105 protein-coding genes, 2 pseudogenes and 1 riboswitch (2 of these 108 running past the window's edge) are annotated in these 115,343 nt (G+C 43.7%); of the genes and pseudogenes, 70 read left to right on the plus strand and 37 right to left on the minus strand.

What is annotated here, in order from left to right:
• The 3 genes in view from H8796_RS00905 to H8796_RS00915 are tightly spaced (at most 6 nt apart) and all read right to left on the minus strand, a layout consistent with a single transcriptional unit that may run on beyond the window.
• Positions 1 to 472: the 5' end (the start) of a TolC family protein gene (locus tag H8796_RS00905; RefSeq protein ID WP_117936218.1), read on the minus strand. It extends 779 nt beyond the left edge of the window; only the first 472 of its 1,251 coding nucleotides appear in the window; it begins with the start codon at positions 470 to 472; the stop codon falls past the left edge of the window.
• Entirely contained in the window at positions 450 to 3,557 is a 3,108-nt protein-coding gene (locus H8796_RS00910) for an efflux RND transporter permease subunit (RefSeq protein ID WP_117936220.1), read from the minus strand. The genes H8796_RS00905 and H8796_RS00910 overlap by 23 nt, the downstream gene beginning before the upstream one ends.
• A gap of 6 nt (positions 3,558 to 3,563) precedes the next feature.
• Positions 3,564 to 4,673 (minus strand): efflux RND transporter periplasmic adaptor subunit, encoded by a 1,110-nt coding sequence (locus tag H8796_RS00915; protein WP_187343981.1) that lies wholly within the window; start codon positions 4,671 to 4,673, stop codon positions 3,564 to 3,566.
• Positions 4,674 to 5,105: 432 nt separating this feature from the next.
• Here H8796_RS00915 and H8796_RS00920 point away from each other — a divergent pair, with 432 nt between their 5' ends.
• Together H8796_RS00920 and H8796_RS00925 are read left to right on the plus strand one after the other, a co-directional pair.
• The gene (locus tag H8796_RS00920) at positions 5,106 to 6,314 is read left to right on the plus strand and encodes an MFS transporter (RefSeq protein WP_117936223.1); all 1,209 of its coding nucleotides are present in this window, start codon (positions 5,106 to 5,108) and stop codon (positions 6,312 to 6,314) included.
• A gap of 84 nt (positions 6,315 to 6,398) precedes the next feature.
• A complete protein-coding gene (locus tag H8796_RS00925) occupies positions 6,399 to 8,528 on the plus strand; it encodes a cation:proton antiporter (RefSeq protein ID WP_008999015.1) in 2,130 nt (709 codons plus the stop codon).
• A 106-nt stretch (positions 8,529 to 8,634) separates the two neighbouring features.
• Here the strand turns inward: H8796_RS00925 and H8796_RS00930 are convergent, their stop codons facing one another.
• Together H8796_RS00930 and H8796_RS00935 are read right to left on the minus strand one after the other, a co-directional pair.
• Positions 8,635 to 9,903, minus strand: a complete 1,269-nt coding sequence (locus H8796_RS00930) for an SGNH/GDSL hydrolase family protein (protein WP_117936225.1) — start codon at positions 9,901 to 9,903, stop codon at positions 8,635 to 8,637.
• Positions 9,904 to 9,914: 11 nt separating this feature from the next.
• On the minus strand, positions 9,915 to 11,675 hold the full coding sequence (locus H8796_RS00935; RefSeq protein ID WP_117936227.1) for a glycoside hydrolase family 3 protein: 1,761 nt from the start codon (positions 11,673 to 11,675) through the stop codon (positions 9,915 to 9,917).
• Between the two features lie 217 nt (positions 11,676 to 11,892).
• Between H8796_RS00935 and H8796_RS00940 the strand changes: the two genes are divergently transcribed.
• Complete coding sequence (locus tag H8796_RS00940; protein WP_117936229.1) at positions 11,893 to 15,969, plus strand: two-component regulator propeller domain-containing protein; 4,077 nt, start codon at positions 11,893 to 11,895, stop codon at positions 15,967 to 15,969.
• A gap of 69 nt (positions 15,970 to 16,038) precedes the next feature.
• Here H8796_RS00940 and H8796_RS00945 read toward each other — a convergent pair whose 3' ends face one another.
• Positions 16,039 to 17,754 carry a RagB/SusD family nutrient uptake outer membrane protein gene (locus tag H8796_RS00945; RefSeq protein ID WP_117936231.1) on the minus strand — a complete coding sequence of 572 codons (1,716 nt, stop codon included), beginning with the start codon at positions 17,752 to 17,754 and terminating at the stop codon, positions 16,039 to 16,041.
• 15 nt (positions 17,755 to 17,769) lie between these two features.
• Entirely contained in the window at positions 17,770 to 20,931 is a 3,162-nt protein-coding gene (locus H8796_RS00950) for a SusC/RagA family TonB-linked outer membrane protein (protein WP_117936233.1), read from the minus strand.
• A 345-nt stretch (positions 20,932 to 21,276) separates the two neighbouring features.
• Here H8796_RS00950 and H8796_RS00955 point away from each other — a divergent pair, with 345 nt between their 5' ends.
• From H8796_RS00955 to H8796_RS00970, 4 genes are read left to right on the plus strand one after another with little or no spacing between them, the layout of a single operon-like run.
• A complete protein-coding gene (locus H8796_RS00955; protein ID WP_117936235.1) occupies positions 21,277 to 23,391 on the plus strand; it encodes a right-handed parallel beta-helix repeat-containing protein in 2,115 nt (704 codons plus the stop codon).
• Positions 23,392 to 23,398: 7 nt separating this feature from the next.
• Positions 23,399 to 25,147 carry a hypothetical protein gene (locus tag H8796_RS00960; RefSeq protein ID WP_117936237.1) on the plus strand — a complete coding sequence of 583 codons (1,749 nt, stop codon included), beginning with the start codon at positions 23,399 to 23,401 and terminating at the stop codon, positions 25,145 to 25,147.
• Between the two features lie 6 nt (positions 25,148 to 25,153).
• Positions 25,154 to 25,930, plus strand: coding sequence for a DUF5040 domain-containing protein (locus tag H8796_RS00965; RefSeq protein ID WP_117936239.1), 777 nt, complete (start codon positions 25,154 to 25,156; stop codon positions 25,928 to 25,930).
• 2 nt (positions 25,931 to 25,932) lie between these two features.
• Positions 25,933 to 27,318, plus strand: a complete 1,386-nt coding sequence (locus tag H8796_RS00970; protein ID WP_117936241.1) for an alpha-L-fucosidase — start codon at positions 25,933 to 25,935, stop codon at positions 27,316 to 27,318.
• Between the two features lie 125 nt (positions 27,319 to 27,443).
• Here the strand turns inward: H8796_RS00970 and H8796_RS00975 are convergent, their stop codons facing one another.
• Positions 27,444 to 31,487: a response regulator gene (locus H8796_RS00975; RefSeq protein WP_117936243.1), complete on the minus strand. Its 4,044-nt coding sequence runs from the start codon at positions 31,485 to 31,487 to the stop codon at positions 27,444 to 27,446.
• Between the two features lie 151 nt (positions 31,488 to 31,638).
• Here H8796_RS00975 and H8796_RS00980 point away from each other — a divergent pair, with 151 nt between their 5' ends.
• The 4 genes from H8796_RS00980 to H8796_RS00995 all read left to right on the plus strand — a co-directional run bounded on the left by H8796_RS00980 (position 31,639) and on the right by H8796_RS00995 (position 36,520).
• Complete coding sequence (locus tag H8796_RS00980; RefSeq protein WP_117936245.1) at positions 31,639 to 34,053, plus strand: TonB-dependent receptor domain-containing protein; 2,415 nt, start codon at positions 31,639 to 31,641, stop codon at positions 34,051 to 34,053.
• Between the two features lie 35 nt (positions 34,054 to 34,088).
• Positions 34,089 to 34,934 carry a DUF1080 domain-containing protein gene (locus tag H8796_RS00985; RefSeq protein WP_117936247.1) on the plus strand — a complete coding sequence of 282 codons (846 nt, stop codon included), beginning with the start codon at positions 34,089 to 34,091 and terminating at the stop codon, positions 34,932 to 34,934.
• Between the two features lie 156 nt (positions 34,935 to 35,090).
• Complete coding sequence (locus tag H8796_RS00990) at positions 35,091 to 35,585, plus strand: hypothetical protein (protein ID WP_008999018.1); 495 nt, start codon at positions 35,091 to 35,093, stop codon at positions 35,583 to 35,585.
• A gap of 89 nt (positions 35,586 to 35,674) precedes the next feature.
• Positions 35,675 to 36,520, plus strand: coding sequence for a hypothetical protein (locus H8796_RS00995; protein WP_117936249.1), 846 nt, complete (start codon positions 35,675 to 35,677; stop codon positions 36,518 to 36,520).
• 43 nt (positions 36,521 to 36,563) lie between these two features.
• Here the strand turns inward: H8796_RS00995 and H8796_RS01000 are convergent, their stop codons facing one another.
• From H8796_RS01000 to H8796_RS01010, 3 genes are read right to left on the minus strand one after another with little or no spacing between them, the layout of a single operon-like run.
• Positions 36,564 to 37,925, minus strand: a complete 1,362-nt coding sequence (locus tag H8796_RS01000) for an efflux transporter outer membrane subunit (protein ID WP_117936251.1) — start codon at positions 37,923 to 37,925, stop codon at positions 36,564 to 36,566.
• A 12-nt stretch (positions 37,926 to 37,937) separates the two neighbouring features.
• Positions 37,938 to 41,081 (minus strand): efflux RND transporter permease subunit, encoded by a 3,144-nt coding sequence (locus H8796_RS01005; protein ID WP_117936253.1) that lies wholly within the window; start codon positions 41,079 to 41,081, stop codon positions 37,938 to 37,940.
• A gap of 9 nt (positions 41,082 to 41,090) precedes the next feature.
• Positions 41,091 to 42,194 carry an efflux RND transporter periplasmic adaptor subunit gene (locus tag H8796_RS01010; protein ID WP_008999022.1) on the minus strand — a complete coding sequence of 368 codons (1,104 nt, stop codon included), beginning with the start codon at positions 42,192 to 42,194 and terminating at the stop codon, positions 41,091 to 41,093.
• 230 nt (positions 42,195 to 42,424) lie between these two features.
• Here H8796_RS01010 and H8796_RS01015 point away from each other — a divergent pair, with 230 nt between their 5' ends.
• Both H8796_RS01015 and H8796_RS01020 read left to right on the plus strand, forming a co-directional pair.
• On the plus strand, positions 42,425 to 43,432 hold the full coding sequence (locus tag H8796_RS01015) for a sensor histidine kinase (RefSeq protein ID WP_117936255.1): 1,008 nt from the start codon (positions 42,425 to 42,427) through the stop codon (positions 43,430 to 43,432).
• Positions 43,429 to 44,136 (plus strand): LytTR family DNA-binding domain-containing protein, encoded by a 708-nt coding sequence (locus H8796_RS01020; protein WP_008999024.1) that lies wholly within the window; start codon positions 43,429 to 43,431, stop codon positions 44,134 to 44,136. The genes H8796_RS01015 and H8796_RS01020 overlap by 4 nt, the downstream gene beginning before the upstream one ends.
• Positions 44,137 to 44,167: 31 nt before the next feature.
• Here H8796_RS01020 and H8796_RS01025 read toward each other — a convergent pair whose 3' ends face one another.
• Positions 44,168 to 44,788 carry a hypothetical protein gene (locus tag H8796_RS01025; protein WP_117936257.1) on the minus strand — a complete coding sequence of 207 codons (621 nt, stop codon included), beginning with the start codon at positions 44,786 to 44,788 and terminating at the stop codon, positions 44,168 to 44,170.
• Positions 44,789 to 44,984: 196 nt separating this feature from the next.
• Here H8796_RS01025 and H8796_RS01030 point away from each other — a divergent pair, with 196 nt between their 5' ends.
• The 4 genes from H8796_RS01030 (at position 44,985) to H8796_RS01045 (ending at position 48,734) form a co-directional block, all read left to right on the plus strand.
• Positions 44,985 to 45,401: a DUF3788 domain-containing protein gene (locus tag H8796_RS01030; protein WP_117936259.1), complete on the plus strand. Its 417-nt coding sequence runs from the start codon at positions 44,985 to 44,987 to the stop codon at positions 45,399 to 45,401.
• Entirely contained in the window at positions 45,398 to 46,528 is a 1,131-nt protein-coding gene (locus tag H8796_RS01035; protein WP_117936261.1) for a GyrI-like domain-containing protein, read from the plus strand. The genes H8796_RS01030 and H8796_RS01035 overlap by 4 nt, the downstream gene beginning before the upstream one ends.
• Positions 46,529 to 46,559: 31 nt before the next feature.
• Positions 46,560 to 47,030: a GyrI-like domain-containing protein gene (locus tag H8796_RS01040; protein ID WP_117936263.1), complete on the plus strand. Its 471-nt coding sequence runs from the start codon at positions 46,560 to 46,562 to the stop codon at positions 47,028 to 47,030.
• Between the two features lie 291 nt (positions 47,031 to 47,321).
• Positions 47,322 to 48,734 carry a PLP-dependent aminotransferase family protein gene (locus tag H8796_RS01045; protein ID WP_117936265.1) on the plus strand — a complete coding sequence of 471 codons (1,413 nt, stop codon included), beginning with the start codon at positions 47,322 to 47,324 and terminating at the stop codon, positions 48,732 to 48,734.
• On the opposite strand, the gene H8796_RS01050 is transcribed toward H8796_RS01045, so the two are convergent.
• Positions 48,726 to 49,922 carry a PLP-dependent aminotransferase family protein gene (locus H8796_RS01050; RefSeq protein ID WP_117936267.1) on the minus strand — a complete coding sequence of 399 codons (1,197 nt, stop codon included), beginning with the start codon at positions 49,920 to 49,922 and terminating at the stop codon, positions 48,726 to 48,728. The genes H8796_RS01045 and H8796_RS01050 overlap by 9 nt on opposite strands.
• Before the next feature lie 249 nt (positions 49,923 to 50,171).
• On the opposite strand from H8796_RS01050, the gene H8796_RS01055 reads away from it, so the two are divergent.
• On the plus strand, positions 50,172 to 50,390 hold the full coding sequence (locus tag H8796_RS01055; RefSeq protein ID WP_008999031.1) for a hypothetical protein: 219 nt from the start codon (positions 50,172 to 50,174) through the stop codon (positions 50,388 to 50,390).
• 22 nt (positions 50,391 to 50,412) lie between these two features.
• Here the strand turns inward: H8796_RS01055 and H8796_RS01060 are convergent, their stop codons facing one another.
• The 7 genes from H8796_RS01060 to H8796_RS01090 all read right to left on the minus strand — a co-directional run bounded on the left by H8796_RS01060 (position 50,413) and on the right by H8796_RS01090 (position 55,966).
• Positions 50,413 to 50,874 (minus strand): DUF3795 domain-containing protein, encoded by a 462-nt coding sequence (locus H8796_RS01060; protein ID WP_117936269.1) that lies wholly within the window; start codon positions 50,872 to 50,874, stop codon positions 50,413 to 50,415.
• Positions 50,875 to 50,876: 2 nt separating this feature from the next.
• A complete protein-coding gene (locus H8796_RS01065; protein ID WP_187343899.1) occupies positions 50,877 to 51,833 on the minus strand; it encodes a GNAT family N-acetyltransferase in 957 nt (318 codons plus the stop codon).
• A gap of 138 nt (positions 51,834 to 51,971) precedes the next feature.
• Entirely contained in the window at positions 51,972 to 53,345 is a 1,374-nt protein-coding gene (locus H8796_RS01070; protein WP_187343900.1) for an MATE family efflux transporter, read from the minus strand.
• A 93-nt stretch (positions 53,346 to 53,438) separates the two neighbouring features.
• Positions 53,439 to 54,173 (minus strand): alpha/beta fold hydrolase, encoded by a 735-nt coding sequence (locus tag H8796_RS01075; protein ID WP_187343901.1) that lies wholly within the window; start codon positions 54,171 to 54,173, stop codon positions 53,439 to 53,441.
• An 80-nt stretch (positions 54,174 to 54,253) separates the two neighbouring features.
• Positions 54,254 to 54,784, minus strand: a complete 531-nt coding sequence (locus H8796_RS01080; RefSeq protein WP_187343902.1) for a GNAT family N-acetyltransferase — start codon at positions 54,782 to 54,784, stop codon at positions 54,254 to 54,256.
• Positions 54,785 to 54,797: 13 nt separating this feature from the next.
• Complete coding sequence (locus H8796_RS01085; protein WP_004306418.1) at positions 54,798 to 55,424, minus strand: CatB-related O-acetyltransferase; 627 nt, start codon at positions 55,422 to 55,424, stop codon at positions 54,798 to 54,800.
• Positions 55,425 to 55,495: 71 nt separating this feature from the next.
• Entirely contained in the window at positions 55,496 to 55,966 is a 471-nt protein-coding gene (locus H8796_RS01090) for an Lrp/AsnC family transcriptional regulator (protein ID WP_004299136.1), read from the minus strand.
• Between the two features lie 178 nt (positions 55,967 to 56,144).
• Between H8796_RS01090 and H8796_RS01095 the strand changes: the two genes are divergently transcribed.
• Together H8796_RS01095 and H8796_RS01100 are read left to right on the plus strand one after the other, a co-directional pair.
• Positions 56,145 to 57,431 (plus strand): O-acetylhomoserine aminocarboxypropyltransferase/cysteine synthase family protein, encoded by a 1,287-nt coding sequence (locus H8796_RS01095; RefSeq protein ID WP_004299135.1) that lies wholly within the window; start codon positions 56,145 to 56,147, stop codon positions 57,429 to 57,431.
• 68 nt (positions 57,432 to 57,499) lie between these two features.
• Positions 57,500 to 57,739: a hypothetical protein gene (locus H8796_RS01100; RefSeq protein WP_004306417.1), complete on the plus strand. Its 240-nt coding sequence runs from the start codon at positions 57,500 to 57,502 to the stop codon at positions 57,737 to 57,739.
• 102 nt (positions 57,740 to 57,841) lie between these two features.
• On the opposite strand, the gene H8796_RS01105 is transcribed toward H8796_RS01100, so the two are convergent.
• Positions 57,842 to 58,750, minus strand: coding sequence for a mechanosensitive ion channel family protein (locus H8796_RS01105; protein ID WP_187343903.1), 909 nt, complete (start codon positions 58,748 to 58,750; stop codon positions 57,842 to 57,844).
• Between the two features lie 129 nt (positions 58,751 to 58,879).
• Positions 58,880 to 58,976, plus strand: a riboswitch (TPP riboswitch).
• A 1-nt stretch (position 58,977) separates the two neighbouring features.
• Between H8796_RS01105 and H8796_RS01110 the strand changes: the two genes are divergently transcribed.
• The 3 genes from H8796_RS01110 to H8796_RS01120 are packed head-to-tail and all read left to right on the plus strand — an operon-like array spanning position 58,978 to position 62,474.
• On the plus strand, positions 58,978 to 61,227 hold the full coding sequence (locus H8796_RS01110; RefSeq protein WP_117936282.1) for a TonB-dependent receptor: 2,250 nt from the start codon (positions 58,978 to 58,980) through the stop codon (positions 61,225 to 61,227).
• Positions 61,228 to 61,239: 12 nt separating this feature from the next.
• The gene (pnuC, locus tag H8796_RS01115) at positions 61,240 to 61,851 is read left to right on the plus strand and encodes a nicotinamide riboside transporter PnuC (RefSeq protein ID WP_117936284.1); all 612 of its coding nucleotides are present in this window, start codon (positions 61,240 to 61,242) and stop codon (positions 61,849 to 61,851) included.
• On the plus strand, positions 61,848 to 62,474 hold the full coding sequence (locus H8796_RS01120; RefSeq protein ID WP_117936286.1) for a thiamine diphosphokinase: 627 nt from the start codon (positions 61,848 to 61,850) through the stop codon (positions 62,472 to 62,474). Before pnuC ends, H8796_RS01120 begins: the two co-directional genes overlap by 4 nt.
• A 132-nt stretch (positions 62,475 to 62,606) precedes the next feature.
• On the opposite strand, the gene thrC is transcribed toward H8796_RS01120, so the two are convergent.
• The 4 genes from thrC to H8796_RS01140 form a co-directional block, all read right to left on the minus strand.
• Positions 62,607 to 63,908, minus strand: a complete 1,302-nt coding sequence (thrC, locus tag H8796_RS01125; RefSeq protein WP_117936288.1) for a threonine synthase — start codon at positions 63,906 to 63,908, stop codon at positions 62,607 to 62,609.
• A gap of 13 nt (positions 63,909 to 63,921) precedes the next feature.
• Complete coding sequence (locus tag H8796_RS01130) at positions 63,922 to 65,130, minus strand: cofactor-independent phosphoglycerate mutase (RefSeq protein WP_117936290.1); 1,209 nt, start codon at positions 65,128 to 65,130, stop codon at positions 63,922 to 63,924.
• A gap of 106 nt (positions 65,131 to 65,236) precedes the next feature.
• Entirely contained in the window at positions 65,237 to 67,672 is a 2,436-nt protein-coding gene (gene thrA, locus H8796_RS01135; protein WP_004299126.1) for a bifunctional aspartate kinase/homoserine dehydrogenase I, read from the minus strand.
• An 828-nt stretch (positions 67,673 to 68,500) separates the two neighbouring features.
• Entirely contained in the window at positions 68,501 to 69,256 is a 756-nt protein-coding gene (locus H8796_RS01140) for a WG repeat-containing protein (RefSeq protein ID WP_117599357.1), read from the minus strand.
• A gap of 131 nt (positions 69,257 to 69,387) precedes the next feature.
• On the opposite strand from H8796_RS01140, the gene H8796_RS01145 reads away from it, so the two are divergent.
• The 8 genes and pseudogenes from H8796_RS01145 to H8796_RS01180 all read left to right on the plus strand — a co-directional run bounded on the left by H8796_RS01145 (position 69,388) and on the right by H8796_RS01180 (position 75,950).
• Complete coding sequence (locus H8796_RS01145) at positions 69,388 to 69,690, plus strand: immunity 17 family protein (RefSeq protein WP_008627610.1); 303 nt, start codon at positions 69,388 to 69,390, stop codon at positions 69,688 to 69,690.
• 9 nt (positions 69,691 to 69,699) lie between these two features.
• A pseudogene (locus tag H8796_RS01150) lies at positions 69,700 to 69,942 on the plus strand (hypothetical protein); the annotation flags it as partial.
• Positions 69,943 to 70,164: 222 nt separating this feature from the next.
• Positions 70,165 to 71,010, plus strand: coding sequence for an AraC family transcriptional regulator (locus H8796_RS01155; RefSeq protein WP_029427377.1), 846 nt, complete (start codon positions 70,165 to 70,167; stop codon positions 71,008 to 71,010).
• Positions 71,011 to 71,157: 147 nt separating this feature from the next.
• Positions 71,158 to 71,994 carry an RteC domain-containing protein gene (locus H8796_RS01160; protein ID WP_004327325.1) on the plus strand — a complete coding sequence of 279 codons (837 nt, stop codon included), beginning with the start codon at positions 71,158 to 71,160 and terminating at the stop codon, positions 71,992 to 71,994.
• 229 nt (positions 71,995 to 72,223) lie between these two features.
• The gene (locus H8796_RS01165) at positions 72,224 to 72,652 is read left to right on the plus strand and encodes a helix-turn-helix domain-containing protein (RefSeq protein WP_004327326.1); all 429 of its coding nucleotides are present in this window, start codon (positions 72,224 to 72,226) and stop codon (positions 72,650 to 72,652) included.
• Positions 72,615 to 74,714 (plus strand): bifunctional DNA primase/helicase, encoded by a 2,100-nt coding sequence (locus H8796_RS01170; protein ID WP_032854687.1) that lies wholly within the window; start codon positions 72,615 to 72,617, stop codon positions 74,712 to 74,714. The genes H8796_RS01165 and H8796_RS01170 overlap by 38 nt, the downstream gene beginning before the upstream one ends.
• Positions 74,689 to 75,048 carry a helix-turn-helix domain-containing protein gene (locus H8796_RS01175; protein ID WP_004327328.1) on the plus strand — a complete coding sequence of 120 codons (360 nt, stop codon included), beginning with the start codon at positions 74,689 to 74,691 and terminating at the stop codon, positions 75,046 to 75,048. Before H8796_RS01170 ends, H8796_RS01175 begins: the two co-directional genes overlap by 26 nt.
• Before the next feature lie 410 nt (positions 75,049 to 75,458).
• Complete coding sequence (locus H8796_RS01180) at positions 75,459 to 75,950, plus strand: dihydrofolate reductase family protein (protein ID WP_008627633.1); 492 nt, start codon at positions 75,459 to 75,461, stop codon at positions 75,948 to 75,950.
• Positions 75,951 to 76,198: 248 nt separating this feature from the next.
• Here the strand turns inward: H8796_RS01180 and H8796_RS01185 are convergent, their stop codons facing one another.
• From H8796_RS01185 to H8796_RS01205, 5 genes are all read right to left on the minus strand, one after another.
• Positions 76,199 to 76,582 (minus strand): type II toxin-antitoxin system RnlB family antitoxin, encoded by a 384-nt coding sequence (locus H8796_RS01185; RefSeq protein WP_005647599.1) that lies wholly within the window; start codon positions 76,580 to 76,582, stop codon positions 76,199 to 76,201.
• A 1-nt stretch (position 76,583) separates the two neighbouring features.
• Positions 76,584 to 77,666, minus strand: a complete 1,083-nt coding sequence (locus H8796_RS01190) for a type II toxin-antitoxin system RnlA family toxin (RefSeq protein ID WP_009040055.1) — start codon at positions 77,664 to 77,666, stop codon at positions 76,584 to 76,586.
• 109 nt (positions 77,667 to 77,775) lie between these two features.
• Positions 77,776 to 78,252, minus strand: a complete 477-nt coding sequence (locus H8796_RS01195) for a hypothetical protein (RefSeq protein ID WP_008627641.1) — start codon at positions 78,250 to 78,252, stop codon at positions 77,776 to 77,778.
• Positions 78,249 to 80,351, minus strand: coding sequence for a type IA DNA topoisomerase (locus H8796_RS01200; RefSeq protein WP_118717630.1), 2,103 nt, complete (start codon positions 80,349 to 80,351; stop codon positions 78,249 to 78,251). Before H8796_RS01200 ends, H8796_RS01195 begins: the two co-directional genes overlap by 4 nt.
• 89 nt (positions 80,352 to 80,440) lie before the next feature.
• A complete protein-coding gene (locus H8796_RS01205) occupies positions 80,441 to 81,961 on the minus strand; it encodes a DUF4099 domain-containing protein (RefSeq protein WP_004327338.1) in 1,521 nt (506 codons plus the stop codon).
• Positions 81,962 to 82,238: 277 nt separating this feature from the next.
• Here H8796_RS01205 and H8796_RS01210 point away from each other — a divergent pair, with 277 nt between their 5' ends.
• The 26 genes from H8796_RS01210 to H8796_RS01335 all read left to right on the plus strand — a co-directional run bounded on the left by H8796_RS01210 (position 82,239) and on the right by H8796_RS01335 (position 99,029).
• Positions 82,239 to 83,369 (plus strand): tyrosine-type recombinase/integrase, encoded by a 1,131-nt coding sequence (locus H8796_RS01210; protein WP_172884490.1) that lies wholly within the window; start codon positions 82,239 to 82,241, stop codon positions 83,367 to 83,369.
• A 60-nt stretch (positions 83,370 to 83,429) separates the two neighbouring features.
• Positions 83,430 to 84,017, plus strand: coding sequence for a hypothetical protein (locus H8796_RS01215; RefSeq protein WP_044192934.1), 588 nt, complete (start codon positions 83,430 to 83,432; stop codon positions 84,015 to 84,017).
• Positions 84,018 to 84,085: 68 nt separating this feature from the next.
• Positions 84,086 to 84,607, plus strand: a complete 522-nt coding sequence (locus tag H8796_RS01220) for a hypothetical protein (RefSeq protein WP_048317453.1) — start codon at positions 84,086 to 84,088, stop codon at positions 84,605 to 84,607.
• Between the two features lie 84 nt (positions 84,608 to 84,691).
• The gene (locus H8796_RS01225) at positions 84,692 to 85,018 is read left to right on the plus strand and encodes a hypothetical protein (RefSeq protein ID WP_187343904.1); all 327 of its coding nucleotides are present in this window, start codon (positions 84,692 to 84,694) and stop codon (positions 85,016 to 85,018) included.
• 68 nt (positions 85,019 to 85,086) lie between these two features.
• On the plus strand, positions 85,087 to 85,413 hold the full coding sequence (locus tag H8796_RS01230) for a hypothetical protein (RefSeq protein ID WP_065540300.1): 327 nt from the start codon (positions 85,087 to 85,089) through the stop codon (positions 85,411 to 85,413).
• Positions 85,414 to 85,485: 72 nt separating this feature from the next.
• Entirely contained in the window at positions 85,486 to 86,013 is a 528-nt protein-coding gene (locus H8796_RS01235; protein ID WP_117685378.1) for a hypothetical protein, read from the plus strand.
• An 82-nt stretch (positions 86,014 to 86,095) separates the two neighbouring features.
• The gene (locus H8796_RS01240; protein WP_008763874.1) at positions 86,096 to 86,608 is read left to right on the plus strand and encodes an ankyrin repeat domain-containing protein; all 513 of its coding nucleotides are present in this window, start codon (positions 86,096 to 86,098) and stop codon (positions 86,606 to 86,608) included.
• Between the two features lie 43 nt (positions 86,609 to 86,651).
• On the plus strand, positions 86,652 to 87,053 hold the full coding sequence (locus H8796_RS01245; RefSeq protein ID WP_032581400.1) for an SMI1/KNR4 family protein: 402 nt from the start codon (positions 86,652 to 86,654) through the stop codon (positions 87,051 to 87,053).
• A gap of 76 nt (positions 87,054 to 87,129) precedes the next feature.
• Positions 87,130 to 88,128: an SMI1/KNR4 family protein gene (locus tag H8796_RS01250; protein ID WP_004328534.1), complete on the plus strand. Its 999-nt coding sequence runs from the start codon at positions 87,130 to 87,132 to the stop codon at positions 88,126 to 88,128.
• 82 nt (positions 88,129 to 88,210) lie between these two features.
• Positions 88,211 to 88,645: a hypothetical protein gene (locus tag H8796_RS01255; RefSeq protein ID WP_028728890.1), complete on the plus strand. Its 435-nt coding sequence runs from the start codon at positions 88,211 to 88,213 to the stop codon at positions 88,643 to 88,645.
• A gap of 91 nt (positions 88,646 to 88,736) precedes the next feature.
• On the plus strand, positions 88,737 to 89,171 hold the full coding sequence (locus tag H8796_RS01260; protein WP_117899992.1) for a hypothetical protein: 435 nt from the start codon (positions 88,737 to 88,739) through the stop codon (positions 89,169 to 89,171).
• A gap of 71 nt (positions 89,172 to 89,242) precedes the next feature.
• Complete coding sequence (locus tag H8796_RS01265) at positions 89,243 to 89,779, plus strand: DUF4303 domain-containing protein (RefSeq protein ID WP_009040063.1); 537 nt, start codon at positions 89,243 to 89,245, stop codon at positions 89,777 to 89,779.
• Positions 89,780 to 89,854: 75 nt separating this feature from the next.
• On the plus strand, positions 89,855 to 90,349 hold the full coding sequence (locus H8796_RS01270; RefSeq protein ID WP_009017662.1) for an SMI1/KNR4 family protein: 495 nt from the start codon (positions 89,855 to 89,857) through the stop codon (positions 90,347 to 90,349).
• An 81-nt stretch (positions 90,350 to 90,430) separates the two neighbouring features.
• Complete coding sequence (locus H8796_RS01275; protein WP_004295476.1) at positions 90,431 to 90,961, plus strand: SMI1/KNR4 family protein; 531 nt, start codon at positions 90,431 to 90,433, stop codon at positions 90,959 to 90,961.
• An 86-nt stretch (positions 90,962 to 91,047) separates the two neighbouring features.
• Positions 91,048 to 91,743: an Imm19 family immunity protein gene (locus H8796_RS01280; protein ID WP_009040066.1), complete on the plus strand. Its 696-nt coding sequence runs from the start codon at positions 91,048 to 91,050 to the stop codon at positions 91,741 to 91,743.
• Between the two features lie 74 nt (positions 91,744 to 91,817).
• Positions 91,818 to 92,813 (plus strand): SMI1/KNR4 family protein, encoded by a 996-nt coding sequence (locus H8796_RS01285; RefSeq protein WP_007558975.1) that lies wholly within the window; start codon positions 91,818 to 91,820, stop codon positions 92,811 to 92,813.
• A gap of 71 nt (positions 92,814 to 92,884) precedes the next feature.
• A complete protein-coding gene (locus H8796_RS01290; RefSeq protein WP_009132149.1) occupies positions 92,885 to 93,508 on the plus strand; it encodes a hypothetical protein in 624 nt (207 codons plus the stop codon).
• An 84-nt stretch (positions 93,509 to 93,592) separates the two neighbouring features.
• The gene (locus H8796_RS01295) at positions 93,593 to 94,174 is read left to right on the plus strand and encodes an SMI1/KNR4 family protein (protein WP_028728889.1); all 582 of its coding nucleotides are present in this window, start codon (positions 93,593 to 93,595) and stop codon (positions 94,172 to 94,174) included.
• 73 nt (positions 94,175 to 94,247) lie between these two features.
• The gene (locus H8796_RS01300) at positions 94,248 to 94,652 is read left to right on the plus strand and encodes an SMI1/KNR4 family protein (RefSeq protein ID WP_028728888.1); all 405 of its coding nucleotides are present in this window, start codon (positions 94,248 to 94,250) and stop codon (positions 94,650 to 94,652) included.
• 79 nt (positions 94,653 to 94,731) lie between these two features.
• Positions 94,732 to 95,319: a hypothetical protein gene (locus tag H8796_RS01305; RefSeq protein WP_044192934.1), complete on the plus strand. Its 588-nt coding sequence runs from the start codon at positions 94,732 to 94,734 to the stop codon at positions 95,317 to 95,319.
• A 74-nt stretch (positions 95,320 to 95,393) separates the two neighbouring features.
• Positions 95,394 to 96,254 (plus strand): hypothetical protein, encoded by an 861-nt coding sequence (locus tag H8796_RS01310; protein WP_028728886.1) that lies wholly within the window; start codon positions 95,394 to 95,396, stop codon positions 96,252 to 96,254.
• Positions 96,223 to 96,780, plus strand: coding sequence for a DUF4265 domain-containing protein (locus H8796_RS01315; protein ID WP_223805097.1), 558 nt, complete (start codon positions 96,223 to 96,225; stop codon positions 96,778 to 96,780). Before H8796_RS01310 ends, H8796_RS01315 begins: the two co-directional genes overlap by 32 nt.
• Before the next feature lie 73 nt (positions 96,781 to 96,853).
• Positions 96,854 to 97,345: an Imm9 family immunity protein gene (gene imm9 / locus H8796_RS01320; RefSeq protein WP_008620116.1), complete on the plus strand. Its 492-nt coding sequence runs from the start codon at positions 96,854 to 96,856 to the stop codon at positions 97,343 to 97,345.
• 35 nt (positions 97,346 to 97,380) lie between these two features.
• Positions 97,381 to 97,887, plus strand: coding sequence for an Imm25 family immunity protein (locus H8796_RS01325; RefSeq protein ID WP_117899961.1), 507 nt, complete (start codon positions 97,381 to 97,383; stop codon positions 97,885 to 97,887).
• A gap of 190 nt (positions 97,888 to 98,077) precedes the next feature.
• The gene (locus H8796_RS01330) at positions 98,078 to 98,572 is read left to right on the plus strand and encodes an SMI1/KNR4 family protein (protein ID WP_028728885.1); all 495 of its coding nucleotides are present in this window, start codon (positions 98,078 to 98,080) and stop codon (positions 98,570 to 98,572) included.
• 73 nt (positions 98,573 to 98,645) lie between these two features.
• Positions 98,646 to 99,029 (plus strand): Imm44 family immunity protein, encoded by a 384-nt coding sequence (locus tag H8796_RS01335; RefSeq protein ID WP_009017663.1) that lies wholly within the window; start codon positions 98,646 to 98,648, stop codon positions 99,027 to 99,029.
• 115 nt (positions 99,030 to 99,144) lie between these two features.
• Here the strand turns inward: H8796_RS01335 and H8796_RS01340 are convergent, their stop codons facing one another.
• The 6 genes and pseudogenes from H8796_RS01340 to mobA all read right to left on the minus strand — a co-directional run bounded on the left by H8796_RS01340 (position 99,145) and on the right by mobA (position 105,824).
• The gene (locus tag H8796_RS01340) at positions 99,145 to 99,540 is read right to left on the minus strand and encodes a hypothetical protein (protein ID WP_028728884.1); all 396 of its coding nucleotides are present in this window, start codon (positions 99,538 to 99,540) and stop codon (positions 99,145 to 99,147) included.
• A 115-nt stretch (positions 99,541 to 99,655) separates the two neighbouring features.
• On the minus strand, positions 99,656 to 100,861 hold the full coding sequence (locus H8796_RS01345; protein WP_187343905.1) for a TraM recognition domain-containing protein: 1,206 nt from the start codon (positions 100,859 to 100,861) through the stop codon (positions 99,656 to 99,658).
• A 4-nt stretch (positions 100,862 to 100,865) separates the two neighbouring features.
• Positions 100,866 to 102,518, minus strand: a complete 1,653-nt coding sequence (ltrA, locus tag H8796_RS01350) for a group II intron reverse transcriptase/maturase (protein ID WP_004308488.1) — start codon at positions 102,516 to 102,518, stop codon at positions 100,866 to 100,868.
• Positions 102,519 to 103,157: 639 nt separating this feature from the next.
• Positions 103,158 to 104,078 (minus strand): annotated as a pseudogene (locus H8796_RS01355) (YWFCY domain-containing protein); the annotation flags it as partial.
• A gap of 22 nt (positions 104,079 to 104,100) precedes the next feature.
• Positions 104,101 to 105,399 (minus strand): conjugal transfer protein MobB, encoded by a 1,299-nt coding sequence (gene mobB / locus H8796_RS01360; protein WP_028728882.1) that lies wholly within the window; start codon positions 105,397 to 105,399, stop codon positions 104,101 to 104,103.
• Positions 105,396 to 105,824 carry a conjugal transfer protein MobA gene (gene mobA, locus H8796_RS01365; protein ID WP_028728881.1) on the minus strand — a complete coding sequence of 143 codons (429 nt, stop codon included), beginning with the start codon at positions 105,822 to 105,824 and terminating at the stop codon, positions 105,396 to 105,398. Before mobA ends, mobB begins: the two co-directional genes overlap by 4 nt.
• A 43-nt stretch (positions 105,825 to 105,867) precedes the next feature.
• Here mobA and H8796_RS01370 point away from each other — a divergent pair, with 43 nt between their 5' ends.
• The gene (locus H8796_RS01370; RefSeq protein ID WP_181980762.1) at positions 105,868 to 106,200 is read left to right on the plus strand and encodes a hypothetical protein; all 333 of its coding nucleotides are present in this window, start codon (positions 105,868 to 105,870) and stop codon (positions 106,198 to 106,200) included.
• 199 nt (positions 106,201 to 106,399) lie between these two features.
• Here H8796_RS01370 and H8796_RS01375 read toward each other — a convergent pair whose 3' ends face one another.
• Positions 106,400 to 106,555 carry a hypothetical protein gene (locus H8796_RS01375; protein ID WP_157395724.1) on the minus strand — a complete coding sequence of 52 codons (156 nt, stop codon included), beginning with the start codon at positions 106,553 to 106,555 and terminating at the stop codon, positions 106,400 to 106,402.
• A 12-nt stretch (positions 106,556 to 106,567) separates the two neighbouring features.
• Between H8796_RS01375 and H8796_RS01380 the strand changes: the two genes are divergently transcribed.
• The 12 genes from H8796_RS01380 to H8796_RS01435 all read left to right on the plus strand — a co-directional run.
• Positions 106,568 to 107,347, plus strand: coding sequence for a ParA family protein (locus tag H8796_RS01380; RefSeq protein ID WP_181980763.1), 780 nt, complete (start codon positions 106,568 to 106,570; stop codon positions 107,345 to 107,347).
• Positions 107,328 to 107,732, plus strand: coding sequence for a DUF3408 domain-containing protein (locus H8796_RS01385; protein ID WP_009291502.1), 405 nt, complete (start codon positions 107,328 to 107,330; stop codon positions 107,730 to 107,732). The genes H8796_RS01380 and H8796_RS01385 overlap by 20 nt, the downstream gene beginning before the upstream one ends.
• Positions 107,733 to 107,751: 19 nt before the next feature.
• On the plus strand, positions 107,752 to 108,339 hold the full coding sequence (locus tag H8796_RS01390; RefSeq protein ID WP_117971466.1) for a DUF4122 family protein: 588 nt from the start codon (positions 107,752 to 107,754) through the stop codon (positions 108,337 to 108,339).
• An 18-nt stretch (positions 108,340 to 108,357) separates the two neighbouring features.
• Positions 108,358 to 108,657 (plus strand): DUF4134 domain-containing protein, encoded by a 300-nt coding sequence (locus H8796_RS01395; RefSeq protein ID WP_004327362.1) that lies wholly within the window; start codon positions 108,358 to 108,360, stop codon positions 108,655 to 108,657.
• Positions 108,658 to 108,668: 11 nt separating this feature from the next.
• On the plus strand, positions 108,669 to 108,992 hold the full coding sequence (locus H8796_RS01400) for a DUF4133 domain-containing protein (RefSeq protein WP_117599368.1): 324 nt from the start codon (positions 108,669 to 108,671) through the stop codon (positions 108,990 to 108,992).
• Positions 108,989 to 111,490 carry a TraG family conjugative transposon ATPase gene (locus H8796_RS01405; protein ID WP_118442065.1) on the plus strand — a complete coding sequence of 834 codons (2,502 nt, stop codon included), beginning with the start codon at positions 108,989 to 108,991 and terminating at the stop codon, positions 111,488 to 111,490. Before H8796_RS01400 ends, H8796_RS01405 begins: the two co-directional genes overlap by 4 nt.
• 196 nt (positions 111,491 to 111,686) lie before the next feature.
• Positions 111,687 to 112,049, plus strand: coding sequence for a DUF3876 domain-containing protein (locus H8796_RS01410; RefSeq protein ID WP_010992658.1), 363 nt, complete (start codon positions 111,687 to 111,689; stop codon positions 112,047 to 112,049).
• A 4-nt stretch (positions 112,050 to 112,053) separates the two neighbouring features.
• Positions 112,054 to 112,683 carry a DUF4141 domain-containing protein gene (locus H8796_RS01415; protein WP_004327366.1) on the plus strand — a complete coding sequence of 210 codons (630 nt, stop codon included), beginning with the start codon at positions 112,054 to 112,056 and terminating at the stop codon, positions 112,681 to 112,683.
• A gap of 52 nt (positions 112,684 to 112,735) precedes the next feature.
• Positions 112,736 to 113,740: a conjugative transposon protein TraJ gene (gene traJ, locus H8796_RS01420; protein ID WP_029427344.1), complete on the plus strand. Its 1,005-nt coding sequence runs from the start codon at positions 112,736 to 112,738 to the stop codon at positions 113,738 to 113,740.
• Positions 113,741 to 113,789: 49 nt separating this feature from the next.
• Positions 113,790 to 114,413 carry a conjugative transposon protein TraK gene (traK, locus tag H8796_RS01425; RefSeq protein WP_117599371.1) on the plus strand — a complete coding sequence of 208 codons (624 nt, stop codon included), beginning with the start codon at positions 113,790 to 113,792 and terminating at the stop codon, positions 114,411 to 114,413.
• A 5-nt stretch (positions 114,414 to 114,418) separates the two neighbouring features.
• Positions 114,419 to 114,703, plus strand: coding sequence for a TraL conjugative transposon family protein (locus tag H8796_RS01430; protein ID WP_117599372.1), 285 nt, complete (start codon positions 114,419 to 114,421; stop codon positions 114,701 to 114,703).
• Positions 114,678 to 115,343, plus strand: partial view of a hypothetical protein gene (locus H8796_RS01435; RefSeq protein WP_117599373.1) — the 5' portion only. Its footprint extends 501 nt past the window's final position; 666 of the gene's 1,167 nt are visible here — the first part of the coding sequence; it begins with the start codon at positions 114,678 to 114,680; the stop codon falls past the right edge of the window. The genes H8796_RS01430 and H8796_RS01435 overlap by 26 nt, the downstream gene beginning before the upstream one ends.

Consider the following 115,343-nt stretch of genomic DNA (forward strand, 5'->3'; position numbering starts at 1 on the left):
GACTCAATTGCAACATATACTGGTAAGAACTTTGCTGTACTTCAAGCAACTCTCTTTGAAGAATTGCCTCCAAAAAAAGACTGGCAGCTTCAGCCCTCAAATTCTGAAATGACTGTTCCAGGATTAGTTTTTCAAGTTCCATCTGACTACGTGCCAACCTTATCCGTGCCCCTCGTTTGTTTCCTAATTCCAGTGAATAGGAAAGCCCTAATGAAAAAGTCTCATGACCGGCTTCAAATCCCACTTCCGGATCAGGAAGCACTTTTTGCGCAATCATCTCCGCATCAGCTATACTTACATTCAATTTTTCTGCCAGATAGTTTAGATTACCTTCCCCCACCCGTTTCAGATACTCATCGAGAGAGATACTCTGATAGAGAGTCCTGTCTGGAATTTGCGCCACTGCACGAACAGATATTGCTTCCACAAGCAATAAAAGGAGTAAGATATTAAAGTGTATATTCCTTTTCATCATTCTGCTTTTTATTTAAAACGTTATTCTCAATCAGATAGTAAAAAACCGGAAGCACAAACATAGAAATGAGTGCTGAGAACATCAATCCATACACAATAACCGTTGCCAGAGGACGTTGCACATCACTGCCGATCCCGGTTGCCAGAGAAGCGGGAAACAGTCCGAGTACCGTAGTGACCGAGGTCATCAGGATAGGACGAAACCGTTGACGTGCCCCTTCGATAACAGACTTCCGAAGTTCCATTCCTCCTTTACGCAAGTTATTTATCTGAGATACCATGATAATTCCGTTTTGAATGGAAAGTCCGAACATGGCAATAAAGCCCACGGCAGACGATACATTCAATGTCATACCGCGTACATTGAGCGCAAGCATTCCGCCAAAGAGCGCCAACGGCACGATGGACAATACCAGACCGGCTTGCCGGAATTTTCCAAACGTAACATAAAGCAAAATAAACATACACATCAGCGTCAACGGAAGAATGACAGAAAGACGGGTATAAGCTCTGTGCTGGTTTTCGAAAGCCCCTCCCCACTTGACTGTATATTTGCTTTTATCATAGTTCACTTTCGCATCGATCACATTCTGCGCTTCTTTTAAGAAAGAAGCCAGATCGCGTCCACGCAGATTCAACTTTACCGTCAGGTGACGTCTGTTCATTTCACGCGTGATCGTACTTTCTCCAACACTTAACTTCACTTCGGCTACCTGAGAAAGGGGGATTTTAGCTCCGGTAGAAGAGGTCAGCATCAATCCGGCTATCTTTTCGGGTGTATCCCGCATTTCTTCTTTATATTTACAGGTAATGTCATACTGACGGTCTCCCTGATAAAGCTGAGCAATAGCTTTCCCTCCGATTGCCACCTCTATCAAATCAGCCACATCAGACACGTTCAGCCCATATCGGGCAATCGCATCCCGATTCATAATGATTTGCAGTTGAGGTAATGGAGGTTCCTGGTCAATATCCAGATCAACGGCACCTTTCACCGTTCCCAGCGCCCGGGTGATTTCTTCCGCAATACGACGTGTTTCCCGAAAATCCTCACCATACACCTTTACAACCAATTCACTATGTGCACCGGCTATTTTATCCATCACCCCGTCTATCATCGGTTGGCTAAATCCGACCCTAAAACCGGGTAGCGTCTTATATTCTTCTTCCAGTTCATGGATCAAATCTTGCTTGGTCTTTCCCTTCGGCCATTCATCATAAGGCTTTATCCCGATAGATACCTCAAAATGCGAAGGGGTGAACGGATCTGTACCATCGTCATTTCTCCCTGCCTGAACCATGATATAAGTTACTTCGGGATACTTCATCGTACGGGAACGAAGTGTATCGGACATCTCTCTCGATTTCTCAACAGAAATGCCGGGAGGAAGATTCACCTGCAACCAGATCGAACCCTCATCCAATTCAGGAAGGAAATCTTTCCCTACAACACCACTTAACACGATACCCGCAATCAGAATCAAACATGAAAAGAGTATGGTCTTTACTGGTTTCTGAATGAGTTTCTCTATTGCGCCAGTATATTTCTCCTTCAATTTTTCCAGCCATTTATTCTTATAGACCTTGCGCGGCTTACGGTAAATAGCATAAGCCAGTCCCGGAATCAGCAGAAGAGCAACCAAAAGTGCTCCGATCATTGCATAACTCATCGTAAATGCCATAGGAGTAAACAGTTTACGTTCCACACGTTCGAAAGCGAATAATGGCAAGTAGGCTGTAATAATGACTATGGTGGAGAAAAGAATCGGGCGTCCTACCTCTTTGGCTCGTTGTGCGATACTTTTTTCTTCGATGTACTGTTCGGGATAATCCTCACGTTTCTTGAGAATAGTTTCCAGCATAACAATGGCACCATCTACAATGATTCCAAAATCTATGGCTCCGAGTGACAGAAGATTGGCAGGAATATCCGTAAGATGCATCAGGATAAAAGCGATAAGCAAGGATACCGGAATGGTGATTGAAACCAGTAATGCTCCACGCCAGTTGCCCAAAAACAAAATAAGCACAATAACAACCAATGCCATCCCCATTAAGAGCGTATGGGAAACAGTATCCAAAGTTGTGTCCACTAGGCTGGTACGATCCAGAAAAGTATGTATACGCACCCCCTCCGGCAAAATTTCATGATTCAATTCATCCACTGCCGCATGAATGCCATCCAATACCTTAGACGGATTTTCATGTTTCAGAAGAAGCACAATCCCTTCCAAACTTTCCGAATAATCACGGGTACGATCGGTATATCCCAACACACCTTTCCTCTCCAGATTACCGTATTTCAAAGAACCGATATCATTTAAAAAGACAGGAACCCCGGAAGTTGTAGTGACTACAATATGCCCCAAATCGTCCAGATTCTCTATCAATCCTATACCACGTACCACATACCCCAGATCTCCTCTATTCAATATGCTGCCTCCCACACTGGCATTATTATTTTCAATAGCCTCAATAACCTGACTAAGGGATAAGTGATATTGTTCCAGTTTATAAGGATCTATTTCGACTTGAAACTGGGTGGTGATACCTCCGAAATTTGTTACATCCGCCACTCCTGAAACTTCTTTGATACGGGGAATAACCACCCAATTCTGGAGGTCGGTCAGTTCACGAAGTGAATGTTGGTCACTTTCTATAATGTAACGGTAAACCTCTCCCACAGGTGATGTCAGCGGATCGAGTCCGGGGGCTACCCCATAAGGTAGTTCCACTTCATTCAATCTTTCCTGTACCCGTTGACGGCTCCAATAATCTTCTGTCCCATCCTTGAATACAATCGTAATCATAGAGAGTCCGAACGTACTTTTGCTACGCATAACATGCATGCCAGGCAAACCGTTGATGGCACGTTCCAAAGGAATAGTGATCTGTTGTTCCACTTCTTCGGCAGCCAGCCCCGGCACTTGGGTAACAACCTGCGATGTGACATCTGCAATATCCGGATAGGCTTCTATTGAAAGTTGCGTCCATGAGTAATATCCGAAAACACACATCATCACAAACAGACAAAGCATTATCCATCTTTTCTGTATAATTGAAAGCATCAAATCCTTCTTCATAATCTCCTATTTTAAATAATATCCTCCTTCACTGATGACTTTATCTCCCGGATGCAATCCATCATTTATCACAGCAAATCCATCTTTGGTCGCTTCTACCTTCACCGGTGTTCTTACAAAGATATCCGGAGTAACCTGCACATACACATAACTGTCTTTCTCTCCCTGCAACAATGCGCTCTCCGAAATCTGAATCTGTTCAATAGGAGCACTAAGAAAATGGACGGTAGTATACATACCCAATTTCAATTGTTTCTTCGGGTTATCACAAACCGAAAGTACTTTGATAGACCTTGTATCTTCGTCAACCGCCTCTTCTACATGATAAACGTTACCTTTAATCACCCTCCCCGGTAATGCCGACACTTCTATATCCAGACTACTGCCTGCATTGATAAATCGAATATCCTTTTCTTTCACTTGGGCGGCAATCCATACTTCCGACAGGTCTGCCACTATCGCAACAGGTTCGGTATCATCTTTCAGGTATTGTCCGGTCACAATATTATTCTCTATAATTTCGCCCGAAATAGGCGAACGTACCACAAGAGGCTGCCCCAGTATCATATTCTCCGGATGCTCTACCTGATATACTTCCAATGCAGCAGACGCATTTTCAAACTCTTTATCGGCAATAAGCAAAGCATTTTGTGCTTCTTCCAGCTCTTTCTGTGAACTAACCCCGTTCTTTATCAGGTCTTCTTTGCGCTTTAAATCTTTCTTAGCCAGCTCACGTGACGATAATGCCTGGAAGTATTCTTTTTGTGCCGTAGTAAAATCCGGTGAGCTGATTTCAAACAAAGGGGTTCCCCGGTTTACCTGTTGTCCGATTTGTATATACGATTTTGTAACTCTTCCTGCAAAAGGGGAAGCAATGCAGGCATAACGGGTAGGAATAGGACGTACCACACCGGAAGTAATCACTTCTTTGGAATAAGGTTCAAGTCTGGCCTCAGTCACTTTTATCTTTTCAGATAAAAAACGGTCTGTGATCTGTACAGTGTCACCTTCCATACGATAACCACTCTGTTGTTCTTCCTTTGATTTACTCTTGCATGCGGTAACTAGCAATACACCGCAAATTAAAAGTATTTGCAAATTTTTCTTTTTCATCATCATCCATAAAAATATAGTTAGCATTCTTTTTCGGATGCAAAGGTAAGTGGAGGTATTCCGGAAGCCTGTTAGAGATTTGTTAGAACGCTATTAGAATTTTATTAGAGCCTTACAGAAGCCATTTCAAGACGAATTTTCTTTTTTTATGAACCCGTTTTGCAGGAGAACGGCATTTTTTGTCTACATTTGCCGAATCAAAAACCGAACTTGAGAATATGAAAGTTATTTATCAATTCATTTTATCCGTACCTCATTTGGAGCTCTCTTAGCTGGGCTTCCGTTTTTTTATTTCTTTCCTCCATTACAGGAAAACAACAAAAATCAAAGCAATTTCTCTCAATCATTTGTTTATTATTTAGTCATAATGGTATTTGCCCTCTTTATATACAGACAGGCAATCCCCTTATCATCATCCGTAATCAATAAAGTATTATGAATAATTGGAAAAAGAAATTTATCATTATATGGTCCGGACAGTTATTTTCTATTCTTAGCAGTTCTATTGCCCAGTTTGCCATTGTTCTGTGGATCAGTCTTGAGACCGGTTCGGCAGAGGTGCTTTCATTTGCTACTATCGCCGCACTTTTACCCCAAGTTGTATTAGGCCCCTTTGCCGGCGTTTTCGTCGATCGGTGGAGTCGGAAATGGACTATGATATTGGCAGACAGTTTCGTTGCACTCTGTTCGGGCATTATTGCGTTATTATTCTATCTGGACGTTATCGAAATCTGGCAGATTTATCTGCTGCTTATGCTCCGTTCTGTCGGAAGTGCTTTCCACGCACCTGCCATGAAATCATCCATACCGCTGCTTGCTCCTGAAAAAGAACTGACGCGTATTGCCAGCATTAATCAGACAATACAGGCCTTATGTAATATCTGCGGTCCTGTGTTAGGTGCCGCGCTGATTGTCAGTACGAATATGAGTGTAGTTATGTTGCTCGACGTTGCCGGAGCCGCCATAGCCTGTACGACACTCATGTTTGTATTTATTCCTAATCCGGAAAAAACAGAAACTGAAACAACCAATAATGTACTCCGGGATATGAAGGAAGGCTTTCAGGCAATCTGTAGCAATTGTGGTTTGAAATGGGTGATGGTCACTGAAGTACTCATCACTTTCTTTATCATGCCTGTTGTTGCTCTGATACCGTTGATGACCCTGAAAAACTTCTCTGGAACAGCTTATCAAGTCAGCCTGATAGAACTTCTTTTTGGTTCGGGAGCATTAGTCGGTGGTATTTTACTGGGAATATGGAATCCGCGCATCCGAAAGGTCGTCATGATAAACATATCTTATATCATAATAGGAGTTTCTATTTTCGTTTCCGGAGTCCTTCCCCCTTCAGCATTCATTATCTATGCAATATTTGCAATAGTACAGGGTATTTCCATGCCGTTTTATTCCGGTCCGTTTACAGCTTTGTTACAAACACAGATTGAAGTGTCTTTCTTGGGGCGCGTATTCTCTTTGTTCGACAGTATCAGTTTGTTACCCTCCATTTTAGGATTACTGGCAACCGGATTTATAGCAGACGCTATCGGCATAGCCAATGTCTTTGTTATATGCGGTATTGCAATTGTGATAACAGGGACACTTGCATTCTTCATTCCATCAATCATGAATCTGGAGAAAAAATAAATGACTAATTTTATTAACTAATCCTTTTTTAGAAGCATTTTTTTAGGTTATTTTGCGGAACAAATATCACGAACTTGTCAAATTATGGATTGGATTGGCCTTGATTTAACATTCCCTATCACCGACCCTACATGGATATTTCTCCTTGTACTCCTAATTATATTGTTTGCTCCGATATTATTGAATAAGCTGCGCATCCCTCATATTATCGGTATGATCCTGGCAGGATTGGCTATTGGCGAACATGGATTTAATATCCTGGCACGTGATAGCAGTTTTCAGTTATTCGGCAAAGTCGGGCTCTATTACATCATGTTTCTGGCTGGTCTGGAAATGAACATGGGAGACTTCAAAGAGACGCGAAACAAAGCATTAGTGTTGGGATTACTGGCTTTCATCATTCCCATCGGGATTGGGTTCGTGGCAAATGTATCTTATCTGAAATACGGCGTAATCACTTCTGTACTGCTAGCCAGTATGTATGCCTCCCACACACTCGTTGCCTATCCCATCGTCACCCGCTTCGGTATATCACGCCATCGTAGTGTAAGTATTGCCGTAGGAGGAACGGCGGTAACGGATACGCTCACGCTGTTGGTACTAGCCGTTATAGGCGGATTATTCAAAGGAGAAACCGGTGGTTTATTCTGGATTTGGCTAGTAGTAAAGGTAATCTTTCTAGGAGCACTTATCATCTATTTTTTCCCACGCATCGGTCGCTGGTTCTTCCACCGATACAATGACAACGTAATGCAGTTCATTTTTGTGCTTGCAATGGTCTTTTTAGGAGCAGGACTGATGGAACTCGTAGGTATGGAAGGTATTTTGGGAGCTTTCCTCGCCGGATTGGTACTCAACCGGCTCATTCCGCACGTTTCTCCATTGATGGATCATTTAGAGTTCGTCGGTAATGCCCTCTTCATTCCTTATTTCCTTATCGGAGTAGGAATGTTAATCAACCTACGGGTTATTTTCGGACATGGGGATGCTTTAAAAGTTGCTGCCGTAATGATAACCATGGCACTGACAGGCAAATGGATTGCTTGCTGGCTGACACAAAAGATATACAAGATGTCTGTTCTTGAACGAAATCTGATGTATGGTTTAAGTAACGCACAGGCAGCAGCCACATTGGCAGCCGTATTGGTTGGATATAACATTATTCTGCCCACCGGCGAGCGCTTGCTGAATGACGATGTACTGAACGGTACAGTCTTGCTTATCCTGGTCACTTGCGTAGTGAGCTCACTGATTACCGAACGGGCAGCCAGAAAGGTGGCAATGGATGACTCACTATCGGAAAATGAATCTTCAAAAGAAACAGAAAAGATTTTAGTATCCATAGCCAACCCGGACACTATTGAGGACATGGTGAATCTGTCTCTAATCATACGTGATTCTAAATTGAAAGATAATCTACTAGCCCTCAATGTAATCAACGACAATAATAATTCCGATAATCTACGACTTCGAAGCAAATATTACCTGGAAAAAGCGGAAACGACAGCAACAGAAGCAAATGTACCACTGAAGAAAGTCACACGGTATGATTTGAATATAGCTTCCGGCATTATACATTCAGTCAAGGAAAATGAGATTACAAGTATTATCACCGGTCTGCATCGTAAGAAAAATATCACAGACTCATACTTTGGAATACTTGCCGAACACTTATTGAATGGATTAAACTGTGAGATAATTATCTCTAAGTTTCTAATACCAGTCCATACAATCAAACGAATTGTCATTGCCGTCCCTCCTAAAGCCGAATACGAATCCGGTTTTCCTCATTGGATGGAACATTTCTGTAGAATGGGAAGTACCCTCGGATGCCGGGTACATTTCTTTGCCAATGAAAAAACAACCATACGCCTACAAGCATGGATAAAGAAACGGCATAAGCAGACACTTACCGATTTCTCCCTTTTGGAAGATTGGAATGACTTGCTGGTGCTGACGGGACAAGTAAGCTACGACCATTTATTAGTTATTATCAGCGCACGACCGGGAACTCTCTCTTACGACAGTTCTTTTGAGAAACTACCGAGACAGCTTAGCAAATACTTCTCCAACAATAGCTTAATCGTATTATATCCTAACCAATCGGGAGAACCATTAGATACGTCGTTCTTCTCTAAACTATACACTGATACCGAAACCCGGCATTATGAAAAGGTGGGTAAATGGTTTTACAGGTGGTTTAAGAAAGACTGATATTTAGTATAAACCTGTATTTCAGATAACCGCCTTATCACCATAATCAAAAAAAATAGAAGTCCGATTATGATAATAAGGTGGTTTAAAGCAGTTCTTACAAGATTCAGTTTGGTATAACCTCACCAACTAAAAGGATGTATCCCAAATATGTATTAAACTCATTAAAATACTCTGTTTCTGATATTCGCTTTGGATTTGTCCTATATATTTCAGCTTTTTCAAAACATCTATTATCAGGTCGAAGAATCACCGTATGTTCTTCATCGTTTAATGATTCGAACAAACAATAGTTAGTACGATTTCGATCTCCACAATATTTATCAAATCGACGAATATAGAAAGGATCATTCTGGTCTATCTCCACAGTCATCCCTCCGGACGAGGGGCCAATCAAATCAAATACTCCAACACGGATTCCTTTAAAATGTACTTTTATAAAATCTTCAGGATCTGAAGATTCCAGAACAACCGGTAATGCTTTTTGATCTCCCTGAAAATAAGAAAAAGCTTTATCATCTTTAGAGAGTATTTTCCAACCTTTAGAATGTTCGAAATCTGTAATAGGAATCATTTTGGCTTTCTCATAATTACCTGCATACAACGGGGATTTCAATACATGTGCTTTTTGCTGCGCTTTATTCATTTGTAATAGAGATTGGCGCAGTGTTTTTGTATATATAGGATGCCCACCATCGTAAGTAGGATGTGTACCATCATTACTAAAAACTATCTTACCATCATTCTCCTTTTTTGAGTCCCCCTTAAAAACTAACTTACCATCATTTAGCAACTTCAGAACATCATCGGCAAAATTAACAGATGAAATATCATAATAGTCTGCTATTGTTTCCATATACCTTACGGAACGATAGTTTTTTCCAGACCTCAAGTCATCCAACATGGGTTCATTTAACGTATAAAGAAAACAGATATCTGTATATGGATTATGATGCCAAATTTTACGCACAATTCCCTCTATGGAATTAGCAATTACCAATGAATCTGTTTTGGCATCATTTACAGCAAATTCAATAAATACTAAATCCGGATGATACTGCAACACATCACGCTCTGTACGAAACACTCCTAGATCAGACCCAGTTCCACCAATTCCTGAATTTATAGAAGTAAACTGCACATTACTATATTGTTGCTTGAGCCAATCAGTAATTTGTACTCTGTACCCCTGATGATTTGTTATACTTCCACCTAAAAAGACAACAGATACAGGTTCACTCTTTTCTATCTTATAATTAAAATTAGGAAGCCCTCCGCGAATTTGTAACCCTGCAGTTTTTTCAGGAGCAATGCAACTCATACAAAGTCCGATGAAGCAGGTTATTATTCCATTAAATAAAAAAAGTTTCTTCATAAGTATAATGATTAAAATGTAAATAGTTTACGTTCCAAATCAACTGGTGATTTACCTCTAAAAGGAAGCTTCCCTATTAATATCCGTAATAAAGCTGAATGCGTGGAAGCATCATTCGAATAGGTATTTATATAAGTTTTAACACGCTCAAAATATTCATTTCCAATATAAGGACTACCTAATGAAATAACAATCACTTTACTTTTATCCATAGAGTTGGCAGCCCATACGGATTGAGCCTCATCATCCCATAATTGAAGTGGTCCAAACGGAGTATGCGTGTTCCTTGCTACTAAAAAGATTACCTTATCATACAGTTCTGTCGCATTATCCTGCCACCCCTGATCTTCATAAAGTATATTACGTCGGAAATCAACATCAAAACCATTCTTTACAAACTCATCACGCAAATTTTGTAATCGTTTAAAGTCTCGATCATTACCTTTATGAGCTACGGGAGTTACAGCTACCAACAACAGTTTTTTATCTTTTTCCAAAGAAAGTGGCAACTTATGGTCTTCATCTCGGACTAAAGTAATCGAACGCTCTGTAATCTCTTTGGAAGCTTCCCGTATTTCAGACTTTTCTTTTGTGGAGATCGAACGTATTAATTCCCTATTTTTCTTTAATAGCCCAAAGCGTTCTTTCATCGCCCATACGCGACGAACGGCATCATCCAATCGTTCCATCGGTATTTCACCACGTTGAATCCGTACTTCCACCGAATCCATGTATTCGTAGGAAGGCCATAGCAATATATCTACCCCAGCCAAAAAACTAGCAATTTGCCCTTCTAAATCATTTTTATACCATCCTCGAAAACCTGCCATTGTCATTGCGTCCGACACCACAACTCCATTAAAATGCATCTCTTTTTTCAATAGATCAGTCAATAGTTCATGAGATAAAGTCGCCGGAGGTAAATAACCATTTATCTTTTCTTTCTGATATGAAGGTAAAGTAATATGCCCAGGCATGATACATGCAACTCCCTTTTTAATCAATTCTGCAAAAACCTTTCCATGATACTGTTTCCACATATCTTCGGGCAAAGAATTTACAGTTGTCATTAGATGCTGATCGCGATAATCGACCCCGTCTCCCGGGAAATGCTTAATTGTAGCTGCTATAGAATTATCCTGCAACCCTTTAATTTGTTCAGATAATAAACAAATTGCTTTTTCAGGGTCATCTGAAACAGAACGCGTATTTACAATAGGATTCAATGGATTCACATTTAAATCAGCGACCGGATGTAACACCCAGTTTATACCTAGTGAACGACACTCCAGTGCCACACTTTTGCCATATTTATAAGCTAAATCCGGAGAATCTGTAGCTCCCAATGCCATCTCTTTTGGAAAAGGAGTCATACCTTGAAGTCCTACTCCTGATTCATAATCCTGCTGAAATAATAAAGGTAGTTCTGATGCCTTCTGATACTCCTCAACAGAACTACGAACAAAATCAACCCGCTTCTCCTCCGGAATTCCTGTAAACAACTTCCAACCCATAAAATACCCAGTAATCGGATAACGTTTGAAGTACGTTTCCAATGCCCCTTCTCCCAGATTGAGCTCCATCTCACGATCAGGCAACATCAACATTGTTTGCCCTATTTTTTCGCGTAAAGTCAAAAGCTTCCAAGTTGTATCTACTGCTTGAAATTCATAAACCTCACTAACCGAATTTGCTGTTACTTTTTCTTTTGTACAAGAAAAGAACATGGATACCATCAACGTAACAATAACTATTAAAAAAGAGTTTTTCATAATTCATTTCACTTTGTTTTTCATGCTACAAAAATAGCACTCATTATTTTAATCCATTAACAATCATGTTTCAATCTTCTCTATACATGTATCTTTAGTCCGACTCTGGTTACATTACTATCACGTAGGTTACGTTTTGCATTTTCAACCTTAAATTTGTTTGCGAGTTACTTGCAAACAAATTATATTTGCTTCTATTAAAAATATCTATCAAGACATGAAAAACATTACATTAATCTTTTTTCTTTTTTTTATTTCCATTTGCAAAGCACAAGATAACAACATATTGTTTCAGAACTATAATGTAAGCAATGGACTTTCACAAAACACGGTTATACGTAGTTTGGAAGATAGTAATGGGGTTATGTGGTTTTGCACACGAGATGGGCTAAACCGATTTGATGGTACCGAGTTCGAGGTTTTTCGTGCTGACGGTCAGCCACACTCTTTATCCAGTAGTGATGTTACTACCATTATTGAAGAATCTCCTGGCACCTTATGGATAGGAACTCATAGCGGTCTCAATCGTTACAATGTATCTTCAAATACATTTACTCAATATTTTCATGATCCTGCCAACCAATATACCATATCAGATAACTGTATCAAACATTTGTTATGTGATAATCAAAAAAGAATCTGGGTGGGTAGTATGAAAGGCCTCAATCTATATAATAAGGAGACTGATGATTTTATTCCCATTTCAACCAATGGATCAGTTTTTTGGCTTATGCAAAATAGTCAAAACGAGATCTGTTATCTTATCAACAATACATTATGCATCATGAATCCTGTAACCTACGTCACAGAACGCTTTCAATTTGGTGATAAACATAAAATCTACTTTTTATATGAGGACAATGATAGACGTCTATGGGTAGGCATGTGGGACTCCGGACTAAAATGGTTTGACCGCGAAAACCGTAAACTCGTAGACGCTAATCTAACTATGGAGAATGGTAAAAACTTTAATAATTCTCAAGTTAACTACATTGTAGAAACACAAGAAGGAAATCTTATGCTTGCCACCCGAGAAGGAGTACTGATTTATGACCGACATGCAAACAAGCTAATCAATTATTATCAACGGGAACAAAGTTGTGGTTTAAGTGAAAACACTATAATCTCCCTATATCGGGATAAAGCCAACAATATATGGATTGGCACTTACGGAGGAGGAGTTAACTTATATACACCATATAGCAATTTTTTTATCCCCCATAGGCCTGAATATAAACTCCAGAAAAGTATTGGAAACATTAATGCTATAGTAGAATACAAAGAAAAATTATGGTTAGGAACAGATGGTGGTCTAATCATTTATAACCCCAAGGACGAGAGTTATGAATACTGTCCACTTCATGTCCCTCGCTCGATAACAAACAATGAAGTAAAATATATACAGAAGGAGGGAGATCATCTTTTATGGATCAGTATTTATTATTGTGGACTTTATCTCTATGATATGGAGACTCGGCGTATAATAAAAGAAATACCTAATTTTCCTTATAACCAAGTACGGTGTATTGCAAAAGATAACAATAATATTTATTGGATTGCATTAGGGGTAGACAGCCCTGTATTACGTTATCACATGGAGAACGACCTATTAGAAGAATCTTTTCCAGTAAAGGGACGTGCTACAGAACTTTCTATTATCAACGTACAAGATTTAAAAGCCATAGGTCCTTATATCTGGATGGGAACCCGTGCTGCCGGCCTATATCGTTATCACACGCAAACTCATGAATTAAAACATTTCGGAAGTGAAGAGAAAAGCCCCGATCAATTTATTCCAAGTAATCATGTCAGTACACTTTATACCGATTCATCCGAAAATCTATGGATAGGAACTTATGGAGGAGGTGTAGGATTATATAACAACATCAAAGAACATTTCACTATATATAATGAAGAAAATGGCCTTCCGAATAATGCAATTAACAGCATTGTAGCAGATAATACTGGGAAATTATGGGTATCTACATTAAAAGGAATGTCATGTTTTGATCCTAAATCAGAAACATTCACTAACTGGGACAATAAAAATGGATATTCTTTACTGGAAACCAATTTACATGCTTGCTTAAAGAGCTCATCCGACATTTTTTATGTAGGTGGAAATAATCACTTTCTCTCATTCAACCCGCAATTACTTAGGAAAAATACATTTATCCCTCCTGTATATATTACCAAAATGAGAATTTGGGCAGATTATCTGGAGGATAATAAAGCAGCTCAATGGGTGAATATCTCTAACCAGAAAATCAAATTAAAGTACAACCAAACATCATTCACTATCAAATTCTCTGCACTTAGTTATGTGTTTGCCTCCAACAATAAGTTCTCCTATATGCTTGAGGGCTTTGACAAAGGATGGTCCGAACCGACGCATGAACGGAGTGTAAACTATACCAATATTCCTCCGGGGAAGTATATTTTTAAAGTAAAAGCTTGCAATAATGACGGAATATGGAGCAATGGAAATGCTTCATTATCAATTACAGTCACCCCTCCTTTATGGAAAACATGGTATGCTTACTTATTCTACCTCGCATTTACAATTAGCATGATTGCGCTATTTATACGCTATAAAACCCGGGAAGCACAACTAAAAATGGATCTTCAATTAAAGCAAATGGAAAAACAGAATATCGAACTTAGCCATAATATGGGAGTACAAATGTTCACCAATTTTTCACATGAACTACGTACTCCACTGACTTTAATTATTGCTCCACTCACAGACTTATTGCATAAAGAAGATATGCCTCAAGAATATCGCCAATCATTGGAGCTTATCAATCGTAATTCCCAACGTTTATTATGGTTAGTAAACCGTTTAATGGACTTTCACAAACTTGAAGCCGGGAAAATGCAGCTTCATGTTGGCAATTATAATCTAGGAACTTATATACCTGAAATTATCAGATTATTTATGCCCGTTGCCGAAAAGAAAAACATATCCATCGAGTTTAATGATACCACTTCTTCAACAGACATTTGGTTTGACGCCATTCTACTAGAAAAGGTCTTCTTTAACTTAATCTCCAACTCTTTAAAACATACTCCTAATGGAGGATACATTATCATATCAAGTATGGAAACCAATTCTGAAGATATTCAGAAGCCCGAGAGCTTAAATCTCCCCGCAGGAAAGGCTCTTCTGATTAAAGTAGAAGATAGTGGTTCTGGAATCCCTGCCAATATGATGCCCCGCATTTTTGAAGCTTTCTTCCAAGCCGGTGAGAAAGTATTGGGAAGCGGAATTGGTTTAAACCTGACTAAAAGTATCATTGAACTACATGGTGGACGCATCTGGATAGATAATAAAGAAGGACATGGAATGACTGTATCTTTCACCCTCCCATTAGGTAAAGATAGCTATACAGAAAATCAACTCCTTAGTAAAGACAAAATAATTAAATCTGCTCATGCTTATTCAGATGTAGAAGCACTTATCGCAACAGATGTCAATCCTTGCGAAATATCGCAGCCGAATACTATCTCTAAGGAAATGACTTTACTTATTATAGAAGATAATGAAGATGTACGCAATTATCTTGTGTCATTACTCAGTAAATACTATAATATCTATACTGCTGTAAATTGCAAAGAAGGTTATGAAATAGAACAAAAGCAAATACCCGATTTGGTCATTAGCGATATTATGACTCCATATATGGACGGCATCGAATTTACCAGATTATCTAAAAATAATATGGTAACTTCACATATTCCAATAATATTACTCACAGCCCGTGTCACCTCATCACAAGTGCGTGAAGGCTATGAATCACTGGCTGACGATTATATCATGAAGCCATTTGACCCGGAATTATTAATTGTACGCGTTGCCAACCTACTTATCAATCGAAAAAAACTTGCAGAACGATATGGAACAGAAATGGTATCAATCAATGCAGAATTACAAGAAATAAAAGAAACCTCTGTTTATAGTGCTATGGAAGAAAAGTTTATGAAAAAAGTTATGGAAATAATAAACAAGAACATAGAGAATCCATCCTACTCCATCGACCAATTCAGCGAAGAAATTGGCATGAGTCGCGTACAAGTATACCGCAAGATCAAAGCGGTAACAGGTATGTCGCCAAGTAAACTCATTCTTGATATACGGCTAAAAACGTCACTTGACATGCTTCAAAACACGGAATATACAGTCACTGAAGTTTCCTACCGATGTGGTTTTAATGAGATATCTTATTTTGGAAAGTGTTTCAAAACCGAATATGGTTTATCCCCTTCTGAATACATAAAGAAATACAGAAAATGATAGAATCGCTACTAAAAAGAAATGCCGCTATGTTTTGTGATAGCGGCATTTCTTTTAAAACCTTATCTATCAAGGTTGCTGATAAGACCCTGAATATAAATATTCGATAGAAGGTAATGGAACATACATATTACTGTAGGGAGGATTCATTGCAGGAATTGGATCACCATCCGTATTAGGGTTTTCATAGACAGCTCCCGGATTTCTTTTCTGGCCATCAATTATCTTTTGCATAGCTACTAGATAAAGCAATCGATCACCATTTTCAAAGCCTAACTCTTTAATTCTTTCTTTTTCTATATCTTCTTCAGTCACACTCTTCAATAAAGATAACCCAGCACGCTGACGAATTTTATTCACATCCCCTAAAGCTTGAGATGCATTTTGGGAAAGAACTAAAGTAGCACGCGTTAAATATGCTTCTGCCAAACGAATCAATGGCACCTGCGAATACTTACCATACGGAGCCCGGTAATATTTATCATTCCAAAAAGCATTCCATTTTGTTTTATTATATGCCATTTCATGTATAGTCTTATCCCCTCCGTCTGTATAATTCTTCAGAAAATAATGCAATTGAGTAAATCTTTTATCAGCCAAAGCTTCTGCACTTGGAGTATAATTCACCAAATCCATAGGATCATCTGTTACCGCCCAGCCAATATACTTAATTAAACGAGGATTCCAATAAGCACAAGCCCAACCACCATGTTGCCAGTTTTGACTGCCACGTGCTCCATCCAACCATAGTTTATCACTAGCATCGAATGTTTTTGATTTGAAATTATAAATTCCCGTTTTACACATACGAGCTAATGGAATAGCAACATTATTTCCCTGATTACTTTCAGTAAATGCACACTCAAACATTACTTCTCTTGATATAGGATCTACTGTATATTGTTGTTCTGCATTCCGATTGAAAGCCACAATCGGTTCTTCTGTTAAATCAAAAGGAGCTATTCCGGCTTCTGCTTTAGTAATAACAAAATTGGCCTCTTCCAATGCTCCATCTTTATCCCCCATCAACCATTTTACACGCATCAACATCATAGCAGCTGAAAATTTATTAGCACGACCACGTACAAAATAATCTTCAGGCATCAGATTCTTAGCCTTAGTAAAATCAGACAACATCTGATCGTACACCTCTTTCACTGTACCCATATAAGGATTACGCGCAGACTCTTGTGAATAATCAAGTTTATTAATTAATGGAATAAACTTACGATTATTTCCGTCTCCGCCTGACGGATCATAAGGAGCAACAAAAGCACGGCTAATCAACCAATAAGTATACCCTCTCATAAAATAAAGTTCTCCTGTCTGGCGTGCCAATGTCTTCTTATCATTTTCAGTCATATTAGCAAAAACTGGTTCCCCGTTTTTCTCCTTTTCTTCAATATAAGTCAATGGAGAGGTAGCTCCTGTTACAGAACGATATAATATTGAAAATGTCTTCTCAAATTGTTGCCCTGTAACATCGAAAGTAGACATTTGACGAGGATACCAATAAAGTGCTTCCTGCTCATAAGCACCTTGCGGATTAACCGTAGACAAATCAGCTACCAATTCTTGATAGTAAGGGATAATACCGATAGGTGCCTGCCAGTTAGGATTCTGAAAAAGAGTATTATATGGATCAGCAACAGAATATTCCAAGTCATCAACCGATAACCAAGGATTAGACTCTGGACGCTCCAGTTCAAAAAAATTATCCATATCACAGGAAGCAAGAACTGCCATACCGGATAAGGCTATTATTATATTTTTTATTGCTTTCATAATTCAAATATTTAATTAAAATTTAAAGTTAATACCTGCGGAGAATATACGAGTTTGCGGCATCTCACTACCGGAAAATATAGCCCCTTGCGCATTTGCACCTGTTTGATCTTTTACTCTGACTTCAGGGTCATAGCCATTAAATGAGGTAATAGTAAAAAGGTTGACGGCTGAAACATAAACTCTTAGAGCATCAATATTTATTTTTGAGCAGATTTTTTGTGGAAGTGTATATCCTAAAGTCAAATTACGCAAACGCAAATAAGCACTTTTCTCCAGATACTTAGTGTGACCAGCATCGTGTTTTATATAAGTCACATTTTGTTTATCATTTCCATTATCATCATAATTATATTTATCCTGCCAACGAAGTTGCGGATACTCTGCAATATCTCCCGGTTTCTTCCATGACTTCTCATAAAGATCAGCAGTCATATTATTACGTCCATCCCCTACAAATGATTTTGTATATCTATGGTAGTTAAAAGTATAACTGCCTAAAGAAAGATAAAACATAAATGATAAATCAAATGCTTTATATTTAAAGTTATTTGTCCATCCCATATACACCTTAGGAAGAGCTGTTTTACCCTCTTGGATAATACGATGTTTATTCACATTTGATTGAGTTGCAGGAATCAACTTTCCAGTTTTCACCGTCTCACCAGTCTTATTGTAACGATCAAGATCTATTTCATAAATCATACCAATACCTTTTTCCGGATCAACTCCTGCCCATTCCGCCATAAAATAAGTACCTAAAGCTAGATCTTTTTTCGTTATTGCTCCCGGACGTGTATTAATAATACCCGTTCCTTTAGCATCAACACTCGCATCAAGAGCTGTTACCTTATTCATGTTTGTTGTTAAATTATAGTTCATGCTCCATTCAAAGTCCTTCTTGACTAAAGTTACATTAATATCAAATTCAAATCCCTGATTATACATAGAACCCACATTTGCCCACATCGAATTATTTTCAGCATTTCCCCCACTATTGGTTATACCAGCAGAAGCAGGTAATTGCACACGCATCAGCATGTCACTTGTTGTACGACGATAATATGCTATAGAACCATTTATCTTATTGTTGAATAGTGCATAGTCAAGCCCTAGGTCGATACTTTTATTCTTTTCCCATTTTGCTGCTTTATTAGCAATATTCCAAAGGAACATATTCTGCATATTATTATAGTATTGCTTACTCTTTATACTATAAGAGTTCTTCGTTACTTCCGAGGGTATATTCTGATTACCAGTCTCACCATAGCTACCACGTAATTTCAATAATGAAATAAAATCAGCATTGCGCATGAAGGGTTCATCAGAAATAATCCAACCTCCAGAAACTGAATAGAAATTTCCAAAACGATTTTCCTTCACAAACTTAGACGATCCTTCACGTACAAATGACGCTCCAATCAAATAACGCTGTTTGAATTTATAATCGATACGATTAAAGAAACTAAATGTATAGCTTTCACCTCCTATATAAGCACTATTATTTCCCAGCATAGTACCAATAATCTTAGGCTCTTGAAATTCACCACTCAAATTTTTACCCGCTACAACAGCATTATCCGTGTAGCTCCTGTTTGCTTCAATACCTGTCACAATATCCAGACCATGATCTGTCCACTCACGATTGTATTTGGCAAAGGCATGATATTGTTGAGATTTAGTTGTTTTTTTACTTTTATTACCTTGATTACCATCCACATTACCAGTATTGTTAATCAAGCCAGATAACCAATAATCACTTTGCGCCAGTCCATATCCATAACTTGCATCTGCGCGGACAGCAAGACCTTTTATCCATTTCAAGTTAACATCCATATAAAGAGTAGTACGGAAACTAAAGTTCTCACCTGTACTCAACTGATAATCATTATCAAGTGTAGCTGTCGGGTGCCCATCTGCCATTTGCGGATTCCAATACCCTGTAGGGTCTTCCGGATCATACACTTTTCGCCACGGGAATTTATCAGAAACCACTGCCCACTTATTTGTAGATTTCTTACGGTCGAACTTCAAAAAAGACTGGGTTCCTAAAGTCACAATACCTTTTTTAAATTCATTGTTCAAACGTGCACTAACCGAATTCATACTGAGTCCTTTCAAACTAGACTCATCTGAGCGATAATTAACAGATGCATAAGTCGTTGAATTCTCTCCTCCTTGGTTCAAAGCCACATTTATATCATGGAAATGTCCCATACGAGTCACCAGATCAACCCAGTCCATATCTGTATTCATTGCTTCTTCACGAGTGATCGGAGAAGTCCAATTGGAATAATACGGTTCAATTATATCTTTCTGTGGGTCAAGTGGATTTAGCCCGACATTAGCACGTGCCTCATCCATTATATCAAAATAAGTTTTTGTATTAGCTAGTCCTAAATCCGAATTAGTAATAGGAGTGATACCACCTTCATAATGAACATCAAATTTAAGTCCGCCTTTTTTTCCTTTCTTCGTTGTAACAATAATCACACCATTTGCACCGCGAGAACCATAAATAGCGGTTGCAGCAGCATCCTTCAACACCTCTATTGACTCAATATCGTTTGAGTTCACCATTGTAGAACCTCCGCCCACAATACCGTCAACAACCCAAAGCGGATCACTTCCCGACGCAATAGAACCAATACCACGAATCTTAATTTGTGGAGTACTACCCGGCATGCCATCGTTCACAACTTGTACACCAGAAGCCAGTCCCTGCAAAGAGTTTTCAAAGCGACCACCTTGCATTAGTGACATTTCCTCACTTTTAATTTTAGAAACAGATCCTATCATATCACGGCGTTTCTTAGTTCCATAGGCAATCACGACTACATCGTCAATTACCACCGAATTTTCCGTTAATATAACATCAATCACGCGGCGTTTACCCGGAACAATTTCTTGATTATCAAATCCCATATAACTAAATCGGAGGGAAGAAGATTCTTTCTGTACTGCAATACTATACCGACCATTCATATCGGTAACCGTACCATTCGTTGTTCCTTGTTCCAAAACCGAAACGCCTACAAGAGGTTCTCCTTTCGGATCAACTACTTTACCTGTAATTGTTGTATTCTGTCCCCATACAGACAACGTCGGTAAGATAAGTCCAATCATCAGCACCAGTAGGAACCGAGATCGCAATCCAATGTGTGTAAATGAATTCATAATAATTAAAAATTTAATAAAGGTTACTTAGTATTGTTTAACTATGGATGCAAAATTAGGCATTAGATAGCACGGCAATTAACACTCATGCTTCAAAATATATGAGAATAGCATCTTCGTCACAACACTGGTTACATTTATATAATACATGTTACATGATGTGCAAAATCAAATAGTTTATGTCAGTTTCAACCGCCATGTTTTTCATATTTTCTGCAATGATATAAAATACTTCGAATAACTCATGAAACAAATCTCATATATTTTGAAATACCTTTATTAAAAAGATTGGCTAAATCACGGTACTTTTGCACTTGTTCAATTTCCAATAATCAATATAATACAATGAAACATTTACTTATTTTATTATTAGCCTGTATTTTCTCATTTCCCTGTTTGGGACAAAGTATTATCCAGCTTTCTCCACTTCAAGGAGAAAACTCCATCCAAACAGCCATTGAGAAAGCTGCAATGAATGGAAGCTCCATTTTACTTCATGATGGAGATTATATTCTTAATAAGAGTATAGAAATAAAAGACTGTAAGAAAGGAGTAATAATAAAAGGTAAAAATCCAGGAAAGGTACAATTCCGGTGCGATAAACCTTTGAAAGGGAAACTAAAACCAGTTAGAGATATCCAAATAGAAAGTAGAATTCATCCGAAGGCTCAAGAAAAGATTATGGAGATAGATTTATCGGAAATAGGTATCAACATTCCGAGTTTTCCCGCTTTAATGAAAGAACGGAAAAACTTTCCACAACTCATTTACAACAATGAGTTACTCCCCCTTTCACGCTATCCTAACAAAGGTTATCTGTATATGAAAAAGGTTATAGATAATTTTGGAACAGCTGAACAAGGAGGAACTTTTGAATATAGCGATCCAGAACATGCCAAATGGGTAAATACCGTAAAGGACGGTGTATGGTTTACAGGATACTGGCGTATCCCCTGGCAAGCTTGGACAGTACGTATAAAAGAAATCAATCCCATTAAACAAACGGTCACTCATAGCGTAGGGATAGAAACAAAGAATGGAAAAGATGTAGGTATATTTGGCGGTATCGGTTCTAAATATCATCGACCATACGGTTCGGGAAAAGAAGAATATTATGTAGAGAACTTGCTCGAAGAAATAGATCAGCCGGGAGAATGGTGTATTGATTTTACAACTCAAAAGTTGTATCTTTTCCCTCCCCAACATTTCGATGAGAACTTACTAAGTATCGTATCAGATATTACTCCATTGATTAATATTACAAATTCCAGTCATATAAAAATAGAGAATATCTCCTTTAAAAATCATCTAGGCAACGGTATCATTATAAAAGATGCCACAGACTGTTTAGTTGCCGGATGTAACTTCAAAAATATATTAGGAAATGCATTAATCATTCAGGGAGGAAAACAAAATAGAATACAAAGTAATAATTTTGACTACATTGGACGTACCTGCATTGAAGTCTCTGGAGGTAATAGAAAAAATTTGGTTCCTTGTAAACATTTAATAGAAAATAATTATTTCACTCGTTTTGGCGAAATTCAACGTAGTTATGCACCGGCCGTAAAACTGGGAGCTTTTACTACAGGAATCGGAGTAGAAGAAGGCAATGCAGTTGGAATCACAGTCCGGCACAATCTAGTACACAATGCTCCTCACGCAGCTTTCATTTATGGAGGAAACAACAATATTATGGAATATAATGAAGTATTCGACATAGCTCAAGTTACAGGTGACGTCGGGGCCTTTTATAGCCGTTGGGATTGGACCTCACGAGGTAATGTTCTACGCTACAACTTTATTCATCATTCACCACGAGCGAATGCCCTATATGCAGACGATGGACATGCCGGAGATTCAATTTATAACAATGTGGTCTACCAAGTTGTTTCTGGCACTATCGTTGGAGGAGGACATTGTAATTATATTCACAATAATCTATACTTTAATTGCAGTGCAGCAGGCATAAGTATTGATGCCCGTGGCAAAAAGCGAAATTACAATGCACAAAACCCTGAATTCAGTCATCTATTCGATGTTTTCCAAATTAACGAAGGAAACTGGGACAACACCTATCCGGGAATTAGTAAGTTTCTACAAACCGAGCATTTGGAATTACCCATTGATAACAGTATAGCAGATAACACATTTATCAATTGTCGTTGTGGATTACGAAAAGAAGGGAAAGATGAAGATTTTCAATATTCACACTTTGGAAACAATACGAATTTACTAATTCCGGATTTAAACTTTCAGGAAATATCGATTCTAAAGAGCTTAAAAAACATACAAGGAGTTGACTCTATAGAAAAATATCAATTAGAGAAATGCGGACTATATACAGATAAATATCGCACTTCTCTACCAGACAGAATACTATTAATAAACTCTATACAGCAACAAAAAGAGGGATTTGATTCTATTAAAGATCAACAAGTTACTAATAATAATCAATAATATCATCATGAGAAAACACCTATTTCCGGTCCTTTTGCTAGCCAACACACTGTGGAGTTGCTTGTTTGCTCAAGCTCCCATCATCATGGATATGGTTCACCATAATCCAGGTGAGGCTTTCACAAACACATGGTTCAACGAACCCCAAAATCTAGCACAGTATGGTTTTAACGCCCAAGTAGTTAATGAATTCCAATCAGTGCATACTGCTATAACATATAGCAGTTTAAATCCGAAAATATGCCCTATCGGTTCTAAAGAACGTCAATGGAGCGACTCTGTTGCCGCACGTATAGAAAATAAAATTGAAGCTATCCATGAAGCAGGATTGGAAGCATACTACTTTACTGATATTATCGTACTTCCCAAACATCTGGTAGAAATTTATAAAAATGAGATTTGTGATACATCAGGACGCATTGATTTCACTCGTCCTAAAACACAAGAGATACACCGAATCATGCTTCGAGAAATATTTGAACGTTTTCCAAAACTTGACGGTTTGGTTATTCGTGTAGGAGAAACTTACCTACAAAACACACCCTATCATACAGGTAATGGTCCCATACCCAGAAACGAAAAATCCTGGGAGCATAATTCCACTTATAAAACAGATGGAGGAGAAAAGATACACCGCAACTTAATGAACCTATTGAGAGAAGAAGTATGCATACATCAAAATAAAAAAGTATTCTACCGTACATGGGATTTTGGCTATTTTCATATCAATCCTCAATACTATCTTTCTGTGACAAATGGTGTTGAGCCTCATCCCAACCTATATCTATGTATAAAACACGTACAAGGAGATTATCATCGTACTTATAAATTCAATCCAACATTAGGAATAGGTAAACACAAACAAATTGTAGAAATTGAGTGCCAACGTGAATATGAAGGTAAAGGAGCATACCCCAATTATATTGCAGATGGCGTACTGAATGGATTTGAGGAATTGAAATCAGACTCTCAACCTTACTGTTTGAACCAATTAAAATCAAATTCTAATTTTGCAGGTATCTGGACGTGGTCAAGAGGAGGAGGTTGGAGAGGTCCCTACATTAAAAATGAATTATGGTGCGACGTCAACGTGGCAATACTTGCTAATTGGGCAAACCATATGTCATTACCGGAAAAAGATTTATTCAAAGAATACGCCATAGTCAATGGATTCAAGGGAAAAGATGTAGAACGTTTCCACCGTCTCTCTCTTTTGTCCGCTGACGCTATTGTCAGAGGGAGAGCTTCTTTAGTCTTACCTATCAATGTATGGTGGACAAGAGATCAATTCATCGGAGGAGAAAAGGAATTAAAGCAGAATCTCAAAACAATTATAGAACAAGACCTGACTCACAAAGTTTTATTGGAAAAATCTCAAAGTGTTACTATCTGGAAAGAGATTGTTTCACTTGCTAATAAAATACAAACAGGTAATCTGGAACTAAGACGTTACTTACAAACTTCTGCTGAATACGGATTCCTTTTATATTCGATATATGAACAAGGATGGATTATCATGCTCAAGGGTTACGAAGGAGACATGAGCGGACAGTACGACACAAAGAGTATTTGCAAAGCCATCGACAATTATGATCGGTTATGGAAAGAATATAAACTATTTGCAGAAACGCATCCGGATTGTGCTACGCTCTATGAACCTTATAGTTTTGATTTCAACAATCCTCCACTTTATCACGATTTAAAGCAAGGTTTAAATCCTACCGTAGATAAATACAGAACTATAGATAAACCATAAAAAAATATGAAAAAGACATTTCTAGCCGTATTGTTATTCCATATTTTCATTGGAATAGCAATAGCACAGAGCTCATCAAAATCAACAGAATACAAAATCTTATTGACGGGAGCTTCATTCGCTTCTCCGCAAAACGGATGGTTTGAAATTGGTTGCCGTAAACTGAATGCACAAGCCATTAACCGGGCTATAGGCGGGGAAGCCATAGCAAACACTGCCAACCGAATGGCGGATGGTACTCTTTACTCCAAAGAAGAATTGGAAGAAATTGATGCATTAGTCATTATGCAAGTGCATAATAAAGATGTGTATGAAGAACTTCAGTTAAAAGACAAATACACAAATTACGAAGTTCCGTTTGATCGTAGCAATTATGCGGCCGCCTATGATTATGTCATCAAACGCTATATTACAGAATGTTATGAATTACGCAACGACACTACATCTAAATACTATAATACTCCTTATGGTAAGCCTGCAATTATTGTATTATGTACTCACTGGCATGATTGCCGTACCGTTTATAATGCAAGCATTAGAAAGCTTGCTGCTAAATGGGGACTTCCTTTAATTGAATTTGATAAATATATCGGATTTTCAAAAAATGTATTGCATCCTGTCACCCAAAAGCCATTCAGCCAACTATATTCCACGGATATCCAAGTGACAGAAGGTATAGCCTATGGACATCATCCCATACGGGGAGAACACTCATATATGCAGCAACGAATGGCAGCTATTTTCGTTGATTCAATGAACAAAATATTACCTATAAAACAATAAATATGAAAAGAGTTATTATATACACCTTCCTTTTTCTATCTCTCATTTGTCAGAAAATGAATGCCACTCCCCCTTCACAAAGGCAGTCTGATTCTCCCATAAATAAAACAGAACGTATGTCTTGGTGGACGCATGACAGATTCGGTCTATTTATCCACTGGGGGCTTTATGCCATGCCTGCCCGTCACGAATGGGTAAAGAGTAGAGAAAAAATGTCCGATGAACATTATAACCGATACAAAGACTTATTTAATCCCGATTTATACAATCCGGAAGAATGGGCACATATGGCAAAATCAGCCGGGGTTAAATATATGGTTTTCACCACTAAGCATCATGATGGATTTTGCATGTGGGACAGCAAATATACTGATTACAAAATAACCAATACACCTTATAAAAAGGATATTCTAAAACCACTGGTTAATGCTTTCCGTAACGAAGGCATACGCATAGGATTTTATTATTCACTACTGGATTGGCATCATCCTGATTTTACCATCGACCGTAATCATCCACAAATGCCGCAAAATCCTGAATTATTGAAAGAACTGAATAAAAACCGTAATATGGCAAATTACCGGGAATATATGAAAAATCAATTAACCGAATTGCTCACCGAATTCGGACAAATTGATGAACTTTTCATGGATTATACCTATGCTGAAGGAGAAAATGGTAAAAACAGCAAAGACTGGGATGCAGAAGGCATTATCAAATTAGCACGAAAATTACAGCCACAAATCATTATAAACAATCGACTCGGATTAGCAGAAAACAATCAAGGATGGGATTACATCACCCCAGAACAATTTATGCCACAACAATGGCCTACCATAAATAACCTACGAGTTCCTTGGGAAACCTGCCAAACTTTTTCCGGTTCATGGGGTTATAACCGTGATGAATACAGTTGGAAAAGTGTACATCAACTAATTGTAATGTTAGCTGAAACTGTAAGTAAAGGAGGAAACCTACTATTGAATGTTGGACCAACAGCAAGAGGTGTTTTTGATGAACGCGCAATAGAACGTTTAAATGGCTTGGCACATTGGATGCGCTTTCACAGTAATTCTATTTATGGATGTACTGCCGCCCCATCAGAGTACTCTTGCCCTAACAATTGCATTCTCACATATAACCCTAGTACTAAACGGCTATACATACATGTTTTAGAATGGCCATTTAAATCCTTATATTTAAAACAATACAAAGGAAAAATCAAATATGCTCAATTATTGAATGACAATTCAGAGCTAAAATTTCGAACAGAAACCCAAAAGGGAAGCCACATGACAGAGAACACAGGAGCTGATGACATCATCATTACTTTACCAGTAGAACGTCCTAACGTCGAAGTACCTGTTATAGAACTCGTACTGGAATAAGCTAAATGATATGATTTACCATTAATTCTTTCCCAAGAGTCCTTATCCATTATAAATATGATTGGATAAGGAAATTCCTGCCTCCAAATAGGAGGAATCTTGTTCGTGGATGATAAAGTTATAATCTAAATCACCACCTGCGCATGCTCCCTTCTGTATTCTGTCGGAGTACAATTATACTTCTTCGAGAATGCCCTATAAAAAGTGGAACGGTTGGTAAAACCGGATTGGAAAACGACCTCATCAATAGTGAGTTTCGTTTTCAGCAATAAATCCGTCGCTTTTGCCAACCGGCAATCACAGATTAAATCAGTTAGAGTCACACCTTCAATTTCTTCCAATTTACGATAGAAAGAGCGAATACCGATGTTCATTTTCTCTGCAATCGTATGAGCCGTCAATTCCTTATTACTAATATTTTTATTGATAATCCGTAGAATCTCATTCACGAATTTCCGATGCTCTTTATGAGACAGTTTACCATCTTTCAAGGTATATGAGCTTAAAGGAGATGAGAAATATTCTTTCAGGCTCTCTTTTCTCTCTAACAAACGTCGAACAGAAGATTTTAAATAATCGACGTCGAAAGGTTTAGTTATATAAATTTCCGCACCTGCGTCCAGTCCTTCTGTTTGTATTCCGACATCCCGCTTTGCGGACAAGAATATAAAAGGAATATGAGCTGTAGCCTCATCCGACTTCACTTCCCGCGAAAAGGCCAATCCATCTATGCCTGGCATAACCACATCACTAATGATAATGTCCGGATAGACGTCTTTCAATATTTTCAATGCTTCCACAGAATTGGTTGCCGTCAACACATTATAATCATCCTTAAATATGTCAACGATCAGCCATTGGATCTCTATTTCATCATCCACTATGAGAATAGTCGGCTTTAATTCATCCATATTGTTTGGAGGAATTGACAAAGCAGAATGATAATCTAATCTGTAGTCGGGCAAGGAGATCGGTTCTCCTTTATCAGCTGCCATTACACACGATTCAAGAGATGGTAACTGCACCCGAAAGTGTGTCCAATCATCCGGAATACTTTCCACTTTGATACTGCCACCCAACAGATGAACCATATTATGAGAAATGGCAAGACCCAATCCGTTTCGCGACCAAAAGTGATCGTTCTTTTCAAAATGCTGCAAGATACGATAACGGTCAAACAAAGTTGAAATATCTTTTTCGGCTATTCCTTTCCCTGTATTGGAAACGATGATCCACAAGTTGTCCTGATCCATTCCAATCTTTATTCTTACTATCTTCTCATTCCCTGCATATTTGAAAGCATTCGACAGGAGATTAGAAAGAATCGTCACTATAAAATCCTTGTCCGAGTTCCACTTTAGAAAAGGAGAGATATCTTTTTCTAAGAAAATCTTATGTGATTCTGCCATGTCCGTAAATGACTCCACCAGTTTATTGGCTATAGCCGTTATATCCACAGGGACGATGACCGGCTTTTTGTATCCGGATTCTATTCTGTTAAACTCAATCAAATCCTGAATCAGAGAATTCAACCTTTCAGCATTTTGCCTGATTACAGATGTATATCTTTTAGCAGATTCGGTAAGCCCTTTTTGCTCCATAAGCCGGTTGCACGGTCCGTAAATAAGCGTTAGCGGTGTGCAGAACTCATGCGATATATTAGTAAAGAACTGAAGTTTAGATTCATATATCTCCTCCTTATGCTTTTGTTCTATCTTCTGTAGCTGCTCCCTCTTCTTTTTTTTCTGATGAGCCATCCACATCCTGACTATGAACAATATGCCAGCCAATGCAAACAAAAGATAGGCACCATAAGCCCAATGAGATGCATACCAGGGCGGAAGTACTTTGATATCCATTTTACAGATATAACTTTCTTTCCTTAATGCCTTATTATAATACTTCACATACAGTCTGTAATTACCGGGATGGAGGTCAGCAAATGATATGACGTTGGAGTTTCCATTGTATGTCCATCCTTTCCCCTCACCGTCCAACTTGTAATAGTAAGAATGACTATTCCCATTCAAATGATCGATAGCTGCAAAAGAAAGAGTGAAAAAATTCTGTTCATGGGATAATTCCAGAAAAGTATTATTTCCTTCTTGCGAAAGAAATTTCTCTACCGGAAACTGCTGTTCCCGTATAGTTATTGCCTTAAAATAGATTAGCGGCATATAATGTTGTCCCTCATCAAAGTAATTCCTCTCAACGGTAACAAAACCATTGGTGCCTCCAAAATAAAGAATCCCATTCTTTGCATCTCTGAAAGAAGCTCCTTCATTAAATTCCAGTACCGAAAGTCCGTCATGGTGGTCATAGCTCCTGATAGACTCTGTATCCGTGTTGTATGAAATCAATCCGCGATTGGTGCTCAACCAATAGTCAGAATAGGAGTCAAAAAGAATGCCATATACACTATTGGAAAAAAGATCACCCGCTTCATTCAATACCTTATAACCCGTAGGATTATATTTCACAAGACCAAAATTAGTTCCAAGCAGATAATTCCCATGATAATCTTTCTGCATTACATTGGTTTCATTGATTGCATATCCTTCCAAACGGATATTCTTTAATTTCGAAGTTTTTACATGTAATTTATAAACCCCTTCTCCCCTATTCATGCACCATAATACGGAATCCCCCTCCGGATAAATATCCTGAAAACAATTCGCGAACCTATCCCCATCTTTCACAGAGAACTGCTTGATAACCGTAAGTAAAGGTGTACCATTCCGCCATTCAATATGCGCCTTTATAATTCCCATCCCCATCGTAGAAACCCACAATAGCGAATCCTTTTCATAAATGTCCGATATAAATTCAATCTCTTTCCCACCACTCGACAAGGGAACAGGAAAAACACGATTCCTCTCACTATCAAAATAGGTAAGCCCTTTTTCACTCCCAATCCAAAGATTCCCCTGCCTGCTTTCGTCCAAAGAAAGAATAACATTATCTCGCAACTGACTATTACCGGCAGTTAACAATTTCAGTTCATGGTCTTCTACTTTCTTATCCACCTGAAAATTATCTATCTGTAGAATTCCTTCTCCTCTGGTACCTAACCATAATGTATTCTTTTTATCTACCCATAAAGCACTTACAGACTGATGTAAATCAGGTATAAAGTCACTCAAGTGAAAAGATTGAATGGAATACATATCATTTGAATAAAGATATATGCCATGCCCTAAAGTACCAATCCATACCAAATCCTGATATTTATCCTTATAGATGCAACTGATTCCTCCCGGCACATTCACTTCCTCAAGAACATACCCCCGGTCATTCTTCCTCAATAAAGACAACCCTTTCGTCTTAAATCCTATAAAATAATCATGATGAAACTTGATTAATGAACTGATTTCGTCTTTTCCTGCTATATGTTTTGTTAAGTCGCAAACGAGAAGCAGTTTTTGAGTCGATGTGTCAAACTCATACAGTGTATATGTATCATCCACAAAATAAAAAACAGAACTATCATCACTTATTCCATACCTAATACCTGCCGAATGCTTATATCCGGCGGAAGGTTCCAGTTTTATCGTCCCCTGCCGACTAATCTGTATAGAAAAACAAAGAGCGACACCATTCTTCTGGAATATCCACAACTTTCCTGCATTGTCAGTAAAAAAGGCGACAATATCATTCGCTCTTAAACCAGGAACAAATACCTGTTCGAAACGTTCCTGATCCTTCAACTTATAATAAATGCAATAATTCCCCTGTATCAGATAGATATTGCCATAGCAGTCCTTGTTCAAAAAAGAAATCCGGTTGAACATATCAAAGGATTCTATTGCCGACGATTCAAGATTTATTTTATGTAACCCATGATAGGTTTGGAGCCATAACAGGCTATCATTCACTTGCATGATTTTATGAATGTTGCTGCCTGTGAAGAAATTCTCGTTATGTTCCGGACCATATTTCATCACACGTTTGCCGTCATACATATCGAGTCCCCGGTTTGTACCGATCCAAATCAATCCTTTCTCATCCTGATGGATAGAAGAAATGATACCACTGGAAAGATTCTCCGAATTATTAATCTTCCGCAGGTTGAAAGCTTTTGCAGATACGGCAACCTGCAAAAGAAATAGAGAAAGTAGCAAACAAGCAACCGTTTTCTCTCTGTTATCTATACCGCATAATGAAATCATGGACAAATATAGACTTATTTCTCCTCATAGTTATGTCTCACAGTGACAAATGTATCTCTCTGTGTGACACAGGTATCATATTTTAAAGGTGCTATTCTCCGGATATAAAGTGTCTGAATACCTTTGCCTCATCACATTTAAAACATTTATCATGAAAAGTACATTCACTCTCATCTTCTTTATGTTCTGTTTCCATTCTTTTATGGCAACAGCTTCACAAATCAAAGGAAACATTCGCGAAAAAGGAACGGGAAACCCGATAGAATTTGCCGACGTCATATTGTTGAAAGAAGGAACAGTCACGGTATCCCATGTTCTCACAGAATCCAATGGGCATTTCCTGTTACCCGACATCGGAGCCGGAAAGTATTCTTTAATGGTAAGACTTCTCGGATATGATGTTTACACCCAAGATTCAATCATCAGCCGTTCCTCTTCCGCTCCTGCACTGGATTTGGGAATCATAGAATTGCAACCTTTAGAGATCGGTATCACCGAAGTGGTGATAGAAGGAACTAAAAGACAGGTCGTTTACAAATTAGATAAAAAGATCATTGATGCATCCAATGCACTGATGAGCAGCGGCGGAACAGCAGTCGATATTCTGGAAAACACTCCTGCCATCCGGGTGGATGCAGACGGAGAAGTGACATTCAGGGGAAGCAGTGGTTTCAAGGTATATATCGACGGAAAACCAAGCTTCTATTCGGGAAGCCAGGCACTACAACAGATACCCGCCGGACAAATAGAAAACATCGAAATTATAACGACTCCTTCTGCACGTTACAACACAGACGGAGAAGTCGGCATGATTAATATCATCACCAAGAAAAACAAGCAACAGGGTATCAATGGCATGATAAATGTATATGGCAGTACAGCTCTTTCCAACGGCGTCGACTTCCTGTTATCCCAACAACACAACAAATTGCAATGGCATCTTGCCGGACACTGGAACCAGCCCATACGTGAGAGCGACTTCGAACAGAGAAAAACAACCATTGTCGATCACATAACCACCACTTCCACATCCATCGGTCCCAGAAAAGGAAAAAATTATCACTATGGTTTACGGGGAGGAATTGATTATTCTTTCTCTCCCCGGACATCAGTCAATGCAGAACTGCAAATCGTTTATGATAAGTTCACCCGGGAAGGAGACTTGGATTATACAGAAACACATACGGATGGCAATGGTACATCTACTCCGCACAATAACAATAGCCGGGATGATTTCGACCTACATTCAACAGTTAATATCGGAAAAGCCGGATTTTCGCATAAGTTCAACGACAACGGACATACACTTACCGGAAGTTTCATGGCAGGTTTTGAACAAGATCCTCTCGAGTATTTCCAGAGTGATCTTTTCGACAAACAAGGGCAACGTCAACAAGGCCATCGTGCCTGGGAAGATGAAATACGCCGGACCATACAATGTGATCTTATTTACAATTACCCTTATAGCAAAACCGGACTCTTGGAAAGTGGTTATCAATATCACTCTTACCTGGAGGATGGTGATTACAGCATGCAATTCTGGAATCCGGCGAAAGAAGAGTTCTATTGGCGTGAAGACATCTACAACACATTTTATTTCCAACGCGGAATCCATTCGGTTTATCTGATGGGAAGCGATAGCTACAAAGCGTTCGACATACAGGCAGGTTTAAGGGGAGAACATACCCATCAAGTACTGCGAAGTTCTATCGAAGGAGCCAATCGCACGGTAAACCGTTTCGAAGTATTCCCCTCCATACACGTCGGTTATACATTACCTCACGAACAGAAACTGACATTTGCCTACTCGTATCGTACCAATCGTCCGGAACTCTTTTACATGGAGCCTTATATCACTTACCGTGATTATTATACGGCCGAAATAGGAAATCCCGACATACGTCCCGAATATATACATTCCTACGAACTGAATTACAAAAAGAATATCGGTGAACAAGTATTGCAATCCAGTCTGTTTTACCGGTCGCGCAAAGATAAGATTGAACGCTTGCGAGTGCCCTACGAAGCAGGAGTTACATTAGATTCGATGGCCAATGTAGGAAACGATCACGCTTTAGGCATGGAATTGAGTGGACAATTCATCGTAAATAAATGGTGGAACCTGAACGTAAACGGAAATGTGTACTATTATAAGGTAGTAAACAATATCAATTCCGGAGGAAAAGAAGAAACCAGCACTAATTATGATATTACCGTGAATAATCTTCTCCGTATTTGCAAAAATACCCGTATTCAGCTGGATGGAAACTTTGTAGGTCCTTCAGTAACAACACAAGGCCGCTCGGACTCTTTCTGGTTCGTCAATCTGGCTATTCGCCAGCAATGGTTTGGCTCTAATCTGCAGTCCACCTTGTCCTTCCGGGATATATTTAATTCCGCCCGTTATAAGAATGACATCACCACTCCCAATCTGGAATCGGTCACACATATACGACCGAAATTCCCGGTTATCACTCTATCTATTAGCTACACCTTTAATCATTTCAAACGGAGTTCACAAAATTCACGGGATAACCGGGACTTATTTGAAGGAGTCAATCACTAAAAAAGCTATATTTACAGCCATTAAACTGTTTAATTATGAAACAACTATATAAATTATCCCTCCTGGTCCTGGCTTTATTCACAGGGATATCCTGTCATAACAGATCCTCATCAAGGAACCAACCCGAAGCCTCCAATAAAATAGGACCGGAATTTGAAGATATAAAGAAAGCAATTATCAATCTTTCCGACTTTCCCGCAGATCAGGAAGGTTTCATTCATTTATTTGATGGCAGTTCTCTAAAAGGGTGGCGCGGCTATGGAAAAGACCATTTACCGGAGAAGTGGTCTGTAGAAAACGGTGTGCTCCATCTTAACAGTTCAGCAGCCGGAGAGGGAGGAGATCTTATTTTCGCTTCTCCTTTCAAAGATTTTGAATTGGAACTGGAGTGGAAGATTTCCAAAGGAGGTAACTCCGGCATTTTTTACCTCACACGTGAAATAACAACAAGAGACATGAACGGGAAAAATCGGTTAGAGCCGATTTATATATCCGCACTTGAATATCAGATACTGGACGACGAACATAATCCGGATGCCAAATTGGGAAAGGTCAATAGCCGGATATCCGGTTCACTTTATGACATTATCCCCGCCATTCCGCAGATAGCCAAGCCTTTTGGAAAGTGGAATAAAACAAAAATTAGAGTCAGGCAGGGGCACGTCATCCATGAATTAAATGGGACCAAAGTCATGGAATGTCAGCTTTGGACACCCGAATGGAAAGAAAGGCTCCAAAACAGTAAATTCAGTGAAACCAAATGGCCGTTGGCTTTTGAGTTACTGAACAACAGAGAAGAAAAAGCGAAAGAGGGATATATCGGATTGCAGGATCATGGTCATGACGTATGGTTTCGTAATATCAAGATAAAAAGAAATTAGATTAGCAAAAGAAGTATGCAATAAAGGCATTTTTAATGCGGGAAGCATTAGAAAAGTTAGGAAAATCCCTATATGTAATTAGGGAGAATCACTCGTATAGGAAGTTTTCTTACTTTACATTTGTAACATCAAGAAAACACATAAACTATACTTAATATGAAAAAGAATCCAACCTTTTTGCTTTTGCTGCTGACAATACTATTCAGTAGTTGCTATACGTCTGCAATCAGTTATAATAACTTGAATCGTATAGAACGGGGAATGTTTCCTAAAGATGTGATAGCTATTTTGGGTGAACCCATTTATCGAAGTTTTGATGATAAAAGCGAAATACTTGAGTTTCGTTCTTCCGAATATCCTCCAGCCAGAGTTGTAAGAATCAGGTTTGTGGATAATAAGGTGGTAGAGATGGAGAGTTATCTGGACAGATATGATAATTGCCGTGACGAAAACAAGACGAGCAAAGAAAAGAAGGAAGACAAATCTTCTGAAAAGGAGACAAGTTCCAAGGTCCGGGTTTCAACAGACGGAAAACACTTCGTACAGATGGGCTCAATCTTAGTCACTCCAGAGGGGAAACATGAAATAATAGTAAGTAATAGCGGAGGATTAATTATCACTGCATCGGGTGAACATATACATACATTCTAGTATACAGCATAAGACTTGAACTGAAAAGTGCTTTTTTGTTTATAAATAGAATGTATTTGTTTACATTTGCATAATTAATACACTCACACATGGCAACTTACACTCATTTCGCAAAACAACCCGATGTCTTGAAACATCTGATACTCTGTAAAGTACTCAAGAATGAAACTCCGCAAGTATATGTAGAGACCAATTCGGCATGTGCCATCTATCCGATGACACAAACCCCGGAGCAACAATATGGCATCTATCATTTCCTGGAGAAAGCAGACGAGGTCCCATCTCTAAAAGATTCTGTATATTACCAACTGGAAAGCGGAGAGATGGCAAAAGGGAATTATTTAGGTTCACCTGCCTTGGCTATGAATGTATTAGGGAAGCAAGCAAAAAGGTTTGTATTCTTTGATTTAGAAAAGAGTGCACTGGAGAATGTGGGTACCTATGCCCAACAAATCGGATTAAGTCCATTTGTAGAGATATATCATGCCGACTCTTCAAGAGGTACCATAGAGCTATTGCCCTCACTTCCCACATCCTCTTTCATCCATATCGATCCTTACGAAATAGACAAGAAAGGAAATTCTGGAGTAACCTATCTCGATGTCCTGATACAGGCTACTCTATTAGGAATGAAGTGTTTATTATGGTATGGATTCATGACCGGAGATGATAAAGCATCTTTGGACAACTATATTACATCCAGTCTGGAAAAGGCCGGCATCAAAGATTACACAGGTGTAGAGCTTACCATGAATTCAATAAGGAAAGACAGTGTATTATGTAATCCCGGCATTTTGGGAAGTGGTATTCTGGCGACCAATTTATCCCAAACCTCCACAGATATAATCCTTGATTACAGTAATCAACTGGTTGATATATACAAAGATGCTAAATACAAAGATTATGATGGGAGTTTATATATTCAGCATCTTTGATATCAACTTATTAACAATTTTATTTTAATCCATCTACTATCAATCAGTATCCTCCTCCCAATGCATGATAAAGATTAATAACTCCCTGTATTTCATCAAAACGATTGGAAGCGACGGATAATTCCGCCTGCAACAGAGTCTGACGGGCAGTAAGTACTTCCAGGTAGTTTTGCGAACTGTGCCGCATCAACAGTTCGGAACTACGCACCGCGGACTGAAGCGAAGTGACCTGCTGTTTGGAGAGTGCCAAACGGCCTTGCGCCTTCTGCCATTGCACCAACGCATCGTTTACTTCCGTTCCTGCATCAAGCAAACTTTGGCGGAAGGTGAGTAACGCCTCTTCCTGTTGTGCTTTCGCTATTTTCAGATTAGCAATATTCTGCCCGCGATTGAAAAGTGGCTGAACCAATGAGCCGACAGCGGAAAGCAACCACTGTCCGGGATTGGTTATAGCGCCACCTGCCGAGTTTGTCCATCCTGCGGAACCACTCAACGTGATAGAGGGATAAAAAGCAGAACGTGCCTGATTCGTTGCATAAAAAGCCCCAGCCAGTTCAGCTTCCTTTTGACGAATATCCGGACGACGGTGCAACAGTTGCAACGGCACTCCGGTTGAAAGGGATTCCGGGAAACGCTGGTTGTCAAGTGTAGAACGTGTTATCAGCTGCGGAGCCATACCCAACAGGGCGGAAAGAGAATTCTCCATTTCACTGATTTGCTGTTCAATAGAAAGTACGGAGGCATCTACCGATAGCTTGCTCGCTTCTGTTTGGGCAACAGCCATTTCCGTCGTTTGTCCGGCTCTTTTCAATGCTTTCATTGCACGCAGGTTCTCATCCCATGTTTCAGCCGTGCGACGGGTGATATCCAGTTGCTTATCAAGCATCAATAAGGTGTAGTAACTATTGGCAATCGTTGCTACCAGTTGTGTCTGTACCGCTTGCCTATAGGCTTCACTCTGTTCGAGGGCGGCTTTGGCTCCTCGTTTGGCATTGGTCAACTTTCCGAAAATATCCAGTTCCCAGTCTGCCGATGCTGCCATATCATAGGTCTTGGAAGTTTTCGAACCATCCACGCCACTCAATGTTCCTTGCGGAGTGAGCGATACAGAAGGCAGATAAGCCAACTTGGAAGAAAGCAGTAATGCTTCCGCTTCTTTCACTTTCAAACGGGCGATATTCAAATCGGTATTATTCGCAATACCCGTTTCAATCAGTTGCTGCAGTTGCGGGTCAGTAAATAACTCCTTCCACGAAAGGGAAGCAATGGAAACGGTATCCGCTGCAACCACCGGCTGCCGGTAAAGACTGTCGGTGACCGTCATATCCGGACGTTCATAAGTCCGGTACACATGACAACCGCTCAATCCGGCCGACAGGAATAAACATATTATTATCTTTTTCATACACTTCAACAATTAAAGATTCTCCAACTCTGCCGGTTTACGTGCCGGCATCAGTTTTTCCTGAAGATACTGGAATACGATAAACAATACAGGTACGATAAACAACAGAGCAACCGTACCGATCAACATTCCACCTACGGTTCCTACACCGATGGAAATATTACCGTTCGCTCCTACTCCCGATGCAAACATCATCGGTAACATACCAAATATCATCGTAAGAGAGGTCATCAGGATTGGACGCAGACGGACTTGCGCAGCCGAAACAGCCGCTTGTGTGATTGTCATTCCCTGACGACGGCGTTCGGAAGCATATTCCGTAAGCAGAATAGCTGTCTTCGACAACAAGCCGATTAGCATAATCAAACCTGTCTGTAAATAGATATTATTCTCCAGCCCGAACATCTTGGCAAAAAGGAAACTTCCGGCAAGTCCGAATGGTACAGAAAGAATCACCGCAATCGGAATGAACAAACTTTCGTAGAGCGCACAAAGAATAAGATAGATAAAAACTACACAGATGATAAATACCAGTGTTGTGGTATTCCCTGTGGAGGATTCTTCACGTGACATACCACCGAACTCAAAGCCATAACCTGCCGGTAATACCTGTTCCGCAACCTCACGTACCACCTGAATAGCTTGTCCGGAACTGTAACCATCTGCCGGAGCACCATTGACGGAGATGGCAGAGAACAGATTGAAACGCGTCAGCGACTCTGCACCGTAGACTCGTGTCAAAGTGAGATACTGACTGACAGGAGACATCTCTCCGTCGGAATTGCGGACAAACATATTATTCAATGCTTCGGTATCCAGACGGAATTCCGGTGAAGCCTGCACCATTACACGGTAAAGTTTGGAGAAACGGTTCATATTGGATGCATAGTTACCACCGATATAGCCGGACAAAGTACTCAATACATCCGAAGGTGACACTCCATTCCGCTTACAAAGGGCGGCATCCACTTCTACCAGATATTGAGGGTATTTTGTATCGAACGAAGTAGAGGCACGTCCGATTTCAGGCCGGGCATTCAACGCGTCAATCATCTGACGGGTGTATTTCAGCAGATCTTCTACCGAACCGCCTTTCTGGTCCTGGATATAAATCTCAAAACCACTACTTACCCCATACCCGGGAATCATCGGTTGTGCAAAGGCCATAATCTGTGCAGAAGAAATATCATCCGTACGCCGGTAAATCTCGTTAATAACAGCATTGATACCGTCTTCCTTTTCCGTACGTTCATCCCACGGTTTCAGACGAACGATAAACATACCGTTTGATGCTCCCTGACCGCTTATCATACCGTTACCCGTCACTTTAGAGAACATTCTGATTTGTGGTATGTCATGGATACGCTTATCTATTTCATCCATTACGATCTTGGTTTCTTCCAGACTGTTTCCGGGTGAAGTACGCACGTCTACAAAGATAGTTCCCATATCCTCTTGAGGAACCAATCCGGTCTTGGTGGTTTTCATCAGAAGGAACAATCCTGCACAAGCGACTAACAGCAATGCTCCCGCCAGCCATTTACGTTTCAACATGAAAAATACACCACTCTTATATTTCAGAACTAACCGATGAAAAGCACTATCAAATGCCATGTGGAAACGGGATGAGAAACTCAACTTCTCCCCTTTAGCAGCCTCCATGTGTGGTGTCATTATCAGTGCGCAGAGAGCGGGACTTAAAGTTAATGCGTTAATTAGAGATATTGCTACGGCAACAGCCATGGTCAGTCCAAACTGGGTGTAGAACGTTCCGGTAGTTCCTCCCATAAAACATACGGGAATAAATACCGCCATGAAGACAAAGGTGGTAGTTACCAATGCCGAAGTGATGCCACCCATAGCATCAATGGTGGCCCGGTAAGCAGATTTATATCCCTCGTCGAACTTTGCCTGCACCGCCTCCACCACAACAATAGCATCATCCACCACCGTTCCGATAACCAACACCAGTGCAAACAATGTCAACATATTCAGACTGAAACCTGCGGCATAGAGAAAAGCAAAAGTACCCACAAGGGAAACGATGATAGAAATGGCCGGAATAAACGTAGACCGCAAACTTTGCAGGAAAACGTAAACCACAAGTACCACTAACAGAATGGCTTCAATCAAGGTTTTTATCACATTTTTAATGGATGCATCCAAAAACTCTTTCGAACTCATCAGGTCTACCAGCTCCATCCCTTTAGGCAATCCTTGAGCAATTTCTGCTGTCACCTTATCTATTTCCTTAATAATCTCATTGGCGTTCGAACCGGAAGTCTGCGCAATCATACAGTTGGAACCGGGATGCCCGTTCACTTCACCGATGTATGTATAAGAGCTGGCACCTAATTCAATACGTGCCACATCTTTCAGTCGTAGCACCTCTCCTCCTGCCTGCGAACGGATCACCAGATTGCCATAATCCTTTTCTTCTTCATAACGTCCGCGATATTTCAGTACATACTGAAAAGTATTCTTCGATTCGGCGCCAAGCGTTCCCGTAGGGGCTTCCAGATTCTGTTCGTCAAGTACCGTCGTGATGTCAGACGGAACCAAACCATATTTGGCCATCTTAGCCGGATCGAGCCAGATACGCAACGAATAGTCGGCTCCCATCACATTCACCTCACCCACACCGGCAATACGTGAAAGACGGGGTTCGATATTGATCTTCAGATAGTTATTCAGAAAACTTTCATCGAACGTGTTATCGGGGCTATACAATGCCAATGCTTTGATATTACTTGTCTGGCGCTTGCGGACAGTGATACCGCTACGGGTGACTTCTGCCGGTAATAATCCTTGTGCCGTAGCAATACGGTTCTGCACGTTAACTGTCGCCATATCGGGGTCAGTCCCCTGACGGAAGTAAATGGTTATTCTCGCTGAACCATTATTGGTAGAGGAAGAGGTCATGTACATCATATTCTCTACTCCATTGAGCGCTTCTTCCAATGGCACGACTACACTCTTCTGTACTGTTTCCGCATTAGCACCGGTATAGGTAGCGGAAACGCTGACGGTAGGAGGTGCAATTTCAGGAAACTGTTCAACGGGAAGCTGCGAGAGTCCTATCAATCCGATGATAAGAAAAACAACCGAAATTACTCCTGCGAGAATAGGCCGGTCTATAAATGTTCTGATTTTCATAACGTCATCTTATTCTTTAGTCGGATCACTCTTGATTACTGTTCCCTCACGCACCAGTCCGGCACCTTCGGCTATAATAACATCACCCGGCGCAAGTCCTGTTTCGACGATATATTCAGTACCGTTATTCAACCGGAACACTTCTACCGGAGTTGATTTCGCTTTGCCGTCGACTACTTTATATACAAATATGCGATTCTGTAATTCGTAAGTAGCCGCTTGCGGAATGATGATACATCCTTCTTTGATAGTAGGAACTACTACTTTACCACTTCCACCGTTACGCAAGAACTGGTCGGGGTTGGCAAAAACAGCCCGCAACCCAACAGCACCGGTTCCTTCATCCACCGTACCGCTAATAGCGTCTACCTTTCCGGTATGAGAATAGGTTTTTCCATTACTCATAGTCAGTTCCACTTCGTCCATGTTTTCTATCGCTTTTTTAAGTGAGCCATACTGTTGCACAAAGTCGAGTATCTGATTCTCCGTCATGGAGAAATAGGCATATACTTCGCTGTCGTCCGAAACAGTGACTAGCGGTTCGGTGATACTGCTGCTCACCAACGCCCCTACCCGATAAGGAATCATGCTGGCTACTCCGTTCACCGGACTTTTCACTTCGGTATAAGAAAGGTCATTGCGCGCATTCACTTCCTGTGCTTTAGCCTGTGCCAATGCCGCTTCTGCTGCCGCTTGTTCATTGCGGGCTGTTTGCAAATCGAACTCGGACACAATCTGTTCTTTGTAAAGTTCAGCTTTGCTATCCGCTGTCAATTTAGCAGTGGCAAGTTTGGCTTCCGCGCTTTTTACATTAGCCACTGCTGTTTCCAACGCTGCTTTATAAGGAACCTGGTCGATAATGAAAAGTGTCTGTCCTTTATGAACGGGATCTCCTTCATTGATACATATCCCAGTGATTATGCCACTCACCTGCGGACGAATTTCAACATACTGCCGCCCTCGTAGCGTAGCTGTATAATCGGATTTCAAAATCTGGTTACTTTGTGTTACGGTAAGTGTTTTGTACGTGGCATCTGCCTCTTTCTGTTGCGAACCTCCACAAGCGCATAACAGAGGCAAACAAACTAAGGCAAAAATGATTAGTTGTTTCATTGTAGCTATATTTAAATGATTGTTAATGATTTATAACCCATTATTCCATAAAAAACACGACTGACCAAATCTAAGAATTATCAAACAATAAAATAAGAATGTAGTGACGAACGGCAAGAATATGATGACGAACGACAAAAGGGAATGCTTGGGGTTTCAGAACAATCTTTTATCTTTGCAAAGAAGTGAGAAAATATACTTCCGGGAGTTAAACGAGCAATGAGAAGAATATGAAACGTACTAATATACCTGTTTACATCGACTTGCTTTTCTGTCTGGTAATCATGCCGCCCATCATCATGTTAGTGCCGGTAGACAAATGGATTGTACACCACACGGTCTTTATGCTGACCCTGATTGTCTATCTCTACGGTCTGTACTTCATCTACCGTAAAGTGAAACTACCGATGCTTTTCATGCAACGGAAGTTCGGACATATCTTATTGCTCATGTTATCGCTTATCTTTATCACATGGTTGCTAACCCACTTTCCATACCCACCGGAACCCAACAATATAGACCCGATGATGCATAAAGCCCGGCAACACATGCGGGCGCAAACTGTGTGGTTCTTTTTCCTGGTAGTGACGGGGTTCAGTCTTTCCATAGAACTGATCTTTGAACTTTTCCGGCAAATTCTTTCCAAACAGGAGATTGAAGCGGAAAAAAACAAGGCGGAACTGGCTCTCTACAAAGCACAAATCAATCCGCACTTCCTTTTCAATACATTGAACGCTCTCTACGGACTGGTACTTACGAAGTCGGATAAAACAGAATCCGCCTTTATCAAGTTTTCCAATATCCTGAAATATATGTATGCCCAGACTACTTCAGATCTGATTTCCATAAGCAACGAAGTAGAATATATACGCCAATATGTTGATTTGCAATCTTTGCGTTTAAACAAGCATACGAAAGTGGTATTTGAAACCGAGATGGATGACGAACAGATACAGATACCTCCGATGATTCTCATTACTTTTGTCGAGAACAGTTTCAAATACGGCGTTTCGTCCGACACGGACTGTACAATTTTTATTCGTATCATCGTAAAGGAAGGGCAGCTTATCTTCGAAACCGAGAATATGATTATGAAGGAGAACCATCAAAATCCTCATGCCATCGGAATAGACAATTGCCGTAAACGGCTGGAACTTCTTTATCCCAACCGCTTTGTATTGCTTACAAAAGAAGAAAACGGATGCTTCAAAACCTATCTTAACATTCAACTACGATGAAAAAGTTGACTTGTATCGCTATTGACGACGAACCGATTGCATTGCTCATCATCAGCCAGTTTTGCGAACGAAAAGGCGGACTGGAACTTACTACTTTCAGCGAACCGCTGACCGGGCTGAAAGAAATAGCCCGGTGCAAACCTGATCTGGTCTTTCTGGATATTGAAATGAACAGCATCAGCGGACTGGATATTGCCCATGCACTTCCTCCCGAGAGTTGTCTCATCTTTACGACAGCCCATGCACAGTATGCACTGGACGGCTTCGACCTCGATGCCGTGGATTTCCTGCATAAACCCTTCGCTTACGAACGATTTGAAAAGGCAGTGGAGAAAGCGATTGTCTTTATCGAAGCACGCCAGAACAAACTGCCGGAAAACATCATAATCAAACAAGAATACAATAATATATCTATTCCTATCTCCGATATTCTTTATATCGAAGCAATGGAGAATTATACGAAAATATTCCGTATAAACGGCAACTATATATTATCGCGCACAAGTTTGAAAAGTATTCAGGAGATGTTACCCGAAAAGGCTTTTCTACGTACGCACCGCTCGTATATCATTCCGATTAATAAAGTGGAACGATTTTCTAAACGGGAAATAAACCTGACCGGATGCCGGATTGTAATCCCCATAGGAAGACAATACGCAGAAAATGTCTATGCTACATTGACGGCCAGGAATATGACACTATAAACAAGTATACAGAATACCGGAGCTTTTTAAATTAGCTCCCGGCCTTCTGGGTATAAATTAATTTATCTCTTTGGCTGATTGTCCACAAGCCATCTATCAGTCGTACATTTTTCGTATCATCGTCCTCCACGTTCCATGCATAACCTCCTGAAGGCAGTCCACGTCTTTCCAATATTTCATTGGGCTGATTATTGGAAAAGAAAAGTTCCAACTGTGTAGAATCGGGACTAAAAACAATGAAAGCAGAAGCGTCGCTACCATCCACCGCCTCTGTACGAATCCCTTTCTCGAACAAGCGGATACAGTCTTTTTGCACTTCACACCATACGTATCCGGCAGAACCGATACAACCATGTTCATCCCGGTCACCTCCCACAAGCGGAGATTGCGGATACTGAACTAATTTGGTAGCCGGCATCCCCGGTGTATATTTTCCTGTATAAAACACTTCCAGCGTATCATTCAGAAGTAAACCGTTGACTTCTTCTTTATTCGCATCCATCGTACTGAATGAAAGGGTATCATTCTTATCGGTAACAATCGTTACCGTATTCATGGTTGCATCACTTACAATTCCTTTAGAACTGCTCACTTTCGACGAGCAACCTGCCATGAGGCACAGAGTGCCTACCGCTAATAGCATTGTTTTCATTTTCTTTAAATTTTGCTTTGTTTTAAATTAATGCAAAGATAAAGGTTATACATCAATATCCCGCTTCTACAAAATAAATTAATTTCGGGACAGTTTGTTCAGTTGCACTGCCTAAAATGCCTATATTGGACAACGATCTATTAGAAATTCAGTCTACCTTTGTGATGTAGATAATCAAAAGTAAATACGGAATGCCATGAAAGAAACTTTTCAAATCCCAACTCCCGAAACTCTGGAAGCCTTGACAGGTAAGGAACTTTATGATCTATGGACTTCACTTCACCAACTTATCAAACAGAAGTACAATATGGAACAAATGTGGAATCATGGAGGGAAAAAATGGACCTATGAATACAAATATCGCAGAGGCGGAAAAACTCTGTGTGCCCTATACGCCAAAGAGCAAACGATTGGGTTCATGGTTATCTTAGGTAAAGATGAACGCACTAAATTCGAATCCATGCGAGAAATGTTCTCCAATGTGGCTCAAAAGATATATGATGAGACGACTACCTTCCATGATGGGAAGTGGCTTATGTTCGAATTAAAAGATACTTCTTTATTTAATGATATAGAGCGGCTCCTATCTATCAAACGAAAACCCAACCGATGATTGAATCAGAAATAAATAAGAGGTATTGTCAAAGTTGCGGGATGCCTCTCCGCTTTGATGTAGAGAAATATCTGGGTACTAACTCCGACGGTTCGCGAAGTGATGAATATTGCTATTACTGTCTGAAAGACGGAAAATATATCGTCGACATTCCAATGTCGGAAATGATTAATATCTGGATAAAATACACCGACAAGTACAATGAATATGCAGATACTGCCTATTCGCCGGAAGAACTTAGGCACATACTCAACGAACGGTTACCCCATCTGAAACGGTGGAAACAAAAGTTGGAAACCTGTAATATCCATCACCAGAAAATTCAGGATATAATCGTTTATATCAATAATCATTTATTCGAGACTTTGGATACAGACATGCTTAGCACGATAAGCGGACTTTCCAAATATCACTTCAGAAGAGTGTTTCAAACTGTTGCCGGAGAAAATATCGGAAGCTACATACAGCGTTTACGTCTCGAACATATAGCACATTTGTTAGTATCCACCGAGTTTACATTAAATCAGATTTCGGAACAGACAAACTATCAGACCAAATTTAGTCTAGCCAAAGCCTTCAAAAAACATTTTGGCGTATCGAGCTCTCAATATAGAGAGAAGTACAAGCCGATGTATGATGAGCAACATGCGGTTATCACTCCTGAAATCCGGTCGATTCTGCCAATGAAAGTATTTTGTATCGAGGTTGGTGAAAAATACAAAGATGAGCTCCGATACAAATTAATATGGAACAGACTGACCAATTACGCCAAGCAGCATAATGAAGAAAAGTTGAATTATAAGTTTGTTAGCCTTAGTATGGATGACCCGTCCATAACTCCCACGAATAAATGCCGCTTCTATCTCGGGGTGACAATTGATGACACTGAAAATGATTCGCAACCGGGAGTGATGGAAGTTCCCGGTGGACGTTATGCTGTATTCAGACATATTGGAGACTACTCTTTGTTGCATAAGTTCTACCGGACTATTTATGAAGAGTGGTTTCCGGAAAGTAAATATCGCCCTCAAAGTACCTTTAGCTTTGAGATGTATATGAACCGTCCCACCTCTACTCTTAGAACAGAATTAATGACCGACATTTATATTCCGGTCACAAAGAAATAAGAAATTATCAACACTCTAAAAACAATGTATTATGGGAAAGATTTCAGAAATCATGCTATTGAAACAACCGGAACAATCCGCTTTGGCTGTTGAAGTACACACGGATATGAATGGAATGCCGGAGGCTATCGGGAAGAACTTCGTAAAAATAGACTCTTTATTTAAGGCACAAGGCGAAGTCACTACTGATATTCCTTACGTTGAGTATCCCGACTTTGAGAGCCTGACTGAACACAATATAAAAATGATTATTGGTCTAAAATCGTCCAGAGAGTTACAGGGTGAAGGGGCTATACGATCTATTACGATACCGGAAAGAAAAATAGTTTCCTGTCTGCATAGAGGAACTTACAATGAACTGGCTGTCCTGTACAATGAAATGATGGAATGGATAAAAAACAACGGTTACAAACCTTCGGGAACATCCATAGAATATTATTACAGCAATCCCAACGTACCCGAAGAAGAACAGGTGACGAGAATAGAAATGCCACTATTATGAATATTTACTTCATCTAGTTATTTCTTTCCTTACTATCAATAACTATCGAATATACATTCCAGTTTTCGTTCAACTTAAGTCAAACTAACGCTTGACTTAAGTTATTCTTTCGTTTTACTTAAGTCAAACGAAAACTCATTAGGCAACGAAAAAGATATTGTATTCAAGGAGAACAACTAAAAATAGCATAGCGAAAAATTAGTTCTTATCCCCCTGAAGTACCCCACAAAATAGATCAAACACAACAGATGCAGACATCATTTTTGTATCTTTGCCGGATACAGAATAAACATGAAAAGAGAAATCCTATATCAAAAGATAGCCGGCACCATCGCTTGGCAAATAAAAACAGGTATATGGAAAGCAGGTGAGAAATTACCTTCTTTACGTACTATCAGCAATGAATATGGCGTGAGTTTAAACACGGCAATCCAGGTATATTATGAACTGGAAAAGGAAGGATTTATCATCTCCCGCCCCAAATCAGGGTACATTGTCAATTATAAACCATTAAATTTGTCTGCTCCGGCAACAACACAACCTGCAACTCAATCTTTAGGAAAAGAAGAGGCCGACTTAATCATGGAAGTATATCATTCCATCGAAGATTCGTCCATCACCCGTTTCTCACTGGGAATACCGGAAGACGTTCTATTGCCTATTGCAAAGCTCAATAAGGAATTAATCAAGGCAATGTATTCACTTCCGGGAAACGGTACCAGGTATGAAGACCCGCAGGGAAATATTCGGTTAAGAAACTATATTGCCCGTTTTGCATATAGCTGGAATGGAAATCTGACTGAAGATGATATTGTCACTACCACGGGAGTGACCAATTCTATCTCTTTAGCATTATCTGTTATTGCCCGAAAAGGAGATACGATAGCTGTTGAAAGTCCTGTTTATTTCGGCATATTGCAGTTGGCCAACAGCATGGGACTCCGGGTGTTGGAACTGCCCACCAACCCTGTAACAGGTATTGAGCCCGATGCTTTAAGAAAAGTATTACCGCAGATTAATCTATGCCTGCTTATCAGTAATTTCAGTAATCCACTGGGAAGTTGTATGCCCGATGAGCATAAAAAAGAGGTAGTGCAGATGTTGGCTGAACATAATATTCCTCTGATTGAAGATGATTTATACGGTGATGTATTCTTCGGACATTCACGCCCTAAGCCATGCAAAGCTTTCGATGAAAAGGGACTTGTGTTATGGTGTGGCTCTGTGTCAAAGACATTAGCTCCCGGTTACCGGGTAGGCTGGATTGCCCCCGGTAAATTTAAAGATGCTGTTATTCGCCAAAAACATATTCATTTAATATCCACTCCTACCCTCAATCAGGAGGCTATCGCCAACTTTATGGAAAACGGCAGGTATGAGAATCATTTGCGCAGGTTGCGCCATGAATTACATTCCAACAGTCTTCATCTGGCACAATCTATTACCGACTATTTCCCCGAAGACACTAAAATCATAACTCCGCAGGGAGGTTTCATGCTTTGGGTGGAACTAAACAAAAAGATTGATACCACAGAATTATATTACAAAGCCATGCAACACAAGATCAGCATTGCTCCCGGACGCATGTTTACACTGCACGACCAGTACAGAAACTGTATGCGTTTGAGTTTCGGCCAGCAATGGAGTCCTTTTATCGAAGAACGCTTGCAGGTTTTAGGAAGTGTTATCAAAGAATCATTCTGATTGGCGGATATACTCCTTTACCACCTCTCCGAGAGTCTTCAGCCCTTTCTCTATTTTGTCTTCAGGCATATTGGAGTAGTTTATTCTAAGCGTATTTTCCTTGTTGCCATTCGGATAAAAAGAACCTCCCGGAACAAAAGCAATCTTTTTCTCCAGACTTCTGACTAAAACATCGCGTGCTGAAATCCCCACAGGAAGTTCTATCCAGGTAAATAGTCCGCCTTCGGGCCGAGTGAACTTTATTGTATCCGGAAAATAACGTTCTATACTTTCAATCGCAACATTCCTGCGCCTTCTATATACTTCGACTATTTTTGCAATATGTTTATCAATATCATACCGCTTCAGATATTCGGCAATGGTCATCTGGGCAATAGTGTTGCATTGTAAATCCGTACCTTGCTTGACTAATACATATTTGCGGATAATATCTTTATCCCCCGCAACCCAGCCAATCCGGAAACCGGGACAGAATATTTTCGAAAAACTGCCTGTACACAAAATATTTCCAGCCTCATCAAAAGACTTTATAGAGGGCAAAGGTTCTCCCTCAAACCTTAACTCGCCATACGGATTATCCTCAATAACTGCAACACTGTATTTGGCAGATAATTCAGCCAATTTCCTGCGTCTTTCCAGACTCCACGTTTTTCCTGTAGGATTCTGAAAGGTAGGTATGGCATATATCAGTTTTATATGCGAAGTGTTGCTCAAAACATCTTCCAAAACGTCCATCATCATCCCTTCCTCATCCGTGGGAATTTCAATGAAGCTACACCCATACGCTTTGAATGCGCTAATCGCAGCCAAATAGGTCGGGCTTTCACAAAGCACGACATCTCCTTCGTCCAAAAAGACTTTTCCGGACAAGTCCAATCCTTGTTGCGAACCATGGGTTATCAAAATATTGTCTTTATCGAAAGCAGTCCCCAAACGCCCGTTCATCCGGTTGGCAATCCATTCTCGCAAAGGAGCATAACCTTCCGTTGTGGTATATTGAAGTGCTTTTGTACCTGCTTCTTTCAATACAATCTGATTGATCTCATTGATTTCATCTATTGGGAAAAGTTCCGGAGCAGGCAGACCACCGGCAAACGAAATCACCTCTTCCTGTTCAGTCACTTTTAATATCTCTCTTATTTCCGAAGCCTTTATATAAGACATTCTTTTAGCAAAATTCAACTTCATAACCTTTAAGTATATTAGGAGATTAAAACAACACTGCAAAGTAAAGCAAAAAAGAAAGACGAGAACAGATACACTTTTTTATATATTGACAGGTACAGATGAGGGAGTTTTCAAAGGATAGCTATATGAAGTTAATCTCCCATATTACTTATTTCGTCATGAGGAATCAGGGCGTTCGTCGAATAATCCTATACAGAACCCTGTTTAAACTTACCTTTGCACAGAAAACAATAGTAATCGATAGTAACTATGGAAGAGCAAATACTAATTTTTCGCACCTCGGTAAAGAATGTACGGGATATCAAACATATCGCAGCGCTTTTCACCCTATGTCCCCAAATCTACAAATGGAATGTAGATATGGAGGACTGGGAAAAAGTGTTGAGAATAGAATGTCAGGGAATCACCCCGACTGAAATATCAAAGGCATTACGCGCCATCAACATTTATGCGCAGGAACTGGAATAAAGCAGAGAGAGAAAGCCAAAAACTAATAACGAGGTAAATCCTTTACTTCTTCATAATATTTTTCTATTCCAATCTCTTGCATCCGTCTGTTGATGGCTACAAATCTCTTATATAAATGTTCATCAAAACCTGTATTCTCACAAGGAAAATGGCTACACTGGAAGCAATAATCCACTTGCTTCTCTTCGCTGCATACACGAACATTACAGGTTTTGAACAACTTGCATTTCTCTTTTCTGCACCCCTGACAAGTCGCTACGGATAAATGATTCAAAAACTCTTTAAAATCGGGGTATTTTGCAAAGACAGGCTCATCAAGCATCTCTACAAAACGTTGTGCATAGACATCAAAATTGCCTAATGCCTTCTTGAGTTCACCGCTGTGATAAGAAATATCTCCATCGGCAAAAGCAAAGCACTTTCCGCAATGCAGTCCACAAGGGGCAATGCGCCCCTTAATAAATTCACCATCCACCTTTTTCATTTTCACTCTTCAATTATTAATTCCATCTGTATGTCTCCTCTTTCATAAGTCGTGTGATATTCGGGAAGTTCCTTGAAGCCCAACTTATGATAAATATGGATAGCCGGTTTCAGACGCGTATTGCTCTCTATAAAGATTCTTTTACCACCAAGCTCCTTCGCTTTATTTACAACTGCTTCGCAAAGCAGTACTCCAATACCTTTGCCCTGAACCTTAGGGCTGACAGCCAGTTTGGCCAACTCATAATCATAAAGCGGATGATCCATCTTACACAAAGCACATACACCGACCGGCTCATCTTTATAAAGAGCCACCAAAATAGCTCCTCCCTTATCCAGAATATATTCCTTTGGATGATCCAAAGCCTTGTAATCGGCCTCTTCCATCCGAAAATAAGCAGTTATCCACTCTTCGTTAAGGGTCCGGAAGGCAGATTGATAGCAAGGTTCATAAGGAACTATTTTGATGTCCTTACTCTCTCGTTCCTTTTTCGCTTCCTTCACCCGCTCCAACAGGGATTTATCCAACAAAAGATTCTCCCATTCTTCGATAGCCTCCCAAAGGTCATTCCGGGTTTGCTGCGTGATTTGCTCAATAGCTGCCGTAACATCTATACACTGTTCCGAAAAAGAGTCGGACATTCTTTTTCCTTTGGCAGATAACATGACTATGTTTCTTCTCCCGTCGGATTTGTCCTTTGTCTCCTTCACTAATCCTTTAGCTACCATTTCTTTAATAATATTACTCACGGAAGGATGAGAATGACCAATCTCTTTGGCTATGGACGTAATGGTTTTTGCCTCCCCACGTGATAATACAAAAAATACAGGAAACCATTTCGGTTTGAGGTCTACTCCAAACATTTTATAGATGGCGGCTGCATCTACTGTTATTTTATCGGTCAACATGCGTAATCTGCTACCGATGGCTAATTTGCCTGTCTGATTAAAAAAGTCCATGTTTTTATTAGTTGCGTCACTAAATACGTAATTGATTACGCAAATATATTAGCTTTTTATAATATGAACAAACATTTTTCGCAAAAATACGTAAGCCGTTACATAATTAGTTCTATTTATGGATAAACATCAGGAAATTTAGCTTATGTGCAAAGTGCTCCTTTGGATTTTTCCCAATATTTTGGGGAACTGCCAGAAGAACAACAAAGTACAACAAATTGCCGCTGTCGCATCGGATATTGCTTCAGCCGCATATACACCGGCTACTCCCATAAAATGTGGCGATATTAATGCCAATGGGATCAATAGGATTGCTTTGCGCAACAAGGCTATGAAAATAGAAATTTTTGCTTGTCCCAAGGCTACAAACATATTTTGGCAGGCTCGTTGCAATCCGAAAATAGTCATACCACCCAAGAAAACAGGCATTGCCCAGCGGACTGTTTCTATCAATCTTTCATCACTCGTAAAGGCGGAAGCTACTGTTGAGGGGAAAAGAATCATAAACAACATCAGCAGTAAGTTGAATGAGAACATGGTTATCAATGCGACACGGAAACAGTCTTTGACACGTTGTTTATCGCCGTGCCCATAATTATAACTCACAATAGGAACGAACCCTTGCGCAAATCCTGTTAATGGGACACTTGCAAATTGCATCGCACTTTGCAAGATGGTCAATGCGCTGACATAAATATCTCCAAAATCTTTCAGGCTGCTGTTCAGAACAAAGCCAACCAGGCTTTCGGTACTTGCCATAATAAACGGTGATACGCCCAAAGCAAATATAGAAAGTATTATTTCCCGGTTCAACGCCATATAACGTTTTTCTAAAGGGAGAGAGGCGTACCGGGAGAAAAGGAAAGTTAAAACCCACACTGCACTACATGCCTGTGAAAGCACTGTAGCCAGAGCTGCACCTTTTACTCCCATATCGAGCCAAAAAATGAAAATCGGGTCGAGGACGATATTCAACAGTGCTCCTATTAATACCGAGTACATGGCGATAGCAGGACGCCCTTGTGCATTGATAAAAGAATTTAATCCTGTGGATATTTCTACGAAGATAGTTCCTAATAAATAGATAGAAAGATAGTTGACTGCATACTCCAATGTATTTTCTGAAGCTCCTGTAAAAAGTAGAATCGGCTCCATAAAGGTATATGCGATGAGAGAAGTAAACAAGGTGAATAGTATCAGCAGGATAAAACCATTACCCAGAATTTTTCCGGCACGTGAACGATCCCCCTGTCCGAGTGCGATAGCCGCTAACGGCGCACCCCCACCTCCTACTATCGCTGAAAAAGAAGAAATCAGTATAACAAGAGAAGTCGTTACTCCTACACCCGCCAATGCATCCGTACCAATCCCAGGGATATGGCCAATATAAATACGGTCGACCATGCTATAAAGCAAATTAACAAATTGCGCTGCCACAGCCGGAAGTGCCATCTTAAAAACAAGCGGTAACATGCGCTCTGTCCCCAGTCGTTCTTCATATTTATTTATCATCCCAAACTTCTTTTTCTAAAATCAGTTGCAAAGTTATAAGAAAAACAGGCTTCCGATTTAAAACCATTGGATAAAATAAATATAATACATCAGTTATCTCCATGTAAGAAATCCATAGATATACTGATTGATAAGGTTGTGTTGTTCTTCCGTTCCATTCTCTCCCATATTGCTATGTGTTACTCCATCTAATTTTACAACCTTCATCCGGAATTGTTCCTGCTCCTTTTCAGTAGGTAACACTCCAGAGTCTGCATCATAATCGCCTCCTCTTAGTGTATAGAGTCGAGGTTTCTGTGTTCTGGGCATTATCATTCTGCGATGATCCATAGATATGGCTTTATTTATCAACTGCGGATATCGGGTAGCAAATAACATGGTCATATCTCCGCCATTGGAATGTCCTATCAATATAAAGTCATTCCAATTTAATTGTGGCTTCAATTTCTTAAATTCCTGAATAGTAAAAAGAATATTTGCCACTCCCCTTTCCCAATTTGGCATGCGTGTTTCCATGAAATTACCTTCCATGGCCAAAAGAGGATCATCTGCCAATTCATGTTGTATGCTTATTACGTAAAAGCCTTTCTGGGAAAGGAATCGTGTTAGATAGGCATAAGTCTGATTGGACTTATTATTTTTATTTCCATCGTAGCCGTGGCTAAATATAATGACTTTTGTTTTCGAATTCACTTTGTGCGGCTGATAGACGGCTAGCGGTATCACTCTGTTTCTTGAAGCATCAAAAAGGCAAGTCGAAAACTCTATTTGTGAGAAACAAGAGAGTGCTGATAATAAAAGAACAAATACAATAATTAGTTTCTTCATGTCTATGATGTGATATTTATTATTCTATAAATCTAAGAGCAACTGAATTATAACAATGAATGCATAATGTAAGGAAGGGATTATAAAATGATTTTCTCATAAAGTTTGAACCACTCTAAACCGTAATGACCCAATCCTAAATCTACGGTATCAATGTATTCGAACCCACACTTTTCGTACAATGAAATAGCCGGAAGATTTTTCTCGTAAACATCTAACCGCACAGACTTTATCCCCGAACTTTGAGCCAATTCCAATGAATAATCCATTAATGCATGCCCTACTCCTATTTTCAAAAAAGAAGGATATACAACAAAAGTATGTATCACAAAGATATGGCTATAGTCCAGTTCTATTTTCCATTTGACATTCTCATAAGCCTTTTCCGGTTGATGATTTAAAATGACTGAACCGACAATTCTTCCATCATATCTTGCTACGTAAATCGTTTCATCATTTACACCGGCAACCGCATCTTCCCGAACAGGATAAACACCTTTTATCCACCCAGGATAATTAGTCGTAGCAGCCAGATAATCATTCAGTTCATCATACAGCTTTTCCAGTTCATCTATATCAGCAGAAGTTCCGGGCTCTATTGTAAATTTCATATATACACACTGTTTATCTTTTTATCAGTTCTTCAATCTTTCCACCTGTAATATAAGGTATACATTCGGATATCTTCTCAATACTCCAATCCCACCATTGCAATTTCTGCAATTGAACAATCGTATTCTCATCAAAACGCTTCCGAATTTCTTTAGCTGGTGTCCCACCTACTATCGTATAAGGAGGAACATCTTTAGTAACCACTGCCCGCGACGCAATAACCGCTCCATCTCCGATATGAACTCCTGCCATGATAACAGCTTCATATCCAATCCAGACATCATTACCTATTACTATATCCCCTTTATTATCCCAAGCAGAAGTTACATCTCCTTTATCTAAATTCCATTCCTCAAAAAAGATAGGAAACGTATAATTGGATAAAGAACCCAATGTGTGGTTTGCGCTGTTAAAAAGAAATTTGGCTCCACAAGCAATGGAACAGAATTTGCCAATTATCAATCGGTCTTTATTAATCGGATAATGATATAATACATTGTTCTTCTCAAAAAGAACAGGATCATTTACAAAGTCATTGTATATTGTATAATCACCTACCATAATGGCAGGATTCTTAATCACTGTATTCAGATAAACAGTCTGGAAATCATTGGTGCGAGGATATGTTTTTGAATTCATTGTGTCAGCAGAAGAGGATTTATATTACATAGCAAATATACAAGATAAATTTCAGACTATCACACAACGAACTAAATATGTATCCCATATTGATGCTTCACTTCAGCCATTACAAACGTGCTTTCCAGTGATCCTAAGCTATCAATCGTCCCCAACACATTCAGAATAAACTCCTGATAGTATTTCATATTGGGAGCATGAATCTTCAACAGGTAATCATAACTTCCTGATATGTTATAACATTCGGTTACTTCAGGAATATCCTGTATAATCCGTGTAAACTCGGCTGCTATATCCCTGTTCAGACGTCTAAGCTTCACACTGCAGAATACGACAAATCCCTGATTCAGCTTTTCCGCATCCAATACGGCAATATACTTCTTTATATATCCTCCACTCTCCAACCGTTTAAGACGTTCAAAAACAGGAGTTGAAGAAAGGCTCACCCGTGCAGCCAACTCTTTTGTCGTCAATCGGGCGTTTTCTTGCAAAGTACGGAGTATTTGCAAATCGACTCTATCCAGTTTATCAAAAGTATCCATAAGAAAAATATTCTTCTAAAAGGTGATTTCTAGGAATAGCACAGTTGTATTATTCCATATAATGGCACAAAAATAGCATTATTTTCTATATTTCAGATATATATTGTTCGATATATCTTCATCCAATAACTTTGCAAGAAAATAAAGAAAGAATATTAAACTTAAAAAATATACGATTATGGCAACAAAGAATTTACATTTCGAGACTTTACAAGTTCATGTAGGACAAGAACAAGCAGATCCGGCAACAGATGCCCGTGCAGTACCTATTTATCAGACTACTTCTTATGTATTTCACAACTCCGCTCACGCAGCCGCACGTTTCGGCCTGCAGGACCCGGGAAACATCTACGGTCGTCTGACCAACTCCACTCAAGGAGTTTTTGAACAACGCGTAGCCGCTCTTGAAGGAGGAGTAGCAGGGCTGGCAGTTGCTTCGGGTGCCGCTGCTATCACTTATGCTTTCGAGAACATCACTCGTGCAGGCGACCATATTGTGGCAGCCAAAACTATTTATGGAGGAAGCTATAACTTACTGGCTCATACCTTACCCAGTTATGGCATCACAACAACATTCGTTGATCCAAGTGATTTATCGAACTTTGAAAAAGCCATTCAGGAAAATACGAAAGCCGTATTTATCGAGACATTGGGAAATCCGAACTCAAATATCATTGATATAGAGGCAGTAGCTGAAATAGCCCACCGCCACAAAATACCTTTGATTATTGACAACACATTTGGTACCCCGTATTTAATCCGCCCTATCGAACACGGAGCAGATATCGTAGTACATTCCGCAACAAAATTCATTGGCGGACACGGTTCGTCATTAGGAGGAGTCATTGTAGATTCGGGCAAATTCGACTGGGTAGCTTCCGGCAAATTTCCACAACTAACCGAACCTGATCCATGCTATCATGGCGTACGCTTCGTTGATGCAGCCGGTCCGGCTGCCTATGCCATCCGTATCCGGGCTATTCTGCTGCGCGACACAGGTGCCACCATCAGTCCATTCAACGCTTTTATCCTGTTGCAAGGCTTGGAAACTCTTTCCTTGCGCGTAGAACGCCATGTAGAAAATGCATTGAAGGTAGTGAATTTCTTAAACAATCATCCGAAAGTGAAGAAAGTGAACCATCCATCATTATCCAATCATCCTGACCATGCACTGTATCAACGTTACTTCCCGAATGGTGCCGGTTCCATTTTTACTTTCGAGGTAAAAGGCGGACAAGAGGAAGCACACCGCTTCATCGACAGCCTGGAGATTTTCTCCCTGCTTGCCAATGTTGCCGATGTGAAATCATTGGTGATCCACCCGGCAAGCACTACCCATTCACAGCTCAATGCACAGGAACTCGCCGAACAGGAGATTTATCCGGGCACCGTACGTTTATCAATTGGAACGGAACATATTGATGACCTGATTGCGGATTTGGATCAGGCGCTTGCCAAAATCTAACATTCAATCATTGAACTTTCCATGACTGCAAGATGTTATACCTATATAACATTAAAAACATTGCAGTCATGGAAAAATATTTAATACACAGCAACGAACTGCATCTGATAGACGCAGAGAAAATCCATCAAGCCGTAGAAAAGATGGTGGAATCACTCGATTTAGCCGCAGGATCAACCACTAACTTCGATCTCTATCAGGTTGTGGAAAACTACTTTAAAGATCTCGAGAAAAGGAGAAAAATTAATCATGTACTGGGAATCAAAGAAGATAGATATGAACTAGCCGAAGATTTCGGTATAAAATAAAAAAGAGATTTATTCAATCACACCAGACAAGTTTTCCAAAAAATAAGGGAGTTGCACGTTAAGTACAACTCCCTTATTTTTTGAATTATCAGAGTATAACAATCAATTTCCCTGATGCACAGTAAGCTGTGGGAAAGGGAAGTTGATACCTTTTTCATTGAAGGTTTCGTAAATAGCTTTATTGGTATCGAAATAAACACCCCAATAATCTCCGCTATTTACCCATACACGTACCACCACATTCACACTGCTGGCATCTAGCGCATGAAGAGCTATAAACGGAGCAGGTTCATTCAAGATACGTTTATCTTCAGCCAGAATATCACGAACTATCTGCTGAACCTTATTGTAATCTTCCCCATAATCTATACCAATAATCCATTCTACACGGCGGGTTTCCTGATGACTATAGTTGGTCACTACTCCACTGCTCAATGAACCATTTGGAATATAAATCAATTTGTTGTCCGAAGTAGTAAGGATAGTATGAAATATCTGGATTTCTTTTACTGTACCGGCTGAACCTTGCTGTGTTTCTATCCAGTCACCTACCTTATAAGGTTTGAACAAAAGAATAACCAGTCCCCCGGCAAAGTTCTGCAAATTGCCGGACAAAGCCATACCGACAGCCACACCGGCAGAAGCCAATAAAGCCGCAAACGAAGTTGTTTCAACTCCCAAGGCGCCGACAACAGAAATGATTAAAAGGATTGTCAACAGAATATTTACCAGACTTCTAACGAAAGTTTTGATACTTATATCCACCTTTCGTTTATCCAACAGACGTCTTATAAACTTGTTGAGCAACGAGATAAGGAAACGTCCGACAATAAAGACGATGACCGCAATCAATATACGTTCTCCGGCACGAATACCGAAGTCTATCAGTTGTTGAGTAATCAGCGAAAGTTTATCCAATCCGTCGGCATTGGCAATCGCTTCTTCCATTAATTTATCTGCGGCCACTTGCACAGAATCCGCAGCTTGTGTTGCTTGCAATAATAGTAGCATAATTAAAATATATATTAAGTGAATAAATTGCTGTTTTGCTATTTCAACAATCTACAAAGTTATATTGTTTTTAGCGAATCTAAAAGTTTTTTTTGCTTTCCTCCTGCAAAAGCTGTATTTTTGTAACCGATTCACTGGTAGGGGTGCCTTAACATGACGGGCTGAGAACATACCCATAGAATCTGATCCGGGTAATGCCGGCGTAGAGAACTAATTAGTAAGCAAAAATGAAAAGAATTGTATGGATGGCCGTCGCCTTATTGGGCGCAGGCATCACTGTTCATGCACAGACGAGTGCAAAGGACAGTATGAGAGTAGTAAACCTGCAAGAGGTGCAGGTAGTATCCACACGTGCCACAGCCAAAACTCCCGTGGCATTCACCAATATAGGTAAAGCAGAACTCAAAAAGGTAAACTTCGGACAGGATATCCCCTATCTGCTAAGTATGACTCCTTCCACATTGACCACATCGGATGCAGGAGCTGGTATCGGCTATACGACACTTCGCGTACGTGGAACCGATGGCACACGAATCAACATCACAGTAAACGGCATACCGATGAACGATGCCGAAAGCCATAACCTGTTCTGGGTGAATATGCCCGACTTTTCTTCTTCCGTAAAAGATATGCAGGTGCAGCGCGGAGCAGGTACATCGACGAACGGAGCAGGTGCTTTTGGAGCCAGTGTCAATATGCAAACCGAAGGTGCATCTATGAAACCATACGCCGAATTCAATGGTTCATACGGTTCGTTCAATACACACAAGGAAACAGTGAAAGTGGGAACCGGCTTACTCAATAACCACTGGACGTTTGACGCCCGCCTTTCCAATATCGGTACGGACGGATACATAGACCGTGCTTCGGTGGACTTGAACTCTTACTACCTGCAAGGAGGTTATTTTGCAGAAAACACCTCTGTGAAACTGATTGCATTTGCCGGAAAAGAAAAGACATATCATGCTTGGGGATATGCAACAAAAGAGCAAATGGAAGAATTCGGCAGACGTTACAATCCTTGCGGGGAAATGTACACCGATGCCAACGGCAAAAAACATTATTACGACGACCAAACAGATAATTACCTGCAAAAGAATTATCAACTTCTCTTCAATCACACTTTCTCAACGGCTTGGAACCTAAACGTTGCCCTACATTATACCAAAGGTGACGGTTATTACGAAGAGTACAAAGACGGCAGATACCTGATAGAATATGGGTTAAAGCCATTTACAATAGATGGAACCGAAGTAGCTAAAAGCGATTTAGTCCGTCAAAAGAAGATGGATAATAAATTCGGCGGCGGTGTTTTTTCTCTCAATTACACAGCTAACAGGCTAAGTGCATCCCTGGGCGGCGGATTAAATCAATACCGGGGCAATAACTTCGGAAGAGTTCCCTGGGTGAAAAACTATGTAGGTTCTCTATCTCCCGACCATGAATATTACCGCAACAAATCCAAGAAGACCGATGGAAATATTTATCTGAAAGCGAACTACGATCTTACTAAAGGACTAAGTGCTTATGCCGATCTCCAGTATCGCCACATCAACTATACCATCGACGGAAACAATGATAAATATGACTGGAGCAAGAATGCCCTGCGTCCACTGGCAGTAGATAAAAAGTTCGATTTCTTTAATCCGAAAGTAGGATTAAACTGGAACATCACTTCCAACCATCGTGTCTATGCCTCTTTCTCGGTTGCTCAAAAAGAGCCGACAAGAAACAATTATACGGATGGTGATCCGGACTCGTACCCCAAAGCAGAAAAGCTGCTCGACTATGAAGCAGGATATACCTTCGCCAACCAATGGCTGACAGCAGGTGCAAACTTCTACTACATGGACTATACCGACCAACTGGTTCTGACCGGAGCCTTAAACGATATAGGTGAAGCACTGACCGAAAACGTGCCGGACAGTTATCGCATGGGAATCGAAATCATGCTGGGAATCAAACCGTGCAAATGGTTTCAATGGGATATCAACGCTACATGGAGCAAAAACCGTATTCAGGATTTCGTAGAGAGCCTGCCGGGCTACCACTATAATAACGACGGTAGCTCTACTTCTCTCCCAACTATTCAGATAAAGCATAAAGACACTCACATTGCTTTCTCACCGGACTTCTTACTCAACAATCGTTTCTCATTCAAATCTAAGGGATTCGAAGCTGCCCTGCAATCACAGTTCGTAAGCAAACAGTATATGACAAACGCAGAAGTTGAAGAACTGACTCTTGATAAGTATTTTGTCAGCAACCTCAATCTGGCGTACAGCTTCCGTCCCAAGAAAGTACTGAAAGAAGTCACCGTAGGATTTACTGTATACAATTTGTTTAATGAAAAATATGAAAACAACGGCTGGGCATCAAGTGACTACACCGATACGCTGGAAAATCGGGGAAACTATGCCGGATATGCTGCACAAGCAGGAACAAACGTTATGGGACATGTTTCTTTCCGCTTTTAATCACACAGAGTTATGGAATTGAATTTTCTGGAAATATTCGGTACGATTGTCGGGCTGGTCTACCTTTGGTTAGAGTACCGGGCAAGTATCTACCTTTGGATAGCGGGTATTGTGATGCCTGCCATCTATATCTTCGTATATTACAAAGCCGGATTGTATGCTGACTTTGGCATCAATATCTACTACCTGATAGCTGCCATCTACGGCTGGTTCTTCTGGATATGGGGACACAGAAAAAAGAAAGGCCAATTGACGACAGCAGATGCTTCAATCGGTGCCCCCCCTAAAGGTCTTCCTATCGTACATACTCCGGGAAAATGTTACTTACCTCTTTTTCTGATATTCATCGTTTCTTTCCTCGGTATTGCATGGATACTGATAGCATATACGGATAGCAATGTTCCTTGGCTAGATAGCTTTACTACCGCATTAAGTATTGTTGGCATGTGGATGCTGGCACGCAAATACATCGAACAATGGTTTGCCTGGATTCTTGTGGATATTGTCTGCTGCGGACTTTATATCTACAAAGACCTTTATTTTACTTCCGCTTTGTACGGACTTTACTCCATTATAGCTATCTTTGGCTACTTTAAGTGGAAAAAATTAATGAGCATACAATGAAATACGAACACTATACTCCCGAAGCCGTGATACTTGCCAATGGCGAATATCCCAGCCATCCTCTTCCCCTGCAAATGCTGGAAAATGCAGAATTTGTAGTTTGTTGTGACGGGGCAGCCAATGAATATATCCTGCGTGGGCATACTCCCGATGTAATTATCGGTGACGGGGATTCTCTTTCCCCGGAATATAAAGAACTTTTCTCTCCTATTGTACATCAGATAGCGGACCAAGAAACGAACGACCAAACCAAAGCCGTTCATTTCCTGCAAAAGAAAGGATTCCGGAGAATTGCCATTGTCGGAGCCACCGGCAAACGGGAAGATCATACGTTAGGAAACATCAGTCTGCTGATCGACTACATGAAAGATGGTATCGAGGTACGTACCATTACCAACTATGGTATGTTTATTCCCGCCAAAGACACGCAAACTTTCGCCTCTCATCCGGGGCAACAAGTTTCAATTTTCAATTTCGGAGCGAAAGGATTGCAAGGAGAAGGATTAGTTTATCCTCTTAGTGATTTTACTAATTGGTGGCAAGGAACGCTTAATGAAGCAACAGCTAATGAGTTTACTGTTCATTGTACGGGAGAATATTTAGTATTCCTAGCTTCTATATAAACGATATTGCCATTACTCGGTTTATACCACCCTATTGTCATAACTGTGCCACCTTGTTGGCACGACCGTGACACTTCGATGACACAACCGTGCCAACAAGGTGGCACAAATTCATTCATAGGAAGAAGAGGATTAAAGCGTCAACAAGTACTTCTTGAAGTCCGCAAACTCTTTTGTCATTTGAAAGCTCTTTTTCTCGCCTTTCATAAATTCCTGCAATTTGGCAGGGATTTCTACCGCTTCTCCAATAATGCTTTCCACTGTTTCGAGGAACTTGGCAGGATGAGCCGTTTCAAGGAATACACCCGTTTCTCCCTCTTTCAAGCCTTCTACCAACGCACGATATCCACAAGCACCATGAGGATCAAGGAGATAATGATGTTCTTTCCAGGTTTCTTTCACCGTTTCGCGGATTTGCTCATCGGTATAAGTTGTTCCTGAAATCTCAGCAGAGATATCAGCGTGTGAACCGCCATATAAATCAAGTACGCGGGCAAAGTTACTCGGATCGCCTACGTCCATAGCATTAGCAATCGTTGCGATAGACGGACGGGGATTATATTTACCTGTCTGCAGATATTGATAGAAAATATCGTTGCGGTTATTGGCAGCAATGAAACGCTTCACGGGTAAACCCATCTTCTTACCAAACAATCCGGCGGTGATATTTCCAAAGTTTCCACTAGGTACACAGATTACAGCATTATCAGCTTTTCCGGCACGTTTCAATTGTGCATAAGCATAGAAATAATAGAATGCCTGCGGCAGGAAACGGGCTACATTGATGGAGTTGGCAGAAGTCAACGAAAGGTGTTCATTCAATTCTTTATCCATGAAAGCAGATTTCACCAATGCCTGACAATCATCAAATGTTCCGTCCACTTCAAGCGCAGTGATATTCTGTCCAAGTGTAGTGAATTGCTTCTCCTGTATTTCGCTCACTTTTCCTTTCGGATAAAGCACATACACATGAATGCCTTCCACACCCAGGAAGCCGTTGGCAACAGCACTTCCCGTATCACCGGAAGTAGCTACCAATACATTGACATTCTTTTGTCCTTCTTTCTTAATGAAGTATCCCAAAAGACGCGCCATGAAACGACCGCCTACATCTTTAAATGCTAACGTCGGTCCGTGGAAAAGTTCAAGTGAATAGATGTTATCTGCCACCTTAACCAAAGGTACATCGAAACTTAATGTATCATATACAATCTGTTTCAGCGTATCGGCAGGAATATCCTCACCGAAGAAAGCATCGGCTACGCGATAAGCAATTTCCTGAAAGGATAAACTATCAATCGTATCGTAAAAGTCCTGTGGAAGAGGTTTGATAGACATAGGCATAAACAGCCCTTTGTCGGCAGCAAGCCCTTTTACCACCGCTTCTTGCAGTGAGGCAACAGGTGCTTGTTTATTCGTACTATAATATTTCATAATCTGTGGTGACTTATTTCATGAATTCTTTTATAAACTCGTCTTCTTTCAGAAGTCCGTAACTACCGTTGCAAGCAGCTATTTCATCATACGTCTGCACTTCGTCCGGCTCGATACCCGGATACCAGATAAGGAACGGAATGGGATCAGATGTATGGGTACGAAGCTCACAGGGAGTAGGATGATCGGGCAATACAGCAATGGCTACCGGTTCGTCCCAATCTTTCACTGCTTCATAAATAGGACCTACGGCACGTTTATCAAGATTCTCGATAGTGAGAAGTTTCAAGTCGATGTCTCCCTCGTGTCCGGCCTCATCACTGGCTTCGATATGCAGATAAACAAAATCATCCGTCTCCAATGCTTCCAAGGCAGCGGCCACTTTGTTTTCATAATTCGTATTATAAAGTCCGGTTGCTCCCTCTACTGCGATGCGACGTAAATCAGCATAATAACCGATTCCGTTTATCAGATCGACAGCCGAGATGACTGCTCCTTTCTTTACCTGTGGGAAAGTCTCGGAGAAAGTAGGCATCTGCGGACGGTAACCGGGGCTCCAAGGCCAAATACTGTTCGCAGGATCTTTACCTTCTGCCATACGTTTCAGATTCAATGGATGATCTTTCAGCAATTCCTGTGATTTCAGAATCAGGTCGTTAATCAGATCTGCCGTTTCTTGCGCTTCCGGAACCAATGGTTTCACCATCAATGGACGGAAAGGTTTCAAAGGTACATCATGCGGAGGTGTACAGTCCAATTCTTTATTACCTCCCTTGATAACCAATAGATGGCGGTACTGAACTCCTGTATGAAAGCGTACGCGGTCATTGCCCAGTTTTTCTTGCAAATATTGAATCAATACATCTGCTTCTTCTGTAGATATATGTCCGGAGGAGTGATTCTTCAGAATTTCTCCTTCCACACAAATCAAATTACAGCGCATTGCCATCTCACCCGGTTTCAGATCCACACCAATACTGGCAGCTTCCAGCGGTCCGCGACCTTCATATACCTTTGGCAAATTATATCCCAACACGGACATATTGGCAACTTCACTACCCGGATGGAAACCTTCCGCCACAGTAATCAGGCGGCCATTACGTCCCATGCGAGCTAGCTTATCCATATAAGGCGTCTTTGCATATTGCAGGAGCGTCTTGTCCCCTAATGACTTCACTGGCCAATCGGCCATTCCGTCTCCCAATATGATAATATGCTTCATAAATTGAAAATTGAAAATTGAAAATTGAGAATTGAGAATTGAGAATTAAAAAATGAAAGAAAGCCTTAGATCCGTTTCCGAATGGTATTTCTCAATTTTTAATTTATTAAACGTTTGCGATACTCATGATGTCGGCAAATACTCCGGCAGCCGTTACGCCGGCACCGGCACCGTATCCTTGAATCATCATCGGATATTCTTTATAGCGTTCCGTAGTGAGCAGGATAATATTGTTGCTGCCCTCCAGTCCGTAGAACGGATGGTTAGCTCCTACTTCCTGCAGGCCGACGGAGGCTTTTCCATTCTCCAGTTTGGCGACGAAACGCCAGTGTTTGTTTTCTTTTTCCAATACCTGGCGACGGGCTTCAAAGTCTGCGTCGAGACTTGGAACACGTTTCCAGAAATCTTCCAGAGAACCTTCGAAGAAGTCATTCGGAACAAAGAGGTTCTTTTCAACATCTTCCTGCTCCAGACGGTATCCGGCTTCACGTGCCAGAATCACCAGTTTACGGATCACATCTTTTCCACTCAAGTCAATACGTGGGTCCGGTTCAGAGTAACGTTCTTCCTGTGCCATTTTAATGGTACGGCTGAAAGGAATATCGGCACTGATTTTATTAAATATATAGTTCAGCGTACCGGAAAGTACCGCTTCAATCTTCAGAATCTTGTCACCGCTATGAATCAGGTCATTAATTGTATTGATGATCGGAAGACCTGCACCTACGTTTGTTTCGAACAGATACTTCACACCACGTTGGCGGGCAATCGTTTTCAGTTCACGATAGTTTTCATAAGCGGAAGAAGCCGCAATCTTATTGGCTGCTACCACAGAGATATTGTGTTGCAGGAAATCTTTGTAAAGCGATGCGATGTCAGCGCTGGCCGTACAGTCTACGAATACGGAATTAAAGATATTCATTCCGATAATCTCGTCGCGGATGGTTTGCAGGCTGCTGTCCTTGCCCTTTTCCAGCAGTTCTTCACGGAAGTTGGCGAGGTCGAAACCTTCACGGCTGAACATTGCCTTGGCTGCATCAATGATGCCTACTACATGGAGTTTCAGTCCGTTTTCCATCATCAGCTTTTGTTGCTGGCAACGAATCTGTTCTACCAAGCTGCCCCCTACCGTACCGACACCACAGATAAAGAGGTTCAATACCTGATATTCGGAGAGGAAGAAAGAGTCGTGGATTACGTTCAATGATTTACGCAAGGATTTGGAATCGACAACAAAAGAGATATTGGTTTCCGAAGCTCCCTGTGCGCAAGCGATAACGTTGATACCATTACGTCCCAGTGTACCGAAAAGTTTACCTGCGATACCCGGTGTATGTTTCATATTCTCACCTACGATAGCCACTGTTGCCAGATTTCTTTCCGCCAAAATCGGAGAAATCTCACCCATCTCTATTTCTTTCGCAAATTCTTCGTTCAGCACTTCACAAGCCAGGTCGGCATCAGCATTACGCACACCGATAGAAGTACTGTTTTCCGATGAAGCCTGTGACACGAGGAACACGCTGATTCCATTCTTTGCCAATGCTTTAAAGATGCGGTAGTTGACACCGATCACACCTACCATACCGAGGCCCTGAACAGTAATCAGACTTGTGTCGTTGATGGAGGAAATACCTTTGATAGCTTTGCTCTGCGGGTTGGAAACTTCTTGTTTGATAACCGTTCCCACTCCATCCGGATTGAATGTATTCTTTATTATAATAGGAATATTCTTGTGACATACGGGATAGATAGTCGGCGGATAAACCACCTTTGCGCCGAAATTACAAAGTTCGGTCGCTTCTACGTAACTCAATTCCGTAATCGTATAAGCAGTCGAAATGACACGCGGATCAGCCGTCATAAATCCGTCTACGTCCGTCCAGATTTCCAGACTTGCCGCATCCAATGCCGCAGCGATAATAGCAGCCGTATAATCCGAGCCACCGCGTCCGAGGTTCGTTACATCCCCTGTTGTTTTATCCGAAGAGATGAATCCCGGCACCAGTGCTACTTTAGGAATAGACTGGAAAGCCTCTTTCACCAGTTTATTAGTCAATTCTGTATCCAGCGTGTGCTTGCTATGCTTTCTTTCCGTCTTGATAAAAGTGCGCGAATCGAACCATTTTGCTCCCTCAATCAGTGCGGTGACGATGATCGATGAAAGGCGTTCACCATAGCTGACGATTGTATCCGAAGTTTTCGGGGAAAGGTCTTTAATCAGGTAAATTCCCTGAAAGATATCCTTCAATTCGTTCAGCAGCTCGCCAATCTGACGTTGCAACGATACTTGCTTTTCTCCGGCAGGAATCACCTCCTTAATCATCTCCACATGACGGTAAACGATTTCGCGGAACTCACCCTCATAGGCTGAATCTCCCACTGCCGCCATCTTCGATGTATTTATCAATTTGTCAGTGATGCCTCCCAATGCGGAAACAACTACAATTACCGGCTCATTTGCCGACTCTACAATTCTCTTTACGCTTAAAATGCTGTTCACGGAACCTACGGATGTTCCGCCGAATTTCATTACTTTCATGAAGATACTTATTTAAATGCAATGTCCTGCAGTTTGCTTTTTACAGAACGATTGGTTGTTTACGAATAAAATTGAATTTGAATTTTGCCTGCTTATACAAGCGTGAATCACGTAGATACACAAAAACTATCCATTAACCCCTAAGGGTCATGGTACACATGAATGTGACTGTATGTGGATAGTACTTCATCATAGTCCTTGTTTCTACTCTTGTTTTTGATAAGTGTCGCAAAAGTAATAATAAAAACGTTCAATCTATCACTTTTTTCGGTTTTTTTCCTGAAAAAACAATCGTTTTTTTGTAATCGGTTGGTAGATAAGACTTAAAGAGTAGAAAGTTCGGTAGCCGGTAGCGATTTGGTAGCTGTGCGGGTTTCGCTGCATTGCTTCGCTCTGCTCTTGGAACTGATGCAAATATACTAATTTTGACCGAAAAAGGGAAATGTTTCGGGGATTTTTTATTTTTCGGGATTACCGGATTACAGGAAAAGCATAAAAGCAGGAGGCGGTGCAAGAAACGAGGTTGCACCCGTGGTTTTACCCGAAGTGTAAAGTGTTGATTTTCAGTGTGTATTTCTGTGGTGCAAGGTGCAGCTATATTTATATATATAGCTGCACCTTGCACCAGCCACACAGAGCTGTTTTGCGGCTTGCACCGATATTCTTTTAAGTTGCTGTAAATGAGTTGGTTTTGAATTTTTGTGTTTGTTTCGGGGAAAGGTGGGATGAACGGGGTGTTCCGATAGGGCTTGATTGCTTTGTGTTTGCCCTGCAAGGGCTTGGCAGGCGGGGGGCTGGAATGTCGGGCTTAGGGCAGTCTTGAGGCTTTTATTCAATCCTTTGCCCTTTGCGGTCGATGTAATACCAATCATCGCTTTCCCAATAGTGGTATTCCCCATCCGAACCGGGAACTTCTTCCAGTTCTCCCGTGTCGGTTACTTTCGCCTTCCCGTTCTCGAAAGGAAAGCCAAAAGCGAAGCGTGGTTCTACGAGGGTATTGCCATGCTCGTCCGCATATCCGATACGCCCTTTTTCATCGACGATGCGGTAAACGCCTTCCTGCACGGGGTCGTTGCCGTTGTCATACCGATACGGGACATAGAGGCTTGCGGGATGGCTGTTGCCGGAGGATATGGCCGTGCAGCGGTCATGATAAAGGGTGAACAGCCGTATTTCAAGCAGGATGGCGAGAACTGCAAGCACCATGCAGACAAGGAAACGAAGGCGATAGCGTTGCCGTACCGATACATGGAACGCCCCGTAATAGTCGTGCATCATGCGGTAACGCTCCTCGGTATAGATGCGCATATTCCTCCAGAGCAATACGGGGAACGGCAGTATCAGCGGGAAAAGGGTAAGGCGGTTGTCTGTTTCGTAAAGAAAGCGGACAGCCGGAGTGTCCAAGAACTGTAAAGCGATGGCGACAGGAAACAGGAGGCAGGCGAACTGAACCACACTGATGACCGCAAAACTACGATCCGGGAAGCCGTGCCGACAACTGCGCCACGTCCAATAAAAGAGGTGGTCGAAGAATCCGGGGAGCTTCAACCGGCTGGTTCTTTTATGTGGGGAGGCTTTCTTCATACGTTTGCGGCTATATAGGTGCAAATAAAACGTATTTCTTCCAAACGGAAAAGAATTTTGCGGTGAAACTTTTTGAGTGATTGGACTTTTCGCTATTTTTGTTTTGAGGTATAACGGTTCGTCCGTAAGGTATGAATTTGGCTTTTTCTGTTATTGCTATGGAATGGTTCGATAAGATAAGCGAGTTTATGGAGGGTCTGCCGGAGTGGTTGCAGGCGCATCCGAGGTACGGCTACCTGATCGTGGCGGGAATCCTGCTGCTGTGGCTTGTGGGGATTGTCTGCGGATGGCGGTGGACGTACTCCCGTCCGGGAAGTTGGGAAGGGAATTTCTGGCTGGGTACGCTGGGTGAAAGGAGTTACCGTTTCTGGCTGGGGCTGATCGTTGCCGCCGCAACGGGATGCGCCCTGTTGCTGTTCTTCGTAACGGGATAAGCAAGCGGAAAGCTGTATTACCGTCCTGCGAAGCTGAAAGCGATGCAGGCGAAGTACGAGACAATGGGCGAATACCGGAAATTGCTCGGTCAATGCCTGTTCTGGCTGTATGTTATCGGCAGTTTTGCATCGTTCTTCATTATAGCCGAACAAAAGAACCATTCCAAGGAGCAACCACTGATCGAAAGGTTGCAGGAGATACGGGACGGTAAATATCCCGTTGAAAAGACGCACTCACCAACCGGCGAATGACTTTCTTCCGGCTCCCCCTGCTTACTGTCATGCCGTTCTGCGGGTGGAACCGGTACAGCCTTTCTGTTTTTCACGATTGAATATCCGGACCTATGGAGCAAAATCCGAATCTGTAATTCAAGGAAATATCGTGACCGATACGGGGTGTCGGCAGGACATCTATTGCAAACAATTTGTAATTTCGTGTAAGATTTGTATTATTTAATATCGTATTGAAACAAAATGAAACAGAATCTTACACTAATTCTAATGAATGAAGCCGTCCGGGAGGGATGGCGGGAATGGATGGAAAAGGTACGCAGGGTATTGCCGCAAACGGATGCGGAGCGTCCGGTGACATGGATTGCGGCGGAACGGCTCGCACGGGAGAACGGACGGATGGTGCGGCTGGTGGAGCTGCTGCGGGAACACCGCCCCGTACTTTCGTACCGGGTGAAGGAGGAAGCCGGACTGCTGATACTGGTCGCCTATCACCGCCACGGAAGCTCGTCAGACTTCCTGCTGGAAACGGCGGAGGCGTATTTCCGGGAAAGGGACTGCGGAGGATTCCTGTTCCTCTGCCGGATGCAGGCAAGCATCAACGCCTACGACGAATACCCGCACCTGAACGTGCTCTGCAACCGTCTGGCGGGACTGCTGTTCCGCTTCCGCCGTGAACGGGCGTCCGAGTACCGCAAGGGCATACCGCCGATGTTCGGCAAGGCGGACTTGCAGGAGGTGGAAAAGTACCTGCCGCACCTGCGGGGCTGCTCGTTCCGGGAAGAAATCGCACTGGCTCTGCCCAAGGTGAAGAACGTGGAGGAACTGGCACGGGAATGCGCCATGTCGGTCAATACGCTGGGACGGCGTTTCAAGGAGGAGCTGAACACCACTCCGCACCGCTGGCTGACGGAACAGCGGAAGGCGCACGTGACCTCCCTGCTGGCGGACACGGACATGCCCCTTCAAGAGATTGCCGACGTGTGCGGCTTCGCCACTCCGAGCTACCTGTGGGACTTCTGCAAGAAGCACCTGAAGGCTACTCCTGCCGAAATCCGTGAAATCGCCCGGTGCGCCCGTACAGTTTAGCCTCCCTTTTCCAGCCCTGCCGTGAAAAAACGACCGTCCGGAGCCGATTGGCGGACAATCCGAATCCGGCGGTGAAGATTCAGAACGCCCGTTTCCCCGCCGTCCGCTAACTTTGCGCCCTTATAAACAACATGAAACAAGATTTATATGGAAGAATATTTTAACGGGCTGCTGAAGGAGGTGGATCAGCGCATGGCGACCACAGCCCCCGGCATGGACGGCAAGGAGGTGATAGGCGTCTGCCGTGAGATGGTCTCGTACCTGAAAGGCAAGAACCGGGAACTGAAGGAGTACGCCCTCGCCCATCCGTTCGCCGGGGACGCGAAGGAGATCCTCTACTTCAAGTATTACAAGCCCGCCCTGACGGGCAGGCTGCTGTACTATTACCGGGTGTACCAGATAGAGAGCGGCTGCCCCGCCTGCCTGCGTGTCGCCGAACCGTACTACCGCAAGGCGATGGAGCGTGCCGAGCGGATGATGGAACGCTACCTGCCCTTTTACCAGTATTACCACAGCGGGGCGACGTACCGGGACAGCTACTATTTCCTGCGGGCGAAGGGCGAGCTAAGCCCCGAGAGCGGCAGCTTCGTGCTGGACGAGGAGGCGGAGTTCTCCACGGGCTACGACATACTGGCGGCACGGCTGATCTCGGTGGAGATGCTGCTGGTACACCTGAGCCGCCGGATGGAGCGTGCGGCGCAGGGGACGGAAACGGAAGCCGTGCCGGAGAAGGAACACCGCTGGACGAACACGAAGGTTGCCGCCATACTGCTCGTCTATGGCATACACGTGACGGGAAGCGTGGACGAGGGCAACGCCGAGATCGGCGAGCTGGCTGCGCTGTTCGAGAAGCATTTCCACGTGGATCTGGGCAACGTGTACCACGCTTTCGGCAGGCTGCGGGGGCAACAGAACCCGACGGCGTTCTTGGACGAGATGAAGGAGAGGCTGCTGAAAAAGATGCGGGACATGGATAGCCGGTAGCAAGTTGGCAACGGGGCGGCAGGACACGGGAAGGGAGCGTCCGAAGGGCTGGAAAGAGCCTTCCGGACGCTCTTTTTTACCCCGTCTCGGTCCTTTTTACCGCCCGGAACGGCGGCAAGGGCGAAAATGCGCCCCGAAAAAAAATCTTTGCCAAGGTGCTGATATAGTGGCAGGAAAAACCGGCGAATCGGGCGACATTTGCGGCAGAAACCTAAAAATGAGTACGACAATGGAAATAATGACCATCGAGAGCAACGCCTACCGCCTGCTCGTGGAGAAGATCGAGAAGATAACCGCCTACGTGGAGGAATCCCGGAACCGGGAGGAAACGGAGCGCAAACGGAAAGAGGAAGCGGAAAGCCCTGCGACCAAGGGACGGAAAGCCGACCCGAAGTGGATGACGCACAAGGAGGTGTGCGAGGCGCTGGACATCAGCCACCGCACCCTGCAACGCTACCGGCAGAAGCATATCATTCCCTATTCGATGATCGGGCGGCAGATACGCTATCCCCGGCAGGCTGTCGAGAGCCTGCGTGAGCGGTGGATGGTGGAGACGCCCGCCGCCAAGATCGACCGGATGATAGCGGAACATCCCCTGCATAACCGAAAAAACGGCAGCTATGGTAAGAAAGGAAGAAGTGCTGGCAAGAACCAGTAACGGGCTGGACGTGTTCCGCCACTACCTGCCCGTGAAGTGGCGGGTGGGCAGGAACTTCCTGAACCCGCTGTACGCCGACAGCAAGGCTTCGTGCAACGTGTATTACGACCGCCGGAGCGGTACGTACCGGATGAAGGACTTCGGCAACGGGGACTATTCGGGCGACTGTTTCTTCCTCGTGGCGAAGCTGAAAGGGCTGGACTGCCGGAACGCCGCCGACTTCGTGGAGGTGCTGCACACCATCGACCGGGAGCTGTGCCTCGGACTGGACGGGGACAGCCCGACCGACGGGACGGTGGGAACCGGGGGCTGCCGGAGATTGCGGCCCGTGCCGGGCGCAAGGGGCGGCGGTGCCGGGGAAGCCGGAACGGACACGGAAGAGGCGGCAGTGTCCGCCGACCGTCCCGAGCCGAAGCCCTACCGGGCGGCGGAGAAGCCCTTCACCGAGGGGGAGCTTGCCTACTGGGGCGCATCGGGCATCACCGTGGAGGTGCTGCGCCGCTACGGGACGGTATCGCTCGCCGAGTACCGGGGCAAGACGAGGGAGGGCAAGGCGTTCGGCTTCAGCTCCACCCCGGCGGAACCGATGTTCGGGTACAGGGGGAAATGGGGCGTGAAGGTCTATCGCCCGATGTCGGAGGTGCGCTTCGTCTATGGCGGGCACACGGGCGACAACTACTGCTTCGGGCTGGAGCAACTGCCCTCGAAGGGCGACCTGCTCTTCCTCACGGGCGGCGAGAAGGACGTGCTGACGCTGGCGGCGCACGGCTTCCACGCCATCTGCTTCAACTCGGAGACCTCGGTCATCCCGGCGAAGACCGTGCGCAAGCTGGTCTATCGCTTCAAGCACATCGTGCTGCTGTACGACACGGACAAGACGGGGCTGGAATGCTCGGAGAAGCACCGTGCGCAACTGGCGGAGTACGGGGTGAAACGGCTGGTGCTGCCGCTGCCGGGGACGAAGGCGGAGAAGGACGTGACGGACTACTTCAAAGCCGGGCACACGAGGGAGGAGCTGATGGGGCTGTTCCTGAAACTGCTCGACACGCTGTACGGGGACACGCTGGCGATGCTGAAATCGTGCGAGATCGACTATGACCACCCGCCCGAACAGGCGGTCGCCATCGTTACCGCCGGGGACGTGCCGTTAGGCTCGGAAGAGAACATCCTCTGCATCACGGGCGGCGAAGGGACGGGCAAGAGCAACTACACCGCCGCACTGGTCGCCGGGGCGATCATGGAACGGGAGACGGACGCCGATCTCTTGGGGGTGCGGGTGGAGCCGAACCGCAAGGGGCGTGCGGTGCTGCTCTACGACACGGAACAGAGCGAGCAACAGCTCCACAAGAACACGGGGCGGCTGCTGCGCCGTGCCGGGCGTGAGCGGATGCCGGAGTACCTGCACGTGTACTGCCTGACGGGGATGTCGAGAAGCGAGCGGCTGACCGCCATCGTGCAGAGCATGGACCGGTACCACTACCTGCACGGGGGCATCCATCTGGTCGTCATCGACGGGGTGGCGGACCTGATCCGCTGCGCCAACGACGAGGCGGAGAGCGTGGCGCTGATTGACGAGATCTACCGGCTGGCGGGAATCTACCGCACGTGCATCGCCGCCGTGGTGCATTTCGTGCCGAACGGACTGAAGCTGCGGGGACACCTCGGCAGCGAGCTGCAACGCAAGTCCGCCGCCATCCTCTCCATCGAGAAGGACGAGAACCCGGAGGTGTCGGTGGTGAAGGCGTTGAAGGTCAGGGACGGCAGCCCGCTGGATATTCCGCTGATGCAGTTCAGATGGGACAAGCAAGCCGGGATGCCCGTCTATGTGGGCGAGAAGCCGAGGGCGGAGAAAGAGAAGCGCAAGGAAAAGGAGCTGGCGGAGATGGCACGGGAGGCGTTCGCCCGGCAGGAGAAGTACGGCTACATCGAACTGTGCGAGCTGATACAGGAGATGCTGGAAGTGAAGGAACGGACGGCGAAAGGCTACATCCGCTATATGCGGGAAAAGGAAATCATCGAAAAGGAGGGCGACTGCTATGTACACGGACAGGGAAGAGTTTGAGGGCTGGATGGAGCGCATCATGGAACGCTTCGACCGGACGGAGAAATTGCTGGAAAGGGTGCTGAAGAAGAACAACACGCTCGACGGCGAGGAGGTGCTGGACAACCAAGACCTGTGCCTGCTGCTGAAGGTGGGCATCCGCACGCTGCAACGCTACCGTGCCATCGGGGTGCTGCCGTACTTCACCATCAGCGGCAAGGTGTTCTACCGCACGAAGGACGTGCACGAGTTCATCCGCACCCGTTTCGCCGACGTGGAGGAACGGGCTGCGAAACGCAAGGAGAAGGAAGCCCGGAAAGAGGAAAGGCGCAGGAAAAGGGGGCTGTTCCCGTGAGAATGACATTTTTCTGACGGTGCTTTTAGTGGATGAAGCCCTGCCGGATTGTGAGATTAGGCGGGGCTATTGTTTTGTTATTCGGGAAGTTTCATTATCTTTGTTCGCACGAAGACAGAAGGCGGTGCTCTCGGGCACGGTCGCTGTCGTGACATAGAAGATTCATGCCCGGCTTGGAAGCAGGCGGGGATTGATATACATATTGTACGTTCGCTGAACGTCTTGAAGTAAAAAACTGGTAATTTTTGATAAGCAAGACGAATGGCGCAATGTTCATGCTGTATGCTTATACGGCGTGGGCTTGCCTATTCTGCTTATCGGGTAATACCAGTACCTTTACTTCGGAATAGCGTGAGTTCACGCTGTTCTTTTGGGTGCGAGGCGGACATAATCCTTAAAAACACATTGATATGAAACAGATTACCTTGCACGTGTACCAATCCATTGACGGTTGTCCGGTCAGATCGGACAAGTATTTCGATGCGGCGGTGGACGCCTCCGGCTGCGTGCTGATCGACGAGGAAACCTACCTGCGCATTTACCTGAACCATCTGGGCTGGCCGCTCACGGCAAAAGAAACTTTGGTCGTGACGGACGGCTGTATTGATTTGACGGAGAAGGAACGGGTGCGGTTTGTTACAGGGGATGCGGCAGCGGAACTGCGGGGAATAAAAGCGGACGGCGAAGGTACGGTAACGGCTTACGGAGCGGAAACCGGGGCTTTGCTCTTGGATAACGGGCTGGCGGACGAAATCGTGGTGATAACCGTGCCGGTACTGGTCGGCGGCGGTGAGAAGGCACTGGAGTGCGGGCTGAATGACGACAGGACGTGGGTCGTGCGGTCGAGCAAGGTATTGGAGGACGGGAAAATCCGGACGGTGTACGGAAGGGTATGCCCATGAAATGCAAAAAGCCACTGAAAAGTGGCTTGGGTCATTCAGGAAAGGATGACGGGTTATAAAAAAACGACCCGCCGATTTGAGCATTATCAAGAGGCTTGGCGGGTTCTATTGGTGCAAAGATAAGGTAAATTCTTTGAAAGACAAAAGAATATTAAATTTAGGTAATACCGTTGCCTAAATTTGAGGTACAAAATAACAAAGGTGCATCAATGATGCACCTTTGTTGTATAATATGTAACTGACAAACATTACAATGCCGTTGGCAATGACTGAGTGTCAATAATTCTCTTTTTATAAAAGATTTTTTGGAAAGAAGACAATACACTACTGTCAATCCATTTAGAATGTGAAGCAAAAAAAGTATCGGCAACCTTGATATATTCTTTGGGTGCCTCACATTTTCTTAATGAATTGGAAATTAACATCATCCCTTTAAGTTTAGACTTAAAGAATCTATTTTTTAATCCATTGCGGTACAGAAAATCAAAATAGACCTCTGCATCGGCAATGTTGAGATTTGCCAATTCAGTCTGAAGCTCTTTCCAGTAGTAGTTCGTCATTTCTGACGATAAAATAACCACTAACAAGCTCCGTCCTTGCAAGGGGATTATTTGAAATTCTTTATTTTCCATTTTACCAATTATTACATATATTATTAATAATAACAAGGCAGTCCTTAATAATGTTTACGGCTTCATCGTATTCAAGGGTTCTACTTGTTTCCACATTAAAACTGTCCACATGGAATGTCGAGTGCCTATGTTGATTGAAGAATGAATATCCTTGTTCCAAAGCCTGCTTCAAATGTAGATTGTTGTCATACGTTCCGATACCACTTTTAAAGCAATACGCCCCACTATTATTTTTCTGAAAATATGTCCCGTATTCGTCAAAATCAGGCGCATCTTCCAAAAGACGAGTGCGCAATACCGCATCTAACGCTTTCAAAATGCCAAAAGTATAACATCCATAATCATCCACCTTAACCGCAGAGTTAGCCAAATTGATTGAAGTATTGATAAAGTTTTCTATCACACTTCCATCAATATGCTCTCTGTTTCCAATATACTTGCTAAGGTCGTTGTCTAATGCATAGCCAGCACGTGCTTGGATAGCAAACACTTCTTCTATAGCTTCGGAAGGAATGGAAGATATAGCTTGCAACACTTCGGTTATAAATTCCACATAAAATGATGTGATACATCCTTGTACCATTAATGTTCCGTTATTATAAAAGATAACAGAAACCTTAGCATCGTATTTCCCTTTCAGATGATATTGGTTCCGGATGTTCGGACTCTTATCCGTGTTTACTTCGGAAACAACAACATTATTATATTCTTTTACCGCTGAAATCAATGTATCAAAATCATCGCTCCTTACACCTTTCAATTTGAAGCATTTTTGATCCATATCCGGTATCGCAGTCTGTTCCACAATATACTCCCAACAATCCTTGCAAATTCCATTCAAAGTTCCATTTTTGCCTTGTATATTATGAGAAACTTGTCCACCAGTAATAAAACAATTTAATGTGCTTTTTTCCTGATTTTTTATATTGATAATCTCTATCTGCTTTTGCTTTCCTTGGTTACATTCCTTTATGTGAAGCGTATAAGCAGGGCGGGCAGCAATAAATTCTTTTGCTACTTCATCTATTTTCTCAATAGCCAGAGAGTATTTTTTAGTCGCCATTACATTCAAATTGGTCTGCAAAGTTATACATTTTATTTATATTACAATGTAGATCAGTATATTATTAACTATATTATTAATTTACAAGAGAACTACATGGTTGTTTTTTAACAATTGTGCTTAAAAGCCTTTACGGGTACAAGACCTTGAAATCCCGTGGGCTGCCGCCGTCTGTCAAGCCGTCCTGCCGGAGCCGCCGGAGGGTCTCGGCTGCCGATCCGCTGCCGAAGTTGCGGACACAGTACAGGCGGGAGAAGCGGAAGCGGCGGAGGTGGACGAGCAGGTGCTCCACGGTGAAGACGCCCAACTCCCGGCACGCCCGGACGATGCGCTGCGACAAGCCGAAGGTGTCGAGCGGGGTATCGAGCAGGCGGCGGAGCCTGCCCGGTCTGCCGGGCTTGCCCCGCTGTTGCGCCACGTCTTCGTAGATGGTGGCGACCCGGTTGCGGCTGAACAGGGCGGCAAGGGATGCGCCGTCGATCATCAGGATGCCGTCGAAACGGGCGTAGGCGATGTGGTTGCCGTTCATCCAGAGGGTGATGCGCAGCTCGTCCGTGCCGCAGAGCCGGGCGGCTTCCGCCACGGTGATCCAACCGATGCCGTTCATCGCCTGCGCTCCTTTCCTTTGGGCTTGTCCGTGCGGGGCGGGAACCCGTACACGGTGCGGAAGTCCTTGTCGAAGGTGAGGTACGCATCGAAGGGCTTGCCGTCCCTGCTCCTGAAGCCTTTGATAAGGGATGTTTTGCCTTTGGTCACGAGGTCGGCAATCTGGCTGTCGGTGAGCTGCTTCTCCCCCTTGTTGCGGAAGACGGTAAGCCCACAATCGACGTTGCTGCACTTGGCGACCTTCGGGTAAAGGAGGATGCGACCGGAACGGCACTTGGGACACGGGATATGTCCGCCGTCCGCCACCGATACCTGCACTTGCAGGAGTTCTTCGGTAATCTGGGCGGCATAGACCTCGATGCCCTTGCGGAAGGTGTCGGGATTCATCTCCCCGCTCTCGATCTTGGCGAGGGCGGTCTCCCACTGCCCGGTCATCTCGACATCGGCGATGCGCTTGTCCTTCACTATCTGATACACGGCAAGCCCCTTGCCGGTCGGTACGAGGCTCTTCTTCTCCCGGCGCACGTAGTCCCGGGCAAAGAGGGTCTCGATGATGGAGGCACGGGTGGCGGGCGTGCCGATGCCGTTCCCTTTCAGGCTGTCCCGCAGCTCGTCGTCTCGCAACTCCCTGCCGCAATGCTCCATCGCCGAAAGGAGGCTGCTCTCGGTGTGCAGGGGACGGGGCTTGGTCTGTTTCTCCACGCACTCCGCCGATTGCAGGGGGAAAGCCTCGCCGGGCTGCAAGGGCGGCAAAGCGGCTGTACCCTCGTCGTCCTCGTCCCGCTCGTTCCGCACGGCACGCCATCCGGCAGACCTGACGACCGTTCCCTTGGCGGTGAACACGCTGTTTCCCGCCGTGAAGGAGACGGTGGTAACATCCTTGAGGCAACGGGCGGAGAAGGCTTCGAGCAGGCGGGCGGCTACCATGTCGTACACCGTGCGCTCGTCGGCGGACAGCTCGCCGGGCAGACACTCGGTGATGATGAGCGCATGGTGGTCGGTAACTTTCCCCGCATCCACGCTGCGGCGGTTGAGCGAAGCTCCTTTCAGGGCGGCGGCATGGGCGGCGAAAGCCGGGTACCGCTTCAGCAGTGCGATGCGGTCGGGTATCTCGTCGAACACATCGTCCGAGAGGTAGCGGGAGCCGGTACGGGGATAGCTCAACACCTTCTTCTCGTAAAGCGACTGGGCGACGGAGAGGGTCTTGTCCGCCGAGAAGCCGTACCTGCCGTTCGCCTCTTTCTGCAAGGCGGTCAGATCGTAGAGCAAGGGAGGCTCTTGGCTCACTTCCCTGCGCTGCACGTCGGCAACCTGCACCGTCCCCGTTGCGGTAACAGCGGCGAGGGCGGCGTTTGCCGCCGGAAGGGTTTCGTAACGCAATTCAGAGATGGCGGCGAAGGGCGTGCCGTCCTTTTCCGCCGTAACCTTCAGCCGGAAATAGGTCTGCGGGGTGAAATCCCTGTTCTCCAGATAACGGGAGCAGATCATCATCAAGGTGGGCGTCTGCACCCGTCCGAGGGAGTAGATGCCCTGCCCGGCGGCGATGGAAAGCGCTTGAGTCGCATTCAATCCAATCTCCCAGTCGGCGATGGCACGGGCTTCGGCGGCACGGTAGAGGTTGTCGTAGTCGCTGCCGGGCTTGAGGTTATCCAGCCCCTCCCGGATGGCACGGTCGGTCAGCGAGGAGATCCAGAGGCGCAGGCAGGGCTTGCGGCAGCCAAGGTAATTGTAGATGTACCGATGAATGGCTTCGCCCTCACGCCCGGCATCGGTCGCCACGACGATACGGTCGGAACGGTCGAAAACCTCCTTGATGACCTTCAACTGTTTGAGCACACCGGGATCGGGCTTGTACTCCTTGCCCTCCCGTATCTGGCGGGGGATGTACTTGAACTCCTGCGGCAGAATGGGCAGGTTCTCACGCCGGAAGCCCGTGTAGCCGTATGCTTCGGGCATGGCGAGCTGGACGAGATGGCCGAACGCCCAGGTAACGAGGTAGCCGTTACCTGAGAGGTAGCCATCGTGCCGCTCCCGGACATTCAACACGTTTGCTATATCCTTCGCTACGGAAGGCTTTTCAGCGATGACTGCTGTAATCATATTTCTTTAATTTTTAACGGTTTGACAAAAGTTATCCCGCCGCTCGGACGGGATAACCGGGTAATTCATTTACAGAATGGCGGGGGAAATCATCGGCGGACACCCCGGCTGCGCTTGGGCTTGTCGGGCTGCTCCTGCTTCTGTGCCTGTTTCCGGTCCTCTTTCTGCTCCTGCCTGCGCTCCTGCTGCTGTTTCTGCTCCCCGGTGGGGCGCTGCTGTGCGGATTGCAGGGCTTCTTTCAGGTTGCGGGTAGCCTCGACGGTCTTGCCCTCGGAATTGACCGCCACCTGCACCTCGTTCTCCACGGCGGGCTTGACACACCCCTCTTCGAGCGCCGCCTTGTAGTCCTTGGGGAACATGAAGGCGGGCTTCTCGCCGGGCTTCCATGTGATGTAGCCTTGGTAGGCTTTTCCTTTCTTGTCCACCAAGCCGGAGACCTTGACCGTTCCCCCGGCTTCGAGTTCGAGGCGGGACTTCTCGGTAAGCTCCTGCTTGCGGAAGGTCTTCGGCACCTCCTGATTGGCGGTCTGTTTCAGGTTCGCCTTGTACGCATCCATCGCCAGCCTGCCCCGGTCGCCGAAGAGAAATTCGAGCTGCATCTTGGCTGCGCTGAACTGCACGGGTGCCGGGTAGAGCTTGGGCTGCTCCCCCTCCTTGGCTCTGGAAAGGAACTGGCAGACCACCGCCTCGCCCTGTTTGAGCCGGGCTATCTCGTCCGGTGTGAAGGTATGCCCGTTCTTCTCCGCCGGGATATTGACCTTGGAGAGCGGGAAGGCGACCAGCTCGTTGGTCTTGAGGTTGCGGCTGACAAGGGCTTCGACCTGCTCGCCCGCCCGGTTGGTGACAGTAGCCGGGTGTCCCATGTTGCCCGTCTGCCGGAGCACCTGCTTGTCGGAGTCGGTGATGTCGTAGCCGAAGAACTGCTTCTGCATCTTCTCCGGGTCGAGGATGCCGTGGCTGCACACGGTCAGCCTGCCGTCCGTGCCGGGCTTGAGCGAAAGCTGGCTGTCGTTGCTGTGCGAGATGCCGTCGAAGTGGAAATGCACCCGGACGGTCTTGTCGGTCTGGAAGCCCCGTAGCATCTGGTCGAGCATCCCGTTGCCCTCGATCTGCTCCCGCTGCACGCCGAGGGCGGCGAGGCTGTTCCAGTCGATGTCCTCCGGGCGGTACTTGTACTGCGGGTTCTGTTCGGTCTGCCCGGCGGACTGCTGCGGCACACCCTCCGGCTGTTGCTGCTGCCCGGCTTGGGTCTGCTGCTGTGCCTGCACGGGCGGCTGCACCTCGTACTGCGCAACGAGCGGCTCGCCCGTCTTGACGGACTGGCTCTCCCGTTGCCGGAAATCGGCGGCTACCCGCTGCACCTCCTCTTCCGGCACACGGAAGAAATGGAAGCGGGTCGGGTCTTTCAACTGGTTCCAGAGGTTGGAAAAGAAATTCGAAAACATATCGCCGTGGCGATCCACCCGCAGGAGGTCGTTGTTGTCCTCCAAGGGATTCTTGGTCTGTAACTCGCCGTCCTTTACTCCGCTGACGGCTTGGAGCGTGCCTTTCTCGTCCATGACGAGCAGGATGTCCATTAACTGCTGGCTGCTGTCCGGTCGTTCGTCCATAATCTAATGTTTTTAAATGGTGAATACTATTGGTTCTCAAGTGAAACCGGGCGTAAATATAGAGGGAGAAACACGGGGAACGTGCAACTCCGGGGCGGGCTGTCCGCACTTGTCGTCCGGTTCGCAGGTTTGTCGCAGCCCTTTCTTGTGAAAAATATCAAAAAATCATGCCCCGCACGCATTTTTCTCCTCCGGAAAACAGCGATAATTCGTTGTTTTCTCTATATTTGTAAAATATGGGTAATGAGGGACACGGTCTGTCATTGCCACCCATGCGATGCGTATGAAAGTTTATCAGAGCAAACCGAGAATAACGCTTTCACCTGCCATCCGTGACGGGCAGAAATACGTGGAAGTGGAGTTCGACGAGGACGATGCCATCCGGCTGTCGCTGTCGAAAGAGAAGGGCGTGCGGTTCGAGGGGGACAGAGCCTACCTGCCGGAAGAAGGCTTCGACCTGTCCGGCTTTTTCGACCGCCATGTGGAAACGGCGTATATCAATTACTCCGCCCTGAAAAACACCTTGCCCAAGAAGAGCGGGAAAACCAGCCCCGCCATCCCGCCCGGCTATGCCGAGACGCTGCGGCAACTGCGGTACAGCGAGCATACCGTCCGTGCGTACACTGTCTATTTCAGGGAGTTCCAGCAATACTTTGCGGGAAGAAACCTTCGCTACATCCGACCGGAAGAAATCAACGCCTACATCGTACACCTGATTGACACACGGAGGATCTCGTCGTGCCAACAGAACTTGCGCATCAACTCGATCAAGTTTTATTTCGAGAAGGTGCTGGGACAGGAACGGAAATGTTACGAGGTAAAGCGAGCCAAACGGGAACGGACGCTGCCCGACGTGCTGAGCAAGGAGGAGATAAAATCCATCCTTGACGCAACCGGTCCGGACATCCGGCTGTTCTGCATGTTCTCGTTGCTCTACTCCGCCGGGTTGAGAATCAGCGAGCTGCTGGACTTGAAGCCCCACGACATCAACGTGAGCCGTTCGCTGATACGGGTACGGCAGGGCAAAGGGAGGAAAGACCGCTACACGCTGCTGTCGAAGCCCCTTGTCAGGAAGCTGACCGAGTACGCCAAGCTGTACAAGCCGCAGGAATGGCTGTTCGAGCGGTACAAGGGCGAGCCGTTCACGGAGAGCATCGTGTCGAAGAAGCTGAAAGAGGCGGCGAAGGAAGCCGGAATCACCAAGCGGGTGTACCCCCACCTGTTGCGACACTCGTTCGCCACGCATCTGATCGAGCAAGGCACGGACTTGAAAATCGTAAAAGAGCTGTTGGGGCACAACCAACTGAAAACGACGGAAATGTACGTGCATATAGCCGACACTTTCAAGAGCAGCATCCGCACTCCATTGGATGATATTCTTGAAGGTGATAATGAGATAGTTAAATAAGAAAATAACAGCGAAAACCGCTGATAATTACATGTTATCGTCATTAAAATAAAAACGAACATGGAGAAAGGAATAAAAAGAATTGAGCAGAATGGTGTTCACGTTGCATATCTTACTTGTCCTCAAATCAAATTGAACAAGTATAAAAATGCAACCATGTTATCGTTGTGGCATATTAAAGGCAACTCAATGGATTTTATTTTGGATATGCCCGAATTGCAAGATATCAGGATGTATTCGTGTAAATTCAATGACTATACAGCATTAAACAAATTGACACATCTAAAGAGATTATGTATTAATGGTATTGCCACAAAAGAAGAGCAAACATTTGATTATATAGCCAATCTTTCTCCTTTAGAAGAACTAATCATTTGTAACATAAAACCGTTTAGCAAATTCCCCAATTTATCGAACTTACATAGTTTATATTGGTTATTTATTTGGGAATGTAAAAATTTAGTTGATATAAAAAACATTGCCGATATTCCCAATTTGCGTGTATTTGATTGGTGTTGTTCTCAATTAAAGCCTACTGAATTGGAATTTGTAATGCAAAAAGACAGTATTCAAAAAGTTGCTGCTCAATTTGGAGGAAAGAGGTTAAATGAAGAATTTAAATCATTATTAATGAAGTACAATTTATGACGATAACAAGCGGATGAATCTCCCTAACGGTCGATTATCTGCCGGACATTAGCATCAAATAAAAAAGAATGAAAACAATAAAAGAATTGCTTGATGAAGTCATTGATTTAGAAGGTAAGGTTCAAATAAGCCAAGCTATCGACTTTCATAAGGGAGTGCCTACCCTTGAAAAAGGAGTTTATAGAAATGTCTCTCCTATGTTGAAAATCAGGTATGGGGCATTTGGTAAATGGATTAATGCGACACATGGAGATTGGCTTGATACAAAAGAAATGGAAAGTCCATGGAATGAAGATGAAAAGGATGAACGGTTGATAGGAATTGTTCGCGACATAAAAGCTTCAAAGGATTATTGGGAAGACCATGCTACTGGACTATTTGCGCCAAACAGAATTTCCATTTTTGCAGCAAGCGATAATGGCTATGAAATGATTTGCCTAATATGGTTTGACGGTACAGAAGAACCGGAATTATGGGTATATGATTGCAACGGTGAAAGTCGATATAAAGATTTAGCTGCTTATTTGCAAGCATATATTGATGATGATGTATCAGCTTCTGAAGTAAAGTGGAAATTAGCTGATATGTGATTCTTTTATTAGAAGTGATGCTAACATACACCTTAATCGCCCAAAATGGCGATTAGCTGCCGAACATTACCAATAAAGAAAAATATGAATGCTATCAAGTATAAACTAATTGTAGATGAACCGTGGGGCTTTACTCATAGTGGAAGTAATGTTTTTCATGGTGTAGTGGTAAAGCAACTTTCCCCTACGTTTCTTCTTTTCAAATCTGATAACTTAGTGAGTTTTGAAGGAAAAGAAAGCCATATCCTTATTTTGAAACCCAGATATGAGAAAGAGGTTTTTGATTTGGAAAGTGATGATGAAATTGTCGTAGGTGGTGCATTGTATCAGGAAAAAGAATACGAGGGTAAAGATGAAAAATATTTAATGTCACATAGTAAATATGTTGTTATTGGAAGACTAAAAAAATAAATATTGGTAACAATCACTTTAACAGCTAAACTCTGTTAGCTGAAACACATTACCAATAAATGAATATAATGACACAAGACATATACAATAGTATTCGAGAAATATTGCTGTGTGATGAAGATATAGATTTTTGTTGCAAACTTTTATTGAAAATAACATTTAACTGTGATGACTGGAAATGGATTCAGAACGTTTGCATTGATATTATCAACAGTAATAGAGAAAAGAATATATGTGGATTAGCAGTTACGTGTATCGGACATTTGGCTCGAATACACGGAAAAATAGAAAAAGAGAGAATCTTTGAAGTGTTTAATCAACAAAAAGATAATCCTTTCATCAATGACAGAATTGGAGATGCCATTGATGATATAGATATGTTTGTGCATGAATAATTGGTAACACACGGATAAATCTCCCCAAAGGTCGATTATCCGCCGAACATTATCAATATTAAAATACCAAATATGCCAAGGTACACAAGAATTATAACATCACTATCAGATTTCATCATTTTAATAGATGAAATCTTGACTAAATATGGAGCTTCTGTTTTTTTAGAAGATAAGACTAATGATGGCTTCATAAATAAACTTGTTGTAACTGACGATATAGTTCGTCTTGTGAAAAGTAATCGAGATAAAAACTTGAATTTCTTCATTACAACACTATCGTTAGAGTACGAGAATAGGTTTAATTTCTATGATGATGCACAATGCAAGTTTGTGATAGAAGGCAGAGGTGGTAGAGAAAATGCAACAGAATTGGAAATGTTGCAATTAAGGGTTATCTCAAAAACACCGGATTGTCTTATCAATAAAATATCCAATGAGATAAATTTGAAGCTTAAAAAAGACTCTGGGTATGACAGTGAAATATTAAGAGGAAGCTATAAGGTGTTTTATAGTAAGGCATATTTGGGGAAAAAGAAATTTGTTTATGAAATAGACAATTCCCTATTGCCAATGATTGAAATAGGGAACAATGTGGATTAACGAAATATTGATAACAAACAGCAGAACCGCTTAAAAACGGAATGCTGCCAGACATTATCGTTGTCAACATTAGAATAAAAAAATGAAAACAATAGAAGATATGAAACTTGAATTATTGAGTGATAACTCAAATAAGTTCATGCAGACTCTAATAGATTATGACATAAAAAGTAAAGACAAATATGGCAGTAATCTACTTCATTATTATATAATGAACTATGATAGTATTGTACATCCAGCAGGTGTGATTATATCCGAATTTATAAAAAAAGGATTGGATATAAATGATAAAAGAAAAGACGGACGGACTGCATTATATCTTTCTGTTCAGTGTCAGCTACAAGATATTTTTGAAATACTCCTGAATAGCAATGCAGATTTGGATATACAAAATGTAAATGGGAATACTCCTTTATGGGAAGCCGTTATGCGATACCGTGGAGATGGCTTCTTTATCGAACAACTTTTGAAAAATGGGGCTAATCCCGATATAAAAAACAACTATGGAGTATCTCCTAAATCATTGGCAAGAACTATCGCAAATTATGATGTAAGAAGATTCTTTAACAACGATAACAAACAGCAAACCGACTGAACAAGCGGCACGCTGCCAAACATTAGTGTCATATAAAATTATAATGAAACAGATAATAGAAAAAATCAATAAAAGTTGGCACTCCAATCCTCCATGTGATCAACAAATAATGTTGAGTGTGGGAAAGTTGTTTCCATTACCCGATGATTATAAGGAATTTATGTTATGGAGTAATGGTGGAGAAGGTAATATTGGTAGTCAATATTTATCATTATGGAAGATTGAAGATTTGATGCAACTGAACAAAGAATACCAAATACAAAAGTATTTGTCGAAAAAATCTTTGGTTATTGGCACTGATGGAGGCGATAATTGTATCGGTTTTTATTTTGGAGAACCTACTTTTATTTTTTTACAACCATTAGGAGATTTAGACTTATCTGAGAATAGATTTTTATCCCAATCATTTACAGATATGTTCATTAATTGGTTGAGAATAAGATAAAAAATGACACTAACAAGCGGCTCAACCTCCCCTGAAAGGTCGGTTAGCCACCCAACATTATCTGCCCATAAAAAGAATGAATATGAAAATAGAATTAGAAAATTGTCAAAAAAGTCTTACTCTCAAAGATTTTGAAGAAGTTGAGAGCAAGTTGGGTCATGTTTTGCCGGAAAGACTGAAAGAGTTCTATTTACAATATAATGGAGGAGAACCTAAACAGCAAACCATCTCCATAAACAAATATTACGAAGTGGAAATTAGAATTTTCCAACCGTTCAAATATAATAAGAGTTTTAAGAATGCTCTTTTTCATACTGTTGAAGGAGAAACCTTGGAGCATCGTAGTTCTAATTCGATTTCTGACAATATTCTGCTATTTGCCAGTGGACATAACAATTTGAGAAATATTGGTGTAATTGCAATCAATATAAAAAACAGAGCTGTATATTTTTATAAAATTATTGGTTTTGTAAAAAATAGCGATGCATTTATTTTTGATGAACCTCAATTGATAGCGGATTCAATAGATGATTTTTTCAATAATCTCGTTGCTTTCCCAAAAATCGAAGAGGAACAACAAACGGAGATTATAGAAATAGAAGGTGTAATGCCTGAACTTTCGGACTGTTCGGCTTCGCTAACAAAAGAAGATATAAAGAATTTTGAGGTTGAGTTGAATGTAAAGATTCCGGCAGGCATGAAGAACTTTTACCTCAAGTTCAACGGTGGTATGCCATCACCATATTGTTTTCAACCGCAGGACGAGGATTTGGATTGGGTGGAGATAAATGCGTTCTTTCCGATAAAGGAACGCACCAATGCTTTTGAAACAATTGAAGTCATAGCCAAAGACATGTGGAGCAGAAATCTAATGCCAAGCAACCTGTTGCCTTTTGCTATGGATTCGGGTGGAAACTATTATGCGTTGAACTTGAAGAATAAAAAGATTTACTATTACTTGACTGACGAGTGGGACGAAAACGCTTCAAGAGAATACAACTTTGAAACAAATACTCGTTACATCGCCCAGTCATTCAATTACTTTATAAATCATTTTATCGAAGAAGAGGAATAAAGCGGGCAGATAACAAGCGGATCAATCTCCTTTAATGATGATTATCCACCAAACATTAGCAATTGACGAAAAAAAGAAAGCAATGAGTGAAATTATAGAATACCGTCCAATTAATGAGGACGAACGAATAGAAATAGATCAGCTTGCGGCTAAAGGTTTAGTCCTTATAGGTTTGCAGGAAAGTGCTGAATCCTCTGCCATCCTTGATGGCATAAAGAACTATCTCAATAATTTTGAAAGTTCAGATGACGAGGAAATTACGGATAGGGCTTATGAGTTAGGTTCCCTGTTAGGAAACACCATCCAAAAGCACTATGGATGGAACTGGTTTTGTGTAGAGGAAAATACAGATGATTCTTTTCATTGTGTTGCTTCTAATAAAGAACGAGCCTGCTGCGCCTGTCATGAATATATATACTCCATATTGACAAAACAGCATTCCAATAATGTAAAGTTGTTGTTCAATATGATAAAGAAGGACTATCCTAAAGAATGGCACTTCATGTTGCTTTCTTAAAAGATTGCTAACAAACAGATGAAACATTTAAGGCAGTTTATCTGCTAAACATTAGCAATAAAATGTAAAATGAATAAAATACCATTCAATTATGCTGAGCAATAAAATAATAGAACATCTGAAACAACAAGGCATCTATTCTGAAAAGGAAGATGAAAAATACAAAGCAGCTTTAATCAATTTAGGTGTTGATTTGAATAGTGATTTTGCATTTTTCAATTTACATACTACTGAAATTACATTTCTTGGGCGGCATAGTGAAATGTATAATGTATGTTGGTTCAGTATTTATTCGAACGATTTGAGTTATGCTATCGAATCTGCTCGGAATATCCTAAAGTTACCAGATGAATACCTTCCATTAGATAGTTTTGAAGCAGAAGGTGGTTTCTTTTATAATCGTAAAACAGAGGAAGTTCTTGAAATTGAATTGGGCGAAAAACTAATCAATTTCCAGAATGGAAAGTTATTACCACAATGGAAAGACTTTAATTCTTTTTTGGAATGGTATTTTAAATTAGAATAAAAATATTGCTAACAAGTAGATAAGCAACCCGAACAGGTTACTATCTACATCCCATTACCAACAATTACTTTATGAATAAAGAAATAGAAATACTTATAGCAGCCATAACAAAAGCCGCAAGAATGGCTTTCCAAAAGTTGTTTAGCAATGGCGAACATTTTTATTATTGTGCGCTTCTGACGACAGGTGAAGGTTTTGCTCCTGTTATTTCTGCATGGTCGTGGGAAGCATTAGCCAGAGTAACACAATTGAACTCTGAAACATATGCACAAAGTATAAAGTGGTCTTATGCAGACTCGCCATATTATGCTTTTGGCTACGACGAATATTTTAGTGATGTAAAACAGCTCTTTGAACATCGAGCTAATATTGATAGTTTGAATGATGAAGATTGGGGAAAGGAGTTTGATGTCAGGCTAACTGCTATGGTGAAAGCAATGTCAATTCTTGATAAAGAAGGACTTTTTGCACAAAACCAATCACGCCGCAGTATTTTGATAAATGTAGAATTAATGCCGCCTGATGCTTCAAATGTGCAAAGAGCATTAGAGCTAAACAACTCCGAAGATATTGAAGAATATCTTCAAGAAGCTGCTGAAAGTGAATAATAAAGTTGGTAACAAAGCGTGATAACGCTTGACAGCGTTCCCCGCTAAACCATTATAAACTCGTAAAATAAAAATATGATTGAAGCACTGAAAAATATAGGATTCATCGTTACAGAGCGATTGGAAAGAAAAGAATTAAGCTCTGATTTACAAAATCGGTACTCCGAACTTCCTGCGGACTATCAGGAGTTTTTACAACGGTTTCAGACAATCACGAATGAAAGTGATAATGTTTGGTTTAATTCCATAGAGGACTTTAACGGAGAAAGCGATAGCGGATTCCGTTGGAATGAATTTGAGCTGATGGGACTTGAGGCGTTGGCAGATGATAAGGAATCCTGTGATATGATACGCCTGTTTTGGGATAGCCATATTCCTATTCTTATGTCAGTAAAAGATGGATACCAATACTTGTGCATAGATTTATCTCCGGAAAATTACGGTAAAATCTATTATGGAGTTGAACCTGAATTTGAAGATTCGGCAGAATTTGTTTGCGATAGCTTTAATCATTTATTAGAAATGTTGTCTTCCAATAAAAAGAATGATATACTGACAAATTTCAAATAGGTTTATAACAAGCAGATAAATCTCTCTGAAAGATTGATTATCCACCGAACATTATGTGCCACAAAAAAAGAAAATGAGAATATGAAACAAGAATTTGAAGGTTTTGATTTTACAAACTTTTGGGATGATAATTACTATGCCCGCAAGGAGTATATCAGTGATGCCCCAACTGATGAATTGATAGCTGATGTAGAGAAAGAATTAGGATACAAGTTGCCAGCTTCCTATATATGGCTGATGAAGCAGCATAATGGAGGCATCCCTTTCAATACATGCTTCCCTACTGATTCACCCACAAATTGGGCTGAAGACCATATTGCTATAACTGGCATTTACGGTATAGGTAGGGAAAAGGACTATTCACTATGTGGAGAAATTGGCAGTCAGTTTATGATTGATGAATGGGGATATCCGGAAATAGGTGTGGCTATTTGTGACTGTCCGAGTGCTGGGCATGATATGATTTTCTTGGATTATCGAGAATGTGGTCCATTCGGAGAACCAAAAGTTGTGCATATCGATCAAGAATCAGATTTCAAAATAACTACATTAGCAGAAAATTTTGAGGATTTTATACGAGGGCTTGAAAATGCTGAGAAATATGAGGAATAGTAAGTAAGGCACATAACAAGCGGAAGAATCTCCCTAAATGGTCGATTATCCGCCGAACATTAGTTGCGGTCAAAAACGAAATAAAAATGAATGTAATATCAGAAAAAGAATATTCGTTTTCAAATGCGCTTTTTTGGAACGTAATGTTACATCATCATATTCGAGCCTTTGATGAAGAAAGGGATGCGAATTTTGATGAAGTATGGGATGAAGAACTTGTACCAACATTGTTGGATGAAAAGAAGTACAAGAAATATTGGTGTTGGCTATCTCAAATTGATTTGAAAACATCCGAAAATCAAGGTGAAATAGAAAATCCAAGAACTCTAACACTTCCTATCGGCAGCGATATTGTATTGACAATAGAATTTCATCCTTGCTGTACATATTATTTTTTGAATGACACTTTAATCGGGGAAGTTAGTGGCAACTTTCACTTGAAGTATCTCACATATTCGGAATTAATGAGGATTACAAAAGAGAAATATGGAGATGTACTGTTCCATTTACTCTTACCTTTGTCTGCAATCAGGGAACAAGAAAAAGACATAGCACTTAATGCAATAATCCAACGATTGCAACAAATTCCCTTATTCAAGGAACATTCCGCATATATAGGTAAATGTATCTTGAATGGATTATTAATATCCAACTCTGACATACAAGAAATTCCCAAGATAGGAACGATATGTACAAGCAATCATTCATATAGAAATGCTTTGGTATATGATGATGAAAGGCAGGAAATAAAGGAGCTAAATATCCTTTTATCGAGATTATAAATATGCAACTAACAAGCGGATTAATCTCCTATAAAGGTCGATTATCCACAGAACATTATCTGCCCATAAAAAGAATGAATATGAAAATAGAATTAGAAAATTGCCAAAAAAGTCTTACTCTCAAAGATTTTGAAGAAATAGAGAGTAAATTGGGTTATGCCTTGCCGGAAAGACTGAAAGAGTTCTATTTACAATATAATGGAGGTTCTACGAAACAGACCGCAAGCATAAATAAATATCAAGAGGTGGAAATTGAAGATTTCTTCCCATTCAAATATAACAAGGATTTTAAGAATGACCCCAGATATACGGCAGAAGGCGAAACATTAGAGTTAAGAAAAGCTGGAGCTATATCTGATAGCATTCTTATTTTTGCTATGGAATCTACCGATGAAGGTCGGATTACCATAGACTTGGTTAATGGAAAGATCTATCTTTACCCTATTGTGGGGATGCAAGATGTAATCTTCAATTTTGGAGAGCCACGACTTGTTGCAAATTCAATAGATGATTTCTTTGACAATCTCGTTGTTTTGGACGGGCACAAAGCAATTCCAGCAATAGAAGAAATCGAAGAGGGACAAACGGAGACAGCAGGTGTAATGCCTGAACTTTCGGACTGTTCGGCTTCGCTAACAAAAGAAGATATAAAGAATTTTGAGGTTGAGTTGAATGTAAAGATTCCGGCAGGCATGAAGAACTTTTACCTCAAGTTCAACGGTGGTATGCCATCACCATATTGTTATCAACCGCAGGACGAGGATTTGGATCGGGTGGAGATAAATGCGTTCTTTCCGATAAAGGAACGCACCAATGCTTTTGAAACAATTGAAGTCATAGCCAAAGATATATGGAGTAGGAATTTAATGCCATGCAATCTGTTGCCTTTTGCTATGGATTCGGGTGGAAACTATTATGCGTTGAACTTGAAGAATAAAAAGATTTACTATTACTTGACTGACGAGTGGGACGAAAACGCTTCAAGAGAATACAACTTTGAAACAAATACTCGTTACATCGCCCAGTCATTCAATTACTTTATAAATCATTTTATCGAAGAAGAGGAATAAAGCGGGCAGATAACAAGCGGATCAATCTCCTTTAATGATGATTATCCACCGAACATTATTCGCAAAAACAAATGGAAGAAAAAAACTATATATCAAACTTTGATTGCTCGCTTTGGCAAATTGATGATTGGGGACTATATACAGCCAAATCTCCTATCTATATCAATTCTTTGGGCAGCGATTTTAATGTGTGGTTTGATGTGGACGGCGAGAGTTTTCCTACCGACAAACAGCTTGTTGCATGGGCGGGATTTTGCAATATTAATTCAAATGAAATAAAAGAAATGATGATTGACGGTCTTACAAAGTTAGTAGATAAAATGGATGTCTTGCCAAATGATGTAGAGCCGGAATTTGGTCCGATATATAGACCTATGGCGATTTCGAGAAATGCCAAACGCTCTATTGAAGCTGTAAGACATAGTAGAAAGACATTAGGTAAAGTGGCAAAATCCACCTTAAAATGCAATTCGGTTGTTGTACCGTTACAAGATAAAGCTCCAGTTAGATTTATTGTAATGAACTTTGAAATTGGTCGTCGCCCTTATGAAATGGAAGCTGTTTTTTGTAATGAAAAGATGCTTATGGTCGGTGAAAACTCTGGCATTTGGACTCGCCTTGAATGGATAAATGAGTTTAATGTTCCAATGTTTAATATTGGAACGGCATTACATCCATATTGGCGACCCGAATAATATGCGAATAACATGCACCTGTTCCGCCTAACGGCGGCAAGCTGCAAACCATTAGTCGCTTGAAAAAATAAAAGAAAAAAGAATATGAGTGCGTTTACAGAAATAAAGAAATACATTCAGACTTTTGAAAAGTATGGATGTAAAGAATATGAAAACGGGACAAAAGAATATGGTCATGCACCTTTCATTGCTCCTGAAGCATATAATTTTTGCGTCTTTGCTACGCTAAATGAAGATGATATTGTTGAGTTAGAGCGAGATTTGAAAAGAGAGATTCCGGCTCAATTCCGCTCGTTTTTAATGACTGATTCCAATGGCTTACATCTTTTCTTCCATTTCAGTTTGTATGGAATGAGAAAATCATATAATCGAAATCCAAACGCGACTCCAGAGCCTTATGGCTTAATTGAGTCAAACATTTACGAAAGACCTAAAAACGCAAAAGATACTTATTTTTTCATTGGAGGATATAGATATGATGGCTCAAAGCTCTATATAGATTCTGAAAATGGAAAGGTTCATTTCTGTAAAAGTAGAGATGCTACCTCTCTCTTGTCATGGGATTCTTTTGAAGATATGCTCATATCAGAATCCCAAAGACTATTTACGCTTTACGATGATAGAGGTAGAATGCTTGTGTCAAGAGAAAAAACACTACCGATATAGAATAAGCGACTAACAAACAGCAAACCGACTAAAAGCGGAACGCTGCCAAACATTAGCCACCGAGGAAATAAATATGAAAAAGGAACTTATAGAACGATTGAGAAGATTTCTAACGGCACATGATATGATTGGGACACCTGCATCTGATGAGCAGGTATTATGTGCGGAACAAGAGTTAGGAGTAAAATTTAGTTCTGACTATATAGACTTTATCAAGAATTTCGGAACAGCATACGCAGGAATGATGATTAATGCTTTAGACGGCAATGAAAATGTGGTCGAAGAAACTAAATCATTAAGAGAAGTTCATCCTGAAGTTACAGATACTTATGTGATTTCAGATGATGGTTCTGGCAATCCCATAATGATAAATTCTAAAGGAGAGGTCGAAATATACTATCATGATAGTGATGCCGAAATAAAAACCATCGCTCCATCGTTAGAACAATATATAGAAGATAATTTTCCTGAATGGTAAAAGCGGTTGCTAACAAACAGATGAAACATTGAAGGCGGTTTATCTGCCGGACATTATCGTCATTAAAATAAAAACGAACATGGAGAAAGGAATAAAAAGAATTGAGCAGAATGGTGTTCACGTTGCATATCTTACTTGTCCTCAAATCAAATTGAACAAGTATAAAAATGCAACCATGTTATCGTTGTGGCATATTAAAGGCAACTCAATGGATTTTATTTTGGATATGCCCGAATTGCAAGATATCAGGATGTATTCGTGTAAATTCAATGACTATACAGCATTAAACAAATTGACACATCTAAAGAGATTATGTATTAATGGTATTGCCACAAAAGAAGAGCAAACATTTGATTATATAGCCAATCTTTCTCCTTTAGAAGAACTAATCATTTGTAACATAAAACCGTTTAGCAAATTCCCCAATTTATCGAACTTACATAGTTTATATTGGTTATTTATTTGGGAATGTAAAAATTTAGTTGATATAAAAAACATTGCCGATATTCCCAATTTGCGTGTATTTGATTGGTGTTGTTCTCAATTAAAGCCTACTGAATTGGAATTTGTAATGCAAAAAGACAGTATTCAAAAAGTTGCTGCTCAATTTGGAGGAAAGAGGTTAAATGAAGAATTTAAATCATTATTAATGAAGTACAATTTATGACGATAACAAGCGGATGAATCTCCCTAACGGTCGATTATCTGCCGGACATTAGCCACTTAAAAATAATAATAAAAATGACACATAACGAAGCCATAGAACTATTGTTGAAAGAGTACACTTCTTCTGACAAGAAGCGGCTTACTGAGCTATTCATACAAACCTTGCCAATAGGTCGGATTCATTTTGGGCTTCAAGTTTTGTCGAAAATGAAAACATATTATGTTCATTCATATTCAATATACGACATTCCTAAAACAGGTGATTTTTACAAAGACGAGAGGTTGTGGATAAAAGAAAATAAAAAACTATTCTTAGAAAGAAAATACCTCTCCTTTGAGAATATGACCGTAGAACAACAAAGAGAAATTATGGATGAACCTACAATAAACTCTTGTTATATTTGTTCGTCTTCCTTTGAGAAAGATATTGAAAAATATCCATTCAATCCCAAATATGGGGTGAATGAATCTGATGTTTTTCACATGGTACAATGCTTACAGCAAGAGAATAGGGAAAGTGTGAATTTCCTGTATGATCCCAAACAACAAAAGGAAGGGCTGAGTATTCTTAAAGAAATCTTTGAGACTATCACATCCGTGCAGGAATCAGACGGGATTCGTTATGTGTACAAATTGTTGAAGAAAAAAGAATTTTTCAAGCATTGGAAGAAAGAGGAAAAGCGTATAAGTGTTAAGTTTGCAGAATTAGCTTTACAACGTCTGTTGGAAATAATGGGATACCTTAGTATTCTCCACACTGAAAAATATAGAGGTTCCTTTTATGAGTTTAATGAAGGATGTACTCCAAGAAGCAGCCGAAGTTCTGATTGGAATTACCCAGTGGATTTTTGGAGAGGCAAAAACGGCATTGATAAGATAGCTTTTCAGTATTGGTTTGGAGAGTATGATGAACTTGAAAAATTCTGGAAACAATAGAGCGACTAACAAACGGATTAATCTACCAACAGCCGATTATCCACCTAACATTATCAACTTATTAATGAATAAAATGAAAAAAGACAAACATATAAAAGTGCTATTCCACTTGGAACAAGATGAAGATGGCTATCCACCATTTTCTATTGAAGGTTTGTGGTGCAAAAAGGCAAGTAATGATACCTATATTGTCGATAATGTGCCATTCTATACCTATGGAATCAGTTTGGGGGATGAGATATGTGTTACAGAAGAAGATGGCGAATATCATTTTCAATCCATAGTGAATCCCTCTGGAAATAGCACATTGAGGGTACATTTTAACGATAAACGTATGCAGATGGTCAGAGACAAACTACTTGATATGGGATGCAAGGTAGAGATTTCTAATCTCTCTTCATTCGTATCCATAAATGTACCACAAGAAGTTTCCTTAAAAGTGGTCGAAGATGTTCTGACCAATATGCAAAAAGAATGTGATAGTTTGGCTTATGAACATGGTGTTGTCAGACAAAATATAAGTTGATAACAAACAGCAGACCGACTGAATAAGCGGAACGCTGCCGAACATTATAAACTCTGGATATAAGGATGAATGTATGAATAATCAATATGCAGTTTTAATAAGTAGTGAAATCCCTGAACTTGGAGAATTGGACTTACTGCGCTCAATTTACCGAGAGTTGAATGGTTATATGGAAGATTACAATAACCAAATCAACTTAGATGATTTGGGAGATTGGAAACTTCTCATACAGATAAATCTTCGAAATACTAATGGGGGGATTGGGATTTTCAAACGGGCAAAACGTTTCCCATCTAATAAAGAGTTTGAAATATCTATTTCCATACCAGTACCAAATTTGGAGGAAGCACGCTATGGAATATCCGATATGACGGGGATTTATATTCCTTTAAATATTAAAAACTTCTACATTCTTTCTCCATGCTTTAGTAAATATGATAATTTGTATCATTATATTCTTGAGAGTGCAAAACAAACCATAGATGCAGCTTTTACTTATGGCTTTACATGTAACGGCAAAAGAATAAAGAAAAAAGAGTTTATAACAAACAGCACTACCGACTGAATAAGGCGGAACGCTGCAAACCATTAGTAATAAATATGAAATCTGAATTTCACAGTGTTATAAATGAATTTCAACGTTTACTCAATGAGTATAACTTTAAGTGCCCTAAGAAATTATGGTATGATGATCTTATATGTTTAAGTAAACATATCATTGATATATATTATTGTTATATAATAGCACGAGTATATAAACATAATGGCTCATTAGAAGTAACAATGTGGGTTGGTGTCATTGATCGTCCGGATGATGGGCTTGAAAATCTGTCAGCAAACATTAAGATCCAGATTGGATATAACCAAACCTGCGATGAAACTTTTTTCAAAGAATGCGAAGGTAAAATAGTCAATATTATTGAAAGCGGCAGTTTGGTTAATTTAATTAATGTGTCTCAAATAGAAATGAAGACACCTTCTTTTCATAATGGGCGATATGAGGTGTTTACCTTATATCTCATGCCGTTTTATAAGATGGTCTTGGAACAGGCTAATTACAATAAGAAGATACTAAACAGTAAAAAAAAACTGCCGGGTTATTATTGAAAATATTTTCAATAATAACCTATCAGGGGAAATGAAAATGTTCTTTGATAAACTTGGGCTAAATTCCACTATTGACATAATTTGGGAGTTATGTTACATTTATTCTCTGTGAAATATATTACTAACAAGGTCGATATAACAGCTAAACGCTGTCCCTCACCAACCCATTATAAACTCGTAAAATAAAAATATGATTGAAGCACTGAAAAATATAGGATTCGTCGTTACAGAACGATTGGAAAGAAAAGAATTAAGCTCTGATTTACAAAATCGGTACTCCGAACTTCCTGCGGACTATCAGGAGTTTTTACAACGGTTTCAGACAATCACGAATGAAAGTGATAATGTTTGGTTTAATTCCATAGAGGATTTTAACGGAGAAAGCGATAGTGGATTCCGTTGGAATGAATTTGAGCTGATGGGACTTGAGGCGTTGGCAGATGATAAGGAATCCTGTGATATGATACGCCTGTTTTGGGATAGCCATATTCCTATTCTTATGTCAGTAAAAGATGGATACCAATATTTGTGCATAGATTTATCTCCGGAAAATTACGGTAAAATCTATTATGGAGTTGAACCTGAATTTGAAGATTCGGCAGAATTTGTTTGCGATAGCTTCAATCATTTATTGGAAATGTTGTCTTCCAATAAAAAGAATGATATACTGACAAATTTCAAATAGGTTTATAACAAGCAGATAAATCTCTCTGAAAGATTGATTGTCCGCCAAACATTACTAACGATAACAAATTTGTATGAAAGTTTTTATTGGAGGTGAATTGGAACATAGTATTTCTGATAAGTTTCGTAAAGCAAGAAACTCTGTAATAGAATATATGGATTGTCTATGTGATATTTCATATATTAATGAACTAAGTTTCTATGTATTCTGCTTAAAAGGATTTACTGCAAATCCATTAAGTAGATATTCGAAAAAACGTAATCGGATAGAATTGGAAATTCTACTCCCATTTGATAAATTTGAAACAGCAAATGATTCTCAATGCGTTGAGATATTGAAACAAAGTATTCTTGATGCTATTGAGAACTATAAAAATAAAAACATTCCACAACAATATATTGATGTAATTGTAGAAAAAATGAAAGCATCAATTAATGAATTCGTTAGTAACAAATAGCACTACTGCTTAAAGCGGAACGATGATGATGTTTCGGCTTCTGCCGTGAAATGGAAATTAGCCGATATGTAAGTAATCCCAGAGATAGAACCGATGCTTATTCTCCTGCCGTTTATCATGCCCAATGTATAAACCCGAAGTGAAACATCAGTGCGACATTCACCACGGTCAGGGCGATAGCGATAAGGACTATTTTGGCGAGCTTCCTGCCGGGATGTTTCATCTTTCCGTAATATTCACGAAGTGCTTCACGCCGCCCGGCTGTGTAGCGGAGCTGACAGAACAAGTCGGGAAGAAAGCAAAGAATCATCACTATGGCAAAAGCAACAATCCAACTGAAATAGCGAAACATCAACGGTGTTCCAAGCGGTACGAGTATGGCAAAGAGCCAGCAAAAGAGCAACAGCATACGCCCGTTAAGGTTGGTATGCTCCCTTTCGTGCCATATCTCGGCTACATACCACATATAGTCGATGAAGCAGAACCGGTATTTGCGATTGTCCTTATCCATATCATTACAAAAATAATGTTTTCTACCCACTTAACCATTACTTCATGCCGAAAAACACCATACCCGATAAAAAGAACCTCGCCGGCTTGTTCTTGCCGACGGGGTATTTTTATCCTCACTTGTCCTTAATCAGATGCGACAGCTCCGGGTCTGCTTTGATGCGCCCGATCTCGTCGGCGACAATCTGCCTGACCTCGCTCTTGATGCGGTAGTAGTTGGCGTCGATCTGCTGCTGCATGGTGTCGTTGCCGTCCTTGTCGGTGAAGTCGATGATCTGCGGTATCTTCACGTAGCGGGCGGTCTCCCGCCTGACCTTCTCGTTATCCACGACAATCTCGGCATGGAAAATCTTCTGCTCGATACGCTCGTCGAAATTGTCGGCTACCGCCCCGACGAACATACCCTGTGTGAGGTTGGAAATCTTGCTTGCCGGAATGAGGCTGTCCATCTGGGTATTGATGGAGACGGAGGTCTCGTTCCGGTTGATAGTCATGTTCTGCCGTTTCTGCAAGACCTTGCCGAAACGCTCGGAGAGCGTCTTGGCAGTTTCGGCAACTACCTGACCTGCAAAGACATTGCCGACCGTATTGCAAATAACAGCGGACTCTTTGTCTCCATAATCACGCTTTAGCTGGCTGAAATCCTGAAAGCCGAGCATGACGGCTACCTTGTTGCTTCGGGCGGTGGCAATGAGGTTGTCCAGTCCACGCATATAGATGGTGGGCAGCTCGTCGATAATCACGGCGGATTTGAGCCGCTTCTTCTTGTTGATGAGTTTCACGATGCGGGAGTTGTACAGTCCCAACGCCGCCCCGTAGATGCCCTGACGGTCGGGGTTGTTACCGACTACGAGCACCTTCGGCTCTTCGGGATTGTTGATGTCGAGGGTGAAATCGTCCGCCGTCATCACCCAGTAGAGCGCCGGGGAGATCATGCGGGAAAGCGGTATCTTGGCACTGGCTATCTGCCCCTGCAACTGCTCCACCGCCGAGGATTCCCATGCGTCCATGAAGGGAGAAAGGTAGTTCTCCAACTCCGGGTACGAGGTGAGGATGGGGAAAATGTCGGCGTACTTGCGGTTCAGGAACTCAATGGCATGGGGGAAGGTGCAATACTTGCCGTTCTTGTAGATTTTGAGATACCATATAATGCTGGCTAACAGAATGATAGGCGATTCTACGAAGAAATCGCCCTGTTTGGAAATATCGGGTAAGTCAAGGGCATTGCTGCCCCCTTCTCCCCTAAGAACCGTACATGAGAGTTTCCCCTCATACGGCTCAAGCAACTCAATATTTCTATTTGTTGTTAGAAATCGGCTCATACTTTCAACATTTTCGTTTATTTCGCTTGTAGCAGTTGTTGTGGACAAGTTGCCGTACAATCGAACCACCAACAGATATTTCGTTGACGTTCCATGCTTTTGTACAATCTATTTCCTTGCCACATAACGGACAAATCCGGTTCTGCTTGTTCCATAAATATAAGAGAGACTTACGTCCCTTGAGAGATTCCAGCATTTGTTGCTCCTTTCGCTGAAAGAAATAATCATCGTATTCCGGGTCGAAAGGGTTTGCCTCACCTTTGATTTGCTTGTACGGGGTATAATGTATATCCGACAACCTTTTAAGGGTCAGGTAGTTCACTTTCTTGCTCTTGGTTTCATATTTCCATGCAAACGTCCATTTACGCCCCCGAATTTCATGCCAATATTTGTCTGCAACCCAAGACTTGCGTTTCTTTGGATGGCGACGTAAAGCCCATTTCTTCGTGAGATTGTAAATGTGATTGTCACAACCATGAAAAGCATCGGTTGATGCACCATATCGGTAATAGTTGCCCCAACCTGTGATTACAGGATTAAGCATTCGTATCAGCGATTCCTGCTTACACATTTTATGTCCTTTAACGATGTCACCGATTTTTGCCCTGAAGCGTTTCTGTGCATCTTTGGACGGGGATGTGTATAGCCTTTTGCCAAACTTCCTCACATTGAAACCTAAGAAATCAAAACCGTCGTATATGTTCGTAATGGTAGTTTTCTCTTCGGATAAGGTCAGCCCTCTTTCTTTGAGAAATTCTATCACGATAGGTTTGACTTCGTTTTCCAATAGCTCCTTATCTCGACCTGTGATTATAAAGTCATCCGCATAACGAATAAGGTTTACCTTGTAGTGGAATGTCTTATTGTTGCGCCATAATCTTTTGAATCTTTCAGCCAAGAGTGGTTGAAGTCCGTCAAGTGCTATATTTGCAAGTGTCGGTGATATGATACCTCCTTGTGGTGTACCCTCTTCTGTCGGAAATAGTTTGCCATTGAATACAGCTCCACATTTCAGCCATTTTCTGAGTATCGTCTTATCCATAGGGATATGATTAAGAAGCCAGTCGTGGCTGATATGGTCGAAGCAGCCTTTAATGTCTCCCTCCAAAATCCATTCGGGGGAATGCTGGCGGTTTAGAACCGTATCAATCTGACGGATAGCGTCCATTGTCCTGCGTTTCTTGCGGAAACCATAAGAAAAGCGGTCGCCTGTCGTTTCGGCTATCGGTTCCAATGCCATGAGATATAATGCCTGCATCGCCCTGTCTTTCATTGTCGGTATTCCCAACGGTCGGAGTTTACCGTTCTTTTTCTTGATGTGAACCCTACGAAGCGGCTGCGGATTGTAACCACGACGTTTCAGTTCACCGATTGCTTTGTACTTGCGCTTGGGAGAATCCCAAAGCTGTTTATCTACTCCAGACGTTTTCTTCCCTTTGTTGGAAGTAACCCTCTTTACCGCCAATGCCTTGGCGTAAAAAGAGTGGGTCAGCATCCACTGCAAGGCTTTCACCTTGTTATGTCTGCCTTCCTTTTGAGCCTTTACAATACGCGCTTGTAGCTTTCGGACATAGGCTTCACACTTGGACCAGTCCATGCCGTCCCAAGTTAGATTCCTACTATCAGCAGGCGCACACGATGTTTTAGTTTCGTTCATTTGCTTTCCTCCTTTTGAAAGTTCTAAAAGTTATCTTGTAAAGAGTTACCATATACGGAAGTCTGCCCACTTTCGTGTCGGATGATGTCACCAATAACAACCCGTGATGTTGATTCAATCCGTATCCACCCCATTACAGGGTGGCATTCGCTTTTTCCGTTATCTCATACCTGCACCCCATTCGGCTTGCCTTGCGGTTCGCTTACTCGCATTCTTACGAGAGAGATACAGGCTTGCCCTGTTCCACGTAATTGACAAACGGATAGTTTAGGTTCTGCCAAGTCCGCCGGCAGTGCTGTGTCCGTGTAACCCCAACATGGGCAAGGGTTATCCGACTGCTTACCTTTTGGTGAGAGCTAAAGTATCTTGCGCTCCTTCAAACCTTACGACGGCTAAAGTCAGTTCACTTACGTTAACCATGCTATCCAGCCTCGCCACTCAACGGTATGATACTAACCGTCCTTGACATTCCCTCACGGTTCAGTCTTGTCCTTTCGGAAAGTGTACTTTGTCCTATAAGCTTGGCACAACCCATCACTGGAGATGCACCTTATAGTAGGCTACCGCTGACGGAACAGCGGGTTAAATCATGCAATTAATATCACTGTCTAACAATCAATTACGTGACTTTACAGGTCACACCCACGTGCGGTTCAAATTTAACATAATCGTGTAGGCACTCTCGTAGGCATCGGATATGTCGGTCATGAAGTCCGGGTGGATGGGGTTGCAGCGGTGGCTCTCCCTCGGATTGTCGAAGTTTATCACGTAGAACTTGGGCTTGACCTTGTAGCCGTCCAAATGGGCGAGCAGGTGGTTGTAGGCTATCTCGGAGAGGTCGGGGTACTTGAAATCATACAGGAAAAGCGAATAGCCCTTCTCGATGGTCTGTTTGATATACTGGTTGATTATCGCATAGGACTTGCCCGAACCGGGCGTGCCCAAGACCATCGTCGCACGGAAGGGATTGACAAGGTTGATCCATCCGTCATACGCCCTGCCCCTGAACCAGAAGCGGGTGCGAAGGTTGACGGAATACTCGTTCTCCTTCAACTCGGTCTCCTGCATGAAGGATTCGTTCTCGACGTTGAACACGTCTTCGAGCAGGTCGGTCTTCAGCAGACGGGACATCCACAGTCCCGCCATGAGCAGGCAGATATACCCTGCGGTAAGGGTGGCGATATACAGCACGGTGTCCGCCGGAAGCGGCAGAGGAAGGGTGAGCAACCACCCGTTGCCGAAAAAGAGCAGCAAGCCGGACACGCCGCAAAGGATGATCCTGCGCCACGTGATTTTCTGTTCCTTCACGCCCTTTGTGCCGAGGCAGCTAAGGGCGAGGAACAGCACGGCGAAGAGCTTCGTCCAGAGGATATTGGAGAACAGCCCGGCGGTACGCTGGAAGCCGAGCAATATCCTATCGACAACGCCGATGTCGATGCCCCACTCCCGGACGGACTGGTAACAGAACCAGTAAATATTTACCACTACAAATAAAATGCTTATCGCACGCATGAACTCCATGACTTTGGCGAGTCCACGCAAATCGTCTTCGTTTTGCATAATTCGTTGAATTTTAAGTTGATTATTGTTGCCTGCCGTACTTGCGCCTCTTTTTCTTTTTGCGTTGCGGAGGTACGGGCTGGTCGCCGGACGCTCCGCCGGGTACGGGGGCAAAGAGGTTGAAGGCGGCCGCCACGTTCTGGGTGGTGCCGTCCTTGTGGTCGGGACGATAGCCGGTATCGTGTCCGTCCCATTGGGATGCGCCCGTATGCTCCTGCTGCCGGGTGGGATGTTCCACTCCGGCGGAGGGTTGTGGCAAGTGAATACCTTCCTGCCCGGCGAAAAGGTCGTTGAACACGCCTGCGGAGAACTCCTTGCCCAGACGGGAGCCGTTGAAGACGGCTTTGGCGGCATGGTCGATGAAGGTCGCCCCATAGATGCGCCCGGCTTCATTCTGACGGAATACCACGCCGATTCCCTGCCGCATGAGTTCCCGCTCGAACTGCGCCCGGTCATGCCCTGCGGTCTGCATGGCGGCGGAAACCTTTCCGGCGGTGGCGGCGGCGACTTCCTTGTGGGTCTTTTCCCATGCGGCAGCGTTGTGCATCCGCCTTTCGAGGGCTGCGACGCCCGCCTCCTTGCCGAACACGGAGGACTTGAAGGGCTTGCCGACCTTGTTGCCCTCCCTGTCGGTTGCCGAATAGGTCAAGCCGTGATACTCCCGCCCGCCGTATTCCCCCTTCACCTCGTCCACCGTGATGCCGTAGAGCGAAAGCACCGCCCGGTATTCTCCCAGTGTACGGAAACGCCACTCCCGGGCAAGCGGGCGGATGACTCCCGCCAACTGCCCCTTGAGGTTGCCGTCCCCGTAACCGACGGGCGACAAGGGCAGCCCCTCCTTCCACTGCTTGGGCGTAGCCGGGACAAGACCGAACTGCCTCTCCAGCTCCCGGCAGACCTTCATCGAACGCCCGTGCTCGTAGCTGTCGGAAATCGCACGCCCGGTTTCGTCCACCCGGACGGAGACGATGTGCAGGTGCTCCCGCCCGATGTCGTTGTGGCGATAGACGATATAGGGCTGGTCGCCGAAGCCCATGCGCCGCATGTACTCCTCCGCCAAGCTGACAAACCGCTCCTCGCTCAAGCAATCCTTCGGGTCGGGATTGAGGGAGATATGCAGGACGGGCTTCTCGGTCTTGCGGTTGGCTGTGAGGTAGTCACCGAACGAGCGGGAAAGATGCCCTATCGTGTAGGGAGCATCGCCCTGCGGCTCGATAATCCGGCTGGTGAAAAGCACGTCGGCGTGCCGCTCGTCCACCTTCAACTGGTTGTAGGCAAGCACCCCGTACAGGCTGCTGCCGTGCGAGATCTTGGCTATCATCGGACGGGGTATTTGCTCCGGAACTCCTCCACCAGTGCGGAAATCCGCTTGCTTAACTCGACCAGTTCGAGGGTGTGCCGCTCCAGCTTGTAGAGGAAAGCGAGGGCTTTCTTCTCCGAGAAATTGGATTTGAGCGCACGCACGCATTGGTTGTAGTTCGTGCCTATGGCACGGAACTGCGAGTGGAAGGTGGTCAGGCGCATGTAGAAATCCTGCGTCCCCTTATCCAGTTTAATGACCTTAATCTCCCTGCCGAAAAGTGCGGAAACGATAAACTCCGCCTTGGTCGCCTTGCCCGACTCGTCGAAAAGCGCGAGGAAACGGGCGTTGTCCCCGTCGTCCAGACGGAACACGTAGCGGTGGCGCATCTTGTCGGGCTTGGGCTTTCGCCCGTGGTTGCCCGCATACTTCTTCTGATTGTCCATCATCCTGTAAAATTTTAAGTGAAACATGGTCTGAAAACGCCGTATGCCTACGGCTCTCCCCCGTGAGCATCCCCCGACTCCGGAGGGGGATGCCACATCGAGGGGGCAAGGTGGTGGTGAGGCACGAAATTCATTTCGAGTGCCGCAGCACACAACTTGCCATTTTCGTTTGAAAATAAAATCCGTCCTGCCGGACAGATTGGGGATGCCCTTGCCTGCTGCGGAGTGCCGGGGCACTCCCTCGGGCGGTTGCCGCTCTTCTCCATTCTTACTCCATTTTGGTTTCCGCCTGCAAAGTAACAGCCCTTTTCCCGTCCGGACACCATACCCGGATGCGACAAACCTACGGGTGGAAAGACAATGCACGACACGCTGATAATCAAACGGATAAACTACCGGTATTTTGATATTCCTTTGCGCCGTGGAAGCGGTGAAACGACTGTCCGGATAGACAAGGAAACAACCGGATAGCCGACCGGACGGACAGCCGAACGGCTGACGGTCTTGCCGGACAAACGGACGGACAACCGGATAACCAGCCGGACGATCGGCTAAACAGCCAAACGGTTAAATGACTAAACGGCTAAACGGTCAAACGGCTGAACAGCCGGATGATTGGATGAACGGATGCCTGAACGAATGAACGGACGAATGACCGGCAAAGTGGCTGAAAGGCTGACTGATTGAGTGAACAGAGAAGCGGCTGCACGGGCAGCCGGATGAATAACCAACAGAATGACGATATGGACAGACAGACATTGAACGTGGCTTTCGCCACACAGAAAGGCGGCAGCGGCAAGACGGCTATCACGGTGCTGGTGGCGGGCTACCTGCACTACCGTCTGGGGTGTCCGTTAGCGGTGATCGACTGCGACTTCCCGCAGTACAGCCTGTACGAGATGCGGGAGCGGGACAGCCGGGCGGTACTGGAGAACGAACACCTGAAACGGGCGGCTTACGAACAGATGCGGCAGCCGGGGCGTGCCGCCTATCCGGTGCGCAAGTGCCGGGTGGAGCAAGCCCCTGACACGGCAAGGGAGCTGGCGGCGGAAGGCTGCTACGACCTGCTCTTCTTCGACCTGCCGGGCACGGTGAACTCGGCGGGCATCCTGCGCACGATCGCACAGATGGACTACATCTTCGCCCCGGTGAGTGCGGACAAGGCGGTGCTGGAAAGCACGCTCTCCTTCCTCGACGTGCTGCAACGGATGATGCTGGGCAAGGAGACGAGCCGTCTGAAGGGGCTTTACCTTTTCTGGAACCAAGTCGATAAGCGGGAAACGAGCGGGCTGTACGAGAAGTACGGGCAGGTAGTCGCCGACATGAGGCTGCCGATGCTGCAAACCCGCATCCCCGACACGAAACGCTTCCGCAAGGAGGCGGACAGTACGGGACGGACGGTGTTCCGCTCCACGCTGCTGGCTCCCGACAGGCGGATGCTGGCAGGCAGCGGCATCCCCGAACTGACCCGTGAGATAGCAACCATCCTCAAACTGGAAGGCTATGAAGAAGCAGCGGAATGAGAAGCCCATCGACGAGGAGCTGCTGATGCGGATGATGGCGGGCGAGGCGGCGGGAACGGGAGAACCGGGAACCGGAAAGGGGGAAACTGCCGTGCCGGTGGAAAAGGCGCAGGAAGGGAAGGCGGCGGACACAAGACGGCGCAAGGGAAGGCAGGCGGACTACGAGACGACCTTCTTTAAAGGCATGGACATCCCCGCCCGTTACGGCAAGCCGGTCTATGTGCGCCGTGAGTACCACGAGCGCATCGCCAAAATCTCGGTGATGCTGACGGGCGGCAAGGTGTCGCTCTCGGCATACATCGACAACGTGCTGGCACAGCACTTCGAGCAATACCGGGAGGAGATCGAGGCGGCATACGCCGGGAAACTGGAGAACCTCTTTTAAAAAGGAAGGAGGAAACGGCATGATACTGAAATTATCGCTCACCGTCCTGCTGCTCTATTACCTCGCTGTGCTGTGGAAATACTACCGGCAGGACATCGCCGGGATATTCGGGACAGCGGAGACGGACGAAGACACGGACGGAACGGGAAAGGAACCGGGGCAACCGGGTGAGCCGTACACGGTCATGGGAGAAAGCACCTACCTGCCCTTCGGAGCGGAGGACGGGGAGGAAGCGGTAGCCGGAGCCGTGGACGAACTCGCAGCGGAGGACGACGGGGCGGACTACTCCGACATCGAGCCGGAGGAGGACGAGGAGGAAACGGACTATGAACCCACGCCGGAGGAGATCCGGGAACTGGAGGAGGAAGAGGAATTAGGGGCTTATTACCCGGACGGCAACCCCGACTTCGCCACGGGGTACTCCTTCGATGACCTGAAAAAGGTGCGCCGGGTACTGGTGTCGGACGATGCGGACGAAAAGGCGGAGCGGGAAGCCCGTGAGGTGCTGCCGTCCGTGATGGGGTCGGACATCTGGGAGGCGATGCTGGACGAGTTCGAGGGCGCACGTGAGCGTGTCGCCCGGCTGATGGACAACCATAATGTTTAATTAAAATTTTAAAGACAAATGAAACAGAAAAGAATCTTTTTTACGGCGGCCTGCATACTGGCTGCCGTGGGCGCAATGGCGCAGGGAAACGGGCAGGCGGGCATCACCGAAGCCACGCAGATGGTCACTTCGTATTTTGAGCCGGGGACGAAACTGATTTACGCCATCGGTGCGGTGGTCGGCTTGATCGGCGGGGTGAAAGTGTACGGGAAGTTCAGCGCCGGCGATCCGGACGTGAGCAAAGTCGCCGCAAGCTGGTTCGGAGCCTGCATCTTCCTGATCGTGGCGGCTACCATCCTCCGTTCGTTCTTCCTGTAAAACAGCGGACTATGGACTTGGAAATCAACAAGGGGATCGGCAGGAACGTGGAGTTCAAGGGGCTGGAAAGCCAGTACCTCTTCATCTTCTGCGGCGGTCTGCTCGCCGTGTTCGTGGTGTTCGTCATCCTGTACATGGCGGGCGTGAGCCAGTGGGTGTGCATCGGCTTCGGCGTGGTTGCGGCTACGCTGCTGGTATGGCTGACCTTCCGGCTGAACGCCCGGTACGGCACGCACGGGCTGATGAAGGCAGCCGCCCGCAGGCGGCATCCGAGGTACGTGGTGAACCGGCTGAAAATCCCCCGATTATTCACCTTTAAACACTGGCAAGAATGAGAAACGTAATGAAAGCGGCGACGCTCGAAAGCAAGTTCCCGCTGCTGGCGGTGGAGAACGGCTGCATCGTGAGCAAGGAGGCGGACGTGACGGTCGCCTTCAGGGTGGAACTGCCGGAACTGTTCTCCGTCACGGGAAGCGAGTACGAGGCGGTCCACTCGGCTTGGCACAAGGCGGTGAAGGTGCTGCCGGAGTATTCCATCGTGCACAAGCAGGACTTCTTCATCGAGGAGAAGTACCGGCCGGAAACGGACAGGGACGACCTTAGCTTCCTGAGCCGGAGCTTTGAGAGGCACTTCAACGAACGCCCGTTCCTGAACCACTTCTGCTACCTGTTCCTTACCAAGACGACGAAGGCACGGAGCCGTCAGGAAAGCACGTTCTCCACCCTCTGCAAGGGCAGGCTTGTCCCCAAGGAGATCGAGGACCGGGAGACGGTTACGAGGTTCATCGAAGCGGTCGGTCAGTTCGAGAAGATCATGAACGACAGCGGTTTCGTTACGCTGCGCCGCCTCACGACGGACGAGATCACCGGGACGGAAACGGCGGCGGGCATCGTGGAGAAGTACCTCTCGCTCTCGCAGCACGACACGACGGTGCTGAAGGACATCCAGTTGAACCCGGAGGAGATGCGCATCGGCGACGACATCCTCTGCCTGCACACCCTCTCGGACACGGAAGACCTGCCGGGCAAGGTGGCGACGGACAGCCGCTACGAGCGGCTCTCGACCGACCGCTCGGACTGCCGGCTGTCGTTCGCCGCCCCGGTGGGCTTGCTGCTGGACTGCAACCACTGCTACAACCAGTACATCTTCATCGACGACCACGGGGAGAACCTGAAACGCTTCGAGCAGACCGCCCGGAACATGCACTCGCTCTCCCGCTACTCCCGCTCCAACCAGATCAACAAGGCATGGATCGAGGAATACCTGAACGAGGCGCACTCGAAAGGGCTGACCTCGGTGCGCTGCCACTGCAACGTGATGGCGTGGAGCGACGACCGGGAGGAGCTTAGGCGCATCAAGAACGAGGTGGGCAGCCAGCTCGCCCTGATGGAGTGCAAACCGAGGCACAACACGGTGGACGTGCCGACGCTGTTCTGGGCGGCGATACCGGGCAACGAGGGGGACTTCCCCTTCGAGGAGAGCTTCTACACGTTCATCCCGCAAGCCCTGTGCTTCTTCACCGAGGAGACGAACTACAAGGACTCGCTCTCGCCCTTCGGCATCAAGATGGCGGACAGGATGACGGGCAGACCGCTGCATCTGGACATCAGCGACCTGCCGATGAAGAAAGGGGTGATCTCGAACCGCAACAAGTTCGTCCTCGGTCCGAGCGGGAGCGGCAAGTCGTTCTTCATGAACCACCTCGTGCGCCAGTATTACGAGCAAAACAGCCACATCGTGCTGATCGACACGGGCAACTCGTACCAAGGGCTGTGCGAGCTGATCCACCGCAAGACCAAGGGCGAGGACGGAATTTATTACACGTACACGGAGGAGAAGCCCATCAGCTTCAACCCCTTCTTCACGGACGACTACAAGTTCAGCGTGGAGAAGAAGGACAGCATCAAGACGCTGCTGCTGGCACTGTGGAAGGGCGAGGACGAGAAAATCACGAAGACGGAGAGCGGCGAGCTGGGCAGTGCGGTGTCGGCGTACATCCGCCGGATACAACAGAACCGGGACATCGCCCCCTCGTTCGACACCTTCTACGAGTACATGCTGAACGATTACCGGAAGGAGCTGGCTGCAAGGGACATCAAGGTGAGCCGGGAGGATTTCAACATCGACAACTTCCTGACCACGCTCCGGCAGTATTACAAGGGCGGGCGCTACGACTTCCTGCTGAACTCGAACGAGAACATCGACCTGCTGCACAAGCGGTTCATCGTATTTGAAATTGACAGTATAAAAGATAACGCCGAGCTGTTCCCCGTGGTTACGATCATCATCATGGAAGCCTTCATCAACAAGCTGCGCCGCCTGAAAGGGGTGCGGAAGATGCTGATCTGCGAGGAGGCTTGGAAAGCCCTTTCCTCGCCGAGCATGAGTGAGTATTTGAAGTACATGTACAAGACCGTCAGGAAATATTTCGGCGAGGCGATTGTCGTCACGCAGGAAGTCGATGATATTATCTCGTCCCCCATCGTGAAGGAGGCTATCATCACCAACTCGGACTGCAAAATCCTTTTGGACCAGAAGAAGTACATGAACAAGTTCGACGGCATCCAGTCGATGCTCGGGCTGACGGACAAGGAGAAGTCGCAGATACTCTCCATCAACCTCGCCAACCATCCCGGACGGAAGTACAAGGAGGTGTGGATCGGTCTGAACGGGGTGCAGTCGGCGGTGTACGCCACGGAGGTGTCGGCTGCCGAGTACCTGACCTATACCACCGAGGAGAGCGAGAAGACGGAGGTGTTCGCACTGGCGGAAGAGTTGGGCGGCGACTTGGAGCTTGCCATCAAGCGGCTGGCGGAGACGAAGTATAAATAATGTGCCGATGCGCTGAAGTGGCGGACAGGTTGCCGGACGGGTGGTTGATTGACCGGACGAACGGCTGAAGGGTCGGATGATTGACCAAACGGCTAAACGGTCAAACGGTTAAACAGTTAAACGGCTGGATGTACAAACGGCTAAACGGCATGGAGAGAATAAAATTTTGTAAAACTTAAAAAAAAACGGAATCAAGATGAGACGATTGAATTTAATCCTGCTGCTGTCGGCGGTGACGGCGGCGCTGGCGTTTGTCATTTCCTGCAAGGAGACAAATGCGGAACGGTTGGAAAAGATGTGCGGCGAATGGGTCAGCACGGGCGGAAAGCCGCCCTTCACCCTCTGGGAAGAGGACGGCAGGTACCGTGTGACGGTCATGCACAGGAACCACACGGGCGGCAGTGAAGCGGAGACCTACCTCGTCCGGGAAACGGAAGGGGTGCTGTTCATCGAGACGGGCTTCGCCGTGATGATGGACTATGACCGGGAGAAAGACCGCATCCGGCTGTCGCCGGGCGGAGAGTACAGGAGAAAGAGTGACGGAACCCTAAAACAGTAAGGACATGAGAACGATAAAGGCAATCATCGTGGGCGTGGCGTGCCTGACGGCAGGTGCGGCCAACGCCCAGTGGGTCGTACACGATCCCGGCAATCTGGCGCAGGGCATCATCAACACGACCAAGGAGATCGTGGAGACCTCCGCCACCGCACAGCACACGCTGGACGGGTTCAAGGAGACGGCGAAGATATTCGAGCAGGGACGGAAGTATTACGATGCGCTCAAGGCGGTGCATGACGTGGTGAAAGGTGGCGTGAAGGTGAAGAAGTCCATCGAGATGGTGGCGGACATCTCGGAAATCTACGTGCGCAACTACCAGAAGATGCTCGGCGACCCGAACTACACGCCGGACGAGCTGTCAACCATCTCGTTCGGGTACGCCAAGCTGCTGAGCGAGAGTGCGGACATCCTGCAAGATCTGAAGAACGTGGTGAACGTGACGGGGATGTCGCTCTCGGACGCCGAGCGGCTGGCGATCATCGACCAGAGCTACAAGCGGCTGCTGGAGTACCGCAACCTCGTACAGTATTACACGGACAAGAACATCTCGGTGAGCTACCTGCGGGCGAAGAAGAAAAAGGACGCCGACCGGGTGGTGGCTCTCTACGGGGATGCGGAAGACCGTTACTGGTGAGGCGGGCAAATATATAATAATGTATGCGTACATATAATAAAAATACAGGACTATGTTGTTAGCGATAGACTTCACGAACCTGCACGAGATATTGCAGGCATTGTATCAGGACATGATGCCGCTCTGCGAGAAGCTGACGGGTGTAGCCAAGGGAATCGCCGGGCTGGGTGCGCTGTTCTACGTAGCCGCCAAGGTGTGGCAGGCGCTCGCCCGTGCCGAGCCCATCGACGTGTACCCGCTGCTGCGCCCGTTCGCCATCGGGCTGTGCATCCTCTTCTTCCCCACCTTCGTCATCGGCACGATCAACACGGTGCTCTCGCCCGTGGTGAAGGGCTGCCACGGGATGCTCGAATCACAGACCTTCGACATGAACCGATACCGGGAACAGAAGGAGACGCTGGAGAGGGAGGCGTTCCGCCGTGACCCGGAGAAGGCGTATCTGGCGAGCAAGGAGGACTTCGACAAGAAGCTCGACGAGCTGGGCTGGTCGCCCAAGGACTTGAAGACGATGGCGGTGATGTACATTGACCGGACGGAGTACAACATGAAGCGGAGCATCCGGCTGTGGTTCCAAGAACTGCTCGAACTGCTGTTCCAGTCGGCTGCGCTGGTCATCGACACGATACGGACGTTCTTCCTGATCGCCCTCTCCATCCTCGGTCCGATAGCGTTCGCCCTCTCGGTCTATGACGGGTTCCAGAGCACGCTCACGCAGTGGATAACGAGGTACATCTCCATCTACATGTGGCTGCCCGTGAGCGACCTGTTCAGCTCGGTGCTGGCACGCATCCAAGTGCTGATGCTCACCCGTGACATCGAGGCGATGAGCGACCCGACCTTCATCCCGGACAGCTCGAACACGGTGTACATCATCTTTTTAATCATCGGGATATTCGGGTACTTCACCATACCGACCGTCGCCAACTGGATCATCATGGCGGGCGGGGTGAGCCACGCCAACCGTGCGATGAACCAGACCGCCACGAAGGTAGGCAACGTCGCCGCCGCAGGTGCGGGCGCAGCCGTGGGGAACATCGCCGGAAGGATCGTCAAGTAGCGGCGGATGTCCCAAGAACATGAGTCATAACGAATAAAAAACCGGAAACATGGAATTTAAAAGTTTGAAAAATATCGAAACGAGCTTCAGGCAGATACGGCTCTTCACGCTGGTATTCGCCTGCCTGTGCGCCGTGGTGACGGGCTTCGCCCTGTGGAAGTCGTACAGCTTCGCCGAGGCGCAGCGGCAGAAGATCTACGTGCTGGACAACGGCAAGAGCCTGATGCTGGCACTTTCGCAGGACGTGCGGCAGAACCGCCCGGTGGAGGCACGGGAGCACGTGCGCCGCTTCCACGAGCTGTTCTTCACGCTCTCGCCCGACAAGTCGGCTATCGAGGGCAACATCAGGCGTTCGCTGCTGCTGGCGGACAAGAGCGCCTTCAACTACTACAAGGACCTCTCGGAAAAGGGGTATTACAACCGCATAATCAGCGGTAATATCAACCAGATGATAGAGATAGACAGCCTGCGGTGCGACTTCGACAAGTACCCGTACAGCGTGCGGACATTCGCCCGGCAGATCATCCTTAGGGAAAGCTCTGTTACGGAGCGCAGCCTTGTAACCCGCTGCCGCCTGCTGGATGCGGTCAGGAGCGACAACAACCCGCAGGGCTTCATCATCGAGGGCTTCGAGGTCACGGAGAACAAGGATTTGCAGACCCTCAAACGCTGACGGCTATGATAAGGAAATTCATCACAAAGGCGCAGGACTGGGCGGACGGGAAGCTCCGCCGCCTCGCCGGGCGTATCTCGCCCGACATGCGTGTGGCAATCATCCTCGTGATGCTGGCGGCGTTCGGCGCACTGTCGGTCTATATGACCGTCGCCTCCATCTACCGCATCGGCAGGAACGACGGGAAGGAACTGGGGATAGAGCATGTCAGGCGCCTGCAATTGCCCAATGACAGTATTATCAACCCTTTTGAAAGCGGACGGCATGGGACTGGCGGAGAGGTTGAGTGAGTGGCTGCTCCGCCGCCGGGAGCGGCAGGAGGAGCGGAACATGAGGCAGGTGACGGCGTATTTCGGAAGCCTGCTGAAAAAGAGGCGTGCGGATGCCGGCGCAATCCTCCAGTCCGTCAAGGACTACCGGGACTGCCCGGAGGTGACAAGGAAACAGGCGGAGCTGCTGCTGGAACACAGGTTCTTCCGGTACGTGTACCAGACGGGCTATCCCGAATGGCGGGCGGTCATGGACGCCCTGAAAGAGACCCGTTACGGGATGCGTGAGGGGGCGGCAATCCCCCGGAGCGTGAGGGAGGCGGCGGAAAGCCCGATGCTGCGTCTGGCGGCGCAATACAAGGTGCTGGAGCACGAGTACACGAGGCGCAACGCCCCGCAGCCGCTATCCCCCGAAGCGCAGGCGGAACGGGATGCGGCGCACCGGCTGCTGAACTGCTGCATGAGGGAGGGCGACCTCGACGCACTGAAAAGGCTTGCCTTGAAAGGCGAGAAACCGGACGACTCGGTGGCCATCCGCCACGGGTTGGCGGAAGGCTACCGCAGGCTCGAAGAACTGAGCCGGGAATGGAACGAGGAGATGCGGGGCGACAACCACACCATCATGGAACAGATCGAGTTGCGGGAGGCGGACGAGCGGGGC

The organism is Bacteroides sp. M10 (assembly GCF_014334015.1).
Classification (GTDB): Bacteria; Bacteroidota; Bacteroidia; order Bacteroidales; family Bacteroidaceae; genus Bacteroides; species Bacteroides intestinigallinarum.

Excerpts from the sequence above, each read along its gene's own strand:
- H8796_RS01170 (WP_032854687.1), top strand. The coding sequence starts at position 72,615 with ATGGTAAGAAAGGAAGAAGTGCTGGCAAGAACCAGTAACGGGCTGGAC.
- H8796_RS01045 (WP_117936265.1), top strand. The coding sequence starts at position 47,322 with ATGAAAAGAGAAATCCTATATCAAAAGATAGCCGGCACCATCGCTTGG.
- H8796_RS00935 (WP_117936227.1), bottom strand. The coding sequence starts at position 11,675 with ATGAAAAACTCTTTTTTAATAGTTATTGTTACGTTGATGGTATCCATG.
- H8796_RS01210 (WP_172884490.1), top strand. The coding sequence starts at position 82,239 with ATGCGTATGAAAGTTTATCAGAGCAAACCGAGAATAACGCTTTCACCT.
- H8796_RS01185 (WP_005647599.1), bottom strand. The coding sequence starts at position 76,582 with ATGGAAAATAAAGAATTTCAAATAATCCCCTTGCAAGGACGGAGCTTG.
- imm9 (WP_008620116.1), top strand. The coding sequence starts at position 96,854 with ATGAATAATCAATATGCAGTTTTAATAAGTAGTGAAATCCCTGAACTT.
- H8796_RS01015 (WP_117936255.1), top strand. The coding sequence starts at position 42,425 with ATGAAACGTACTAATATACCTGTTTACATCGACTTGCTTTTCTGTCTG.
- H8796_RS01050 (WP_117936267.1), bottom strand. The coding sequence starts at position 49,922 with ATGAAGTTGAATTTTGCTAAAAGAATGTCTTATATAAAGGCTTCGGAA.
- H8796_RS00975 (WP_117936243.1), bottom strand. The coding sequence starts at position 31,487 with ATGATTTCATTATGCGGTATAGATAACAGAGAGAAAACGGTTGCTTGT.
- H8796_RS00920 (WP_117936223.1), top strand. The coding sequence starts at position 5,106 with ATGAATAATTGGAAAAAGAAATTTATCATTATATGGTCCGGACAGTTA.
- H8796_RS01405 (WP_118442065.1), top strand. The coding sequence starts at position 108,989 with ATGAGAAACGTAATGAAAGCGGCGACGCTCGAAAGCAAGTTCCCGCTG.
- H8796_RS00930 (WP_117936225.1), bottom strand. The coding sequence starts at position 9,903 with ATGAAGAAACTTTTTTTATTTAATGGAATAATAACCTGCTTCATCGGA.
- H8796_RS01005 (WP_117936253.1), bottom strand. The coding sequence starts at position 41,081 with ATGAAAATCAGAACATTTATAGACCGGCCTATTCTCGCAGGAGTAATT.
- mobB (WP_028728882.1), bottom strand. The coding sequence starts at position 105,399 with ATGATAGCCAAGATCTCGCACGGCAGCAGCCTGTACGGGGTGCTTGCC.
- H8796_RS01380 (WP_181980763.1), top strand. The coding sequence starts at position 106,568 with ATGGACAGACAGACATTGAACGTGGCTTTCGCCACACAGAAAGGCGGC.
- H8796_RS01400 (WP_117599368.1), top strand. The coding sequence starts at position 108,669 with ATGGACTTGGAAATCAACAAGGGGATCGGCAGGAACGTGGAGTTCAAG.
- H8796_RS01130 (WP_117936290.1), bottom strand. The coding sequence starts at position 65,130 with ATGAAGCATATTATCATATTGGGAGACGGAATGGCCGATTGGCCAGTG.
- H8796_RS01270 (WP_009017662.1), top strand. The coding sequence starts at position 89,855 with ATGATTGAAGCACTGAAAAATATAGGATTCATCGTTACAGAGCGATTG.
- H8796_RS01305 (WP_044192934.1), top strand. The coding sequence starts at position 94,732 with ATGGAGAAAGGAATAAAAAGAATTGAGCAGAATGGTGTTCACGTTGCA.
- H8796_RS01140 (WP_117599357.1), bottom strand. The coding sequence starts at position 69,256 with ATGAAGAAAGCCTCCCCACATAAAAGAACCAGCCGGTTGAAGCTCCCC.
- H8796_RS01120 (WP_117936286.1), top strand. The coding sequence starts at position 61,848 with ATGAAATACGAACACTATACTCCCGAAGCCGTGATACTTGCCAATGGC.
- H8796_RS01010 (WP_008999022.1), bottom strand. The coding sequence starts at position 42,194 with ATGAAACAACTAATCATTTTTGCCTTAGTTTGTTTGCCTCTGTTATGC.
- H8796_RS01315 (WP_223805097.1), top strand. The coding sequence starts at position 96,223 with ATGATGAACTTGAAAAATTCTGGAAACAATAGAGCGACTAACAAACGG.
- H8796_RS01335 (WP_009017663.1), top strand. The coding sequence starts at position 98,646 with ATGAAAGTTTTTATTGGAGGTGAATTGGAACATAGTATTTCTGATAAG.
- H8796_RS01205 (WP_004327338.1), bottom strand. The coding sequence starts at position 81,961 with ATGGACGAACGACCGGACAGCAGCCAGCAGTTAATGGACATCCTGCTC.
- H8796_RS01240 (WP_008763874.1), top strand. The coding sequence starts at position 86,096 with ATGAAAACAATAGAAGATATGAAACTTGAATTATTGAGTGATAACTCA.
- thrA (WP_004299126.1), bottom strand. The coding sequence starts at position 67,672 with ATGAAAGTAATGAAATTCGGCGGAACATCCGTAGGTTCCGTGAACAGC.
- H8796_RS01245 (WP_032581400.1), top strand. The coding sequence starts at position 86,652 with ATGAAACAGATAATAGAAAAAATCAATAAAAGTTGGCACTCCAATCCT.
- H8796_RS01385 (WP_009291502.1), top strand. The coding sequence starts at position 107,328 with ATGAAGAAGCAGCGGAATGAGAAGCCCATCGACGAGGAGCTGCTGATG.
- H8796_RS01255 (WP_028728890.1), top strand. The coding sequence starts at position 88,211 with ATGAGTGAAATTATAGAATACCGTCCAATTAATGAGGACGAACGAATA.
- H8796_RS00945 (WP_117936231.1), bottom strand. The coding sequence starts at position 17,754 with ATGAAAGCAATAAAAAATATAATAATAGCCTTATCCGGTATGGCAGTT.
- H8796_RS00990 (WP_008999018.1), top strand. The coding sequence starts at position 35,091 with ATGAAAAAGAATCCAACCTTTTTGCTTTTGCTGCTGACAATACTATTC.
- H8796_RS01090 (WP_004299136.1), bottom strand. The coding sequence starts at position 55,966 with ATGGATACTTTTGATAAACTGGATAGAGTCGATTTGCAAATACTCCGT.
- H8796_RS01200 (WP_118717630.1), bottom strand. The coding sequence starts at position 80,351 with ATGATTACAGCAGTCATCGCTGAAAAGCCTTCCGTAGCGAAGGATATA.
- H8796_RS01280 (WP_009040066.1), top strand. The coding sequence starts at position 91,048 with ATGAATGTAATATCAGAAAAAGAATATTCGTTTTCAAATGCGCTTTTT.
- H8796_RS01390 (WP_117971466.1), top strand. The coding sequence starts at position 107,752 with ATGATACTGAAATTATCGCTCACCGTCCTGCTGCTCTATTACCTCGCT.
- H8796_RS01215 (WP_044192934.1), top strand. The coding sequence starts at position 83,430 with ATGGAGAAAGGAATAAAAAGAATTGAGCAGAATGGTGTTCACGTTGCA.
- traJ (WP_029427344.1), top strand. The coding sequence starts at position 112,736 with ATGTTGTTAGCGATAGACTTCACGAACCTGCACGAGATATTGCAGGCA.
- traK (WP_117599371.1), top strand. The coding sequence starts at position 113,790 with ATGGAATTTAAAAGTTTGAAAAATATCGAAACGAGCTTCAGGCAGATA.
- H8796_RS01345 (WP_187343905.1), bottom strand. The coding sequence starts at position 100,861 with ATGAGCCGATTTCTAACAACAAATAGAAATATTGAGTTGCTTGAGCCG.
- H8796_RS01195 (WP_008627641.1), bottom strand. The coding sequence starts at position 78,252 with ATGAACGGCATCGGTTGGATCACCGTGGCGGAAGCCGCCCGGCTCTGC.
- mobA (WP_028728881.1), bottom strand. The coding sequence starts at position 105,824 with ATGGACAATCAGAAGAAGTATGCGGGCAACCACGGGCGAAAGCCCAAG.
- H8796_RS01295 (WP_028728889.1), top strand. The coding sequence starts at position 93,593 with ATGAGTGCGTTTACAGAAATAAAGAAATACATTCAGACTTTTGAAAAG.
- H8796_RS01080 (WP_187343902.1), bottom strand. The coding sequence starts at position 54,784 with ATGAAATTTACAATAGAGCCCGGAACTTCTGCTGATATAGATGAACTG.
- H8796_RS00965 (WP_117936239.1), top strand. The coding sequence starts at position 25,154 with ATGAAAAAGACATTTCTAGCCGTATTGTTATTCCATATTTTCATTGGA.
- H8796_RS00910 (WP_117936220.1), bottom strand. The coding sequence starts at position 3,557 with ATGAAGAAGGATTTGATGCTTTCAATTATACAGAAAAGATGGATAATG.
- H8796_RS01100 (WP_004306417.1), top strand. The coding sequence starts at position 57,500 with ATGGAAAAATATTTAATACACAGCAACGAACTGCATCTGATAGACGCA.
- H8796_RS01025 (WP_117936257.1), bottom strand. The coding sequence starts at position 44,788 with ATGAAAACAATGCTATTAGCGGTAGGCACTCTGTGCCTCATGGCAGGT.
- H8796_RS01340 (WP_028728884.1), bottom strand. The coding sequence starts at position 99,540 with ATGGATAAGGACAATCGCAAATACCGGTTCTGCTTCATCGACTATATG.
- H8796_RS01265 (WP_009040063.1), top strand. The coding sequence starts at position 89,243 with ATGAATAAAGAAATAGAAATACTTATAGCAGCCATAACAAAAGCCGCA.
- H8796_RS01260 (WP_117899992.1), top strand. The coding sequence starts at position 88,737 with ATGCTGAGCAATAAAATAATAGAACATCTGAAACAACAAGGCATCTAT.
- H8796_RS00940 (WP_117936229.1), top strand. The coding sequence starts at position 11,893 with ATGAAAAACATTACATTAATCTTTTTTCTTTTTTTTATTTCCATTTGC.
- H8796_RS01415 (WP_004327366.1), top strand. The coding sequence starts at position 112,054 with ATGAGAACGATAAAGGCAATCATCGTGGGCGTGGCGTGCCTGACGGCA.
- H8796_RS01075 (WP_187343901.1), bottom strand. The coding sequence starts at position 54,173 with ATGAAGAAACTAATTATTGTATTTGTTCTTTTATTATCAGCACTCTCT.
- H8796_RS01070 (WP_187343900.1), bottom strand. The coding sequence starts at position 53,345 with ATGATAAATAAATATGAAGAACGACTGGGGACAGAGCGCATGTTACCG.
- H8796_RS01180 (WP_008627633.1), top strand. The coding sequence starts at position 75,459 with ATGAAACAGATTACCTTGCACGTGTACCAATCCATTGACGGTTGTCCG.
- H8796_RS01235 (WP_117685378.1), top strand. The coding sequence starts at position 85,486 with ATGCCAAGGTACACAAGAATTATAACATCACTATCAGATTTCATCATT.
- H8796_RS01065 (WP_187343899.1), bottom strand. The coding sequence starts at position 51,833 with ATGGACTTTTTTAATCAGACAGGCAAATTAGCCATCGGTAGCAGATTA.
- H8796_RS01060 (WP_117936269.1), bottom strand. The coding sequence starts at position 50,874 with ATGAAAAAGGTGGATGGTGAATTTATTAAGGGGCGCATTGCCCCTTGT.
- thrC (WP_117936288.1), bottom strand. The coding sequence starts at position 63,908 with ATGAAATATTATAGTACGAATAAACAAGCACCTGTTGCCTCACTGCAA.
- H8796_RS01220 (WP_048317453.1), top strand. The coding sequence starts at position 84,086 with ATGAAAACAATAAAAGAATTGCTTGATGAAGTCATTGATTTAGAAGGT.
- H8796_RS01325 (WP_117899961.1), top strand. The coding sequence starts at position 97,381 with ATGAAATCTGAATTTCACAGTGTTATAAATGAATTTCAACGTTTACTC.
- H8796_RS01430 (WP_117599372.1), top strand. The coding sequence starts at position 114,419 with ATGATAAGGAAATTCATCACAAAGGCGCAGGACTGGGCGGACGGGAAG.
- H8796_RS01165 (WP_004327326.1), top strand. The coding sequence starts at position 72,224 with ATGGAAATAATGACCATCGAGAGCAACGCCTACCGCCTGCTCGTGGAG.
- H8796_RS01020 (WP_008999024.1), top strand. The coding sequence starts at position 43,429 with ATGAAAAAGTTGACTTGTATCGCTATTGACGACGAACCGATTGCATTG.
- pnuC (WP_117936284.1), top strand. The coding sequence starts at position 61,240 with ATGGAATTGAATTTTCTGGAAATATTCGGTACGATTGTCGGGCTGGTC.
- H8796_RS01040 (WP_117936263.1), top strand. The coding sequence starts at position 46,560 with ATGGGAAAGATTTCAGAAATCATGCTATTGAAACAACCGGAACAATCC.
- H8796_RS00955 (WP_117936235.1), top strand. The coding sequence starts at position 21,277 with ATGAAACATTTACTTATTTTATTATTAGCCTGTATTTTCTCATTTCCC.
- ltrA (WP_004308488.1), bottom strand. The coding sequence starts at position 102,518 with ATGAACGAAACTAAAACATCGTGTGCGCCTGCTGATAGTAGGAATCTA.
- H8796_RS00970 (WP_117936241.1), top strand. The coding sequence starts at position 25,933 with ATGAAAAGAGTTATTATATACACCTTCCTTTTTCTATCTCTCATTTGT.
- H8796_RS01055 (WP_008999031.1), top strand. The coding sequence starts at position 50,172 with ATGGAAGAGCAAATACTAATTTTTCGCACCTCGGTAAAGAATGTACGG.
- H8796_RS01410 (WP_010992658.1), top strand. The coding sequence starts at position 111,687 with ATGAGACGATTGAATTTAATCCTGCTGCTGTCGGCGGTGACGGCGGCG.
- H8796_RS01285 (WP_007558975.1), top strand. The coding sequence starts at position 91,818 with ATGAATATGAAAATAGAATTAGAAAATTGCCAAAAAAGTCTTACTCTC.
- H8796_RS01145 (WP_008627610.1), top strand. The coding sequence starts at position 69,388 with ATGAATTTGGCTTTTTCTGTTATTGCTATGGAATGGTTCGATAAGATA.
- H8796_RS01030 (WP_117936259.1), top strand. The coding sequence starts at position 44,985 with ATGAAAGAAACTTTTCAAATCCCAACTCCCGAAACTCTGGAAGCCTTG.
- H8796_RS01155 (WP_029427377.1), top strand. The coding sequence starts at position 70,165 with ATGAAACAGAATCTTACACTAATTCTAATGAATGAAGCCGTCCGGGAG.
- H8796_RS01035 (WP_117936261.1), top strand. The coding sequence starts at position 45,398 with ATGATTGAATCAGAAATAAATAAGAGGTATTGTCAAAGTTGCGGGATG.
- H8796_RS01095 (WP_004299135.1), top strand. The coding sequence starts at position 56,145 with ATGGCAACAAAGAATTTACATTTCGAGACTTTACAAGTTCATGTAGGA.
- H8796_RS01105 (WP_187343903.1), bottom strand. The coding sequence starts at position 58,750 with ATGCTACTATTATTGCAAGCAACACAAGCTGCGGATTCTGTGCAAGTG.
- H8796_RS00985 (WP_117936247.1), top strand. The coding sequence starts at position 34,089 with ATGAAACAACTATATAAATTATCCCTCCTGGTCCTGGCTTTATTCACA.
- H8796_RS01160 (WP_004327325.1), top strand. The coding sequence starts at position 71,158 with ATGGAAGAATATTTTAACGGGCTGCTGAAGGAGGTGGATCAGCGCATG.
- H8796_RS00980 (WP_117936245.1), top strand. The coding sequence starts at position 31,639 with ATGAAAAGTACATTCACTCTCATCTTCTTTATGTTCTGTTTCCATTCT.
- H8796_RS01300 (WP_028728888.1), top strand. The coding sequence starts at position 94,248 with ATGAAAAAGGAACTTATAGAACGATTGAGAAGATTTCTAACGGCACAT.
- H8796_RS01370 (WP_181980762.1), top strand. The coding sequence starts at position 105,868 with ATGCCTACGGCTCTCCCCCGTGAGCATCCCCCGACTCCGGAGGGGGAT.
- H8796_RS01230 (WP_065540300.1), top strand. The coding sequence starts at position 85,087 with ATGACACAAGACATATACAATAGTATTCGAGAAATATTGCTGTGTGAT.
- H8796_RS00915 (WP_187343981.1), bottom strand. The coding sequence starts at position 4,673 with ATGATGAAAAAGAAAAATTTGCAAATACTTTTAATTTGCGGTGTATTG.
- H8796_RS01330 (WP_028728885.1), top strand. The coding sequence starts at position 98,078 with ATGATTGAAGCACTGAAAAATATAGGATTCGTCGTTACAGAACGATTG.
- H8796_RS00960 (WP_117936237.1), top strand. The coding sequence starts at position 23,399 with ATGAGAAAACACCTATTTCCGGTCCTTTTGCTAGCCAACACACTGTGG.
- H8796_RS01310 (WP_028728886.1), top strand. The coding sequence starts at position 95,394 with ATGACACATAACGAAGCCATAGAACTATTGTTGAAAGAGTACACTTCT.
- H8796_RS01250 (WP_004328534.1), top strand. The coding sequence starts at position 87,130 with ATGAATATGAAAATAGAATTAGAAAATTGTCAAAAAAGTCTTACTCTC.
- H8796_RS01000 (WP_117936251.1), bottom strand. The coding sequence starts at position 37,925 with ATGAAAAAGATAATAATATGTTTATTCCTGTCGGCCGGATTGAGCGGT.
- H8796_RS00995 (WP_117936249.1), top strand. The coding sequence starts at position 35,675 with ATGGCAACTTACACTCATTTCGCAAAACAACCCGATGTCTTGAAACAT.
- H8796_RS00925 (WP_008999015.1), top strand. The coding sequence starts at position 6,399 with ATGGATTGGATTGGCCTTGATTTAACATTCCCTATCACCGACCCTACA.
- H8796_RS01275 (WP_004295476.1), top strand. The coding sequence starts at position 90,431 with ATGAAACAAGAATTTGAAGGTTTTGATTTTACAAACTTTTGGGATGAT.
- H8796_RS01110 (WP_117936282.1), top strand. The coding sequence starts at position 58,978 with ATGAAAAGAATTGTATGGATGGCCGTCGCCTTATTGGGCGCAGGCATC.
- H8796_RS01225 (WP_187343904.1), top strand. The coding sequence starts at position 84,692 with ATGAATGCTATCAAGTATAAACTAATTGTAGATGAACCGTGGGGCTTT.
- H8796_RS01290 (WP_009132149.1), top strand. The coding sequence starts at position 92,885 with ATGGAAGAAAAAAACTATATATCAAACTTTGATTGCTCGCTTTGGCAA.
- H8796_RS01175 (WP_004327328.1), top strand. The coding sequence starts at position 74,689 with ATGTACACGGACAGGGAAGAGTTTGAGGGCTGGATGGAGCGCATCATG.
- H8796_RS01085 (WP_004306418.1), bottom strand. The coding sequence starts at position 55,424 with ATGAATTCAAAAACATATCCTCGCACCAATGATTTCCAGACTGTTTAT.
- H8796_RS01395 (WP_004327362.1), top strand. The coding sequence starts at position 108,358 with ATGAAACAGAAAAGAATCTTTTTTACGGCGGCCTGCATACTGGCTGCC.
- H8796_RS00950 (WP_117936233.1), bottom strand. The coding sequence starts at position 20,931 with ATGAATTCATTTACACACATTGGATTGCGATCTCGGTTCCTACTGGTG.